The organism is Methylobacterium fujisawaense (assembly GCF_014138435.1).
Classification (GTDB): Bacteria; Pseudomonadota; Alphaproteobacteria; order Rhizobiales; family Beijerinckiaceae; genus Methylobacterium; species Methylobacterium fujisawaense.
The window spans coordinates 449,609-560,959 of record NZ_JACJIM010000005.1 but is presented as its reverse complement, the minus strand read 5'-3'; the positions used below and the strand labels follow the sequence as shown (position 1 = coordinate 560,959).

The following is a 111,351-nucleotide window of genomic DNA, read 5'->3' as shown; positions in this document are numbered from 1 at the left end:
GAGCGCTTCCGCGGGATAGGGCTTGGCCAGGAAGTCGTAGGCGCCGCCCTGCATGGCGGCCACAGCCATGCGGATGTCGCCGTGGCCGGTGATCAGGATGACAGGCAGGTCCGGATCCACCCGGCGCAGGCGCGCCAGCAGGCCGACGCCGTCGAGTCCGGGCAGCCGCACGTCGGTGACCACCACGCCGGGAGGCGCGGCCAGGATCGCCGCCAGAGCCGCCTCTGCCGCGGCGAAGGCCTCGACGGCAAATCCCTCCAGTTCCAGGCTTTGGCAATTGGCCCGGCGAACCTCCGCCTCGTCGTCGATGAAGACGACGCGCTCGGTCGCCGCCTCCGCGTCCGCCGATCCGCTCACGGTGTTGCTCCCAAGGGCTTGTCCACGCCCGGACTCTTCTCCGTCGCCCGGAGCAGCTCCATCCGGAAGACCGTGCCGGCGTCCGCGCCGCCCGCCAGGATCAGGTTGCCGCCGCAATCCTCCACGATCCCGCGGGCGATGGCGAGACCCAGACCGAGGCCATCCGCCTTGGTCGTGAAGAACGCGTCGAAGACCTGGCTGCGTAGGGCGTCGGGAATGCCGGGCCCGGTATCGGCCACTTCGACCGCGATGCGCTCGCCACCGTCGGAGCGAAGGTGCAGGCCGACGCGGGCGTCCGGTCGGCCCGCCACCGCGTCGAGGGCGTTCTGGAGCAGATTGACCAGAACCTGCTCCAGCCGCGGACCGTCTCCGAGCACGCGCAGATCCGGGTCGGGCCGGTCTGCCGCGAGCGGGACGTCGAGGGCCGCCGCGCGCGCAGTCACGAGTTCCAAGGCGTTTGCCACCACGTCGCGCAGCGCCACCGGCTCGCGTCGCGGCGAGGCGCGGCGGGCGAAACCCTTGAGCTGCCGGGTGAGGCCCGCGATGCGGTCGGTGAGCCGGCCGATGGCGGCCGCATTCTCGGCCGCGTCGTCGGATCGCCCACGGCGGATGAGAATCGCGGTGTTGTCGGCGTAGGAGCGGATCGCCGCCAACGGCTGGTTGATCTCGTGCGCCATGCTGGCCGCGAACTGGCCCAGGGCCGCCAGCCGGCCGGCCTGCGCCAATTCGCGGCCGAGGCGCTCGCGTTCGGCCTCGCCGCGCTGTCGCTCCGCGATCTCGGCGCGCAACTGCGCGTTGGTCTCGCGCAGCGCGCGTGTCCGCGCCTCGACCCGGGTTTCAAGCTCCGCCCGGCGCGCAGCGGCCTCCGCCAGCCGGGTCCGCGTCCGGCGGCCGCGGTCGGCCACGGCGAAGAGCCCATACCCGACGAGCGCCGTGGCCAGCGCCGCGATGATCCAGGCCTGAAGCCGCTCGCGCTCGACGGCGGTGCCGACCGGTGTCAGCGTATGCAACCGCCAGTCCGTGCCGGGCACGGGGGCCTGCGACAGGATCGCGGTCCAGGCCGGCAGCGCACCCCGGGCAACGCGGACGGCGTCCGGCTTGCCGGCGATCGGATGCAGCGGCAGCCGCTTGAGGGACGCCGCCCCGAATTCCTGCCCCGCCTCGATCCGGGCACGCTCGGCGGCATCGATGGCGTCGAGGGTATCGAAGCGCCACCCGGGCTCGCTGGTGACGAGGACGATGCCCCGGGCATCGGTGACGAAGGTCACCTCGTGGGCCGCGCGCCACGCCGCCTCGACCGCGTCGAACTCCACCTTCACCACGACGACCCCGGCGCCAGTGCCGACGCGCCGCGCGAGGTACAGGCCGGGCCGGCTGCTGACCGTGCCGAGGGCGAATTGCGATCCGGCGCCGCCGGCCAGGGCCTGCTTGAAATAGGGACGGAAACCGTAATCCTGTCCAACGAAGCTGCGGTCGCTCCCGGCATTGCTGGCTGCGACCGTGAGCCCATCGGCGCCGATCACGTAGATGACCGCCGAGCCGGTGGCGGCTGCGATTTGTGCGAGCCGTTTGTCGACGCGATCCAGAAGGCCGCGGCCCGGATCCGGCCCGAGTGCGGCGACGACTTCGGGGTCGGTGGCGAGTGCAAGCGGCAGCGAGGCCTGCTTCTGCATCTCGGCCAGCAGCACGCCGACCTGAAGCCCGATGGCCGAGCGGGCGGCCCGCCGCAGATCCGACAGGGCCCAGCGTTCTGCGGTGCGGCCTGCGAGCCACGTCGCCGCCAGGACTGCGCAGAGCCCGAGAAGAATCGCGAGACCCCGCCGCGACGGCGTTCCGTCCGGCGTCCGGGCTCCGCTTTCGGGTGCCGCCGAGCGGATCAACGGGCTCCAACCCGTGCGGAAAGCCGGAACGCTTCGGCCCGAGGCGTGCGGAAATCCGCACGGGAACCGATCAGGCGGTCGCGCCACGGCCGTAAAAAACCGTTTCGTTTCAATAAAATGAAGAAATGCAACTCGCCGCCTTTCGGTGGCATGCCGGTTGCCATTCCCGCCACGTAACGCAGCCATGTCGTCAGTGAACGGCTGCCAGCCAAACGGCCAAGAGCAAGCGCGGACAGCGTCGGACCATTTCGACGCCAGCCGCCCAAACCGAAGCTATCGACAGGGAGAACGCCCCATGGCTGCCGTGCCGTCACCACTCACCGCCCCGCATCCGCCCGCCAAACCGAAGCCGCTGTACCGGACGCTGTACTTCCAGGTCCTGGTCGCCGTCGCGATCGGCATCCTGCTCGGCCACTTCTATCCGCAGCTCGGTGCCGAGATGAAGCCGCTCGGCGACGCCTTCATCAAGCTCGTCAAGATGATCATCGCCCCGGTCATCTTTCTCACCGTCGTCTCCGGCATCGCCGGCATGACCAACCTGGAGAAGGTCGGACGCGTCGGCGGCAAGGCGCTGATCTACTTCCTGACGTTCTCGACGCTGGCGTTGATCGTCGGCCTCATCGTCGCCAACGTGCTCCAGCCGGGCAACGGCCTGCACATCGACCCGAAGTCGCTCGATCCGAAGGCGATCGCCACCTACGCCGGCAAGGCGAAGGAGCAGAGCATCGTCGACTTCCTGATGAACATCATCCCCACGACGGCGGTCGGCGCCTTCGCGGGCGGCGAGATCTTGCAGGTGCTGTTCTTCTCGGTGCTGTTCGGCTTCGGCCTCGCCTTCCTGGGCGACCGCGGCAAGCCGGTCCTGGACATCATCAAGGTGCTGTCCGAGGCCATCTTCGGCGTCGTCAACATCATCATGAAGGTCGCCCCCGTGGGCGCCTTCGGCGCGATGGCCTTCACGATCGGCAAGTACGGCATCAGCTCGCTCGCCAACCTCGCCTATCTCGTCGGCGCGTTCTACCTGACCTCGACGATCTTCGTGCTGGTCGTGCTCGGGGCGGTGGCCCGCTACAACGGCTTCTCGATCATCCGGCTCATCCGCTACATCAAGGAGGAGCTGCTCCTCGTGCTCGGCACGTCCTCGTCCGAGTCGGCGCTTCCCTCGCTGCTGGAGAAGATGGAGCGGGCCGGCTGCTCCAAGCCGGTCGTCGGCCTCGTCGTGCCCACGGGCTACTCGTTCAACCTCGACGGCACCAACATCTACATGACGATGGCGGCCCTGTTCATCGCCCAGGCGACCGATACGCCCCTGAGCTTCGGCGAACAGGCCCTTCTGCTCCTTGTGGCCATGCTGTCCTCCAAGGGCGCGGCGGGCGTGACCGGCTCGGGCTTCATCACGCTGGCGGCGACGCTGGCGGTGGTGCCCTCCGTGCCGGTGGTCGGGATGGCGCTGATCCTGGGCGTGGACCGCTTCATGTCCGAGTGCCGGGCGCTCACGAACTTCATCGGCAACGCCGTGGCCTGCATCGTGGTGGCGCGCTGGGAGAACGAGGTCGACGAGGACAAGCTCGCGGCGGCCCTTGCCGGCCAAACCACCCGACCGGCCGGCCACACGCCGGCCCTGCAGGCCGCCGAGTGAGCCGCGGCCGTCGCGGGCCGCGGGTGCGGCTCGCGACGGCCACATCCTAGACAAGCGATATGCGATCAGCCCGCGCAGACCGGCGGGCGGCTGTCCCGGGACTCCAAGGGCCGATCCACGGCCGTCAGCCCTGCGCGAGGGCCTGGGGTGCGAAGGCGGCGACGACCGGCCGGAACGCGCCGACGATCGCAGGATCGAGCCGGCCGGCCATGCCCTCCAGAATCGCGTATGCCGCCTCGCTCGCCATGGGCGCCCTATAGGGCCTCTGCTCGATCAGGGCCGCGTGGATGTCGCAGACGGTGACGAGCCGGACGAGGTCGGGAATGTCGCGCCCCTTGAGCCGGTCCGGATAGCCCGAACCGTCGAGCATTTCGTGATGCGACCGGACCACCAGAAGCATCTGCTGCTCGAAGCCCTGCTCGGCGAGCATGCTGTATCCCTTTTCGGGATGCAGCCGCATCACGGCCATCTCGGTATCGTCGAGCCGGCCCGGCTTGTTGAGGATCGCGGCCGGGATGTGGATCTTGCCGACATCGTGCAGCAGGGCCGCTTTGGTGACCCGGTGACGCTCCTGCACGCCGAGGCCGAGACTTGTCGCGAAGGCGGCCGCCAGCCCGGCCACCAGCAGGCAGTGCTGGTGCGTGGCATCGTCGAATTGGCGCACCGCCCGGATCCAGTCGCGGATCCCCGTATCCCGGATCGCGACGTCGATGGCCTGGGTGCCGTTGTCGATGACAGCGGGTGTGATCGGCTGATCCGCCACGAAGACCGATGCGTAGAACCCGCGCACCTCTGCCGCCATCCGGACCGCGCAGGCGGGCACCGGCTCCTCGACATGCGCCGCGACGGGTGACGGCGGCCGCTGCGCGCCGAGCCGATCCCGCAGGTGATCGATGTCGATGGGGGCGCACAGCGTGTGCGTCGCACCGAGCGCGACGCCGACGAGCCGGGTGCGCGGGCTCTCGGTCGGCAAAAGGACGACCAGGGGGACCCCGTGCCGGATCTGCACCAGGAGGCGCCGCAGTCGCTCGACGGATGCCGTACCGAGATCGAGGACGTCGGTGACGATCGCGGTCGGTGTGCCGGTCGGCGCCGCCGCGGCGCGGAGGTCGTGGATCTCGCAAGACAGACCATCGGACAGGTCCCCCTGCAAGCCCAGGCTGCGTACGGGATCGTCCGTGATCAGAAGGATACGGCCCATCGGCACGCTCTCTGATCGCGGCCTACGGGAACATTGCGTCAACCGTGTCCTGCGAGACCGAGGCATCGCCGGGTAGCACGGGGCCATTCAGCAGGGCCGCTTCGCCGCTGCGTCTGTCGTGCGGCAGGTTGGGCCGTGCCGGGCCATCGCCGGACGCCGACCAGACGCGCAGCATCTCGCCGATCCGCTCCTCCACGAGAACGATCGTGCGCACGACCTTCGAGATCCGCTGCCCGGTCAGATCCTGGAAGTTGCACGCCTCGAAGATGGTTTGCATCTCGGCCTGAATGGCCTCCGCGTCGGCCCGGGTCGCAGGGTGTTCCGAACGCCTCACGATCCCGCGGGCCAGCCCATCGACGGTCTCCGACGCCGTCAGAATCGCGTTCGTGGCGTCTTCCGTGCCTTGTACGACGGCGTGGAGCTCGTCGCAGGCGCGACTGGTCTCCTGCTCCTGTCGAAGGTCTGCGATTTCCTGGCGCGTCCGCGCGATCGCGTCCGAGATCGACACGAGCTGGCTCCGCAGGAGCCCGACACCCTCTTCTATGGAAACGACGTCCGGTACAGCACGGGCCATGATCGACGATCACTATGCGCTTTAATTTAGGCGTCGAAACTATCGGCCATGTCTTAAGCTGGGCTTAATGCCGATTGTTTCCGTGTCTCGTCAGCGTATCGTACGATTGATGACTTCAAGATTTCATGATTTCGTACTTCGAGCCGGTCGATCGGTCAATTCGATGCCCATAGCCCCCTCCAGCCTGATGTTCGGAGGCGTGCAACGGTGGTCTGCTGGTCTGACAAGCGGCGGCCATCCAGGGCGCCGTCGCAAGACTCAAGGAATCTCTGCCAGTTCTTTCAACTTGAGGTGGATATGATGGTTAAATTTGCAATTTCATGTTAAGTGACAGCATTCCGAATGGATCGATTTTGAACAATGCTGCGCGAAAAAAAAGTAAGCTTTTGATGCTCTTTTAGCGGCGTGGTCCGGTCGAAGGCTGGGTATTGAGCACGGAAATCCGAACGGTGGTTCGCTGGCTTGATGGACGAGCGCAGGCGGCGCGCTTCGTGCGGGCGCGCGGGGGTGCGACTGCCGTGGAGTTCGCCCTCGTGGCCCTTCCGTTCTTCGCGCTGATCGGGGCCTGCCTGGAGAACGGGATCGTCTTCTGGGAGCAGGAGATCCTTCAGCAGGCAGTGTCCGATGCCGGCCGGCAGATCTATACGGGCTCCTTTCAGACCGCGAACACCGGCACCACCGATCCTGCGACCCTGATGAGCCGGTTCCGGACGGCGATCTGCACGCAGTCGAACGGCACCCCGCGGGTGACGATCTTCAACTGCGCCAATGTCCGGGTCAGCGTCACGCAGGCCAGCAGCTACGCGGCCGCCAACCCGGTCTCGCCCGTGGCGACCAATGCCAGCGGCGCCAGCGACTGGAACGCGAGCTTCCCCAGCTATTCCTGCGCGGGCGCCTCCGCGATCGTGATCGTGCAGGCGGCCGTGGACGTCCCGATCTTCTTCCCGCTGCTCGGTGCGGCGACGCCGAGCCTGCCCAACAGGCGTCGGGTGATTCAGGCGGCGACGGTCTTCAAGGTCGAACCGTACACAACCCAGTCCGTGTGCTCCTGATGCGCCGGATTCTGGAACGTCTCGCGCGCTACCGATGCGACGAGCGCGGGATCGCCGCGGTCGAGTTCGCGTTCGTGTTGCCCCTCCTCATCATCCTGTATTTTGCCACCGCGGAACTCACGCGCCTGGTCGACGCGAACCGCAAGCTGACGCTGTTCGCGCGCACGCTGAGTGATCTGTCGGGACGCGCGGACAATCCGAGTCCGACGGTCGAAGCCATGGCGACGATCGCGGGCGCCGCGACCGCGATCCTGCGTCCCCTCGATGCCTCGAATCTGCAGATCGTCGTCAACGCCATGGGTGTGGAGTCGGTCTCAGGCACGCTCTATGGCGGGGTCTGCTCCAGCTGGGCCCAGAACGCGACCAAGCGGCCGGCGCAGCAGCGCAACGGGACCAACGGGTTGCCCCAGACGCCGGCCGTCTATCAGTTCGACGGCGCCCGCTACATCCTCGGTGAAGTGACGATGACCTATACGCCGATCATCGGCAGCGCCCTCTACCGCTGGATCTTCGGCAACCGCGGCCTGACCTTCACGCGGCAGATCCCGTGGTCGGAGCGCACCGCGAGCGAGATCATCATGCCGGGCGGCGTGGCTTGCCCGATCTTCAACTAGCGCGACGGGGGCCCAACGTGTCCGCTGTTCCAGCCGGAATGAGCCGCCTCCTCACGCGCTGCGTCCGCACGTGTGCGCGCTCGCGATCCGGCCAGGTCGCGATCACCTTCGCCCTCGTGATGCTGCCGGTGCTGTTCGCCACGGGGGCGGCGGTGGATTACGGTCGACGCAACGCCGCCAAGGCACAGCTCGACGCGGCCCTCGACGGCGCCGTCCTGGCGGTGATCTCGCAGAAGACGAATTCGATCTCATCGACCAGCCTGCTGAACATGGAGACGCAGTTCCGAGCGGAGGCCGCAAAGGTTCCGGGCGTCACCGTGACCTCCTTCAACCCGGGAACACCCGTCAGCAACTCGGCCACACTCAGCTTGGCAGCGAGCTATACGGCCACGGTGAAGACGACGATCTCATCGTTGATGCAGGTGCCGGTCATGAACATCAACGGGAGCTCGTCCAGCACCCGCAACATGTTCCAATATATCAATTTCTACCTGTTGCTCGACAATTCGCCGTCGATGGGGCTGGCGGCGACCGACACCGATGTCGCCAACATGAAGATCGCAACTGGCGGCTGTGCCTTCGCGTGTCATCAGCACACCTACGACAATAAAGGTCGCATCACAGGGGATAGCCAGACCGACTTTTATCACGTGGCGCTGAAGAACAACATCAAGCTACGCATTCAGGTCCTGCGTGACGCCGTGTCGGCACTGGTCGATCAGGCGAACGCAAGCATGTCGCTGTCGCAGCAGTATCAAATGGAAATGTGGACGTTCAACGATTCCACGACGCAGACCCGGCTCCAGGCGATGACGCCGACCCTGAGCCAGATCAAGGCTGCGGCGCCGAACATCGACATCGCGTACGCGTATTACAACCAGTCGGACAACCAGACGGATTTCGAGCGCGCCATCGCGGTCATGAACACCACGATCCCGGCAAGCGGGACCGGCATCACGGCGTCCTCTCCGATCCGCTTTCTGTTCCTGGTCACCGACGGGGTCGAGGATACCGGTGGCAGCGTCACGAACCAGAGCGCCGGCTTTCAAATCCAGAGCGACCGCTTCATCGGCCCTTTCAGCCCATCGACATGCAATGCGCTGAAGAGCAAAAACGTGCGGATCGGCATCATCTATACGCAATACCTGCCGATCTACGACAACGACTTCTACAATCGGTACGTTAGACCCTATGAGGGCCAGATCGGGCCGGCGCTGCGGTCCTGCGCGTCGGACGGGCTGTACTTCCCCGTTGCGTCCGGGGGCGACATCACCGCCGCCATGCTCAAGCTGTTCTCCACCGCGGTGGCATCCGTCCGGATCAGCAACTGAACGGGTTCCGGTCACTCCGGGGGCCGGCATGGCCCTGCCTGTCGGTGGCCCTGCGTTCCGCTAAGGCGATCCGGCCGGCGTCGGTCCGAGGACATTGACCCACAGCACGATGGTTTGGCCATGCGGGTCGGGATTGCTGAACCGGTGTGGTCGCCGGCTCTCGAAGCGGAAGCTGTCGCCTTCCGCGAGTCGAAGGGTCCGCGCCTCGACGACCAGGGTCAGGCGCCCCTCCAGAACGAGGCCGGCCTCCTCGCCCTCGTGGCTGAACGGCTCGTCGCCGGTGCTCGCCCCCGGCCTCAGCACCATGTGGAAGAGGCTCATCCCGTGCGTGCCGCCGGGCGGGGTCAGCAACTGCTTGGTGATGCCGGCCCGCCAGAGCTGAAGTTCCGGCCGGTCCTTCCGGAACACCACGATCGGGTCCGGATCGGGCTCGTGCGGGCTGGGCTCGAAGAGGCCGCCGATACCGATCTGCAGCGTGTCCGCGAGGAGCGCCAGGACCCGGAGCGAGGGCGACGACAGACCCCGTTCGACCTGACTGATGAACCCGATCGAGAGACCGGTGCTGGATGCGATCGCCTCGAGGGAAAGCCCCCTGGCGCGCCGGAGGCCGCGCAGGCGCTGACCCACAGCCCGGTCGACCGGTTCCGGACCCGTTGCGTCGCCTTGGGGAATGCTCACCGTCGCACCAACCTGCCTCTCGCGTGTCTCTTCATGCACGTGAAAGTCCCTTGCGTCGATATTTGAAACGTGCGGTATTCTTCACGAGAATGAAATCGGGCGGCGGCTCTCGTCGCGCAATCCGGTCATGATGGGAGCGGCAGGATGAGAAGACGATTGGCCGGGCTGTGTCTGTCGTCGACGCTGCTCCTGGGAATCCTGGGGAGCGCGGTCGGCGCCCAATCCCTGAAGGTCGGTGCGACGCCGACAGGCCTGCCGTTCACCTTCCTGGATACCAAGACGAACACCATCCAGGGCGTGATGGTCGACCTCGTCAACGCGGTCGGCAAAGAGGCGGGCTTCACCGTGGCGGTCGAGCCGCTGCAATTTTCGACGCTGATCCCGGCGCTCACCGCCTCGAAGATCGACATCATCTCAGCGGCGATGTTCATCACGCCGCAGCGCAAGGAAGTCGTGGCGTTCTCGGCGCCGGTCTACAGCTACGGTGAGGGGCTGATCGTCCCGAAGGCCGACACGAAGGATTACATGTCCTTCGCTGACCTGAAGGGCGAGACCGTGGGCGCCCAGGTCGGCACCGCCTTCGTCGAGCCGCTGAAAAAATCCGGCCTGTTCGGCGAGGTGAAGATCTACGATACAATCCCCGACATCATTCGGGACGTGAACTCCGGACGGCTGAAGGCCGGCTTCGCCGATGCGCCGATCCTGGCCTACTACGTGAAGCAGGGAGCGTTCCCCGGCGTCCGCCTGGTCGAGACCTTCAAGCCGACCGTGGTGGCCTCGGTGGGCCTCAGCGTGCGCAAGACCGACGCGGACTTGCTGGCCAAGATCGACAAGGCGCTCGCCAAGCTGAAGGCCGACGGGACGCTCCAGGCGATTCTCACCAAATGGGGCCTGCCGCCATCGGCCGACCGGTCCTGAGCTCCATGCGCGAGTTCCTCGCCGATGCTCAGGAATACCTGCCGATCCTGCTGCAGGGCGTGCAACTGACCGTCCTGATCACCCTCGCCTCCCTGGTGGTCTCGACGCTCCTCGGCTTGGTCTGGGCGGTGATGCGCGTCTCCGGCATCGCCGTGCTGGCGGGCTTCAGCGCGGTGATGATCAACATCCTGCGCGGCATCCCGATCATCGTGCAGCTGTTCTACATCTACTTCGTCATGCCCGATTTCGGCCTGTCGCTGACCGCGGTGCAGGCGGCGATCATCGGGCTCGGCATCGCCTATTCGGCCTACCAGGCGGAGAATTTCCGCGCCGGCATCGAGGCGGTGGATCGCGGCCAGGTCGAGGCGGCGCTGTCGATCGGCATGGGCTGGGGCATGACGATGCGGCGGGTGATCCTGCCGCAAGCGATCCGGATCGCACTGCCGCCCTACGGCAACATCATGATCATGATGCTCAAGGATTCGTCCCAGGCCTCCACCATCACGGTGGCGGAATTGGCACTCCAGGGGAAGCTGATCGCGTCGTCGACCTTCAAGAATACCAGCGTCTACACGATGGTGGCGCTGATGTACCTCGCGCTCAGCCTGCCGCTCATCCTTCTGGTCCGGCATCTCGAGGCCAAGGGGCGGCATCGATGATCGTGCTGAAGGACGTGCGGAAGCACTACGGCACCCTGGAGGTGATCAAGGGCGTCTCGGCCGAAGTCACCACGGGCGAGGTGGTGTGCATCATCGGACCCTCGGGGTCCGGCAAGTCGACCCTGTTGCGCTGCATCAACGGCCTGGAAGCCTATGACGGCGGCGAGATCCGCGTCGACGGTCAGCGGGTCGACCGGGACAAGCGCAGCATCAAGGCGATCCGGACCCGGGTCTCCATGGTCTTCCAGAGATTCAACCTGTTCGCCAACCGGACCGCCCTCGAGAACGTCGTCGAGGGGCCGATCCACGTCAAGGGCGAACCCCGTGCGGAGGCCGAGGAGCGCGCCCGGGCGCTCCTCGCGCGGGTCGGTCTCTCCGGCAAGGAGCACGCCCGGCCGGACGAACTCTCCGGCGGCCAGCAGCAGCGCGTCGCCATCGCCCGGGCGCTCGCCATGCGCCCGGAGGCGATCCTGTTCGACGAGCCGACTTCGGCCCTCGATCCCGAACTCGTCGGCGACGTGCTGCGGGTGATGCGCGGGCTCGCCGACGAGGGCATGACGATGATCGTCGTGACCCACGAGATCGGCTTCGCCCGGGAGGTCGCCGACCGGGTGCTGTTCCTCGATGGCGGCCGGCTCGTCGAGCAGGGACCCGCCGCCGAGATCCTGAACCGTCCGCAGAACCCGCGCACGCAGGATTTCCTGCAGCGTGTGCTGCACCCGCTTTAGGACAAGGCCGTGGCCGAACCGTTCCCCCTCGCCCCCTCGCTCTGGGCCACTACGGCGGCGCCCGCGCCGGACACACCGCCGCTCGCCGAATCCGGCACGGCCGACGTGGTGATCGTCGGCGGCGGATTCTGCGGCCTGTCCACCGCCCTGCACTTGGCCGAGCGCGGCATCCGCCCGGTGGTTCTGGAGGCGCGGGAGGTCGGCTATGGCGGGTCCGGTCGCAACGGCGGCCAAGTGATCCCGGGCCTGAAATACGATCCCGCGGATCTCGTCGCCCGGTTCGGCCGAGAGCGCGGCGAGCGGCTCGCACGCTTCGCCGGCGGAACCGCCGACGTGGTGTTCGACCTGATTGCCCGGCACGGGATGGACGTGCCGCACCGGCGTGCCGGCTGGATTCAGGGTGCCCATACCGAGACGGGGCTCGCCGAAGTCGAGCGACGGGCGGCGCAATGGGCCGATCTCGGCGCGCCGACCCGCGTCCTCGACAAGGCCGAGGCCGAACAGCTCCTCGGGACCGGTCGCTATCGCGGCGGCTGGCTCGACGGACGCGGTGGCGCGATCCAGCCCTTGAGTTATGCCCGCGGCCTCGCCCGGGCGGCCCTGAAGGCCGGAGCGTCGATCCACGGCGCATCGCCGGTGACCTCTCTCGAACGGACGGGGTCGGGCTGGACGGTCACGACGGCCCAGGGGGCCCGGCTGAATGCCGAACGGGTCGTTCTGTGCACCAACGGCTACACGGGCGGCCTCTGGCCGGACCTCGCGCGGACCGTGATCGCGGCGAACTCCTTCCAGGTCGCCACGGTGCCGCTCTCCGACAACCTGCGGCGCTCGATCTTGCCCGAAGGCCATGTCTCGTCGGACACGCGCAAGCTCCTGCTCTACTTCCGGCTGGACCATACCGGTCGCCTGCTGATGGGCGGCCGCGGTCCGTTCCGGGAGCCGCGGAGTCCTGCCGACTGGGCCCATCTCGAACGGATCGTCGGCAAGCTGTTCCCGCAGCTCGACGGGACCGCCTTCGACCACCGCTGGTGCGGCCGCGTCGCGATCACCCGGGACTACCTGCCCCATCTCCACGAGCCGGCACCCGGCCTCCTCATCGATATCGGCTGCCAGGGCCGGGGCGTCGGCCTCCAGTCGGCGATGGGGCGTGCGATGGCCGCCTACATCGCCACCGGCGATGCCGACAACCTGCCGCTCCCGCTCACTCCGATCGCGCCGCTGCCGCTTCACGCCCTCCACAGACTGTACGTGTCGGCGATCATCGCCTGGTATCGCCTGAGCGATGGCGGCATCCGCTGAGGCGGCAAGGCTCGGCGTCTCGACGATCCAGCGAGACCCCCGCGGGCGGAGGTGCCAGGATCCTGACCGACAGGTCGGGAAGCGGACGCTATCGGCTTCTCGGGGCAATCGCGACCCTGCCATCGAGCCGCATCGGAACAGGCCTGCCGCGCCGGTGGAGCGGCTTACTGAAACCGCCGCATCTCCGGTGAAAGGGAGCGTCCGGCCTCGAGCAGGGCCCGAACCTTGCGGGTTGCATGCAGCAGGATATCCGGTCGGGCATCCTCGTAGGACGTCTCGTCGACGAAACTCTGCAGCGCCTCCGTGATCCGATCCTCGATCTCGTCCATCAGGGCGAGGCCTTCTGGACCTTCCCTCCGGAGATGTGCGTCCGCGAGGGTCAGATAGGCCGCGCTCGCCAGCAGGAAGGCGATCCCGTTCGCCTCCCGGGCCGCGTCTGAACTCGCGTCGCCGCCGTCCGTACCGTCTGCGACGTCGTCGTCCATCGGCCTATGCACTCCTCATCCGTCAGGCCCGCTGTGCCGCCTGCGCGGCGCCGCGCAAAGTAGGGAAAAAGGGGTCGGTCCCGTCACCATTCGGGCAACGTCGGCGGTGGGTGTGGCTTGCGCGCTTGTGCCCGTGGCTCAGCCGCTGGGATCGGTCCGATCCTGCGCGGCCCGCCGTTCGCGCATCCTGCAGAGCGCCCGCCGCCAGGCGGCCACGACGGCCTCGCGTGCGCCGGCCTCGGCGCCCCTGGTCGGATCGGCCGGCCGGCCCCTGCCCTCGCGCTGGCTGTTTCGGTCTCTCGGATCTCGATTCATGATCGCCTCCCTGCGTGACAGAGAGAGACGCCGAATCCAGGGACTCCGCGGTGAGGCCGCGCACGCGAACCGCGGAAACCGCGTGCGGGGGAGCACATGCGGTCACGCTCGAGCCGATCCTCGTCTGCGGCGCTGACACCGCGCAATTTTTCTGATCGTGGACCGAAGAGTTTTTCAGCAGCGCCGGTCTGCATTTTAGGAGTACTGTCACGCGGCCGGCATGGGCCCTCGTGCAATGCCGCAAATATTGATGCGGTGCAATAACGATCGTATTCAAAACTCAGCTGACTCCCGGGGCCGATATGTCCCGGAACCACGGGGGCGGCGTATGGCAGAATCGGAGGGGACGGGCATCACGGCCGGCCGCACCTCCGAAGGCCGGGGAGGATCACGGGCTCCATGAGGAAGAACAAGGTCATCTCGGCGGAAGAGGCGATCGCGCTGATCCGCGAGAACGACGTCGTGACGACAACGGGGTTCGTCCAGAGCTGCATCCCGGAGGCCCTGCACGCCGCCCTCGAGAAGCGGTTCGTCGACACCGGATCGCCCCGTGGGCTCACCCTGATCATGACGGCGGGCGCCGGTGACAGCAAAGGGCTCGGCACGGGCCGCCTGCACCATGACGGCCTCCTCTCGCGGGTCATCGCCGCCAATTTCGGCCGCATGCCGAAGGTCGCGAAGGCCGCGCAGGACAACCTGATCCGCGGCTACAACCTGCCTCAGGGCGTCATCTCACAGCTGTACCGGGCCTGCGCCGCAGGCCAGCCGGGCCTGTTCTCGAAGGTCGGCCTGAAGACCTACGTCGATCCGCGTCATGGCGGCGCCAAGGTCAACGAGCTGACCACCGAGGATATCGTCAAGCTCGTCGAGGTCGATGGTGAGGAGTGGCTGTTCTACACGGCGACCAAGATCGACGTGGCGTTCATCCGCGCGACATCGGCCGACCCGTCCGGCAACCTCTCCTACGAGAAGGAGGCGCTGACCCTGGACTGCCTCGCGCAGGCCATGGCGGCCCGCAACAACGGCGGCATCGTCATCGCCCAGGTCGAGCGCATCGTCGACGACGGATATCTTCTGCCGAAGGATGTGCGCGTCCCCGGTATCCTCGTCGACTGCGTGGTGGTCGCCGAGCCCGAGATGCACCGCATGAATTACGGCGTCATGCACGACGCCGCGCTCGCGGGCGAGATCCGCGTTCCGGTGGCGGGCATCAAGCGGATGCCGCTCAACGAGCGCAAGATCATCGCCCGGCGCGCCGCCTTCGAGCTGCCGCCGAACGGCGTCGTCAATCTCGGCGTCGGTGCGCCGGAGGGCATCTCGTCGGTCGCCAACGAGGAGAAGATCACGCCCTACATCACTCTTACCACCGAGGCGGGCGCGGTCGGCGGGGTGCTGGCCTCCGGTTCGAGCTTCGGTGCGGCGACCAATGCCGACTGCATCATCGACCAGAATCAGATGTTCGACTTCTACGACGGCGGCGGGCTAGACATGACCTGCCTGGGCATGGCCGAGTGCGATGCCGCCGGCAACGTCAACACGTCCAAGTTCGGCGGCAAGCTGAATGGCTGCGGCGGCTTCATCAACATCTCGCAGAACGCCCGCACCGTGGTCTTTGCCGGCACGTTCACGGCCGGCGGCCTCGAGATCGCGGTGAACGACGGTCAGGTGCGCATCGTCAGCGAGGGCAAGGCGCGCAAATTCGTCACGCAGGTGCAGCAGAACACCTTCTCGGGTCCCTACGCGGTGGAGCGGTCGCAACCGGTCCTCTACGTGACCGAGCGCTGCGTGTTCCAGTTGACATCGGACGGTCTTGAACTGATCGAAGTCGCACCCGGCATCGATATCGAGCGGGATATCATCGCCCACATGGATTTCGCCCCCGTGGTGCGCAATCCCGTGCCGATGGATCCGCGCATCTTCCGCGACGAGCCGATGGAGCTGATCTCGGATCTGCTCAACCTCGATCTCAAGTCGCGTGTCAGCTACGATGGCGAGCGCAACATTCTCTTCATCAACTTGGAAGGCTGGTACTGCCGGGTGAAGGGCGACATGGACGAGCTGCGCATGACCATCGTCGAGGCCTGCCGCAAGGCCGGCCAGCGGGTCAACGCCGTAATCAACCACGACGGCTTCCGGCTCAACGAGAACCTTGTCGATGATTACGCCGGCATGGTCCAGTATCTGCAGGCGAACTACTACGCCACCACGACCCGGTACGCGACGAGTGCGTTCCTGCGCCTGAAGATGGAGGAGGCCCTGAACAACCGCGGGGTCGCACCACACGTCTTCGAGCGCAAGGAGGAGGCGCAGGCCTTCGTCAGCAGCACCGAGGACAAGAAGGCCCGGAAGCGGATCTCTCCGGCGGTCGCCTCGGCGGCCTGAGGAGAGTGCCGGCCGCAGGCGGCCGGCAGTTCGGGGCATTTGCCGCGCCGTCCCGGACGGGTCGGCGTGGCGGACCGTCCGGGGCCGGCATTCGGCGCGTCGTCGGTGGCTCTCGTGGGAGGGCCAAGCCCCGGCTCCCCGCGGTTATCGACAGATCACGCCTCCGCCGAGCCCCACCCGCCATCCGCGGCGATAGTGTTTCCGAAGGATCTCCAGGCCGGAGACGCCCAAGCAGACTGGGTCTGTTACCGACGCATGCACGCGCCGTTTCTTCCCGTATAGGTTGGGCCGGCCCAGTTCCGTCCGGCCATGTCGGCGCACGCCTCGGGGAGGTCCGCTCCTGCACGCTCATCAGAACCTCGCTGCCGCGACGTCCGATGCCAAACGCGCCCAGCCCCCCTGGGCCGAGCGCGTCGCCGACCTCGCCCATGCGGCTCTGATCGAGGAACTGGAGACCTGGCCGAAGCCCGGCCTCGTCAGCCCGGTGGATTCCGGCAGCCACGACGACATGGATGCCGACACCCTCCACCGGAGCGCCGTGGCGATCCGGCCGTTCTTCGCCGATCTGGTCTCGGCGGGCAGCCGAGGGGCGGAGATGGCGGAACTCCGCGGGATCGGGCTGCGGGCCGAGGCCGCGATGATGCGGGCCACCGGCGGCGTCAACGCGCATCGCGGCGCCATCTTCTCCCTCGGTCTGATCTGCGCGGCGGCTGGCACGCCGGACACGGGGCGCGGCTCCGCCGAAGCGCGGGCCGAACGCGTCGGGCATCTGTGGGGAGCGGCGATCGCCGGGGCCCCTGTCTCACCGGTGAGCCATGGCGGACGGGCGGTGCGCCGCTTCGGAGTTGGCGGTGCCAGCGCCGAGGCGGCGGCCGGCTTCCCGACGATCCGAACGGTCGGCCTGCCGGCGCTGCGCGCAGGGCGCGCCTGCCGGCCGGGCGAGCCAGAGGCGGCGCGCGTGCACTGCTTCTTCGCGCTGCTGGCGGTGGTCGACGATACCAATCTTCTCCATCGCGGGGGACCCGACGGCCTCGGATGGGCGCAGGCGGCGGCGGCGGACTTTCTCGCGGACGGCGGAATCGCGGCGCCGGGCTGGCGGGACCGGGCGGCCGCGATCCACCGCGCCTTCGTGGCGACGCGCCTCAGCCCGGGTGGCTGCGCGGATCTCCTCGCCGCGACGCTTCTGCTCGACGCGCTCGCCGCCGCTGGTTGAGAGCGACGGTGCGAACCGATCCGCGCGGCCGCGTTCCACTGGCGGCATACGTCGGGGCACGCGCAGCCTTCATCCGGCCGGCCCATCACCCGGAGCTCCCTCGTTCGTGACCTGCTTCAGGATCGTCCTCCTCGCGCTCGCCGTGCTCTTCGTCCTGCCCGTGGCGGCATCGGCCGTGCTCTACGCGACGCGGGCGAATTGCGACTGGCGTCTCGCGGATCGGTCCAGCGTCGGTCTGCTGCCACGCGCGGATGCGCATCCCGGCGCCGTGCTGCGCATCTTCTCGGCGCGGACCGTGAGCTGGCGCGGCATCGTGGCCACGCATAGCTGGATCGTCATCAAGGACCGCGACGCCCCCGCCTTCAGCCGGTTCGACTACACGGCCTGGGGCCAGCCGATCTGGGTCGACCGGTTCGTGCCGGACGGGCGCTGGTTCGGAAATCCGCCGTCGGTCGTGTTCGCGGCGGACGGGCCGGAGGCGGAGGCGATGCTCCCGCGGATCCGCAGGGCTGTGGCCGAGTACCGCTACAGCCGGCCCGGCGACTATGTCGTCTGGCCCGGGCCCAACTCGAACACCTTCGTGGCCGCCGTGATGGCAGCGGTGCCGGAGATCCGCGCCAGCCTGCCGACGACGGCGATCGGCAAGGATTTCCCCTACGACGGGCGCTGGGCCGGCCTGACGCCCTCCCGGACCGGAATCCGCGTCAATCTCGGCGGCTATGCCGGAGTGACCCTCGGCTGGGTCGAGGGATTCGAGCTGAACCTGCTCGGAGGCGTCGCGGGGATCGACCTGCGGCGACCCGGGATCAAGCTGCCGGCGGTGGGCCGGCTCGGCCTCTGAGCGGCGGATCCGGCCACCACCCTGGCAGGCGTGCGCGCAGTCGCGCACGCCGAACCGGTCCTACGGCGCGAGGTCGTGGACCGGCTCCTTCACCGGCGTGGCACTGCTGTTGAGCACGGTGCTGCCGGTCGGGACCGGTTTCAGCACGGCCCGGTCGATCTGCGGCGGCGTCGGCAGCTGGAGCTGTGCGCTGGTCTCGGCCCATTCCTGGGCGACGCGCTCGGGATCGTCGTTGAGCCTCGTGCCGTAGCTGGGGACAATCGCCCGGATCTTGGCCTGCCATTCCGGCGTGGCGACCTTCTGGGCGAACACCTTCTCCAGCACCTGCAGCATGATCGGCGCCGCCGTCGAGGCCCCGGGCGAGGCCCCGAGCAGGGCCGCGATGCTGCCGTCCTTGGCGTTGACGATCTCCGTTCCGAGCTTCAGGACGCCGCCCTTGTTCGCGTCGCGCTTGATGATCTGGACGCGCTGGCCCGCCTGCCAGAGACGCCACTCCGCCTTTTTGGCGTTCGGGAAGTACGCGCGGAGCGCCGCGATCCGGTCGTCGTCCGACAGCATGAGCTGTCCGGCGAGGTACTCGACCAGCGGGAATTCGTCGACGCCGACCTTCATCATCGGCCAGATATTGCTGGTGGTGGTGGAGCTGAGGAGATCGAAATAGGAGCCTTCCTTCAGGAACTTGGTCGAGAAGGTCGCGAAGGGCCCGAACAGGATCACGCGCTTGCCGCCGAGCATGCGGGTGTCGAGATGGGGCACCGACATGGGCGGCGAGCCCACGGACGCCTTGCCGTAAGCCTTGGCGAGGTGGAGCGTGGCGACGTCGGGATTGTCGTTGATCAGGAACGAGCCGCCCACGGGGAAGCCGGCGTAATCGTCACCCTCCGGAATGCCGGATTTCTGCAGGAGGTGCAGGGCGCCGCCGCCTGCGCCGATGAAGACGAACTTGGCGTCGACCGTCCGGCGCGTGCCGTCCTTGAGGTTCTTCGCGGTCACACGCCACGAGCCGTCGGCATTCTTCGCGATGGTCTCGACTTCGGTCGACAGCCGGAGCTTGAAGCTCGGCTGCTTCTGCAGATGGGCGACGTATTGACGGGTCACCTCACCCCACTCGCAGTCGGTGCCCAGCGGCGACCACGTCGCGGCGACCTTCTGCTTCGGATCGCGCCCCTCCATCATCAGGGGCACCCATTTGCGGAGCTGCTCCGGATCCTCCGAATACGCCATGCCGGCGAAGAGCGGGCTCGCCTTGAGAGCCTCCCAGCGCTTTTTCAGATACGCGATGTTGTCGTCGCCCCAGACGAAGCTCATGTGCGGCGTATAGTTGATGAAGGTGTGCGGATCCTTCATCACGCCGGTCCTGACCTGATGCGCCAGGAACTGACGGGTGACCTGGAAAGCTTCGTTGATCTCGACCGCCTTGGCGATCTCGATCTGTCCCGTCTTGTTCTCGGGCGTATAGTTCAACTCCGCCAGGGCCGAGTGTCCGGTGCCGGCATTGTTCCAGCCGTTGGAGCTCTCCAGGGCGACCTGATCGAGCCGCTCGACCATCTGGATCGACCAATCCGGCTCCAATGCATTCAACCAGATGCCGAGGGTCGCGCTCATGATCCCGCCGCCGATCAGCAGCACGTCGACGGTGCCGTCGGCACCGTCGGCCAGGACCGGCGAGCCCGGCAGCGCGGCCACGGCCAGGCCCGTCGCGGCCGTTCCAAGGATCTGACGCCGGCTGAGAGGCAGCGCGGCCGAGGCACGGCGGTTACGCAGGTCGTGAGTCTCGTCGTCGCCACGCATGGGCAGATCCCGCTTTTTGCGTACCGGACAGGCCCGATCGGCCGATCCGCGTACGGAAGACACTCGATACGACGAGCGAGAGCCCCGCTCGTCAGGCCTTCCGGATCGTTTCCCCGTTGCCGTGGCGGCGTGGCGGCGGTCTCGATCGACCCGACACGACGGTCCGGCGCGTGTCCGCAGCGGTGCGAAGTTCCGATGCCCGCGCAGATCGCGAGGCGACGGAACGTACCGATGCGACGCGCGTGTCTCCTGCCACTCGGACGCTCGATCCGGCCGGAGCCGTAATCTTCGGTCCAAGACCTCGAACGCGCACAGGCGCGATCGCCGAGGGGGAGGAAAGACGCTGGCTGGCTTAGCTCAGCAGATTGATGTCGGCCTCTTAGAGGACGAGGCTCGAAAGGACAATCGCTGCAGGGGTTGCATTCACCGTCTGCCTGTCAGGCCCGGATGCAAGCATCGAAGGTTGACGACCACCCTCGGTATGACAGGCGAGCACGATCGGGCGCCGCCGATAGACTGTCCGGGATCGTGCGTCCGGATCCGTGATCGACGTTATCGGATGGACTGGCAACGGCTGATGCTGCGCGACGGCCGGCCGTCGGTTCAGTTCGGCATGACGCGCCCTGGCGTCGTCAAGTCGGTTCAGTCGCCGTCCATCCGGGTGGCGCGTCGCAGCTCGGAGGCGATCCTTTCGGGCGCCTTGGCGGTCTGGACGCCGGTGACCCACCGGTCTCTCCCGATCCGGTGGCAGACGGTACCGGCGACGAGGGTCTCCATGTGCGCGGTCCGAACGGGCCGGAGGATTCCAGCTTGCGGACGCTGCCCATCGCATCGATGAGCGGGCCGGCCTCTCGGTCCGTGACCTCGGACGGCACGACCGGCCGGTTCAAGGCGCGAGGCGCGGCGCGCCGCCGGCTCAGGTCGCGGGGCGGGCTCAACCGCCGTTGCGGGCCATCCGGGTCGTGACCGTACCGGCGGCGAGGCTCGGGAGCGGATCCTGCGTGCCGCTGACCACGACGAGGCGCTGCACCTCGCCGCGCAGGAAGGCCTGAAGGAACCGCTCGTAGTCGCGGAACGACACGCAGCCGTTCGAATCACCGCGCGGCCCCAGCATGTAAGTGTGCGCCAGAAGGCCGACACGGCCATAGACCGCCTCGTTGCCGCCCACCGGCGTGAGCCGGATAGCCCGAACCCCGTGGAACGGCCGCTCGCGCTCGGTGAGATCGTAGGTTCCAGGCGGCGTCGGCCCGCGCATCCGTACATTGACGAGGCGGGGATCGTCCAGCCCCTCCCCGAGACCCGAATGGGCCTCAAGACGCTCGCCGTTCGGCAGCGTCACGGTCTTGGCGGCGATGTTGTAGACGGCCACTCCGCCCGTCGGGCTCGGCGCCGGGGACAGCGCCAGCGGCGGCGAGATGCGCCGTTGTGGCGCCACGTCCGCAGGCTTGCTCTCCAGAGCGGCGTAGGCGAGAGCCGGTCCGCGCTCGATGCCGAAGAGCTTCTCGAGGAAGGACCGCTCGTCGGTCTGGGGAGCGGGCTGCGCCACAGGCGGGACGTCGCGGCGCGCCATGCGCCGGTCGGACCGACGCGCGAAGCCGGTTCCGGCCGGCGCACGGAATTCGGGCGGCCGCGGAATCGGAAGCGGGACGACCATCGCGGCCTGCGGCGGCTCCGCGGCTTTCGGTTCGGTCTCGGCGCCGGGCTCCGGCACGGGTTCTGGTGTCAAAGCGGGCGGCGCGATCTGGGTCCAAGCCCAGCGCGACAGCTTTCCGCCGGCGGCTTCCCGCCACGGATCAGGCGATCCCACCGTTTCCGATTCGACGACGGTGGCCGCCGCCGTCTCAGCGGCATCCGATCTTTCGGTCGACGCCTCCGTTCGGGCGATCTCGATCTCGGCGGCCGGATCCGGGGCGCGGTGCAGGACGCTGCCTCCGAGGGCAGCGAGGGCTACCACGCCGGTGAGCACCGAAAGGGGCGCCAGCCAGGCGCCGCGCGCAGTCTGGGATTTGAGGCCGTCCAGCGGCACGGATTCGACAGCCATGCGGTTGCCCATGCTCCTCGTCGCGAGACGGGGCAGACCGGCGGCGGCTCTCCACCACAGGGGGAGGAGTCGCCGCGGGCGGACCGGCCCCGCTCAAAGCGAGACAGCGGGGTCGGGCCGGCTTTTCTGCGGCGATGCGATGGTCGATCTTGGATTGATCGAGACCATTTTCAGGCGCACCGCCACCAGTGTTCGTGTCTCTAAGACACGGATCTATGTGCGATAGACTGCTAGTCGTTGTCGATTTGACGCCCGAGCAGCGCGATCGCCTTCTCGTAGACAGGGGCCGCGTTCCAGCCCTGGATCGCCGCGAAGTTCGGCTCGCCGGGCTGGTAGCCGGCGCCGGCCCGCCAGCCATGGGCCTTGAGGAAGTTCGCGGTCGACGATAGGGCCGCCCCGACATTGTTGAGGTCGCCGGTGCCGTAGGTAAGCACGTTCTTCGGCAGGAACTGCGTGTGGCCGACCTCGCCATGCGCCGCGCCGCGGGTGCTCGGGGTGAGCAGGCCGCGATCGACGAGGGTCAAGGCGGCGTAGAGCTGATCCGTGAAGTATTCGGAGCGGCGGCAATCATAGGCGAGCGTCGCCACCGCCGAGAGCGTATTGACGTTGCCGCGCACGGCGCCGAAGCCGGTCTCCATGCCCCAGATCGCCAGGAGCGGTCCCGGCGGGACGCCGTAACGCTGCTCGATGGACTCGAAGAGGGCAGCGTTCTGCCGCTTCAGGGCGCGTCCGCGGGACACGATGGTCGGGCCGCCGCGCTTGGCGAGGAATTGGTCAAGCGACAGCTTGAAGCTGTGCTGTCCGCGATCCGCCGAGATCGTGGCGGTGGAATAGGTGGTGTTCTGCAATGCCGCGAGGCTGGCAGCGCTGGCCCGGCCCCGCGCCTCCTCGGCAAACTGCCGCTTCCACGCATCGAACCCGGCCGCTGTGTTGCCGCACTGCGCAGCCTGCACCTGCCCGGCGCTGAGGGCGATCCCGGCAAAGGCCGCGACCGCGATGGTCTGACGCCGCAAATTCTCGATCACGCGAAACACTCCTTCGGCGCGTCCTCGCGCCCTGTCCTGCTGGCGATACCGGGCCACATCTGGTCGATAAGAGGGCGAGAAGATGTCGAAGGGGCGACCTTCACCTTTCTCGCCCTCAAATCATTGCGCATCCGCGGATCTCCGACGAGAGCGCGGTGGCTGCGGTTTGGCGGCATCGTGAATGCCGCGTTTTCAGGCGTAGCCACCGCTTGAGAGGCGCGAGCCACGGTTCAAAGAACAGGCATTGGGCGGATCGCATTCCTGGCGTCGGTCGAAGATGTTCCGTCTGGATCATCGCTATTTTGCCAACGAAATTAGGATTGGCTCGCGCCGTTGACGATACTGTCACAACGCTGTCAAACGACGGACATAGCTTTGCCGGCGGAAAGACTTCTGCGGAGGGGCGGCGTGGGGTCGATGATTGTCGGTGTGGCTCGGCATGAACCAAGAGTCCGCCACCCGCATTTGCGCTCCTCCTGATCGGCCGATGCTGTCTCGCAAAGCTTGCGGTCGATCGGGCCAGGGCGCAGGCGGTCGCGCATCCTCCGCCTGCGGAGCAGCCGGTCCGAACCCGCGCTGACACGACTTCGATCCCGAACGCACGACCGAAATCCGCAACACCGGCGGTCCGACCAAGACCGCCCCTGCGCCGACCTTGCCGACATCGAGACAGGATGCTCATGGCCATCGGAATGCACGATACCGGTTCCTCGCGTCCGGCGACGCTCGGTCCCGATCTCGACCGCGACGGAGTCGCCAAGGCTTATGGCCGTTGGGCGCCGGTCTACGATCTGGTCTTCGGGCCCGTCTTCGCACAGGGCCGGACCCTGGCGGCGGCGGCCGCGGAACGGATCGGCGGCCGGATCCTGGAGGTCGGGGTCGGAACGGGTCTGTCCCTGCCCGCCTACCGGCACGCCCGCAGCATCGTCGGGATCGATATCTCGGCGCCCATGCTCGAGAAGGCGCGCCAACGGGTGGCGCGGCTGCGCCTGCGCAATGTCGAACGTCTCGCCGTGATGGACGCGGAGCATCTCGACTTCGCCGACGCGTCCTTCGACGTAGTGGTGGCACAGTACGTCGTCACCGCGGTGCCCAACCCCGAGGCGGCGCTGGACGAGTTCGCCCGGGTGCTCCGCCCCGGCGGCGAGATCGTGATCACCACCCGGATCGGTGCCGAGTCCGGCTTTCGGCGCGTCGTCGAGCACGCCCTCGCGCCGGTGACCAGCCGCCTCGGCTGGCGGACCGAGTTCGCCTGGGAGCGCTATGCCGCCTGGGCCGTGACTGCACCCGTGGAGATCGTCGAGCGCCGGGCGCTCCCGCCCCTCGGCCACTTCTCCCTCCTCCGCCTGCGCAAGCGCGACGCCTGAGGGCGCCTCACCTCCGACCAGCCCACCCAAATCCGAGCGGGGACGAACACCATGGCGAGTTTTCTGGACGCGCTGCGCGTGCAGCGCTGGGACGATCATCGATACTACCACCACAACCGCATCAACCAGAGCCTGCACGTCGTCAGCGCGATCAGTTTTCTGGTCGCCTATGCCCTGGCGTTCAAGGATCCGGCCACGGCGGCGTTGATCGGTTGGCTCGTGGCGATGACCTCCCGGCAGGCCGGCCATCTCTTCTTCGAGCCGAAGGGCTACGACCACATCAACGACGCGACGCACGAGCACAAGGAAGAGATCAAGGTCGGCTACAACCTGCAACGCAAGGTCGTCCTCCTGGCGATCTGGGCCCTGTCGCCTCTGCCGCTCTATTTCGACCCGAGCCTGTTCGGATTGATCTCACCGCACCAGACCACCGCGGACCTGATCCGCAACGTGGGCTGGATCTGGCTGTGGCTGGCGCTGGCCGGGCTGCTGTTCCGGATGGTGCAACTCTTCGTCCAGCGCGACGTGCAGACCGGTCTCGTCTGGGTCGCCAAGATCCTTACGGACCCGTTTCACGACATCAAGCTCTACCATAAGGCGCCGCTCGCGCTGCTGCACGGCGAACTGGTCGAGGAGCAGGAGCCGCACGAGCGCGGGGCCTAGGGCTGGATCCCGCGCCGAGCGCGCGGCTCGGCGCCCCGGATCAGTCGTGATCCGGGGCGCGCAGGCCCAGCCGGGTGCCGAGCCTGCCCAGGCGCACCGCCGCGACCTCCCGCAGGATTGACCGGCGGATCGCCTTGTCGCTGGGGGCGCCACCCTCCCACCACCCATCCGACCGCATCGCCTGCGCCGCCGCCACGAAGCGCGTCGCCACGGCGTCGAAGGCCGCGTCGTCGTAGGCGAGGCTGAAGATCAACCGGCCGGTCCCGACCCACGACAGGGCCAATCCCTCCGCGCGCAGGTAGAATTGCAGCATCCAGTTGTAGCGCGACGGCTTGGTGTACAGGACCGTCCACACCGTCGACATGTTGGCGACCCGCACCGGCAGGTCGGCGTCCGCCAGCAGGGCGTTGAGGCGCCGCGCCCGCCCGTCCCAGGTCGCGTCGAGGTCGGCATAGAGGACAGCGACCGCTGGGGTGTCCAGCCGTTCGAGGAACGCGCCCATGGCGCCCATCACGTAGGGATGGGCATTGAAGGTCCCGCGGGCGAAGCAGATGTCGACCGGACGATCGTCCCGGTAGCGGCGCATCAGGTCGGCGCGCCCGCACAGGACGCCGACGGGCAGCCCGCCACCGAGCGTCTTGCCGTAGGTGACCATGTCGGCACGCACGCCGAAATACTCCTGCGCGCCGCCGCGGGCGAGGCGGAAGCCGAGGAAGACCTCGTCGAGGATCATCACGATCCCTCGGGCGCTGCACACCGCCCGCAGGTCGTGGAGCCACTTGGTGTAGGCGGCGCGGTCGAAGGACGCCCTGCGACCGCTGTCCACCAGCGCGGAATCGGCCGGCGCGCCGGCATTCGGATGCAGGGCCTGGAGCGGGTTGACGAGGACGCAGGCGACGTCGCGGCGGGTGGCGAGCACCCGCAGCGTCCGCTCCGACATGTCGGCCAGGGTGAGCGTGTCGCGGGTCGGGACCGGGTTGCCGATGCCCGGCTGCACCTCGCCCCACCAGCCGTGATAGGCGCCGCAGAGCCGGACGATCCGGCGCCGGCCGGTGTGGTAGCGGGCAAGTCGGACCGCCTGCATCACCGCCTCGGTGCCCGACATGTGGAACGAGACCTCGTCGAGTCCCGAGATCGCCTTCAGCCGCGCGACGTTGCCGGAGACGACCGAGTGCAGCGGCCCGAGGACGGGGCCGAGCGCCGCGACGCGGGTGGCGCCCTCCTCCAGACAGGCGCGGTAGAAATCGACGCCGAACAGATTCACGCCGTAGGAGCCGGCGAGGTCGTAGAAGACGTTGCCGTCGAGATCCGTGACGGTCACGCCCGCGGCCGACGCCGCGAAGGCGCCTGTCCCCAGATGCGCGCGCACGTGGCGGGCATACTGGAACGGCACCCGGTACAGCCCGGTGAACTGCAGATCCGAGAGGCCGTCGCGCACCGCCTCGGTCTCGGCCCGCGTCCGGGCGAAGCGTGTCCGGAACCGGTCGGAGAGCCCGGCGAAACCCGCCTCGCGGCGCAGGGCCACCGCTTCGTCCGGTTCGTCCGACCGGAAGAAGGCGCGCTCCGAATAGGCGTAGTGCGGGATCAGCCCGGCGACGCGCCGGGCCATGCGGGCATGGCCGGTGAGCGAACGGTGCTTCGCCCGCGACAATTGCAGGCGCTCTGCCGCGCGCGGCAGGGCGAGAACCGCGGCAGCGGCGGTGGCGGACAGGGTGATGAGGAGCGCGGACATCGCCCCGCGCCCTATCGGAGACGGTTCACGGCATGATGACGGTTGCCCGATCCCGGTTGCGGGCGGTCCTGGCGCGGGTCGGCGCGCAGGAGGATCTCAATTTCCTTTTGACGAACCGCCTTCCGCGCCGGTTCGCCACCCGGTTCATGGGCCGGTTCAGCCGGATCGAACAGCCCCTGGTGCGCGACCTCTCGATCGCGACGTGGCGGTTGTTCTGCGACGTCGATCTCCGCGACGCCGAGGAGACGCGCTTTCCCAGCCTTCACGCCGCCTTCGTGCGCGCCCTACGCCCGGGCGCCCGGCCGGTTGCCCCCGATCCCGCAGTGCTCACCAGCCCCAGCGACGCGATCCTGGGCGCCCATGGCCGCATCGAAGCGGGACGCCTGTTTCAGATCAAGGGCCTGTCCTATCCGCTCGCCGATTTGCTCGGCGGCGACGTCACGCTGGCGCGCGCCCATGAAGGCGGCTGTTATGCCACCCTGCGGCTGACGGCCGGGATGTACCATCGGTTTCACGCGCCGCACGATCTGCGCGTCGAGTCGGTCCGGCACATCTGGGGCGATACCTGGAACGTGAATCCGATCGCGTTGAAGCGTGTCGAGGCGCTGTTCTGCCGGAACGAGCGCGCGATCCTGCGCCTGCGCCTCGCGGAAGGCGGCCATGCCGTGACCCTGGTGCCCGTGGCGGCCATCCTCGTGGCGGGCTTACGCCTCGGCTTCTTGCCCGAAGGGCTTGCCCTGCGCGAGACCGGGGGGCGGACCTTGCCCAGCGCCGCGCATCTGGCGAAGGGCGCGGAGATGGGCTGGTTCGAGCACGGCTCCACCATCGTGGTGCTGGCACCGCCGGGCTTCACGCTCTGTCCGGAACTCTCCGTGGGGTCGCGTCTGCGCGTCGGCGAGCCCCTGATGCGCCTTCCGGAGCCGCCCATCCGCTGACGATCTGCGCCGCCCTCGCCCGCACCTTTCGCGCCGGGCTGGAGAAGCCGCGCCTTGCCGACCCGGCACGCTCTGCGATGCGCTTCACTGGGGACTCACACGGCCCCGATCAGCACGCGACGGGCAGGATGCGCCGGCGCTGCCCACCACGTGCGCGCGCCTCCCGGCCCGGCAGAGGCCGGACCGTGCTGTACCGCGCCATCACACAGGCTGTCATTTCTCGGCAAAGCTTGTCCTGATTTGAGGGATCCCCACAGGGAGTGCTCTCAAATGAGCTTGGCCCAAAGCACACGGAACTCTGTCCTTACAGATCCATGCTTACAGAGAAGTTTGACCTTGTTCGCGAACGGCCCCTCACGTCCGCTCAGCCTCGCGTTTCCGCGTTCTCGACCGACTGCGGCTTCCTCAATGGCTCGGAGGATAACAGATTGCCCTCGTCTCACCGTCACGCCGGCACAGTTTTTCGGATTGAGGCGGCTGTACTACAGCCTGGTTCCGGAAACGAGTCTGCGCAGCACAGCCCGCAGTAGATCCGACAACCCGCCTTGGCGCAAGCTAACATGAGAATTTGTCTTGATTTCTGTTACTCCCCGAGGGGCGGCCTCATTTAAGTTTATCTCGATTTGTAGGGAACGTGGTCCGCCTGCTCCCTAGACCCGACATGCCCAGGCGCGGATGCCTGGTCCAACCCTTGGAAACAGAGGCCGGCATCAAACCCGATGCCGGCTCGATCATAGGGCCGATGGGTCCAGACCGCACCCTTAGTGTGATCTGCGGACCGGGCCATGCCCTTCGGGTTTCCGTACTTTCTTTTCGGAATGGCCGCGAGGATACCACCGGCCCCCAACGCCGGGGTGGGCATCCGGTCGAGCGCCCAGATCGGTCAGGCCCGCGAAGGCGTCCTGGCGGTCGGCTCGGCTGGCTTCGCCGATACAGTCGCTGCGGTCCTCACGTGGTCGGATCGGCCGCTCCACGATGATCTGGACGGCGGCCCGGCACGCACGAGGAAGCCGCCTCGGGACGAGGCGAGCCGGACGGCTAGGACAGCCGAGGCAGACTATCAGGAAAGCGTGTCCCGATTTGCGGCCCTGCCAATGGTATGCACTCAAGAGAGCTTGTCCCGATTGTCAGGGAATCCTGTCCTCACGCCCGGGATGTGCTTGAACCCGATGGCCTCCGCAGAGGGGCGCCCGTGACCGCGCGCCCCTCTGCGGACATGATGATCCCCGTGTCGGGCTTGAGCCAGGACCGCTGGCCGGGACGAAACCTTTTCGATTTCGCGGCCTGATCGGGCATCCACTCCCCGGAATTGCCGCGCGCAGGAATGCTCTCCGCTTTCGACGGGCAGGGCGCCACCCACGTCGGACGGGGTCTGCGGAGAGCGGGGAGCGTTTGCGAGGCGGTCGTCGAGCTCCCTGCCCTCTTCCCTCGTCGAGGTCACGAAATCGGGGACCGCGGGTCGAAGCACCGGTCCGGGGCGAGCACAGTCCCGACGCCGTCGGTAATCAAGGCCGTTTCAGCTCGCCGCGCTCAGGTCCCTTGCCCTCCTGAGCACGCCGACCATGGCTGGTGCGATGTCCGTCGAGCGAGTGACCGAGGCACCCCCGCCGGGAACAAGATCCAGGTCGTGGCGGCGACCGAGCGCCGTGGGCTCGCTCATGAGGCGCCGGCACAGCAATTCCGCCAACGACGGATCCTCGACGGCACAGACGATCTGCCGGCCCGACCGCTGCAGGGCCGACAGGACCTCGACCAAGTGCAAGGCCCGGAAATCATCGATGTGCTGGACCGGGTCGTCGAGCATGAGCGTCCGCCAATTGCACCACGGCCGGGACAGGTGAACGGAGAGGAGGAAGGCCAGCCCGGCCGCACGCCTCTGCCCGCTGCTGAACACGAATTGCGGGTTCAAGCCGTTGCCGACCCGCAGGCTCAGGAAACGCCTGACGTCGCCGCGTATGCCGTAATCGATGGTCCGCCACTCGGAATGCGGGCGAAGCCGCTGGTACAGCTCGTTCAGCAGCGGGCTGATAACCGCCAGGCGCTCGTCGATGATCTCGGCATTCGTCCTGCGGACCGTACGGTCCAGCGTCCGGGCGGTCGTCACCGCAGCGTGGGCGCGCGCGAGCCGGTCGCTCGCGTCGTCGGCCTCTGCCCGAAGCGCTTCGAGGCGCGCTTCGAGCTCCGTTACGCGTTCCACCGCCTGCGAAGCTTCCAAGGTGAGGATGCTCCGTTCCAGGTCGATCAACCGACTCCGTTCGGCCTCCACCACCTCCTCCAGGGCCTCTGGGTCGTAGGCCAGCTCTCCATCCAGGGAACGTCGCACGAGCTCGGCCGAAAGCGCCTCTTCCCGGGCTTCCAGCTCGGCTTGGGCGGACGCGAGGCGATGGACGACCGTCTCGGCCTGCTTCAGGATCTCGCCGGCATCCTCGACCCGGGTTCGGGCCGCCGCGACCTCGCCTCGCGCCTCCGGCACTGCCGACCGCCGGGCGGCGAGGCGCTGGCGCGCGGATGCGAGCCCCGTCTCGAACTCGGGGGCGCCCTGCGGCGCGCGGCATAGCGGGCAACGGTCGTCATGCAGGCCGATCCGGCTGCCGTGATCGACCAGGATCGCGAGCGACGCGGCGAGGCCGTCGCTTTCCTGTTCCCGGTCCAGGCGCGCCTCGGCGGCCTGCAGCTGGCGGCGGGCTTCCTGGACCGCGACCTCGGCTTCGGCCACCGCCACCGCGTCCCGGCCTGCGCTGTCGCCGTGTCGCGCGACCGTGTCGCGCAATGCGGCCACCGCGCGAGCCTCGTCGGCGACCCATCCCATCTCGCCGAGGTTCGACCGGCGCCTGGCCAGCGTCTTCCGAGCTGCCGCGACCCGAGCTCCCAGGTCGGGGCCGGCCCCAGGCGTAAGCTCGTCCAGGGTGGCAAGGACGGCCGCGACGTCCCCGGCCTGCAGGGCGACGTCCCGGATCTGCTCCAAGTCGGTCAGCGCCGCGGTCAGACGTGCGCGCGCCTCCTCATAGGCCTGCGCGGCGGCGTTGTGTACGGCCTCGGCGGAGGACAGGGCCTCACGAGCCTTGGCGGCGTAATCCGGACCCTCGATGGCGCCCAGGGCCCCGCGAACGAACTCGAACCGTTGCGTTTCCGTCAGGTCGAGGCTGAGCGCAGCGATCCATTCGTCGCGAATGATGGATGTCCTGCAGACCTGCTGGAGGGCCCGCTCGGGCTTCGCGCCCGGAACGCAGAGCATCGCCTCGATGCGTGCCGCGTCCCGGTCTGCGCCGGTCTCGCGCGAGCGCGTCACCGCGAAGCCGCTCCCGTCATCGGCGCGAAATCCCACGGTGACGAAGTGCGCCTCCGGGTGGCCTTCGCCGCGCCACCAAACGTAGTCGTCGAGGCTTTCCTTCGCCGCCTTGTCGACGAGGTATTTGTCGATTTGGCCGGTGAGGGCGAACTCGACCGCGTCGCACAGCGTGCTCTTCCCGACGCCGTTGCGTCCGCAGATCACGGTGAAGCCAGTGCCGAAATCCACCCGTTGGCGCTCCAGGAAGCCCCGGAAGCCGCACAGTTCGAGGTAGTCGAGCCTCATGGCGCATCCACCAGGATGCGCGCCACCTCGGAAGCGCTCGCAGCGCCCAGGAACGCGGCCACCGCGTCGTCCGGCAGGTCGCTCAACCGCGCCCGCAGACGGGCCCGGTAATCGGCCCCGCCGATCTCGGGTGCGCTGAGAACCGGCAGGAGGGGCAACAACGTTCTTCGCAAATCGGCGACCGTGCGCAAGTCGCCGCGCGCGATCTTTCGGGTCATGGAGAAGTCCTCCTCGATCCGCTCGATCTGCCGCGCGAGGGCCGGTTCGGAGCCGCAAGCCAGGAACAAGGCGTAAACGTTCCAGGCCTTTGTGCCTGCAGAGCGCAACGAGGCCGCATGCCGGCCGAGCGTGGCCTGCTGGATTTGCTGCCAATCGGCGAGCAGGCTCTCGCCGCTCGCGAAGACGTGCAGGAATCCGACGACCGCCGCGTTCTCGAAGCAGACGACCGGCACGCTGCCGCCCGGCCAGGTCCAAGTCTCATAGCCTGCCGACCGGAGGAGCACCTCGGATTGAGTCGCTATGTCCATCAAACTTCGAGCTCCCTGCGGGCGGCGGGAAGGTCGAGCCATGCCGCGGAGGCGCTCGGCCGGATTATGTCGCCCGGTCGCCCTTCCCGAACGACGTTCAACGGCAGGCCGACGTCGGTGGCTCCGGCGCAGACCACGATGTCGGCGACCTCGAACGGCGTCTCCCTGAACCGGTCCTGCACCGTCTGGAGCAGCATGCCCGAACCGTTCACGACCCTGATCCGGCGGCCCGCGAGATCATAGCCGACGGGGGTCTGGCTGGCACCGGCACGCCGCAGCAACAGGTGCGCGTAGCCCAGGACCTCGGACGGCCCCGGGTTCCGCAAGGTCGCCGCGGCGGTGGCCGGCACGCCCTCGGCGTCCCGTCGAAGGTCGTAGAGTTCCTCGCTGCCCAGGTCGGGCGGATCGAGCCAGCCCGCCTCGCACTCCGCCCCGAGCTCGCTCTCCAACGCGGCGCGCCCGGCGTGCAGGACCTTGCGTAGGTACGCCTGGGAAAACGCCCTCCGGAGTTCGTCCAGGACTTCGGCCCCCGAACGCTGAACATGCGTGAACCGGACGTTCTCCGAATTGGCCAGGGTCCAGAGTTCGGGCGCCTTGGCCTGCAGGACGTCCTCGGGCGCCAGGTCGACCAGCGTCACCGACAGCGGCGCGACGCCCGTCAATGCCTCGGCGAGAACGGTGTTGAGATAGGACCAATCCGACCAGAAGCCGACGACGAGCAGGTCGCTCTCGCGGAGGTGGTGGGCCATCCACGTCTTAGTCTTCTCGATGCGCGCGGCGATCACCCGGTCCTCGGTGAGCTGTGAGGCCGTCCAGACCGTGGCGCGCCGCTCGCGGACGGAGCAGCCATGAAATTTGAGCAGGGGCGCGTGCTTGCGGGCCTGGACCTTTGCCTCGTCGCCGTCGAGGGAGGCGAGGAGATCGAACCCGTATTCCTGCGCGCGGCGCTCGATCAGGGTGTCGTAATTCGCCGACACGACACCGGCGGCCAAGCGCGTGATCAGGAAGTCCGCCACCGCGGCGTGCCCGACGTTGGGCGGCCGGACGAAATCCTCCCAGGGCACGAGAGCGTCGATGAAGACCGACCCGAGCATGTCCTCCTTGGCGAAGATCTCCGCCAGGGACTCCAGGTCGCCGCGCAGTTCCTGCGGGCACGCCGGATCGATGCTCATGACATAGCGGTCGTAGCACCTGGCGGCCACGGTCCAGGCCGACGGCAGGGAACTCGGCGGCGCCATCGACAGGCCGGCGCCGCAGAGGAGCACGAGGCGCCCGGCTTCCATGGAGGCGAGCAATCGCGCACGAACCGCCGCGTCCAAACCGCCCCCCTTCGTCCGCCGGATCTTCGCCAAGGCGATAGACCGGAGGCACGCCTAAGGTAAAGCAAGGTGATCCGGCTTCCCGTTGCCCGCACCTAGGGTTCACCGGTGCGTCGCACCCTGGAAGTCTCGCCGGCATAGGTGCGCGTGACCGCCGGGGCGATGGGAAGGTTCGAGGCGTCTCATCCCGGGCCAGCATACGAACACGTGCTGGTGCGTCATGCCTGACCTGGAGGCCCGCCAGACCAACGTCGGGAAGATCCGGCTGCGGTTTCCTTACGGCAGCGTGAGTTGCACCGCGCGCGGAGCTTTGGCGGGTAGGCCGTACAACTCGCCCATCCGAGCGACGAACTCGGTCTGACCTCCGTAGCTGGGGTGCCGGACCCGCTCGGCCGCCATACCCAAGTCCGCCAACGCCGCCTCGGCATCCCTCCCGATGGCGACCAGGACCCGGGGCCGCAATTCCGACACCAGCCATTCGAGGAGGTGGCGGGACGCCTGCCGTTCCCGACGGGTGTGGCAGCGATTGGACAGCGGGTCGCCCGACGCGTGCGGATGGAGCGGGAAGACGTTCCAGAGGAAGATCGGACGTCGCAGGTCCCGGAGAACCTGCCAGATCACCGTCGCCGTGCGCTCGGTCATCGCGGGGCCGCGGGTTGCCCGCGCCAGCGGCAATTGACCGTAGAGGCCGGCATGGGCGGAGAGGTGGGCCTCGTCCGTGAGCGCCAGGCCCGTGCGCCGCCCGCCACGGTACCCGAGGTCGCGCGCGATCCAGATCGAGTCGACGCCTCCGGCGAGGGCCGCCTCCAGCACGAGGCGCAGGTTCTCACGCCGGACCTGGGGCGCACCGACGCCGTCGTGGTCCGGGCAGGCCTCGGCGTAGGGGTTGAAGGTGTCGCTGAAGCGAAGCGCCGCGAGGGCCTCGATGAAGGCGCCAGGTGTCATGTCGGCAGGTCCTCGACCAGCATCTTCCGCCCGACCAGATCGAGCCGAAGGCGCCCGCGGCGCTTCTCCCGCAAGAAACGAAACGCTTCGTTACCGGCGAGAATGGCCTCTTCCCAAAGCCAGAGCGGGCAGGCCTCGACCTCGTAGCCGCGCACGAATTGCCTCACCGATTTCAGGAAGGCGAAGCCCAGGTCGCCCGGGCGCTGTCCTTCGAAGAAGCCGAGCTGCTTCGCCTCACCGAAGACGAACGTCGCCACGCCCTCCTCGATCAGGATCGCGCGCGCTCCGTCCTGCCCCTCGTCGACGCGGGCCTCGCTTTTCCTCTTCAGGCGGAACAGCGCGCGCGTCACCGGCGACCAGCCGAGGACGGCGGCGTAGGCATAGTGGAAGGCGTCGTGGAACCGGTAATCGTCCGGCTTCATGATGTTGTCGGTCAGGCGGTCGCCGATGAAGATGCCGTTGCATCGCTGCACGACGTACCGCCTGTCGTTCCCGCCGGTGCGCTCGAAGATGTCGATGGTCAACGCGCGGGGCAGGCGCTCTTCGTCCGGGAACGCCTCGTCGAACAGCGGCGGGGCGACGCGCGTCGCCGGCCAACGGTCCTCGGCCTTCGCGAGGTTGCGCATGGCGGCCTGCTCCAGGGTGACGCCGGCCTCGTTCGCGGCCGCGACGAGAAGGCCGAACACTGCGGAGAGACGCTCCAGGAGGTCCGGGCTTCCCGCGAGGTCGCCCCGCGCCCCCAGCGCGGCCAGCCGGCCGACGGCCCCGGCCAACTGTAGCAGGGTGTGCTCGAAGGCGACGGTCGGGACGTGCAAAGGCAAGGCACGCTGTGGCTGCACGTCCGCGAAGGTCGGCTCGGGTCCGCCGGCGAGGTCCCGGCCGGCGAGATCCCCCAAGCGCAGCCCGGCGTGATCGGCGATCACCGCCAGGTACCAGAGCGCGTCGCCCATCTCCTCGACGACGCTCGCCTCGTAGCCAAGATAGGACCGCGCGTCGCGCTGCTTCTTCTTGGTCTCGCTCAGCAGGCTGCCCGTCTCGCCGAAAAGGCCGAGCACGGCCAGGTCGAGGCCGGTGCCCTTCCCTCGCGTCCGGTCCGTCCGGACCGCCCCGGCTTGATAACCGTTCAGGCTAAGCGGCGCCGTATCCATGTCCCCTCCCCGCTCCAGGTTGGCCTATCCTCAGGTTGCCATCGTCGGACCTTTCCGGCGCTCAGTCCAGGGTTGCCTGTACCCACACACGCGGCGAACGCACCCTTGCCATACCGACCGCGGCTGACCACCTAAGCTTTACTGAGCCAGGCTCCCGGGCGGAATGCGCGACGGAAGGACCTGGGCACCGGGGAGAAGCCGCACATGCCGAAGGTTTGCGTGCTCGGTCCTGTCGACGACGAGGAACGCACGGCCCTGCTCAAGCTCTTGGCCGAGGCGGGCTGCGAGGTCGTGGACGAGGAGGTCGCCGCCGTCGAGCCCGACGAAGGGGACGACGACGAGGAGGAAGACGGCGAGCACGTCGAGGATCCCGTTGCACCGGAAGACGACGAGCCCGCGCCCGCCGATGACGAGGCCCCGGCCGGTCACGCCGAGACGCCGGACGAGGACTTGGGGGTGATCGTGCTGTCTCCCGATTGCCTCGCGGACGAGGAGCTGGGGCGCGTGATGCAGCGGGCCGCCGCCCAGGGTCGTCGCGTGATCGGGATCTGGCCTCCTGGAACCCAGGACGAAACGCTGCCGCGCGCTTTCGAGGATTACGGCGGGGATACCGTTCCCTGGGATGCGGGCAGCCTGCGGGGCGCCCTACCGCGGAGGAACGCGAAGCCCGAGTGGTTGAAGCCCGACGCCCAGCCGCGGGCGGAGCGCCAGACCAAGCGGAACAAGTGCTGAGGCCGGCGTGCGCGTCCACTCCTACGTGATCGACCACGACCTCGGGTTCGCGCCCAATCCGTTCCACCGGGTGTGCACGCTGAGCGCGTGCAAACCGCTGATCCGGCAGCACGCGAGCGTCGGGGACTTCGTGGTCGGGACCGGCTCGATTCCGAACGGGATCAAGGACCGTGTCGTCTACTGGATGCGGATCGACGAGATCCTCACCTTCGACCGGTACTGGGACGACGCTCGCTTCGGCGCCAAGCGACCCGTGATGTCCGGCAGCCGCATGCAGATCTACGGCGACAACATCTATCGACGCTCGGCCGACGGCACCTTCGTCCAGGCCGATTCCTTCCATAGCGAGCCGGGGGGCGTCACCAGCCTGCCGAACCTGGTGCGCGACACCGGTCGGACGGACCGGGTGCTTCTCGGGCGCGAATACGCCTACTGGGGCGGGTCGGGCCCGCTGGTCCCTCAGGAACTGCGCGATCTCGTGCACAGCACGCAGGGCCATCGAAACCAGTTCGCGCCCGAGCGGGTGAGCGCCTTCGTGACATGGCTCCGCGGCATGCCGGGCCGCGGCTTCCTGGGTCGCCCGGCGAACTGGCCAGCCTGAGAGCCGAGCGCCCCGGCGGCCCCACCGCCGGCGAGGACGGCCGGCGAACCCGGCCACGAGGCCATGGGCGTGGCCCGCGGCAAGGTGGCCTCACCCCGGTCCTTCGGCGACATCGACGCCGCGCGCCGGCTGCCCCCGACGGGCGGCTCGGAAGGCGCGGCGCCTGCCGGAATGAGCCTGGCTCAGAAGCCTCTACCGCCGAGTTGTCCCGTGCGATGCCCAGGGGCTTTCGAGTAGGGGCGACGGGCGGAGACCTTTCATCCGGGCCGGTCGGAAGCCCGGGCGGACAGCCGCTCGTGGCACCCGATCTGGCCTCGATCCGTCGAGCCACGGTGGCGGCACGCGATCAGAGACAGGGCGTTCCCAAAGGCGATGAATGACGGCGGCACGCATCGGGCTACGCCGTCCCGCCGCTTGGGTGCCATCTCATTCGGTCCGGGCAGCCTGGGTGATGCCGATCCATGAGCGCGGCTGCGCAGGACACACTCTCATGAAAGCTTGTCCCGTTTTCGGCTCCGCGACAGCGCCGCTCTCAACACAGCTTGTCCCGATTTGCCCGGGACCTTGTCACGCCGCGATGCGGACGCCCTGATCCGACCGCTCACGAGGTCGTCCGGCTAAGGTGTTGGTGTGTCGGTCCACGCCACGACATGGCCTCGTGGAGCGGACGGGAAGGACGCCTTGGCCTTGCCGAACCGGACGTAAAGCGCCGGAAGGACCAGCAGCGTCAGGACGGTCGCGCTGGCCAAGCCGCCGATGACGACGGTCGCCAGCGGCCGCTGCACCTCCGCACCCGTGCCCGTCGCCAGGGCCATCGGGACGAAGCCCAGGGCGGCGACCAAGGCCGTCATCGCCACCGGCCGCAGCCGGGTCAGGGCGCCCTCGTGGACGGCATCCGGAATCGCCGTTCCCTACGCCACGAGCGCGCGGATGTGGTTCAGCAGCACCAAGCCGTTCAGGACCGCGACGCCCGAGAGCGCGATGAACCCGACCGCCGCCGAGACCGAGAAGGGCCGATGCCCGAGGCGCGAACCGCGCCCGCCGGCGTCGATGGGCAGGTGCAAGCCTAACCGCGAGGGTGGACGTCGGCACCGGGTCGGCCTCGCAGGCCGGTAGTGACCTCATAAGCGCGTTGGAGGCCGAACCCGAGCGGCGGCAGGACGGAGATCCGATCCAGCCGATGCCGGGCGATCCGGCAGGTCGCCGCCTGCAGCGCCGCCAGCACCGCGACGCCGGTCGCACCGAGGACGGATCCGAGCGCGAGGCCGCGCCAGCCGAACCGATGGGCCGCCGCCGCGATCACGGTCGCGGCGATGATCCGATCTGTTCACGTCCACTGGAAGGCGACGGGGTCCCCGAACCAAGACGGCGTCACATCCTTCCTCGGTCGACGCCCCGCGCAGATCCTCATCGCCCCGCTCATGGCTTTGCGCCGACGGCGCTCGCGCGGCACGGCGGTCCCGGCTTGCTCCTAGGGTCGCGGCGCGTGGGTCCTGGCGATGCGGCGCCGAAGGTCCGTCGGGACATCCATCCGGCGCCATACCGTCGTGGTCTTTCGGCCCGTGATCGCGAAGGCTGGCCCGACGCCGGCCCGATCCAAGGCTTCCCGCACCCACCGCGCGCCGGATCCCATCTCCCTGGCGAGCGCACCCGTGGTGGCGTACTCGGCCTCGTAAGCCGCGAGCGCATCGTCCCTGACGAGGATCTCCCCGCACGGCATCGCTGTCCCCGCCATGAGGCCTGCCCGGACGATCAGGCCGACGCTGTCCGTCGGGACCGTGAGCCGCCGGCCGACCTCTTCGAGGGTGAGACCCCCACCTTCGCGCGAACGCCGCGCGACCCTGATGTCCTCCGGGTCGACCAGGAAGCCCGCGAGGCCGGGTACGTCCCGCAGGACCGCCCTGACCCGAAGCTGGCCGGCCAGGATCATGTCGCAGGTGCCGCGCACGCCGTCGACCTTGCCGTGCTGGCTGGCTCGCGCGAGCGGAAGGAGGCCGGCGGGCATGGCCCCGACGGTCGGCGCCGAGCCACGGATCCGGGATAGCACGGCGGCCACGGCATCCCGGTCGAAGACGTCGGCCTTGATGCCGGCGCGCGCGTGGATCTCGGCGGGCGGGACGATCCGCGCCGCGACCAACATACGCGTCTGGCGCTTCGCCAGCCCGAGCGCCGCCGGCAGATTTTCCGCGCGGAGCGCGCGGTCGAGGATCGCCCGGATCTGGGCGGCGGTCTCGCGGGCGATGCCGATGGGCGTACCCCTCCTCGTCCGTTGCGGCCAGGCGCCCAGGGCCTTGACGTAGCCGGCGATGAACTCCGGCCTTCGGCCGCATTCCGCGGCGATGTCGGCGAGGCTGACCAACGGGACGTCGGTATGCCGGATCACCACCGAGGTCTTGTGAACCGGGCCCCGGCCGGCGTGATGCGCATAGAGGGCCGCCCGAACCGCATCCCCGCTCGCTCCCGCCGGCAGCCGCTTCGCCCAGAGATACAGATAGCCGTAGACCTGTTCGGCCCCCCAGGCGCCGAGGCCGACATGGTCGGCTCGGGCCATCCCGTCGAGCAGGGCGTCGAAGGCGTGCGGCCAGTCCCGGGCGGTGGCGAGACCGGCCGAGAACACCTCCGGATGGCGCTCCGCCGGAAATTTCGAGAGGGCCCCGTCGGCGCCCCCGAGCAGGGCGACGCCGAACCGCTCCATGGCGTCGCAGGCCTCGGCGAGCGTCAGGCCGTCGAGGAGGGGCACGCTGGTCCGGGCCATGCCGCCGAGGCGGCCGACCACGTAGGCGTCCGCCAGCGTCGTCGCGGGCGGGACCCTGGCGCCGTCGCAGGCGAGAAGGGAATGGCCGTTCCTGCAACGGGTCAGCGAGCCGGCTTCCCAGGTGACGCCCGTCCGGCAAATCGGGCAGGACCCCTCCAGGCGGACATGATGGAGGGGACAGGTGCCGACGGCGGCCACGTCCCACCAGAAGCGCCGGTGGATGTTCCAGTGCGCGTGTCGTCCCGACGGCGTCCTGCGAAGGTCGTCCTGCCAACAGCAGGGACACCACCGCCGCACGTTCGTCGTCCAATCGTCCCGGTGGACCACCTCGTCCGCGATCACGACCTTTTTCTTGGTGATCTCGGTGGGCGTCCAACCCCGGAACGCGTCCTCGCCACGGCCGAGCCGATCCGCGAGGGGGCCGGCGGCGCGGCCCTGCAGGATGTCGCTCATGGAATGGCCCGCGGTCCTGAGGCGTTCGCGGCTCCACGGCTCGCCGTTGACGTCGAAGGCGCGCAGCAGGTGCGCCGCGGCGGATTCCCCGTCGATGACGGGCGGGATGATGGTCAGCCGCATCGGTTTCCCCCTACGCGTCGTCGGCTTGCGTCTCGACCCCGGCCTCGGCGGTCCCCGTCAGGCGCGTGAGCCTCTCGAACTCGATCTCCTTCATCTTCGGCAGGGTCGAGATGTCGACCACCAGGAACGGGTTCCTGCGCGGACCGAGCTCGAAGATCTCCTCGAAGACGAAGCCGAGGTGGTCGACCTGCCCGATGCTCGGCTTGCCCGATTGGATGGCGCGGAAGGCCGCCTTCTTGACGAGGTGCATCATGCGACCGGTGTAGCCGTTCGAAGCCTTGAGCATGCGCTGAACCATGTCGTGCTCCGACAGGCCGCACGCGGCCGGGAAGCCGAGCCTTGCCTCGACCAGCGACAGGAATTTCGTGGCCTTCTTCACGCAGGCTTCCGAGTGACCCAGGGGCTTGATCGGCTTGAAGACGCAGCGCCGGAGGAGCTGGAAATCCTCCTTCAGCACCTTCTTGAGCCAGGGCATGCCCGAGAGCACGAGGGAGACGGGGCGCAACTCCGCACCGGGCGGCCGAAGCGGGTCGTCCGGATCCGGGATGACGAGGTTCTTCAGCGTCTCGACCAGGGTGCGCCGCTCGTCACCGGTGCGTCCGCGGAAGGCATGGTGGAATTCGTCGATCATGATGATGGAGACGAGTTGGGCGTGCATCTGGTGGCGCACCCGGGTCCAGATATCGTGCTCCTTCAGGTTGGCGCTGAGCTCCTTCTCCGTCATGGCGAGGTACAGCGCGAGACCCAGCGTCTTCAGCGTGCAGGGGCTCGGCGCCTTGATGTAGACCAGCGGCCGCACGGGGCCGAACTCGTCGCGGAACGGCACGAGCGCCGGGCGGAGCTGTAACCGGGCGAGCAGATGCGACTTCCCGGCCCCGGAAGCGGCCGGGATGACGAGGCACTGTCCCTCGACATCGTCGCCGAGGTCCTTGAGCATCTCGTCGAAGCGCGCGACGGTCTTGATCACGACGTCGGTGTTAACGTGGATGGTGTCGACGCGTCGCTTCCAGGCCCGCCGTTCGAGGTCTTGCGGGCTCAAGCGGGTCGCGAACCGCTCACGGCGGACCGGGGCGGCCTGGGGGCCGGGAAGGATGGTGACGTCGGGGCGGAAGATCTCCCCGTCCTGGCTTTGCGGCATGCGATGGCCCTCACTCGGCAGTCCAGTTGTCGGGATCGTCGGGGTCGAACTCGGCGCCGACATCCGCCGTCACGCTCCGCGGATCGGCCTCGGCGGCGACGGGCCTCGGACCGGCCGGCCGGGCCGCCGGCGCGGCGTCCTGCGGGGCTTCCTGCGGGGCGCTGGCCGGGCGCGGGGCGGTCTTGCGGCCACCCTGCCCGACCCGGGGCGCGGGTGCCGCGTCGGCCGCGGCCGGCGGCGCGGCCTTCCGCGGGCGTCGGGTCCGCAGCCGCTCTTCCTCGTGGGCGCCCTCGTCCGCGACGTCCCAGGCGACCTCGAACATCGGGTCGTCGGCGTGGTCGCGGAACCAGTCGACGTCGGCGCTCGCCAGGCGCTTCGGCTTGACGCCGGCCTTGCGGCATTCGGCGCGCAGCAGCTCCATCGCGCGGACGAGCGTCGCGCGAGCGACGCGCTGGCCTTCCTGCGTCATCCGACGCGCCGTGCGGACCACGTCTCGCCACTCCGCCAGGGACGTCCCGTCGGCCAACCCGTCCTCGCAGGGGACCTTGATCCAACCGGCCTCCTCGTCCACCAGGACGAGGAGGTGGCCGAGATCGGACGCTTCGGCCTTGACAAGGAATTCGTCGCCGAAGTGGAAGCCCTTCCTGCGACGGACGCCCTTCAGTTCGTCGGACTGGTAGGTGAGGCCGAGGAAGGTGATCCCGTTCCGCTGGATGGTCCGCGGGACCACCAGGGCGATGAGCGGGTCGAGGTCGTCGGCCGACGGCGGCAGGCGCGTGCCATAGCCCGCCAGGTCCTGCCAGCGCAGCAGGGGCGTTCGTCCGAGCAGCCCGCCATGCTTGCGGTTGTGGTAGATGTCGACGACCCAGATCGTGAAGAACTCGACGAGTTGGGCCAGGGTCAGGGCGGCCTGCCCGACGCTGTCGTAGTCGCCGCGCTCGCGCACGTCGCGGAAGGTCCGTCCGGGAAGGTAGGCGCAGAAGTCGCGCGCGATGGTGCCGAGGGCGCGCTCGACCTTGCCCTTCAGGTGGGGCTTGCGCCGGGGCATGTAGCGGAGCTCGAACCGCAGCTGCCCGGCGGCCGCCTTCATCGACCGGGAGTGGAATTCCTTCCCGTTATCGAGCTTGACCACCTCCGGCACGCCGAACACGGGCCACGCCGTGTCGACCCGGATGCCGGTCAGGTCCTTCGGCAGCACCGCCATGCGCAGGCAATGCATCACCGAAGTCCAGGAGGGACGCTCGTCACTGAGGTGGAATCCCACGATCATGCGGGTCGCGGCGCAGATCGCGACCGTGAGCCAGACCCGCCTCGTGCGCTTGTCCTTGCGGCGCCGGTCGCGCGCCGGCGTGCCGTCGCCCTCCAGGACCAGGACGTCGAGCGGCGTGTGGTCGACCTCGACGATTTCGAGCGGCCGCGTCGCCTGCGGGGCCTTCTTGACGTGCCGGAACGCCTGCTCCGCCGCCGCGGGGCCCTCGCGATGGTAGATCACGTCGAACTGGCTGACGTTCGCCTTCACCCAGCGCCGAATCGTCATTCCGTCAGGCACGTCGAAGGGCACGGTGCGCGTCTTGTTCTCGCGCTCGATCCTGCCCTGGATGAAGACGATGACATGGCTCAGCGGCGGTCCGTTCCGGGTGAGCCAGTCCTCGCGCACGCGCTCCGCGATGATCATCTCGACCTCGGGATCGAGGCGGAAACCCGCCCGTCCCTTCAGGTCGTCCAGCGGGATCAGCGCCACGATGGACTTGCCGCCCTTGCGCCAGCGCCCGTACCAACCCTTCAGCGAGGAGCCGCTCACCCGTTCGAGCGGCACGTCGTCGGGATGGGAGCCCTCGTTCTCGATGGCCCGCTGCCGGCGCTCGGCCGCGACGAGCCTCGCGATATCGGCGTAGCCCTTCGGGACCTTCCTATGGGTCCGCTCGGCGAAGCACCGGTCGCAGGCCTGCACGTAGTCGAGGCGCATCAGCGCCGCGTCCTGCTGGCGAACGTCGAAGGTGTCGATGTTGCGCAGGAGGTTGTCCCTGACGCCTTGGGGGAGCCCGGCGGCGGTGTCCTCCACCAGTTGGAGCCGCCTGGGCTCGCCGAAGTAGAGGTCGGCCAACTCGGCATGGGTCTTCGTGACCGTGACCGGCCTCGCCCCGAGGGTGCGCAGCGTGACGCCGGCCTCGTCGCGCGAGAGCACCTTGTGGTAGACGCCCTCGACGATGACGAGCGCGTCCGCTTGGAGACGGATTTGGCAGGCGCCCATGGTCAGCGCAGCCCCCCGCATGCACCGGGTCCCGCCATGCGCACCCTCCCGCCGCGGTGGAGGTCCACCAGGACGGCGTCGCTCAGCACGACGGTCTCGGAACCGCCCGCGAGCCTGCGCAGGGCGAGGCCCGCCCGCTCGCGGGCGACGGAGGCGTAGGGGACGCCGTCGACGACGACGACCGCGCCGATGGGAAGGCGGAACTGCTGGTCGAGCCTGTTCAAGGTGCACTCCTGAGGTTCGCGGGGCGGCGGATCATGGCGTGGTCGTCGAAGGGTCGGCCGGGGTCGGCCAGCTCGGCCTCGCCGCGCGCGACCAGGGCCACGACGGCCCGGAAGGCGCGGGCCTGGAGCCCCGATGCCGCCCGGAGGTCCCGGACGAGGCCCTGGCCGCCGAAGCGGTCGAGGACGACGCGCATGGTGTGCTGCTCCGCCTCGTCGGCCACGAAGGTGCGCTCGCTCGCGACGAGCGCGGCGTTCGCGACGCGGAGCGCGTCGACCTCGACCTCGGTCCAGAGCTCGAAGCCGTCGTAGCCGGCGGCCCTGGCGCCGGCCTCGATGCGGGGCCGGATCCCGTCCCAGCCCAGCCTGATCACCCGCTTCCGCGGCTTGACCTCGACGGCGATGCGCCGCCCGTCGTCGATCTCCACGGCGAAGTCGGCCGTGTAGCGGCGCCACCGGACGCCGTCGTGCCACCGGAAGGGAGCGGGCTCCTCCTGGTAGCGCAGGACGGCATCGTCCTGCTCCAGGATCAGGATGAAGTCCCGCGCGAGGAGGCCCTCGTAGGCCACCATGCGGTAGCCCATCCCCACCTTGCCGGAGGGGACCTCGCCCGTGATGCAGTCCCGTCGGCCGGTGACGACCGGGCGCGACGGGCTCGGCTTGCCGACATGGCGGCTTCGCAGGGTCGCCGGCATCAGGGCCTCCGCCGGGTGTCGCGGCCGTCGGGTCCCTCGGCCCCGTCGGCGCCACCCGATTCCTCGCCGGTCGGGATCGCGGGAGCGGCCCCCGGCGACAGCCGGATGGGATAGCGAGCGACCCCCTCCTGCCAGCGGTCCAGCGGGGTCCGCCGGTCCGCTCCGGAGCGGCGGAAGTCCAGATCGGCGAGCCAGGCGTGCGCCCCCGCCATCAGGCCTCCTGCGTCCTCGACCGCCTCCCCCCGGGCCGTCAGCCAGCGCTGCAGGCCCGCTGCCCGGCAGGGAGCGCCCGGATGGTCGACCCCGGCGAAGTGCAGCCGGATGCCGAGCGCCGCCGCGGAATGCTGGAACGTGGCGCCGAGGAAGGCGGGATCATGGTCCAGCACGATCACCTCCGGCAGTCCCATGCACAGGCGGGCGGCGCCGAGCGGCTCCGCGGCAGCCGTCGCGGTCCGCGCCCCGAACAGGCCGAGCAGGTCCTCCCCGTCCGGCGGCGCAATGCCGAGCGCCGCCGCCACGATCACGCCGCTGTAGCTGTCGCGTGCGGTGACCAGGTGGACGCGGTCGGCGCCGAGTTCCGGGATGGCGAGCCGCAGGACTTCCCGGGCGACGACGACCTCGGCGAGAGGACGCCCGCACGAGAGCTGCCGGTACCGATACGCCTGCTGCAGGGAACGCAGACGGTCGCCGACCATCCGCACGAGGGTCCGGAAACCGGGAACGTGGGCGGCCGCGCCGCCCCGCGCAGGCGCCGCTTCCAGGCACCTCGCCTGTGCGAGGCGGGCCATGGCCGTCAGCGTGACGCCCAGGCGCGGGTCGGCCTCGGCCACGACCTGGTCGACCAGCTCGCCGATCCACGGGGCCCAGTGGGTCTGCTGCCGGGGCAACCGCGCCATCCGCCGGTCGGCGAGGCCGGCCGGGTTGCCGCCGGCCTCCCTCAGCCGCGCTTCCCATGTCCTGACCTGGCGCGGCGTGGGCGGATCGACGTCGTCGCTCAGCTCGCAGACGGCGCGGATCGCGGCCCGCATGTGGCGGTCACCCCGCCGTCCCTGCGGGAGGTCCTCGACCGCCCGCACGTAGCGGTGGCGGCGCAGCGCGGCGGCGCGCTCGCGCTCCGTCATCTCGTCGAGGGCCTGGATCTCGGCCCGGAGCCGGTCAGCGTCGGCAGTCGTCGACGGAAAAAGTTCGAGCTGCTTCATGGTCGTATGGGTCCTTGAAAGGCGGACGGGGCCAGCCTTGTTGATGGGATGGGATGGGGCGGCGGCCCCGGCCCGGAGGCCGGGGCTTCGTCGGCGGCTCAGAACTCGGTGGGCTCGCTGGCCTCGGTCTCCGGCTCGAACGTCCCCCGCGGGACGCCGAGCAGCGCGGCGACATCCCCGTCCCAGGCATCGAAGGCCCGGTCGATCAGGGGGGCGAGGGGCGGCTGGAAGTCGGCCGTGAGGGGCTCGACGCGGTACGGCTCGTTCATGATGCTCTCCTCGGATGGGGTCGCGCGGGGCCGGTCCGGATCCGTCGCGGGGACGGTCCGGGCGCGGCCGGCTTGGGCCGGCGGATCCCGAGGAGGCGGAGCGCAGCCCGCTTGCTTTCGCAGGCGAGAGCTGGCATACGTCGTCGGTCTCGAATGTCGGACTTGATCCCGGTGGTTGGCCGGTCTGGTTTTCGGCAATCGTGATCACGAGGTCTGGCAATGACGCGGTCGAGAGGGCTCAAGCTCTCGGCCGACGGGCCAGTCCTAACCTGCTACGGCTTCGCAGCTCGGTTGCGGGCAAGCTCAAAGCGTGCGGTCCGGATCGGACCGTGCGCTTTTATTTTGCCGCTCCGATCACTTCCCGACCCGGTGGGTCGCGCGAGCGCGCGCGGAGGGCTGCGCGAGATATGTTGCGCATTGCCATTCTCCTCGATGATTGATGAGTTGTTGGATCTAGACTGGTCTTATGACGCCGAGGCCTTCGTTGGATCTTTCAGATACCAATGTTGTGCCTTGCGATCATGGTAAACCAGGTTTTTATTCTTAAGGCGGGTCTTGTTTTTCTCCGAGGCATCGAGCGTAAAACCGGCGTCCCGAACCGCGTCATTGACTTCGCTTCCCGACAACCCCTTGGCGCCTGCCTTCGCGAGTGCGTCGACGATGACTTGGGCAACCAGGCCCGAGACTTGCGGCACCGGCACCCGCTCGGCCCCGCCCGAGACCGGCTCGTCGGCCGGCAGCGGCTGGGCCGGCGCTTCCATCTCGGCCTGGTCGGCCGCCGGCATCGGCTCCGGCGCGTAGGCAGCCCCCTGCCGCAGGGTCGCGATCACCTGGTCGAGGCGGGCCGCCTTGGCGGTCTCCGCCGCGATGGCGCTCACGTGTTCCAACATGAGCTCCTGAAGCTGCCGCGTCCTGTCCGCGGCGGCTTGCCGGGCCCGGTCGCGCTCCTGGCACATCTGGGTGATCACATCCATTCGGCACCCCCGACCAGGTCCAGGTCCGCATCAGGTCCGGAGTAGCTCCGCGACCTGATGATCGGACCATAGACCGGGTGCCCGCCAGGCCGCAAGTTCTTTCGCCCAGGTCCACCGGACGTGGTAAACGGAACCTGACCCGGTCGGACCGGTCGACCGGGTGAGTGAAACCGGATCGCGCACCCGGCCAACCTTGTCCGTCGCGTCCCCGGGGTTATCCTCTGGCCGAGTGTCGCGTGTATCGAACGGCTGGCGACAATCGAAGTGACCAAGGGCGCCCGCAAACGCCACGTCCGCGTTCGTCGATCTTCAAGTCGATGAAGCATTCATTCGAGCACAGGCCGCCGTACCAAATGTCGGTCTGCGTATTCCAATCAGCATCGGCGCCGAGACGAAGGCGTATGCCGCATTTCATCAAGCTGGCCCTCGGGGGTCAGCTGGTATCGCGACCCTCGCACTGGCCGAGCGGCTTTGCCGTCGACAGGGCCCCCGAGCCGGTCGGCGACCCGGCCGTGGTGGACCTGGTCGTCATGGGCCTGGCCGACCGGTGGGTTGGGCCGGGGCGCGGATCAGGCACCGACCGGCCGGCCCGTCGTGCCACTCGAAGCCGATCTCGACCAGGCCGGACGCCAGCACGAGGTCGCGGACCGGGTCGAACCTGACGGCGCTTCCCTCCTCGTCGGCGGTGCGGACAAGCTCCTCCAGCAACCCGGCATCCTGCGTCCGAACCGGCTCAGGAGCGACCTGGAGCTCGCCGGTCCCGTTGACGTGCATGTGGAGGCTGGGCGCGCGGTCCAGCCGCGAGAGGCGGCGCATCGCGCGATGTGCGGGTGTGTCGAGCTCGTCGGGGATGGACGCATCGAGGATTGCATCGGCGTCTTCGGGCGCGAGCGTCGTCGGCGCGCCGTCCGACGAGACGACCGCGGAGGATTGCTCGAACCGCCCGCCGGCGACGTCGAAGCGGACCGTCAGGAGCAGCCTGACGCCGGCGCGGGACAGGGCGAGGTCCAGCCGGCCTCCGTGCCCCTCGCCCCGGGCATAGCGGGCGTCCCCGATCTCCAGGCCGGCATGCCGTCGCAGCAGTCGACCTGCGGCCGGCGCGAGCGCCTCGTCGATCAGGTCGCGGGAGAGCGCGCCGGCGAGGCTCCGGCGCCATTGCGGACCGCCCCGGTCCGATGTCCGGGCGCCGCGCGCGGGCGGCGCGAGGAGCGCGGCGGCCGTCCAGCGCAGCGCGGGGACGTCGGCCGCGGCCGCGGGGCCGCGGTGAACCAGGTCGGCCAGGTCGCCGATCAAGGATGGAAGGCCCGGCGACAGCGCCGCCTTGAGCCGGCGCTGGACCAGTGCGGCGGCGTCGGCGAGGGCCGCGGAACCGGGTCCGGATGCGGGGCGGCCCGTTCGGGTGGCGCCCGGCGCGAGCCCTTCGAGATCGGCGAGGGCCTGCAGGATGAGCGGCAGCATCCGCAGGTACTCGAAGGCCCGCCCGAGGTGCGCCCGCGTGCCGTCGGCATCCTCGGGGACCCAACGGGCGATCCGTTCCAGGGCGGCCAGCACCTCGGCGTGGGCCCTCAGGGCGAAATCCTTCGGGATCGCGTCGAGCACGGCCCGGTCGGCCGGATGGCGCGACCGGGCGAGGGGGGCGACGATGCCATCTATCCAGGCCTGCCTGATGTGTTTGCGGATGGCGCTCTGCAGCCCGGGGATCTTGGAGACCTGGAGACCGCCCCCGGAGAGCGCCGCATGCAGGGTGCCCATGGCCGTGTCGACGATGGGCCGCGTGTCGGGATGGGCCAGGGCGGAGATGGCCTGCCGCGCCCGCGCGAGTTCGTGCACGTCCGCCCGCACCGGGCGGACGCCGGCGGGGGAAACCGGGAATTCGGGGTCGGGATGCATGGCCGGACGGTGCCCCAGGCGCGCGGGCGTCCGGTCGAGGCGCACGGCACGGCCTCGCACCGGGACTGTGCGCGGAGGCCGGGCCGGGTCGGTCCTGTCCTTGGACGGCGCCCGGGAATCGGGCGCACAGCCCATTGTGCGAGGCGCGCGGCAAGGCACAAACGCCGTCCCCGACCCTGCCGGGACGTGCCGCCGCGCCGCCGCCGGCCGCGACGTTCCCGACGGCGACCCCGGTGAAGTTCCGCTCGCGCGTTCCGCCATGTCCCGCCTCGACATCCAGGGGTTCTCGGGGACCGGGCCGCCTCAGGCGGCACGGCGCGAACGCATGGGGCGCCGGACCGCGGCGCGCCGCTTCGGCATCCGTCGCACGACGGCGCCCGCGGTGGGCGTCACCGGTCCGGGCGCGTGCGCCGGCGGCCGGTCCGGTGTGCCGGCGACGCCGCGCGGCCCGGGCCCGAGACGCGGCGATCTGGACCGGGGCCCCGAGCCCGATCCGGGTGCCGCGCCCGCGACCCGGGGAGACGGGACCGGGACCCGAGGGCGAGGGTCATCCGCCCCGGCGGTCCCTGTCGACGACGAACGCCGGCCGCGTGTCGGACAGGCGTCGCCAGGCGTCGAGGTAGGCGCCGAGATGCGGTCTGCGGGTCCGCTCCAGCTCCAGGTAATCCTGGAGGCCTGCGATCGCCCTGTCGTGGGCCGCGGCGTCGGTCCGGCCGGCGAGATACGCATGGCGGACGTAGATGCCGAAGGTCGTCATCGTGTCGGTCTCGCAATACGCCCGGACGCGCTCGATCTCGCCGGCGGCGACCATGTCGGCCACCAGCGACCCGTGCTCGCCGAGTTTGCCCGGCATGCCGACCAGCGCGGCGGCCTCCTCCAGGGTAAGCCGGCTGGCGCACCCGAACCCGGACATCTCGTCCATGACGTCGACGTGGGCGCCGCCGTACCGGTTGCCGTAGCCCGACCAGCGCGTGCCGCGCCGGAACCAGGCTTCCGCCGAGATGCCGTGGAGCATCGTGCGGTGGAGCAGCGTCGGCATGTCGAAGCCGCGGCCGTTCCAGGTGACGAGCCGGAATCTGCCGGAGGCGAAGTGCCGCCAGAAGCCGCGCAGGATGCGGGCCTCGTCCCAGCCCGCCTCGCCGCCGCTCCTGCAGGCGGTGACCCGATATTCCTCCAGTCCCGTTTCGCCGTCGCGCAGGATCTCCGCCTGCACGAAGCTGACGGCGACCACGGCGTGCCACGCGCATTTCGGAAACTTGTCCCTGGCCCACACCTCGGGCGGCGGCATCAGGGTTTCGTCCGGCACGGTCTCGATATCGACGACGAGGAGCGCGTCCGCATCCGCGCCGGGTTCCGCCGCCGGCCGACGGTCGTGGCGGACGGCGGAGCGCGCGCCGGCCGCGGGTGCGCTCGCGTCGGACATGGAGGGGAGCCGAAGCCGGGGCGACGGGGAGCGGGTCTCGTGCATGGGGCGGTTCTCCGGGGCGGCTGTCAGACCAGGATCGTGCGGCTGGCGTCGAACCCGTTCGTCGGGTCGTCCGGGTCGTAGGGGTTGCTCACGACGCGCGTGCGCCCGAGCCGCAGGTCGCAGGCCTGCGGCACGTTCCCGTGGATCCAGACGGCCGGGGCGCCCCACCCCTCCATCACGGGGTCCAGGGCGGAGGCGTGCCAGCAGACCCGCCACGGGTCGAGCACGGGCCTCGCCAGGGTGGGCGGCAGGCAGGACCGTGATGGGGCGAAGCCGGTGACGACCGCGGCCCGGTCGCCCGGGCCGATGTCGCGCAGGACCGGATTCGGCATATGGCCGTACGAGCCGGCACCGACGGCGACGGCGTTGAGGGCGTCCTCGATGAAGGCCCGCGAGCGGGCGTGCGCACCGGCCGCGTCGTGCGGGAAGAAGGGCACCCCGGGCGCGCTCGCCGCCCTGTCCGTCACCGTCCAGCGGCTCCGGGCGTGGGCGCGGGCGGTCCGGGCGTTCTCGACGCCGTCGAGGGCGAAGTCCGTCCAGAGCGTCGCGCCCAGGATGACCAACCCGGGCCGGAGCGGATCGCCGAGGCGAACGGCGCCGTCGTGGAGCACGGTGATGCCCAGCGCCGCCCCGAGCGGCACGGCCTCGGCGAGCGCCTCGCCCACGGGTTCGCCGTCGAGGTACTCCGCCGGTCCCGGGACGAGGACGACCGGCCGCCGACCCTGGCGGCCGCCGAGCGCGTCCGCAAGCCAGCGCACGGACCGGCACAGGCCGGGCGCGATCCCGCCCGGGACGAGCAAGGCGTCGAAGTCCGGCAGCGGGTCCGGCAGCACGTGGGGCGCCCGGTCGACCCTGAGGTCGGACAGGGTCCACAGACGGAACGGGACGGGCTCCGACGGCGCGGACCGCGCCCCGGGGGCGGCCGGCACGGCGGACGGGCCTTCCGTCGGTACCGGTGCATGCACCTCGGCGCGGGCCACCGGATCGGGAACGTGGAGCGTCACGGCTGTCCTCCGTCCTGCGCGGCGCGGTGTTGGTCCGCCTCGGCGATCAGCGCCCGGAGCGCGTCGCCCGAGACCAGGCGCCGCGCGATCAGCAGCTCGGCGACGGCCGCCACGGCGGTGCGGTTCGCCTCCATGACGGCCAAGGCCTCGCCGCTCAGCCGGTCGAGGTCGCGCTCGACCGCCCCGAGAAGGGCGGGGTCGAGCGACAGCGCGACCGCGACCTCGTGGGGGGCGCCGCGATACGCCAACCGGTCGCCGAGGCCGAGCGAGGCGTGGTTGCCGGCGAGCAGGGTCGTCACGCGCGCGAGGTCCGAGCGGCTATCGCCGCCCGCCCCGGCGCTCGGCTCCCCGAGGAACAGGATCTCGGCAGCCCGTCCGCACAGGAGCGCGACCGCGAGGCCCTCGATCTCCGCGCGGGTCGGCGACTGGCCGAGGCGGGTCGCCACGGAGGTCGCGCCGAGCGAATCCCGGCGCGGGACCAGGTCGACCTGGGCGACGCGGGCGCCGATCCGCTCGAACGCCACGGCGTGCCCCGCCTCGTGGTACGCGCTCCGACGTCGGTCCGCCGGGCTCCCTTGATCCGGCGGCGCGACGCGGCCGAGCAGGTCCTCCGGGCGCATCGGCCGTCCGGCGGCGCGCGCGGCGGCACGGGCCTCGGACACCCACCCGGCGACCTGGGCGCCGCTGGCGCCGAGCGCGAGCGCGCCGAGCGGCGCGAGGTCCATGTCGGGCACCTCGCCGTCGTCGAGGTGTTGCCGGAAGATGACCGCCAGGTCGGCGGCCGAGGGCGGCTTGATCTCGATCACCCGGCCCAGCCGTCCGGGCCTGATCAAGGCGGGATCGAGCCTGTCGCCGTGGTTCGTCGCCGCGATGATGCACACCTCGGGGGCGCCGGGCGCGTTGAGCGCATCGAAACCGAGCAAAATGCTCGTGCACAAGGGGGTCCACCACTCGCGCGCGTGGTTGTCCATCGTGGCCCTGTTAGGAATACTATCAGCCTCGTCTAGGAACAAAATACTAGGAGCTAACGCGCACGCGTGCGTGTACGCGGCATCCCAGGCGCGGAGCACGCCGCCCAGGTGTCCGTCGGATCCGGTGAACCAGGCGCCGACCGAGGTCGCGACCAGCGGCAGGCCCGCGGCCTTCGCGAGCGAGCGGACGAAAGATGATTTTCCTAGTCCCGGGGCGGAGCTGAGGGCGACGTGCCTGTCGAGCCGCTGGAACGCGGGCGCGCCGCCGGAGGCGCGCCAGGTCGCGATCTCGTCGATGAGGCGCGTACCCCAGGCATGGGCATCGCCGAAGCCGACCAGGGTCGCGAAATCGGGCGCCGACCCGACGGCGGGATCCGCGGTGGCCTTCGAGCGCGCCGCCGCGGCGAGGCGCGCGACGCAGGACCGCGCCGTCGTCCCGCGCACCGCGGCGGCGATCTCGAAGAAGTCCAGCCCGCGGGCGATCCCGGGCGGCAGGGTCGGACGCCGCCCCGTGGCGGCCCGGACGACCCGCGCGATCACGGCGTCGGTCGCGCCAGGGAGCCGAACGTGCAGGTCCGCCGCGGCGACGAGGGCCGAAGGCAGGTAGCGCGCGGGCGATTGCGAGACCCCGAGCACCCGGTCGCCGCGGGCGAGCCGGTCTGCCACTCGGTCATTTCCGCGGTCCGCACGGTCCTCGCTTCTCGAACCGCCGTTGCGCGCCACCACGTGACCCCACGCCGCCAGGCGCCCACACGCCTCGCGGACCGGCTCGACCCAGTCGGCGGCCGGAACCTGGACGACGAGGGCGAAGGCGGGATCGGCGGCGATGCGGCGGCGCTGGGCGGGCGAGAGCGCCGCTTCGAGCGCGAAGGCCGCGAGCGTCTCGGTCGCGGGACGGCGCTCGTCGGCGGCGACGTCCCCGGTCTCCGCCTCGTTCAGGTCGTCGCGCAGGAAAGTCAGGTGGGGCATCGTCGCCTTGCTCCGAGGGTGGGTTGGGGTCCGGGGCCGGGGCGCGGCGGGTCCCGTTTCTCGGGACGCATCCGCGGGGGCGGCCTACGACGGCACCTCGACGACGCAGGCCGGGTCGAAGGCGGGGTTCTCGCCGTCGTAGCCGAGGGGGTTGCACAGGATCCGGGTCGGGCCGATCCGGTGGTCTCGACGGGCGTGGACGTGGCCGTGGAGCCAGAGATCCGGGCGGCCGGCGGCGATGAGGCCGCCGAGGTCGCTCGCGAAGGCCGGGTTCAGCACGCTTCCGGCAAAGCTCGGGTCGAGCGAGGCACGGGCCGGGGCGTGGTGCGTGACCACGACGTGCGGTCGCACCCGCGCGTCCGGCGGGTCGACCTCCAGCAGCGCGCGGAGCAGGAAGCCGCGGGTGGTGGCGTGCAGGGCAGCTGCATCCCCCGGCCGGAAGGTGCGCCAACCTGGATTTCGGGTCGTCGCCACGCAGCGGTGGTCGTTGAGACCGGCCTGCGCGGCCGCCATGGCCCGCCGGCGGTCGCCGTCGAGGCCGTAGTCGGTCCAGAGCGTGCCACCGGAGAAGGCGACGCCGCCGATCTCGACGGTATCGTCGTCGAGCAGGGTCACGCCGTGCCGTTCCGCGGCCCGGCGCCCGAGCGCGCGCTCCTCGTCCACGGCCGAGCCGTAGAATTCATGGTTTCCCGCGACGACCAGGACCGGCATGAGCGGACGGATGGTTTGGCCCAGCCATAGGACGGTGTCCGCCAGGCCCTGCCCGACGTCGCCCGCGACGACGGCGACGTCGGCGTCGGGGATGTGCGCGGGTGCCCAGGGCGCCCGCGACAGGTCGCGGTGCAAGTCGCTGAAAGTCCAGATTCGCACGTGTTTGGCTCCTGGGTTCTCAGGATCGTCTCGCTGTTCGGGAGGCGGCGGCGGTCACCGCCGCGGCGGGGGGCGGCGCCTGGGCCGCAACCTTTCGCGTCGGACCGGACGACCGCCGCGCCGGTTCGGCGACAGCCTGGCGAGAACGTGGGCGAGGACGGTGCGCGCCGCCGCATCCCCCCGCCAGGCGGCGACGAGCACCGCTGACAGCGCGAGGTCCACGACGGCGGGATCCGGTTCGGTGCCCCGGGTGAGGTCGAGCGTGACGGCGATGGCGGCCGCGGCCTCGCCTCTCCGGGCCGCGGGCCAGGACTTGTGATGCAGGCAGACGCCACCGGCGAGGGCTCGGCGGACCTCCTGGATCGCGGCGGCCGCGATGTTCGGAAGCCGTTCCGTGCGCCAGAGCGCGAGCGGGTGGCATCCCCGGGCCAGCTCGCAGCGCAGGGAAGTCGGGTCGGAGGGCTGGGGGTCGTCGCTCGGGCGCATGCGTCCTCCGGGCTCGCGATGGGCAAGACGGCCCCGCTCCCGCGTGCCGAGGCGCGCGGGCGGGGTTCGTCGGACGGGATGTCGGAGGGCTAGTGCCGGTCGAGGCGCTCGGCGCCGGCGTCGGGGTGTCCCAGGACGAAATACCTCGACAAGGTGCGCGCCCAGCGCCGGCCATCGGAGGCATACAGGTCGCTGGTTGTGATGCGCCGCCCATCGGGGAAGTTCGGATGGCCGTAGACGTCGCCGGTGAGCACCCTCACGGACCGGGTGGCAGACCGCCACCGCTCCAAGCGTGGGGCGCCCTGCAAGTCATCCGGCGTCGGCTTGACCTGGTCGCGGATGCCCTGGAGTTCGTCGGCGAGGTCGCGCAGCCGGTCGCCGGCCTCCCGGTCGTCCGGGCTTCGTGCCTGCTCGGCGTCGACGCCGAGGGCGGCGGCGTAGGCGGCGGTGTCGACCGCGTCGGCTGCTGGCTCCTCGGCGGCGGCGCGCAGGGCCGCGAGCAGGGCCACGGAGGCCACGAGGCTGCGGCTCGTGCGATCCCCTTCGGCGATGCGCTGTGCCTCCCCGCGGCCGAACGCCGGCACGACCATTGGCAGGGTCCGGATACGACCTCGACCCGGCACGAGCGCCTCGTGCCCGCGCATGACGCGGCCGAACGCGTCGGCGGCGGAGGCGCCGCCGCTTCGGCCGCAGCCGAGAAGCCAGGGCGGCGAAACGACGTCCAGACCGAAATCCTCCGACGCGTTCATGCCCGCGAGCGCGGACGCTGCGGCATGTTCCTCGAAGGGGGTCGGCCCTACCGGCAGAACCGGCGCGTCGATGCGCGCCCTCAGCCCGAGGTTTTCCAGGCACGCCGCGGGCAGGTCGAGGACGAGATCATCGTCCCGCCCCACGGCCTCGGCCGCGATCTCGCCCGCCTCGCGTGCGTCGCGCGCCTCGCGCTCGATCACGGTGAGGCCCTCCTCCGTGACCGTCCGGCCCGGCAACGGCGCCTCCTCGGGGAACCTGACGCGGAGGAGCGTGACGGGCCGGCCGAGAACGCCATAGGCGTCGGCGAGGAGGAGCGCGGCGTAGGCGGCATGGGTCCGGCCGGCGGAGCCGAAGAAGGCAGAGATCAAGGGCAATCTCCATGACGGAATCCGGACGCCGGCACGCCCGGTGGAATGGCCACCTGGCGCGCGACGTCGGACCGGTTGTGATTGATCCGTGAATCGTAAGGCAAAAGAGCGGAAATGAACAGCATATTCTGCTCGTTATCAAGAGCCGGATTTCTGGCATGGTTAACGGCTGCGTAGTGTTACAGTCTTGGGTCCGCAGGATTACTTACGCATGTGCGTGAGGTGGCTCGGTGACGCCGCTCCGGGGATACGCTCGCCACGACCGGCACGAGGCAGGTCCGCGCGCTCCGAACGTGCAAGGCGGCATTGGCTTATCGCGCGCGAAGTGCGCCGGTCCTGGGAGCTCCACGCGCCACGCATTGTCGCACAGATGACCCGGAGCGCCGGCGAGAGGCGGCTCCGACCGGCATGCCGGCGCGGCGGGCGCCCGGAACGGCGCCGATGCCGGGACGTACCCGCGGCGCGACCCTGGGGCAGAGCGGGACGATGACAGTGATCGGCGCGACCTTAGGAGCGCGAGTGACTCGATAGACTGTCAGCGAGCGCGGCCAGGGATCCGATAACCAGTAAATTCGGTACTTCTAGACATATGGAAATAGGGATGGCAAGATTCCTTCGATGCATCGGCCCAAAGGAGGACGCCGTGATCGCGACCATCCATTCCAACGACCGCACCGGGCTGCTGGCCGCAGCGCTGGTGGCCGGCGGCCTGACCGCCGCCGGTACCCGTCCGACCCTCGTCGCGGTCGGCGCCAACGGCGCCCAGGCCTGTGGCCTGGCACGCCTCTCGGGTTCGTTCGACCTGCTCCGCCCCGATCCCCGCGACGCGGCGGCCGTCCTCTCGGGACTGGCGGCACGGTCGGAAGGCGACGTGATCGCCGTCCTGCCGACGGACCTGCTTCGCGAGGGCGGTCCGGGCAAACCCGGACACCTGCGCGTCGTGGCCACGGCGTGCCGGCTGACCGCGGCCCAGGCCCTGCACGCGACCGCGTCGGGGGCTTGGCACCTTCGGTGCGACAGTGAGCTCGGCCAGCCGGCCTGGCGGATCGCCCCGCGCGTTCTGCCGCTCAAACTACCAAGGCTCTCGCCGCTGGAACAGATGCGGCTGCTCGCGGGCGATCTCGGCGAGAGCATGCGGTACGCGGCGGTCGCGCTCGCGGCCACACTCCTCGCCGTCTCGGCGGACCCGGACGCCGAGCGCTTCGAGACGGGTGACCTGACCGCGCTCATGTCGCCGCTCTCCCCGGCTCGGGACCGTGACCTGCACGAGCGGCTCCTCGACTGTGCCGCCGCCCTGGGCGACCCGGTTCTCCAGGGCGCGCCGGTCGGCACCGCCGGGGCCGCAGGCGGACGCCTCCGCAAATCCCGCCCGACGCCGGTGGCGACCGCCCGCCTCCGCGCCACGCAACCCGCCCGCCTCCGCGCCTGACGGAAAGGACCAGAGCCATGATGAACCGCACGAAGCCGAACCGCGTCTCGCTGGCCCCTCGGCCGCGCGTCGCCTCACCCGGGACCGGTCGTCCCGGTCGCTCCGGAAGCGCCCGGCGAGCGCGCGCGGGGACGAGTTCCTCGCGGGCACGGGCCGGTCGGGGCCACGTCGCCCGGAACGTGCCGCCGACGGCGACCCCGCGCTGGGAGGCGAACCCCTACGAGGCGTTCTACGCCTTGTCGGCGGACGGGGTTGGCCTGCTCGACCCCGGTTTCGACGACTGGGACTTGGACCCCTGCGTCCTCGTCGGCCTGGCGCCGAACCGTGGCGACGAGCGGGAGGATTCGTGACCGTCGTCCGCGCGGCCCGCGGGACCGGGCTTCGGACGACGCGAGCCGGCCCCGGCTCCCGCTTCGCCGCGGGAGCCGGGGGCCGGCGAAGGATCGGCGTTCCAGGTTCCGGAAACCGTTTGGAACCCGTAACGTCTATCGCTATGCGTGACCCGTTACGGGTTGCGACCTGCGGGTATGTACCCGAGCCGGAACATGGAGGCGCTTTCGGCGGGAAGCGGCTGGTCGAGCTGCTCAAGCTGTCTCCGGGAGAAATCAGAGGCGACGCCGCATCGGGGATGCCACGCCGCTGCCACAGGCCGAGATCGGCGATGGCTCCGGCGACGGTTCGGCTACGTCTGTCGCGTCAGAGGATAAGCCGGATGGCTGGCCACGCAGCGCCTCGCGACCGATATCGGCGCCGGTGCGGGTGGACCCGATGCCCCCTCGACATCCCGCCGCGCTGATGGTGCCGGACTTTCGAACGTGAAGGAGCGCAACGGCCGGCCGCGAAGGATCGACACCTCGCGGCGCCGGAGCGTGCGGTCGACCACCGAGCCGCTGCGGTAGTTCCGGATTGATAGAAATAGGGGTTGCACGGTCCGTTCCGCGTCTTCATGGTAATTCCATGGAACTCGAATTAGCGGCACGACAATTGGAGGCGCTCGGCAATCTGACCCGCCTGAAGGTGTTCCGTACGCTCGTCCGGGCGGGCCATGACGGCCTGCCGGTCGGTGCGCTCCAGCAGCGCGTCGATGTCCCGGCCTCGACGCTGTCCCATCATCTGCGCCGTCTGATCCACACCGGTCTGGTGGTTCAGGAGCGCCAAGCCACGACCCTGATCTGCCGGGCGGCCTACCCGGCGATGAACGCTCTAATCGACTTCCTCGATGAGGGAGAGCACCGCGGGCGGTCGGCCGGTCCCGCTTCGATGTCGACCTGATGGACCCGTGCCTGCGACCAGGCATGGTAGCGCCGCTCGAACTGCGCCGTTCCGACCGCCGCGACCCGTCGGGGTCCGCGCCGCCTGTCCCGCCGGAGGCGCGCCGGTGAGACTTGCCGACGACAGCGCCGACCGGGGCGGGAATGGTATGTTCCGGGCCGAAGCCGGATTTTGGGAATGCCGCGCCGATGCGCCTGACTGACGAGACCGGGACGGATCACCGCCCCTCGGACGAGGCCTGGATCGGCAACCTGATCCGGCATTGGCGCGAGGACCCCGGCGCCTCCTATCGGACCTGGTTCCTGTGGGAGGAGCGCATCAAGAACTTCCGCTCGATCCGGCGCGGCCTCCAGGCGGTGATAGACGAGATCCGGGCCGACGCGTTCGGCAACGCCTATCGCGGCTCGTCCTTGGAAACGGTGGTCCACTCCATCGCGGAGCAGCGCCAGGTCTTCAAGGGCGCCGACCACGCATTCCTCTGGAAGCCTAAGCTGCGCATCCCCGACATCTACGAAGACCGCGCCAACCAGGTTGCGTTCGGCCGGTTCCTCGACGCCTGCCTGTGCTGCAGTGCAGAGGACGGGGTGCTGGCCGCCATCCACGGCCTCGACCGGCAACGCATCAAGGGGCTGGGTCCGGCCGCGGCGAACCTGCTGTACTTCCTGCACCCCACACTTGTGCCCCCGTTCAACACGGCCATCGTGAAGGGCTACAACGCCATCGCCGGCGCCAATGTGAAGCTCGGCAAGTGGGACGAGTACCTCGCCATGCGCCGGGGCATCGTCGCCCTCAACGCCGCCCATCGCGGCCTGCTCTCCAACGATTACGGCGCCATCGCGGGCTTCCTGTTCGACGTCGGGTCCGGGCGATACCCGCTGCCGGAGCGCGACGGGGCCGCCGCGCTGGCGCGCTGGCGCGAGGATCTCGACCGAGTGCGGGCGGAGGCCGCGGCCACGGCCTCCAAGGCGGCGCTCGCCGCGCGTGAGGCGGACCACACCCACACCGAGGTCCAGGGCTGGCTGCGCGACCTCGGCCTCGCCCTCGGCTTCGACGTCTGGATCGCGTCGAACGACGGCAACCGCCCCTATGCCTCCGGCCGCCTGTCCGACGGCTGCCTCGACCGCCTGCCCGGGCGGCTGACGGCGAATGGGTCGGCCGAGATGGTCCGGCTCATCGACGTGATCTGGCTGGACAAGGCGGACGGCGACGTCGCGGCCGCCTTCGAGGTCGAGCACACGACGAGCATCTACTCGGGCATCGTGCGGATGCTCGACCTGGCGCTCGGGGTCGAGGGCGGGGCCGCGCGCAACTTCTTCCTGGTGGCGCCCGACAACCGCGAGGAGGACGTGCGCGCGCAGTTCGCCCGGCCCGCCTTCTCGCGGGTGGCCGAGCTCGACCTGCGCTACCTGCCCTACAGCGAGCTGCGCGGGCACCGGGAGACGATCGCCCGCTTCGGGAGCGGCCTGAAGGGCGTGCTCGCCATCGCTAAGCCCGTCGGGCGTCCGCGCTGACCCCGGTGACCGGCGCGACGAAGCCGGCCGGAGGGATTCGGTCGTCATTCCAGCGGCTGGCCGAGAGCGTCCGGAGGTCGCGCAACCGCATCGGCCACTATCGCGCCGTCCTCGACGAGGGACCGACCAACCACCACGCCGACGCCCTGGACCCGATCCGCTGGTGCCGTCCGACCATCGCGCGATGGGCGAGCACCGTGTCACGGGTGGCCGCCGTCGTCATCGGGCGTCCAGCCGCGGGCGCGGGTTCCGAGGGCGCCGGACCGCACGCGCGGATCCCGACGGTCACCGAAGACGTTCGCGGCGCGGCCGATGTTCCGCCGTCGGCCGGGATGCCGGTGGCCCCACGACAACGAACTCCGCCGGTGCGGCCGGACCCCGCGGCGTAGCCTTCGAGCGGGCGTCGGATAAGTCGGCTGTCGCGTCGCGGTGGCCCCGCTCGCCGCGGGCCTCGGCCGCGGGCGTCATCCGGCCCTCGCCGCCGGGGCCTCGGCCGGGCTCTCACCGTCCCAGGGAGCCTCGCCCACGAGGGCGGCGAAGCGCTCGTCCGGGAGTTCCTCGAACGGCCTCCGCTCCGCTATGCGCTGGCGCAGCTTCCACCGGAGCAGCCGGGGCGTGATCCTCTGGAAGCGCCCCGTCGCCGCGACCAACTCAGGATCCAGGCCGCCGAGGATGCCTTCCGCCGTCTGTGCCCCGCCTCTGGCGAGAAGGGCGTGGACCTCCCGCATGAACAAGCGCCAGAACGGCCGCTTTCCCATCGCCGCGACCGCCTCGGCGAGTGGCGGCTCGGGCGTCGCCGCGACGTCCGGCTCGGGCTCGGCCAGCCCGAACCGATGGCCGACGAGGGTCAGCCCGTTGCCGTCCTGCACCAGGCGCAGGAGGTGATAGCGCAGCCACGCCTCGGTGAGCGGGAAACCCGCCCGCTCGCCCTCCTGCTTGAGCCGGGTCGGGAGCGCTCTCAGGAGCGGGTGGACCGCCATGGGGCCGCGTTGGCGCACCGCCGCTTCGACCGCGTCCCGCACCTGCCCCCAGAAGTCGTTCGCCTCTCGCGCCAGCTTGAGCCCGTGCGCGGTATCGACAAACCCGGGCCCGGCGCGACCCTGCGCGAGGGAGTCCGCCTCTCCCGCGGCGGAAACGGGCGGCGCGGCCCCGCCGGCCTGAGTGCCGACGGCCCGCACCCGGTCGAGCTCGACCTGCAACGCCGCGACCCGCTCCTCCAAGAGATCGACCCGGTCCAGCGCCTCGTCGAGCAGATCCCTCGCCGCGGCCCTGCAATCCTCGGCTCCGACGAAGTCCGCCAGACCCGCCCGGGCCGCTTCGACCCGGGCCAACTCAAGCAGCTCCCGCCCGATCACCGTAAGCCGCCTCTCGAACGCCTCCGGCAGGTCCGCCCGTTCGATGGCCGGCCGGTAGTCCTCCCTGTCCTTCCACTTCCTGAGCTCGCGAGCGATGTCGCCGAACGACCCGCCGCCGAGCTCCCTCCGGACCGTGCGGACCGAGACCCGCTCCTTGGTGCCACCGGGCGGTGCCGGCCTGGCCCGTATCCGATCCGCGGCTGTCCAGACCCCGTTCTCCGTCACCATGCCCGCCATCCCAAGCCGTTACCGGTATCATCGCCGCGAGCGGTGAAGAAACGGTCGCGGTCCGCGTGGAGGCTCGGTGTGGGCGCGAGCGCGAGCCGGACCCGAAGGCGACCGGACAGATAGGCCGCGGGAGGCCTTCGGATTGAGGAACGCCCGGTCGGCGAACGCCCCCATCGTGTAACGCGTACGCATAACGTTACCCGTTATGCGTACGCCTCGGAGTCGCGTGCCAACCGCCGGCGGCAGCAGCCGCCATCCCGCCTTGAGCCGCCGGAAACCTCGCTACCACCGAAGACGTACTTCGTCGGCCTGCCTCGCCGCACTACGAAGCCATTCAGGACCGTCGCGGCCGACCAGAAGGTGATCCTGTCGGCCCGTACGCAGGGGCCTCACCGAGGTGCGGCGGCCCGCGAGATCTCGGCACGGGACGGCAGGGGCGCCCATGCTCTTATCCAAGTGCGGTTGCTGCGGGCGGACGGTTCGCACCGACGCGACGAGGTGCCCGAGCTGTCGCGCCGCAACCGGGGCGGGCATGCGCCCTTCCCCGAACGAGGCGGCATACCGGATCTGCATGCTCGCGGACGCGTGCGCCGTCCTCTTCTGGCTCCTCGTGATCCGCCGATAGGCGCGGACCGGCCTACATCCGCTCCTTGATGCCGGAGCCGACGAGCCACCAGTTCACCGGGTAGCTGGTCAGGAATCCCGCCACCATCGCGACCTGCATGGCGAACCAGAACTCGACCGAGTTCACCGGGGCGCGCTGGCCGGCCCAGTGCGGGAACAGGAAGAATTGGGCGAACGCCATGAAGCCGTACATGCCGACCTGCCAGGCGATCAGCGAGACGGTGTCCGCCTTCACGGCCGCCACCAGACCCTCGCCGGGGGATAGCCCGCGCATCGGCACGATGGCGTAATACTGGAACGCGATCCCGAGCGCGTACGCGAACACGAAATCCAGGACCCAGACCGCGTACATCTTCTCATCGAAGAGGGAGTGCCAGCCGAACCAGACGGCGACGGCCGGCACCACGAAGGCGAGCCACTCGGCGGCGACATCGCCCAGCAGGCAGCCGCTGCCGCAGTGGAGCGCACCCTTGCCGACCATCACCGGGAAGGGCATCCCCGTCGTGTTCGGCGGCTTCTCGCCCCGCTCCTTCGCGTCGTGGTGCGCCTCCATGGTCGCGAGCCGGCCGTAACTGAAATAGGCCCAGACCACGACCACCGTCCCGAACAGGGCGCTGATCGGCCAGACCACGTTCATCACGGTCATGTGCTGCGGGTGACGGATCACCTGCGCCGACAGCAGCAGCGAGCAGGCCGCCCCGAGCAGCAGCGCGGCGATCGAGATGGCATGGAGCCAGGTCGGGAACATGCGCGCTCCTAGCGGGCCGAGGAAGGGTCGAGGTTGGCCGCCCGCAGGCGCAGGGCATTGCCAATGACGCTCACCGAGGAGAGCGCCATGGCGGCCGCGGCGATGACCGGCGAGAGCAGGATGCCGAGGAACGGGTAGAGGATGCCCGCCGCCACGGGCACGCCCGCGGCGTTGTAGATGAAGGCGAAGAACAGGTTCTGGCGGATGTTGCCCATCACCGCCCGCGACAGCCGCCGTGCCCGCACGATGCCGAGGAGATCGCCCTTCAGCAGGGTCAACCCGGCGCTCTCGATGGCGACGTCCGTCCCGGTGCCCATGGCGATGCCGACATCCGCCGCCGCGAGCGCCGGGGCGTCGTTCACGCCGTCGCCGGCCATCGCGACCACCTGCCCGGCCGCCTTGTGGCGCTCGACCACCGCAGCCTTCTGGTCGGGCAACACCTCCGCCTCGACCTCTTCGATGCCGAGCCGGCGTGCCACCGCCTCGGCGGTGGTGCGGTTGTCACCGGTCAGCATCACCACCCGGATGCCCTCGGCCCGAAGCGCCGCCAGCGCCTCGGCCGTCGTGGCCTTGACCGGGTCGGCGATGGCGATGACGCCGGCCACCCGGCCATCGACGCCGGCGAAGATCGCCGTCGCGCCGTCACGCCGGAGTTCGTCGGCTTCGGTCGCATGGGTCGATACGTCGACCCCTTGCTCCTGCAGGAAGGCGGCGTTGCCCAGCGCCACGCGGCGGCCCTCAACGGTGCCGAGCGCGCCCTTCCCGGTCGGGCTGTCGAAATCCGCGACGGGGCCGGTCGCGATCCCGCGCTTCCCGGCGGCCGCCACGATGGCCAGGGCGAGCGGGTGCTCGCTCGCCCGCTCGACGCTCGCCGCGAGGCGCAGGAGCGTGTCCTCGTCGAACCCGGCCGCCGCCACGACCCGCGTCACGGCCGGCTTGCCTTCGGTCAGGGTGCCGGTCTTGTCGACCACAAGAGTCGTGACCCGCTCCATCCGCTCCAGTGCCTCCGCATTCTTGACGAGCACCCCGGCCCCGGCGCCGCGACCGACGCCGACCATGATCGACATCGGCGTCGCGAGACCGAGCGCGCACGGGCAGGCGATGATCAGCACCGCCACCGCGGCGAGGAGCGCGAAGGTGAAGCGCGGCTCCGGCCCGAACGCCATCCAGGCGGCGAAGGCCAGCGCCGCCACGCCAATGACCGCCGGCACGAACCAGCCCGCGACTTGATCGGCGAGGCGCTGGATCGGGGCCCGCGAACGCTGCGCCTCGGCCACCATCTGGACGATGCGCGCCAGCATGGTGTCGCGCCCGACCCTGGTCGCCTCGACCACGAGCGAGCCGGACTGGTTGAGGCTGCCGCCGATCACCGCGCCGCCGACCTCCTTGGTGACGGGCATCGATTCCCCCGTCACGAGGCTCTCGTCGACGGCGCTGCGGCCCTCCACCACCGCGCCGTCGACCGGGACCTTCTCGCCGGGGCGCACGCGCAGCCGGTCGCCGATGGCGATGGCATCGAGCTGCACCTCCTCGTCCTCGCCGTCGGGCCGGATGCGGCGGGCGGTTTTCGGCGCGAGGTCGAGGAGCGCCCGCAGCGCGCCGCCGGTGCTCTCGCGGGCGCGAAGCTCCAGGACCTGTCCGAGCAGCACGAGCACGGTGATCACCGCCGCCGCCTCGAAGTAGGCCGGCACCGCCCCGCCGTGCCCGCGTAGCGCTTCCGGGAACAGCCCCGGGGCAAGGGTCGCCACCACGCTGTAGAGGTAGGCCGTGCCCGTCCCGAGGGCGACCAGGGTGAACATGTTCAGGTTCCGAGACAGGACGGAGTGCCAGGCCCGAACGAAGAAGGGCCAGCCGGCCCAGAGCACCACCGGGGTGGCGAGCGCGAACTGGATCCAATTCGAGGTCTGCTGCCCGAGCCGTTCGGTCAGGCCGAAGAGGTGCCCGCCCATCTCCAGCACGAACACCGGCAGGGTCAGGACCAGCCCGACCCGGAACCGGCGGGTCATATCGACGAGCTCCTCGCTGGGGCCGTCGTCGGCGCCGACCATCGCCGGCTCAAGCCCCATGCCGCAGATCGGGCATGCCCCGGGGCCGACCTGCCTGATCTCCGGGTGCATCGGACAGGTGTAGATCGAGCCTTCCGGCACCGGGTCGGACTTGGCTGCGGACTGGCCGGGGTCGAGGTAGCGGACCGGCTCGGCCACGAACTTCGTCCGGCAGCCGTTCGAGCAGAAGTAGTAGGGATGCCCGTCGTGCTCGGCCCGGTGCTCGGTCGCGTGCGGGTCGACCATCATCCCGCAGACCGGGTCCTTCACGCGGGACGCACCCGCGTCATCCGCGGCCATGCCGGCATGGTCGTGCGCATGGGAAGCGACGGAGTGGTCATGCCCGTGTCCTTCGGAGCAGGCGCGGGCCGCCGGGGCGAGATGCGTTTTCGACGAATTGCTCATGACCGGTCCCTCCGCGCGACTTCGATCTCCGCGGCCCGCGAGAGCGGACGCGATTTGGGCCGCGGACAAGTGGTTCTCTCAGGCTTACTGCTTGCCTTCCTTACGGGCGTTCTTGTCGAGCCAGGCAGTGAGCTCCTTGATGCTCTTCTCCTGTTCCTGGATGCTCTTCTCGGCGATCTTCTTAGCCTCGGGATTGTCGCCGTTCCTCAGGCCGACCTGGGCCATGGCGATGGCGCCCATGTGATGCGGGATCATCGCGCAGATCCAGGCGACGTCGGGGTCGCCGGCCATCATGCCTTCCATCATCGGGCCGTTCATCTGCATCATGGCGTGCTGCAGGCCCTTCTGGGTGTCGGTCGCCTGACCGGACATGCCCTGCATCGCCATCGACATGTGGCCCTGCATGTCCTTCATCGAGGACTCCTTGCCGGCCGACGCCGCCTTGCAGGTTGCGGGCAGCTCGAACGACGGGGCCTGCATGGAGCCGTGGTCGTTGGAGCCATGGTCGTTATCCGCGGCGAGGGCCGCGCCGATGCCGGTCAGCGCCAGGGTCATCGCGAGTGTCAGGGTACGAACGTTCATGATCATCTCCTCCAATTGATCAATCGGGACGGCCGGCTCGGCCGCCCCGTCAGGGTTCAAGCGGTCATTTTCCGGCAGGTCTCGGCACACCGGCGGCACTGCGCGACGCAGTCCTGCATGTCGCCGACCGCCTCACAGCTCCGCGCGCAGGCCTCGCAGACCTCGGCGCAGGCTCGACAGGTGTGCGTGTGCTCGGGCAGGCCGATCAGCATGAAGTGCGCCGAGGTTCGGCATATTTCCGCGCAGGCCATCATCAGGCGAAAATGCTCCGGCTCGACGTGCTTGCCGCCGGCGGGGAGACAGTGGTTGGAGGCCATGCCAAGGCAGCTTTGATAGCAGCGCAGGCACTCGTCGATGCAAGATTGCATCTCGCCAGACATTTTGTGCATCCTTGTTCTCCTTAAGTTGATGGGTGCTGCCATAAGTTCAGCAAATACATAGACGTAATTTGCGTTTTTGCTGAATTGCGATCAGATCCATAACCATATTCGTCGGATTACGTTCAATTTATTGTCTATAATATTTCTGTATGTCTAGGCGCGGGTCTGCAATGAGGGCACGCGGCGGCGAGGCTCGTCGAGGCGTCGCCGACCTTGTGCTGAGCGTGGGCGAGCATCCCGCTGAGACAGCGGCAGAGGGACCCTACGTCAGCGGCGCCGGATCAACGCGAGATGAGAGATGGGCCTCGCCACGGGATAGTCGGTGCACGCCACGACTGCGGTCGCACCTCGGGCGTCGCGCGCCTCGGGCGCGCCTCATCTCACGCGAGGGTTCGTGGGGGCTTGCGCAGCGCCTCGGGAGCGATACCCGCGCGTCCGGCGACATTATCCGGGATTAACATGGCCGCCCGAAACATGGGCATGGCGGGTGATGCGGGTCCGGCAAAAACACCGAATGTGCCGCCCACCGTCGTCCCACAGCAGCGTCGCTTGCAGGGGCCGGGGCAGCAGCATCGGTCGGCATCGACCGCCCGAACGGATGCCGTCGACTTGCCGGTGGTCACGCGTAGGCGAGGCGCGGTCAACAGCGTCACCGCCAACTCGGCGATGCCCGACGCCTTGTCGAGACCCGGGTTCGCCGCGGGAAGGGACGCCGTGGCGGCATCCGAGACCATGCGACCGCGGTGGCCGCAGTGGACGTGCCCCTCGTGAGCCTGGACGGCGGACGGCGCGACATGGGCGATGATCGCGAGGATCATCGCCGCCATCAGACGCACGATATGCCGGTCGAAACCCATGCCGGTCGCCAACCTCGGCCCAAACGTAGGGACGGCGTCGTCCCTGGGACGTGAATGCGCGCATTCGGGTTTGGTTGCGGCTCGTCCCCCCGACTCACGCCGTCGGGCTCAGCGGCTCGGCGGGGAAGCCTGCGGCGACTATGGTCTCGGCAATGCGGTCCGCAGGGCCGGTCGCGCCGGACACGGTCACGAGCTTGGCCCCGAGGTCCACCTCGACCAGGGCGCCCGGCTCGATGCCGGCGATGGCCCGGGTCACGGACTTGGCGCAGCCTCCGCAACCCATCCTGTCGACCTTGTAGCGGTACATGACGCTCTCCCTGTGGTGGCGTCCCGCACAGATGGGGCTTCCCATGGTGGGAAGGTCAAGGGTCGCGGAATGCCTCCCGCCAGGTGGGAATGGCGTCGATTCGGGCGGGCGCCCAGGTCGGGGCCGACGTGTTAGGACACCGTGCGGATGATCGCGGCGAACTTGCCGACGGTCATTTGCGTGCGGTCGCCCTCGGTCACGTCCCGGAGAGGATGAGGGTATCCGATCAAGCTTCCGGGCTTGCGCCGCGTTCGAGGGCGGCGAACCGTTCGGCCTTCACCTCGGCGACGTGGCAGCCGCGTTGGATCGTCCGCCTGGCGTGACTGAACACCCATGGGCGTCTCCGGCTGCGTATCGCAGGCAGCGCGCAGGGCACCCAGCGGTATGTCGCTGGCGGCGGCCGGTGCCATCGTGTGCGGGCGTTCAAGGGTCAGCATCGGCATGCTCCTCGGGTTGTTTCCCGGGACTGGTCTCAGCGCTTCACAAAGCCAATGTCGGCGGCCACCGCGCTCAGCCGCTCCGGCGCGCGCTCCTTCCGCTCGCTGTAGCGGTCCACCAGGTAGTCGGCCCGCTCTCGGGTCAGGAGCGTGAACTTCACCAGCTCCTCGCACACGTCCACGACCCGCTCGTAGAGCGGCCCCGGCTTCATCCGGCCCGCGTCGTCAAACTCCTTGTAGGCCATCGGCACGGACGATTGATTCGGGATGGTGATCATCCGCATCCAGCGGCCGAGCACGCGCAAGGCGTTCACGGCGTTGAAGCTCTGCGAGCCGCCGGAGACCTGCATCACGGCAAGGGTGCGCCCCTGGGTCGGCCGCACGCTGCCCTCGCTCAAGGGCAGCCAGTCGATCTGACTTTTCATCACGCCGGTCAGGGTACCGTGCCGCTCCGGTGAGACCCACACCTGGCCCTCGGACCAGATCGAGAGATTGCGCAGCTCCTGCACCTTTAAGTGGTCGGCGGTCGCATCGTCCGGCAGGGGCAGGCCGTCCGCGTGGAAGATCCGCACCTCGCCGCCCATGGCTTCGAGGAGCCGGGCGGCCTCGTACGCGAGGCAGCGGCTGAACGAGCGCTCCCGCAGCGAGCCGTAGAGGATCAGGAAGCGGGGCGCATGGGTGAACGGCGCCGCCGCGTCTAGGCTGTCGCGGGTCGGCACCTCGAAATGCGCTTGGCTGAGGTTCGGCAGGCCATCTTTGAAGGGCTGGCTGAGCTTGTCCAAGGGACGTCTTTCTTGTACGTTCAAAATATCGTTTGAAGATTGTAACGAAAATGGATGAACCGCAAGCCCTCGCCGCCTTTGCGGCCCTGGCGCAGGAACACCGCCTGCGTCTGGTGCGGTCGCTCGTGACCGCCGGACCAGGCGGCCTCGCCTCCGGCGTTCTGGCCGAGGCGGTCGGCGTCTCTGCCGCGACCGTATCCCACCATCTCAAGGAGCTGAGCCATGCGGGCTTGGTCGCCTCGCGGCGCGAGGGCCGTTCGATCATCTACAGTGCTGCCTATCCGGCCCTGTCCGACCTGATCCAGTTCCTGATGCGCGACTGCTGTCAGGGCCACCCGGAGGTCTGCACCCCGGCCGTCGCCGCCCTCGCCGCCTGCAACTGCCCACCCGGAGACACCCTCTATGCCTGATCGCGTCTACAACGTCCTGTTTCTCTGCACCGGCAACTCGGCCCGCTCGATCCTGGCGGAAGCGATGCTGAACCAGGATGGGCAAGGCCGCTTCCGGTCCTACTCCGCCGGTAGCCAGCCCAAGGGCGAGCCGCATCCGCTGGCGTTGCAGACGCTACGGGAGAGCGACTACCCCGTGCACGGGCTGCGCTCGAAGTCCTGGGACGAGTTCGCCGCGCCCGGTGCTCCGGTGATGGATTTCGTGTTCACGGTCTGTGACAACGCAGCCGGCGAACCCTGCCCCTTCTGGACTGGTCAGCCCGTGACCGCTCATTGGGGCATCGAGGACCCTGCCGCTGCGGAAGGCTCGGAGATCGAGCGCAAGCGCGCCTTCGTGACAGCGCAGCGCTACCTGAAGAACCGCATCGCGGCCTTTATCGCCCTGCCGCTCGGCAGCCTCGACCAGGCGGCCCTGTCGGCCAAAGTCAGAGAGATCGGCCAACAAGCCGGTGCCACCGCGCTCCGGCCGGAGGTCGCTTGATGGACGTCATCATCTACCACAACCCGGACTGCGGCACGTCCCGCAACACCCTGGCGATGATCCGCAACGCCGGAATCGAGCCTCATGTGATCGAGTATCTGAAGACGCCGCCCGCCCGGGCGCTGCTGGTGCAGCTCCTCGCCCGGGCCGGCCTGCCCGTCCGCGACGCACTGCGGGAGAAGGGCGCGCCGTTCGCCGAGCTGGGCCTTGGCGATCCGGCATTGACCGATGCGCAGCTGCTCGATGCCATCGAGGCGCATCCGATCCTTCTCAACCGCCCGCTGGTGGTCAGCCCCAAGGGCGTGCGGCTGTGCCGGCCGTCCGAAGCCGTGCTGGACCTCCTGCCGGGGCAGCAAGGCGAGTTCGTCAAAGAGGATGGCGAGCGGGTCGTGGACGAGCACGGCCGCCGCGTCGGCACTGCCTGAACCCCAACCCCGACCCATAAGAAGAAAACGCCCGGATGCTCGCGCTCGCCATCTTCCTCGTCACCCTCGTCTTCGTCATCTGGCAGCCAAGGGGCCTCGGGATCGGATGGAGCGCGCTGGCAGGCGCGGCGGTCGCGCTCGCCACGGGGGTGATCCATCCGGGCGATATTCCGGTGGTCTGGCATATCGTCTGGGACGCCACCTTCACCTTCGTGGCGCTCATCATCATCTCGCTGCTGCTCGATGAGGCCGGTTTCTTCCATTGGGCGGCGCTGCACGTCGCCCGCTGGGGCAGTGGGTCCGGCCGGCGGCTCTTTCCGCTTGTCGTGTTGCTCGGCGCGGCCATCGCTGCGGTGTTCGCCAACGACGGCGCGGCGCTGCTGCTGACGCCGATTGTGCTGGCGATCCTGCTCCGGCTCGACTTCAAGCCGGCGGCGGCGCTGGCATTCATCGTCGCCTGCGGGTTCGTGGCCGACAGCACCTCCCTGCCGCTGGTGATCTCCAACCTGGTCAACATCGTCTCCGCCAACTTCTTCGACGTGACCTTCGGCAGGTATGCGGCCGTCATGGTGCCGGTGAACCTGGTGTCCCTGGCGGCGACCCTGGTGGTGCTTTGGGCTTTCTTCCGGCGCGACGTGCCGGCGGCCTACCCGGCGGCCGCCTTGGAGCGCCCGGTCGGGGCCATCCGCGATCCGCTGGTGTTCCGGGCGGCGTTCCCGCTGCTTGGCGTGCTCCTGCTCGCCTACTTCGTCACCGCGCCGTTCGGCGTGCCGGTGGCGGCCGTCACCTGTGCCGGTGCGGCCGTTCTTCTACTGCTTGCCGACCGGGGCAGGGTCATCCCGATCCGCAAGGTGCTGACCGGCGCCCCCTGGCAGATCGTGCTGTTCAGCCTCGGCATGTACCTCGTGGTCTACGGCCTGCGGAACGCCGGCCTGACCGACGAGCTGGCCACGGGCTTGGTCTGGCTCGCCGGCCATGGCCCGTGGGTCGCCACGGTCGGCACCGGCTTCGCGGCGGCGATCCTGTCGTCCGTGATGAACAACATGCCATCTGTGCTGATCGGGGCGCTCTCGATCCAGCAGGCGCCGGACCTGTCCCCGCTGACGCGCGAGCTAATGGTCTATGCCAACGTGATCGGTTGCGACCTCGGCCCGAAGTTCACGCCAATCGGCAGCCTCGCCACGCTGCTCTGGCTGCACGTCCTTGACAGCAAGGGCCAGAAAATCACCTGGGGCCAGTATATGAAGGTCGGGCTTGTCATCACCCCGCCCGTGCTGCTGGTCACGCTCGTGGCGCTGGCGGCTTGGCTGCCGCTTCTCGGCACCCGGTAGGCAGCCCGTGTCCGAGGCCCGCCGCTGGCCGGTGATCTCCGCCCTCGGCGTCGTGCAGATCCTCACCTGGGGCTCGTCGTTCTACCTGCCGGCGGTGCTTGCCGGCCCGGTCGCCGAAAGCACCGGCTGGCCGCTCGCCTGGGTCGTCGGCGGACTGTCACTCGGCCTGCTGGTCGCCGCGTTCGCCTCGCCGCATATCGGGACGGCGATCCACCGCCACGGCGGCCGGCCCATCCTGGCGCTGGCCGCGCTGCTGCTGGCTGCCGGGCTGACCATGCTGGCGCTGGCTCCGATCCTGCCGGTCTACCTCGCCGGCTGGCTGCTGCTCGGCCTCGGCATGGGTTGCGGCCTGTACGATCCGGCATTCGCGACCCTCGGCCGGCTCTACGGCGCGGCGGCGCGGCCGGCGATCACCACCCTGACCCTGTGGGGCGGGTTCGCCAGCACCGTTTGCTGGCCACTTTCCGCCTTCCTGGTCGCGCATTTCGGATGGCGCGGTGCCTGCCTGGCCTATGCCGGCCTGCACCTCGCGGTGACGCTACCGCTTGTCCTCCTTCTGATCCCCAAGGCCCCGGCACCGCCGTCGGCGGGGCATCACCAGGACCGAACCGGCCCGCTGTCCGCGAAGGAACGGCGGGCGTTCCGGCTGTTCGCCGGCGTGCTGATAATCGGCGGCGCGATCATGTCGCTTGTTTCGGTGCACCTGCTGACGCTCCTGCAGGCGCGGGGCGTGGCGCTCGCTTCGGCCGTCTCCTACGGGGCGCTGATCGGCCCGGCTCAGGTCGGCGCCCGCGTCGCGGAAATGTCGTTCAAGGGCCGGCACCATCCCCTGTGGACCCCGACCGCAGCCCTTGGCCTCGTCGCCCTCGGCCTGGTGCTGCTCGCCGGCGGCCTGCCCGGCGTCGGGGTCTGGCTGGTCCTCTACGGCGGCGGCAACGGCATCTATTCGATTGCGCGGGGCACGGTGCCCTTGGCCCTGTTCGGCCCCGTTCGCTATCCGCTGGTCGTCGGCCGCTTGGCACGGCCGGGGCTGATCGCGCAGGCGCTAGCGCCGCCGGCCGGCGCTTTCGTGCTGACCTACGCCAGCCCGGATGCCCTTTGGTGGCTCCTGCTCATCCTCGGCCTCGCCAACCTCGGACTTGTCGGCGGGTTGTGGCGGACACGGTAATCGCTCCACCGCTTCGGCAGCTATGGGAACTCGGTCGCGCTTCAGCATCCTTGGCTTCGACTTCCCAGTCCCCGGGACAATCGCCCCCCACGCCGTCCGTCCGCTTCGGCCAGGGTGGGCGGACCGGCCGGCCGACCAAGCTCCGCGAGAAGCCGGGCATCGGCTCCTGGGGGGATGCCTCAACGTCGGTTCACCGCCCCGAACGAGTACGGTGACGGCGAGCGCCCGCGCGACGGCTGCGCTCAAGCCGGCGCGCCTCCACGATAACGGGCGAAGGCGCCGCGCCCCTCCGGCCCGAACAGGACCACCTCGTAGATGTCGGGCTCCCTGCCCTCGACCTCCATGCCGGGCGAGCCGGCCGGCATGCCCGGAACGGCCAGCCCGGTTCCGTTCGGGCGCTCGGCCAACAAGCGCCTGATGGCGTCCGCCGGCACGTGTCCCTCGACCACGTAGCCGTCAACGAGAGCGGTGTGGCAGGAGGCGAGGTCCCTCGGCACGCCGAGACGCGCCTTCACCGGGTTCACGGGACCCTCGGTCACCGTCACCGTGAAGCCGGCCTGTCGCAGGTGGTCCACCCACTTCGCGCAGCAGCCGCAACTCGGGTCCTTCGTCACGGCGACGGTCGGCAGGCTCTCCCCCATCACGGGTCGTCCGAGGGACACTCCCGCCGCCAAGCCCGCGAGCACGGCACGCCGGGACGGCATCATGTCTGACTTCATCATTCGCTCCTGTCGATTCCTCATTCGGCCGCCAGAGGCATCCGTGCACCCTCCGCGGCGGCCTCCGGCAACCCGCGACCTTTCACCAACGCGTAGACGGCCGGAATCACGACGAGGGTCAGCACGGTCGAGGACACCATCCCGCCGATCATCGGCACGGCGATGCGCTGCATGACCTCGGAGCCCGAACCGGTGCTCCAGAGGATGGGCAGGAGACCCGCCATGATGGCGACCACCGTCATCATCTTGGGCCGCACCCGCTCGACGGCGCCGACCATGATGGCCTGCCGCAAGTCCTCGCGCGTGAGGGGGCGTCCCTCACGCCGGCACCCTGCCCGGACCTCGTCGAGGGCGTGGTCGAGGTAGACCAGCATGATCACGCCGGTCTCGGCCGCGACGCCGGCGAGCGCGATGAAGCCGACCGCCACCGCCACCGACATGTTGAAGCCCATCCACCACATCAGCCAGACGCCGCCGACGAGCGCGAACGGCAGCGAGAGCATGACGATGAGGGTCTCGGTCAGACGGCGGAAGTTCAGGTAGAGGAGCAGGAACACGACGAGCAGCGTCAGCGGCACAACGATCCTGAGGCGGGCTTCGGCGCGCTCCAGGTACTCGTACTGCCCGCTCCACTGCAGCGTCGTGCCCTGGGGCAACCTGACCTCCCTGTCGACCGCGGCCCGGGCGTCGGCCACGTAGCCGCCGAGGTCGCGCCCAGTGAGGTCGACGAAGATGTAGACCGCGAGCTGGCCGTTCTCGGTCCGGATCGAGGTCGGCCCCCGGGTAAGCTCGACCTTCGCGACCTCGCCGAGCGGCACCGTCCCGCCGGCCGGCAGCGGCACCTGCACCTCGTCGGCGATGGCCCGCGGGTCGGAGCGGAAGGCGCGCGGGTAGCGTACGTTGACGGTGTAGCGCTCGCGGCCCTCGACCGTGTTGGTGACGCTCTGCCCGCCGAGAGCCGAGGCGACCACGTCCTGGACGTCGCCCACCATGAGCCCGTAGCGGCCGAGCGCCTCCCGGTCGGGCGTGATGTCGAGGAAGTACCCGCCGATGACCCGCTCCGCGTAGGCACTCGACGTGCCCGGCACGTCGCGCACCACTGCCTCGACCTGACGGGCGACCTTCTCCATGGCGCCGAGGTCGGTGCCGAGCACCTTGATGCCGACCGGCGTCCGGATGCCGGTCGAGAGCATGTCGATGCGGGCCCGGATCGGCTGCGTCCAAGCATTCGAGACGCCCGGGAACTGCAGCGCCCGGTCCATCTCCGCCTTGAGGCTCGCGAGCGTCACGCCCGGGCGCCACTCGGCCTTAGGCTTGAGGCTGATGATGGTCTCGGCCATCTCCATCGGCGCCGGGTCGGTCGCGGTGCTGGCGCGCCCGGCCTTGCCGTAGACCGAGGCGACCTCGGGGAAGGACTTGATGATCCGATCCTGGGTCGCCAGCAACTCGCCCGCCTTCGTCACCGAGATGCCGGGCAGGGTCGTCGGCATGTACATCAGCGTCCCCTCGTCGAGTTCCGGCATGAACTCCGAGCCGAGCTGGCGCGCCGGCCAGACGGTGACCGCCAGGACGCCGAGGGCGAGCAGGATGGTGGGCAACCGCGCCCGCAGTACGCCTGCGATGACCGGGCGATAGAGCCAGATCAGGAGCCGGTTCACCGGGTTGCGATGCTCCGGGACGATCCGTCCGCGCACGAACAACACCATCAGCGCCGGCACCAGGGTCACCGACAGGAGCGCCGCCGCCGCCATGGCGAAGGTCTTGGTGAGCGCGAGCGGCCCGAACAGGCGCCCCTCCTCGCCCTCCAGGGTGAAGATGGGCAGGAAGCTCACGGTGATGATGAGGAGTGAGAAGAACAGCGAGGGGCCGACCTCGCCCGCCGCCTCGACCAAGATCTCGACCCGCGGCTTGTCCGGCGGCGCCCGCTCCAGGTGCTTGTGGGCGTTCTCGATCATCACGATGGCCGCGTCGATCATGGCGCCGACCGCGATGGCGATGCCGCCGAGCGACATGATGTTGGCGCCCAGCCCCAGCGCCTTCATCCCGGCGAACGCCATCAGGATGCCGACGGGCAGCATCAGGATGGCGACCAGCGCGCTTCGGACGTGTAGGAGGAACACGATGCATACGAGGGAGACGACGACGCTCTCCTCGACAAGCGTGTGCCGCAGCGTCTCGATGGCCGCGTCGATGAGTTGCGAGCGGTCGTAGACCGGCAGGATCTCGGTGCCGGCCGGCAGGCTTTTCGCCACCTCCGCGAGCTTCGCCTTCGCGTTCTCGATGACGGTCAGGGCGTTCGCGCCGAACCGCTGCAGGACGATGCCGCCGGCGACCTCGCCGTCACCATTCATCTCGGTGATGCCCCGCCGCTCGTCAGGCCCGAGTTCGACCCGGGCGACGTCCCGCACCCGCAGGGGAGCACCACCGGTGGTCTTCAGGACGATGTTGTCGATGTCGGCCACGCTCCGCAGGTAGCCGCGTCCGCGCACTATGAACTCGAACTCGGAGAGCTCGACCGTGCGGCCGCCGACGTCGGCGTTGCTCGCCCGGATCGCGTCCCGGAGCTTGTTGAGCGAGATCCCCTGCGCCCGTAGGCGGTTCGGGTCGACCACGACGTTGTACTGCTTGACGAAGCCGCCGACGCCCGCGACCTCGGCCACGCCCTCGGCCCGCGACGCCCCGAAACGGACCACCCAGTCCTGGAGGGAGCGCAATTCCGCGAGCGTGCGCTCCTTGGCCACGACCACGTACTGGTAGACCCAGCCGACGCCGGTGGCGTCCGGACCGAGGGTCGGGGTCACGCCCGCCGGCAAGCGGCTGGCGGCCGCGTTGAGGTACTCCAGCACTCGACTACGGCCCCAGTAGGGATCGGTGCCGTCCTCGAAGATCACGTAGACGAAGCTGACCCCGAAGAACGAGAAGCCGCGCACCACCTTCGCCTTCGGGACCGTCAGCATGGCGGTCGTGAGAGGATAGGTGACCTGATCCTCGACCACCTGCGGGGCCTGGCCCGGGTACTCGGTGTAGACGATGGCCTGCACGTCCGAGAGGTCGGGGATGGCGTCGAGCGGCAGCGTTCGCAGCGCCATGACGCCAGCGGCCACGGCGAACACGGTGCCGACCAGCACCAGGACGAGGTTGCGGGCCGACCAGCCGATGAGGCGCGCGATCATGGCTTGCCCTCAAGGTTCGAGGCCTGCCGGTCGCTCGCCTTCGGGGCGGACATGGACTGAAGCGCCGCCTTCAGGTTGCTCTCGGCGTCGATCAGGAAGTTCGCCGCCGTGACGACCCGGTCGCCGGCGTCGACGCCCTCGCGGACCTCGACGTAGCCCGTGCCGCGAACCCCGACCTTGACCTCGCGGGGCTCGAAGCGCCCCCCGCCCCTGTCGAGCAGCACCACCTGCCGTGCACCTGTGTCGATGACCGCGTCGTCGGGCACCGCCACGACGGGCTTGCCCGCCCCCGTGGCGATCTCGACCTCGGCGTACATGTCCGGCAGGAGCGCGCCGTCCGGGTTCGGCAGCTCGATGCGCACCCGCGTGGCCCGGGTGTCCGGGTTTACCTGCGGATAGATCACCCCGACCTTGCCGGAGAAGGTCCGGCCCGGGGCCGAACGCAGGCGCACGGTCACGGCCTGTCCGGCGCGAACCCCGGCCAGGTCGCGCTCGGGCACGTCGGCCAGCACCCACATGACCGAGATGTCGCCGATCCGGAACAGGGTGTCGCCGGCCGCGGCCTTCATGCCCTCGACGGCCGAGCGCTGCAGCACCAAGCCGTCCCGGGCCGACGACCAAGTGATGGCCATCGGCACCTTCCGGGTGCGCTCCATGTCGTCGATGACGGCCTCGGAGACGTTGAGGTTCTGCAGGCGTCGCCGAGCTCCGTCGAAGCCGGGGTTGGCGATGAGCTGCGCGGCGGCGGAATTGATGTCGGGGGAGTAGACGTGGACCAGCGGCTGGCCCTTGCGGACGCGGTCGCCGGTGGTGACGTCCTCGACATGGTCGACGTACGCGTCCGACCGGGTCGCGATGACCGTCACGCGCCGCTCGTCGAGGGCGACGGTACCGGGCACGCGCACCGGCTGCGCCACCACCCGCCGCTCCACGGTTTCGGTTCGGACGCCGGTCCGCTGGACCTTGCCGGGGGAGACCGTCACGACGTTGCCGCCCTCGTCCTCGCCCGCGTAGACGGGGATGTAGTCCATCCCCATCGAATCCTTTTTCGGGGTCGCCGAGGTGTCCGGCAGGCCCATCGGGTTGCGGTAGTAGAGCACCTTGCGCGTGCCCCGGTCGGGCTTTCCGGCCGCCGCCGTTCCAGGCGCCGCCATGCCGTGCCCGGTCACGTCGTGGCCGGCCATGTCGGGGGATGTCGTCTCGCTCCCTTGTGCCTGGTCGAAGCGCACGTCCTCGCTGGCCCGAACCGCCCGGAAGTCGTGCCCCTCCGCAGTCGTTCTCGGCGACGCGGAGTAGACCGGCTTCCCATCCGGATCCTGGTAGTAGACCACCGGACCCGTGACCTTCGGCGGCGCCGGTGCCTGCGGACCCGGCATGCCGGTCGGCAGCCAGTGGGCGAACTCGGTCCGTGCGCGCTCGACGAGGACCGGAACGGGGCTGCCATCGCGCCCCGCCCAGTACCCGGTGCCCCCCGCCGCCAACGCGGCGAGGATCCCGGCGAGCCATGCCGAGCGGCTCACTTGACCGCCTGGAAGACGAGCCTGTCCTCGACGGTGCCGGTTTCGCCCTGGACCTTCGCCCCCAGCGAGAGCCGCCAGCCCCCGGCCATCGTGAGCTTCGCCTTGAAGCGGTAGATGCCAGGCTCCGTCGACGGGACCTGCTCGATCGTCGAGGTCATCTCGTCCATGCTGTCGGGCGCCATGTCGATGCGCTTGGCGAAGATCACCGCGTCCGGAACGGGCTTGCCGGTGCGCTTGTCCATGAGGCGCACCGAGAGGATGGTCTCGCCGACCTTCGCCTCCGTCCGGGTCGGCTCGAAGGCGTAGTCCTTGATGCCGGCGAGCGCCGGCAGGGCCGGGACCGACAGCGCGGCGCCGAGCAGCGCGGCACCGAGGGCGCGCGCGAAGGGGTACGTGGTCACGGATTTCGTCTCCTGAACGCGATGGATGGCCACGCGCGGACGCGCGGCGTCGTGCCGGCGTTCACGCCGGCGGCATCGGGCTCAGGCTCGGGGGGGCTCAGGTAGGGGGCGGCCGGACAGGCTGGCGAAGGACGCCGCATCGGGCCACACCCGGCTCGTCCGCGTCGCCACCGGGGCCGGGACGGACGCCGCGGTCGGCAGGAGGGAGGCGACGCTGGCGAGGCAGAGCGCCAAAAGCGGACAGCCGGCCTTGGCGCAGTCGGGCTTCGCCACCTTCCCGGGCGGGCAGCACGGCATGTCGGCCATGTCCGCGTCGCCCACGTCCATCCCCTCCATCTCGGCATGGGCAATGGCCGAGGTCGCCTCAGGCGCGGCTTGCGCCATGATGAACGCGCGCATCCCCGCGGCGGCCGCGGGCGCGGCCACCGGCGTCAGGGCGAGGCTGAGTACCGCCAGGAGCGGCAACAGTCGCCGAAGGGCGATCAAGAACGTCACGCAGGTACGATGCCAGCTTTTCGATCCGGGCGGAAGGCCAGTGTCACGGGAGACGGCGCGTCTCAAGTCTTGAGGGTCAAGGTTTCGTTCCGTCGGGCGGTCGATCCGCCGACCGACCTCGCCGGGCGGGCGTCTCGGCGACCCGTTTCTCGTGAGCCCGCCGGACCGCGCCATGGCGCGTCCGGCCTGCCGTGCCATGGCCGTCCCCGAACGGCAGGCAGAGGCCGGATCGAGGCCGCTACCCATGGAAGCCGCATCGACACCGTCGGTCCCCTGGCAAGCCCGCGGACATGGTGTGGCCGTCTGCCGGGCGCGCAATCTGGAAGGCGGTCAACAGGGGAATGGTCGCGTGCATCGCAGGCGTGAGCCGGTCGTCGCCCTCGGGCTGTTGCGCTGGCCGCCCATCGCAAGGGCGCAGGTTCCGGGCTCCCGGCATCCGCGCGCGTGCTGTCCGGGCATCTGGGAAACCTACCGCACACTTGGCCCTCCGCGCGGTAGGCGGTGCAGGGCGGCGCGCCAAACCTCACCCCGTACAACCCCAATCGGCCGGTCCGGCGGTTCGGACCCCGCGGGAGGTTCAGAAGTGCTGGGCGGGGGGTGCCGACCGGGCGGCGGCAGGGCGACGGGGCACCGCGCTGATCGATCCGGTCGTCAGGCCGACGTCCGGAGCTTCGACCTGAGGCGTTTCGGTCCGTTGCGATTGATGCGTCTGGGGCAGAAAACGGGGTGGGACGTTGTCCATCCATCCCGCGAGCGCGTAACCCGGCAGTCCGGCGAGCATGGCGATTCCTGCAAAGGCGGGGATGATCTTGCTTTTCATGGCGGAACCCGTTGATCTGACGAGAAGCTTGCCGCTCCTTGTCTTTAAGTCCGGATGTCTTGGACGTACCGTTACAGCGCGCTGCGAACCTTTGTGGGGTTGGGCCGGGGTCGCCCGGCGCGGCGCCTCGCTCACCGGGGGGATGATCCTGCAAGCGATTGTGGGATGCGCGGCGGCCGCATTGCCTCGCGCGGCCGGGCGGGTGGGAGGGTCATGCCCGTCGTCGTGCCGGATCCCATCCGCGGCGATACCGCAGCGAGGCCCGTGACATGAAGCGTCGGCCGGCGACAGGCCCCCAAACCGTCGCGTCGCCCCTTGAACCCCGGCAGGCGATCCGGAGGATGTTCCGAACCGGCTCGCTACCAGCGAAGGAGGCGCGGTCCCAGGAGCGCTCCGACGAGCGTGCACATCGCGATCGTCCCCCCGTACCAGACGGCGACGAACGGTACGGTATCGTCCATGCAGTGCAGTGAATAGCCGAGCGCGCTCACGGCTCCCGCGGAGAGGCCGACCAGGGCACCCGCCCGCACGAGATCCGTCGGCGCTCCGAACCGTCGAACCGCCCAGGTGACGACGGCGAACGGCACGACGGCGATCACGGGGATCGAGATGAGGCATTCGAGCCAGGTGTGACCGGATACCATGCCGTGCCAATGTTCGGTCGGCGCCATCAAAAGGCTCACGCACGCCAGCGCCGCGACCACGAGGAACGGCAAGGCGGCGACCCCGAGATGGACGCGGCTCTCGCCGCCGGGCCTGACCGCCCTGACGAGATACCGGAGCGCGAGACTCCCGACCGCGGCCGCGAACGAGAACTTGAACGCGAGGAACAGGAGCGGCCGGACCTCGGTCAGGCCGGGACGCAGGCCCAGAAACGCCAGCGCCAGGCACAGCGCGGCCGTCGCGCCGACCGCGACCGCCAGCGCGAGCCGGCGGGTCATCCAGGGGGCCCCGACCGGTTCGCGCTCGAAGCTGGCGCCCAGCAGGCCGATGAGTTCGTCGGTCTTCATCTCGCCTTGCCTCCCACGAGATTGGCCAGGGTCTTCAGGCCGCGGTGGACGCTCACCTTGATCGCGGTCTCGGACATCCCGGCACGTTCGGCCGCCTCGGCGGCGCTCAGGCCCTCGACCTTCGTCGAGAGGATCGCGTTCCTCATCTTGGGCGGTAGGTGCGCCAGGAGGCGCTCGACGTCGAGCGAGCTCTCCGCCGCGACATGATCGTCGCGAGCCACCAGCACGCCGGCATCCTCGACCGGGACGTCGGCCGCGGCCGTACGCGTACGCCGAAAATGGTCGATGAGCTTGTAGCGGGCGATGGCGTGGATCCACGGCGTCACCGGTTGCGTGACGTCATAGGTGTGCCGCCGCACATGGATCACCATCAGCGTCTCCTGGACGAGATCCTCCGCCTCGGTGTCGGTACGGCCGGAGCGAGCCAGCTTGCCTTTGTAATACGCGCGTAGGTGCGACCCGAGCCGCCCCAGGAAGCGCCGGTAGTCGGCCGCGCTGCCCGCAAGGCTGGCGATGAGCAGCGCGCGCAGTTCCTCTTCCACCTGCAGCACCGGGACTAGGCGGGCCGGTTCGTAGCCGCTGAGCGGATGTCAGAGATACGTCGCATGTTCCGCCACCCCACCGTGTCCTCACGACCGCAGCACCATCCTGTAGGAGCGTGTCGTACGGCGATCTGCGCCCTGAGGCTCGTCGGCCGAAAGCGACGTATGATCGGCCGCGCCGCTCGGAGAACAATCCGCAAGCGGCCGCCGAAACGTTACAGCGCTCGCGGCATGCCCGGGAGCGTAGGCATGTGCCGCGCATAATTGCCAAGCCTATGCCCCGATCTTAGACCCAGCCGTACCCGACGCCACGGGCCGGGCGGGAAGCCTCCGGAGCCTCGCCGCCGGCGCTCTCCCTTCGCATGGACAGGCTTGCCGAGAGCGCCGCGGAGAGGGCGGTCTCCGATCCGGGGAAGACGGCGGGCTCGGCCCGGGGCCGGCGTTCGGCGCCATCGCTTTTCCCCTCACCGCGGGCGGTCCGGGCAAGAAGCCGGCCCGTCCCGCCATCGACGTTTTCCTAGGAGTACGATCATGATCGAGGTGATCCCGAACTGGCATCCGGTCGCGGTCCATTTCACGGTCGCCCTCCTCATCACGGCCAGCGTCCTCTTCGCCGCGGGGACCCTGTTCAGGAAAGCGGCATCGGGAGGCGCGCTCACGGCCGCCGCCCGATGGAACCTCGCGATCGGCGCGGCAGTCACGGTCGCGACCCTCGCCACGGGTTGGTCGGCGTACAACACGGTCGATCACGACGCGCCCTCGCACGCGAACATGACCGTCCACCTTCGCTGGGCCGTCGCCACCGCGCTCGTGTTCCTCGCCGCCGCCGGCGTCGCCTGGCTGGAGCGCCGGAAGGTCGCAGGCGCGGGCGTCCTGCTGCTGGTGCTCCTCGCCGGAGGTTCCGGGGCCCTCGTGGTCACGGGCTGGCTCGGCGGCGAGAACGTCTACCGTTACGGCCTGGGCGTCATGGCGCTCCCGAGATCGGGCGACCACGTCCACCCCGCAAGCGGCGGCCATCCCCATGAGCACGGCCACGACCACGAGACCGCGGACGCCCCAAAGACGCCCGATGCCGCCGCGGGCAAGGTAGTGACGCGCCCGGCGCCGGACGCCCCCTCCACACCGCACGAACACGCTCATTGACGGACGGGCCGCGGTGATACCCGTCCCGGGTACCCCCAAGCGCCCGTCGCATGAACGCGGCGGGGGTCCTGGCACCGGTGTGGCGGTCAATCCGCCGAGTGCGGCTTCGCCGTCGACACCGGCATGTGGCGAACTTCCAACACGCTGAGTTTGTGGGACATCGGTCGAGCACCACGGATTGCAGCTTCCACCCCGGCGTGAGAATGTCCGCGAAGATTAGGCAGGGGCCCTGATCAGTGAATGTCGTGCGCGCATTGCTGCTTGCCGTACTCGCCTTGGCCTTGGCCATCGCGCCGGCAGCGCCGTGCACCATGGGCCGGCAGTCGATGGCTCACCGCCACATAGCAGCCGCCGCGGCGACGCCTCTCGCGCACGCCGCCGGCGCCTTGGGCGGCCAGAACGAGCCGGACGAGGCTGGGATACGGGGGACTTCCCTCGCCGTGCCGGCGGCGGCCGCCGACGAAGGATGCCCCGGCCATCGGCATCGCCCCAAGCATCCTCCCTGCCCGGCGACCTGCTGCCCGCTCGCGTGCCAAGCCGCGCTTCCCACCCTGCCATGGGCGAGCATCACCCTGGAATTTCATCCGTCCGAGCGGGTCCTGATCGTCCAGGTGGACGGGGCCGTCGACGCGCATCCGCTACGGATCGAGCGGCCGCCGAGGCGCCAAGCGTGACGCGCGGGCGGATCTAGCGCCCGCCCCCGGCCGCTCCGAAGGGACGGCCTCGCACACCCACAACGAGCCGACGCCTTCGCCGGGCGCGACGCCGTCGCCGCTCGACCCGCGGCCCGTGCCACGCCTGGGCCTGCCTTCGGCCGTCCGCCTCACCTCGGGAAATCCAAGATGTTCAAGTTGCCGAGACCGGCCGCGCTCGCGGCGGTCCTGCCGCTCGCCGGCTGCATGCCCGCCGCCGTTCCCGCCGGGCTCGTCCTGCCCTCGGAGCCGGACATCCCGGTCCGGCCGCCCCGCTACGCGAAGGTGACGCAGGGCGTGAAGGATTTCGGCGTCGTCGACCCAAAGGATTGGCGCGAGCTCAATCGCCAGGTCGCGCCGAAGGCCGGGTCCGGCGGTACGGGGGGCATGCCGGGCATGGACGGGATGCCCGGCATGGGCGGCAAGCGCGATTCGGGGGGCCGGTGATGGCCCGTCGCTGTAACCAAACGGGCGGCGGCGCCGGACTACCGGGCATGAGTGGCACGACGACCGCGCCGGGACACGCCGGTACGAGCGCGCGACCGCCGGACGAGGCCGTCCGGGGGCGGTTCGTGCGCGTGGCCGCGAGCATCACCGGCCTCGGCCTCGCCTTGGCAGGCTGCGCGAGCTTCTCGCCGGACGCGGGCCTCTCCGTGGCCGGCGGCTACGCGGCGCTTGAACTGCGCAAGGACATCGTGAAGGCGGACGACCAGGGCGTCGCGCCGAGCGCGGACGCCCGCGTGGACGCGTTGCTGCGCCGTCCCTTGACCGCCGACGGCGCGGTGCAGGTCGCGCTCCTGAGGAACCGGGGCTTGCAGGCCGCCTTCAACGACCTCGGCGTCTCCGAGGCGCAGTACGTGCAGGCCACGCTGCCGCCCTCGCCGCGCCTCTCGATCACGCAATGGGGATTGGGTTTCAACACGGAGATCGAGCGCTCCGTCGCCGCCAGCGTGCTGGAGTTGGCTACGCTCCCGGTGCGCGCCGAGATCGCGCGGCAGCGGTTCACGGCCGACCAGTACAACGCGGCGGAGCAGGTCCTGCGGCTCGGGGGCGAGGCGCGCCGGCAATTCTACCGTACCGTCGCGGCCAACCAGGCGACCGCCTTCCTCGAACAGGCGCTGGCCGGCGCGGAATCCGCCTCGACGCTGGCCAAGCAGCTGGGCGAGACGGGGGCTCTGAACAAGCTGGAACAGGCGCGCGAGCACGCCTTCTACAGCGAGTTGGGCGCGCAGCTCGCTAAGGCGCGGGTGCAGCAACGCGCCGAACGGGAGCGGCTGACCCGACTGCTCGGTCTCTGGGGGCGGGACATCGATTTCCGCCTGCCCAACGGCCTGCCGCCCCTGCCCGGGAGGCTCGTCGACGGGCACGCCATCGAGGCCGAGGCGATGATCAAGCGGGCCGACGTGCAGGCAGCCCGCTTCGAGCTGCAATCGCTCGTGGGGCAGTTCGGGCTGAACCAGGCCAGCGGCTTCGTCAGCGTCTTCGATGCGGGCTTCGCGAACCGGTTCTCGCGGTCGAGGACCGCGGGGGGCGAGGGCGGTGCCCCGAAGGTCGACAAGGCCAGCCTGAACGGGTTCTCGGCGGATCTCGTCATCCCGATCTACGACTTCGGGGCCACCGCTGTCCGGGGGGCGCAGGAAAGCTACCTCGCCAGCGCCAACCGCCTCGCCGAGCGCGCGGTCAACGCCCGCTCCGAGGTGCGCGAGGCTTACCAGCGCTATCGCGGCCAGTACGACATCACTCGGCATTACCAGACGAGCGTCCTGCCCCTGCGGCGGACGATCCAGGACCAGGCGCTGCTCCAGTACAGCGGCATGCTGCTGGACGTCACGACGCTGATCGTCGACGCCCGGGCCAGGATCCTGAGCAACATCCAGGCGATCGAGGCGCAGCGCGACTTCTGGATCGCGGCGACCGACCTCAAGGCGGCGACCGTCGGCGGCGGGTTCTCGGGGGGCAACTTCGGCGGCGAGGCCGCCGGGGGCACCCCGGGCACGAGCCTCGCCGTCGCGACGCCCGGCGGCTGAGGTCGGGGGCCCGCGCCGCCCATGACATTCGGAGGGAAACCATGACCGACATCTCGCGCAGAGGGATCCTGGGAGCGGGCGGCCTCGTGCTCGCCGGCACGTCGATGATCAGCGGGCGCGTCCAGGCCGCGGGCCTGCCCGAGGCCCCGATCATGGACAAGGCGACCATGCAGCCGCCGCTCTATCCGACGAGCGGGCCGGACTACCAGCCGGTGGTGACGCTCAACGGCTGGACGCTGCCGTGGCGCATGCGCGGCGACTGGAAGGAGTTCCACCTCATCGCCGAGCCGGTCGTGCGCGAGATGGCGCCCGGCATGGACGCGCGGCTCTGGGGCTACAACGGCCAGTCGCCGGGACCGACCATCGAGGCGGTCGAGGGCGACAAGGTCCGCATCTTCGTCACCAACCGCCTGCCGGAGGCGACCGCCGTGCACTGGCACGGGCAGACGCTGCCCAACGGCATGGACGGGGTCGCCGGCCTGACCCAACCCGGCATCCCGCCGGGCAAGACGTTCGTCTACGAGTTCATCCTCCGGCGCTCCGGCACCTTCATGTACCACCCGCACTCGGACGAGATGGTCCAGATGGCGATGGGCATGATGGGCTTCTTCGTCGTGCATCCGCGCGACCCCGCCGAGCGGCGGGTCGACCGCGACTTCGTCTGGCTGCTGAACGCCTACGACATCGAGGCCGGGTCCTATGTGCCCAAGGTCAACACGATGCTCAACATGAACATGTGGTGCTTCAACAGCCGGGTGTGGCCGGGCATCGATCCGATGGTCGCGCGCCAGGGCGACAAGGTCCGGATGCGCTTCGGCAACCTGACCATGACCAACCACCCGATCCACGTCCACGGCGTCGACTTCAAGGTCACCGGCACGGACGGCGGCTGGATCAACGAAAACTATCAGTTGCCGGAGGTGTCGGTCGACGTCGCGGTCGGGCAGATGCGGGCCATCGAGTTCAACGCCGACAACCCGGGCGACTGGGCGATCCACTGCCACAAGTCGCACCACACCATGAACGCCATGGGCCACAACGTGCGGACCTACATCGGCGTGAACCTGAAGAGCACGGCCAAGCAGATCCAGAAGATCGCCCCAGGTTACATGCCGATGGGTTCGACGGGCGGTGGCATGATGTCCGAGATGGAGATGCCGCTGCCCGAGAACACGCTGCCCATGATGACCGGCGCGGGCCCGTTCGGGTCGGTCGAGATGGGCGGGATGTTCACGGTCCTGAAGGTCCGTCCGGGACTGGCGGCCGGCGATTACCGCGACCCCGGTTGGTACAGGCATCCGGAAGGCACCCTCGCATACGAGTGGACCGGCGAGCCGATGCCGGAGCCGGCCCGCGCCCCGGACACCCCGAAGGCCCGGCGCGCCCGGCAGACCGACCTGCGGGTCGTCGATCCGCGGACGCGCCGCACGGCCTCGAACGCGGGCGGCCACGAGCACTAGGCGGACGCCCACAACGCGCCAGACGGCCTGCCGGAATCGCCACGAGCGAGGCAGGCGAACCCGTTCGGAACGGGAGCGATCCCGTCCGAAGTCCGCCGCGCCGGTCGCCGATCCCCTCAACGGCGCCGGCGTGGCGGTTCAATCGACCTGAGGAGAAGAAACCATGAGAAGCAAGTTCCCGCTCGCCGTCCTTTCGGCGGCCTTCCTGGCGATCGCGGCGCCTGCATGGGCGCAGTCCGTGAAGGGGACGGTGACGAAGGTAGACCCGGCCGCGGGCAAGGTCACGCTCGACCACGCGGCGATCCCGAAGCTCGACATGGATGCGATGACGATGGCGTACCCCGTCAAGGATCCCGCGATGCTCAAGGATCTGAAGGCCGGCGACAAGGTCGATTTCGACGTCGCGGAGGCCGGCGGCGCGTACACCGTCACGAAGATCCAGAAGACGAAGTAGCGCCCTGGAGGGAAGCCCCGTGCGGCTTCCGCCCGGTCCCGCGCGAGGGCTTCGGAGCCCTGAGATGGAGCAACCATGCGACGCCTGATCCTGTCCACCGCGCTCGCGGCCGCGCTCGTCGGCCCGATCCCGCAGCACGCCGGCGCGCAGCCCGCCAAGGGCGCGCCCGCAGCCCTGGAGCGGGCGCGCGAAACGATGTCGAACCGTTTCCGGGACACGAAGCTGACCGGCGACCCGGACCGGGACTTCGCGGAGCTGCTGATCGCCAGCTACGAGGAGACGTTGTTCCTGGCCAAGACGCAGCTCGACTACGGCGGAGACCGGCAGCTGCGCGAGCTCGCGCAGAAGATCCAGGACGAGCAGCAGGCCAAGATCGACGCCCTGAAGCAGTGGCAGGTCCGCAGCCGCGAGGCCGGCTACCGGCCGCAGCCGAACCAGACGCCGTCGGGCGAGGGACCGTTGGACCGTCGAGCGAAGGGCGACCCGGCCCAGGGTCAGCCGGAAACGCCCCCCGCGGAGAAGGCGGCCCCGCAGCCGGCTCCGCAGGCGACGCCGTCGAACGCCCCGCTCGTCGCCGGAACCGTCAAGAAGGTCGACGACGCCGCGGGCAAGGTGACCCTCGACCACGAGACCATCCCGAACATCGGGATGGACGCGATGACGATGGCCTACAAGGTCCAGGACCCGGCCATGCTCAAGGGCCTGAGGCCCGGCGAGCGGGTGCGGTTCTCGGCCGACCGCGTGAACGGTTCGATCGCCGTCACCCGCATCCAGAAAGCCAAGTAGTGGGATACGGCCGGAACGTCCCACGCCCGGCGGCACCTCGCGCCCTGGGCGTCCTCCTCGGCCTCGCCGCCGTTGCCGGCGCCGGGGCGGCCGCGGCGGAGGGCACCACGGGACCATCCGCGACGGCCACGGCCCCCGGGAACGCCAAGGCCCGCGGTCGCACCGCCTATGGCGAACTCCTCATGCGGGAGGCGACGGCACGCGGGGTCCCGCCCGCGCTCGCCGAGGCGGTCGCGTTCGTCGAGAGCGGCTACGACGCCGGGGCGGTCGGAACGGTCGGCGAACTCGGGTTGATGCAGGTCCGGCCGGCCACGGCGGCGATGCTCGGTCATCGCGGGCCGGCCGCGGAACTTCTCGACCCTGCCACGAACATCCGCTTCGGCGTCGCCTACCTCGCACGGGCCTGGAGCCTCGCGGGCGGCGATGTCTGCCGTGCCCTGGCCAAGTATCGTGCCGGCCACGGCGAGGAGCGCATGACGCCGCACTCCGTCGATTACTGCCGGCGCGCCCACGACCGGCTGGCCGCCATGGGGTCGCCGCTCGCGGCGGTCGCGGCGACGGCCGGTCCCGGCATCCCGCGGACATCCGCATCGAAAACCCGCGCGGCGCCGACGGCCGTCATGTTCCTCGCGAACCGGTTCTGGGCCGCGCACGTCGCGCGCGTCCGGGCCGTCGAGATCCGGACCGCCCGGATCATGGAGGGCGGCTGATGCGGCCCGAATGGGCGGCGCTCCCGCCGCTCCCCTGGGTGCGCCGGAAGGCGCCGGTCACCCGTGCGCGTCGACGCATGGCCGCCCTGGTGCGCCGGCGGCGAATGGAGGGAGGCTCGGCATGACGTTCAAGCCTTACCCGCACGCGCGCGGCGACGGCTCCCTCGGCGATGGCTTGGCGATGCTGCGCGCCAGGGTGGCCCGGCGCATCGCCCTGGGCCCCTACTCCAGGCGGGTCTCGATAGGTTTTGGGCGGAACCTGTCGGTCGCCATCGAACCGCCGGTCGCCAAAATCCCGGTGCGATTGCGCGACTTCCGGCCGGACGACCTCGCGGCCCTCTTCCCCTCCGGCGGCGACGAGGCGGCGAAACGCGAACGCGATGACGTCGAGTGGCGATTGCGTGCCGCCGCGCACGGCGTCCTGCCGAGCCGCTGCTACGTGCTCGAAGAGGTCAGGTCGGGCCGCCCGTGCCACGTCCAGTGGCTCACCGACCCGGGTTACGGCGACGCGGTCCGTCGGTCCGGGGCCCTGCCGGTTCTGGCAGCCGACGAGGCCATGCTGGAGAACGCCTTCACGCCGAAGGGCTTCCGCGGCCTGGGCGTCATGGCCGCCGCCGTGTACCTGATCGCCGAACGCGCCCGGTCACTGGGCAAGGGACACTTGGTGGCCTTCGTCGACGCCGACAACGCCGCCTCCCTCAAGGCGGTCGAACGGGCGGGCTTCAGACCCTGTTCGATCCGCACGAGACGCCAGTTCGCCTTCGGGACGTTCCGAACCGTCCGATTCGAACCGCGGGCGGGGGCCGTGGGTCGCGGCGCGCGCGCCACGCCGCGGGACGAGGGCTACGGCGCTCACCCAGGGGACGGCATCCAGTCGGAGGTGGACGCACGAGAGGCGGAGCCGCCGGATGCCGACTGAGCCCATCAATCACGCCGGGTCGCGAAGCGCGCCCTCCCCTCCCGGACATTCGGACCGATCCGCCCCGTGACGGCAATCGAAGCCATCCACGCCCTCGCCCACAGGCTCACGGGCCTCGACTACCCACACGGCCACTGGTGGATCGTCGCCGATGCCCTCCTCGTCTTCGTCGTGGCGCCTGTGTGGACCGCGTGGCTCGTCGGCCGCGCCGCGCTGCGCCGCCGTCGGCGGACGGCGGATGCTGTCGCCGCGGCGGGAGCCACCGATGCCCTGCGGGACGCCCCGTCCCGTGGCCGTCGGCATCGCGGCTTCGCGCTCCGGCCGGGACGGCGCCTGGAGGCATACGTCCTGGGTGCCACGGCGGGCATCCAGGTCCGCTTGGTCTTCCTGTCTCTCGCCACGCTGCCGGCCGCCTGGCTGACCCTTGAGATACCCAAGCACATCGTCAACCACACGCTCGACGACGCGCGGGGCGACGGGCATCCCGGCATGACGTTCCTGGGACTCCCCCTCGGCCGCACGGAACTCCTGTTCGCGCTGTGCGCCGGCTACCTCGCCGTCCTCACCGTGAACGGCCTCCTGAAGTACGCGGCGAACCGGGTCCGCGGACGCGTCAACGAGCGGGTCGTGCGACGCCTGCGCCTGGCCGTCCTGCGGCGCGTGCGGACGGAGCGCTCGGTCGAACGCCGCACGACGCTCTCCGCCGTGGCGGTCCAGGAAGTCGAGCCCATCGGCTACTTCGGCGGCAGCCTCGTCGCGGTCCCCATCGTGCAGGGGGGCGTGCTGGTCACGAGCGTCGCCTTCCTCCTGCTCCAGGACGTCGCCCTTGCCTTCGCCGCGCTGATCATGCTGCCGGTGCAGCTTACGGTCCTGCCGCGCCTCCAAAGGCGTCTGAACGCGAAGGTCCGGCAGCGCGTCCTCGCCACGCGGACGCTGGGCGCCCTCGTCACCACGCCCGAGGTCGCCGGGCGTCCGGGCCTCGCCCCTTCCGCGGCGGAGCGCGATGCATCCGCCTCGTCGTTGCGGCGCCACATGGCGCACGTCGAGGAGCTTGAGCGGCTCCGCGTCGCCATCAACGACATGAAGGGCGGCATCAAGAGCCTGTACAATTACACGTCCAACCTCACGCCGTTCTTCTTCTTCCTGATCGGCGGCTATCTCGTCGTGCAAGGCCGCCTCACGCTCGGCGCCCTGGTGGCGGCGCTCGCGGCCTACAAGGAGATCGCGCCCGCCCTCAGGGAGCTGTTCGATTTCGCCCAGGATTGGTCGGACGCGGCGGCGCGCTTCGCCGAGGTCACGCGGGCCGTCGACCTTCCGGCTGCCGTTCAGCCAGGCATCACGAGGTCGGTTTCGGCACGGGAGGCGGCCTAGCCGACGGGCGCCCAACCTGTGCCGTTCCCCGACCGCGGCCTCCCCCCGCTCCGCCTCCCGGGGCCCGCACCATACGAGGTCCTGGCGCGGCCGCCCCCGGTAGCGAAGGCGACCGCGGCCCTCGGGGCTCCACCGTCGGTGCTTCCGGCCACGGCGACGTCGCGTGCCCTAAGGCCGTCCGGCGCGGCTCGGCCGGCGGCGATGCGAGCACGCTCCGGATCACACCGGCGTTCGAGCCGAGCGAAGCGGTCGCGGGGCCGGGTCGGTCGCGGCGTCCAGACTCATCCGGGTGCGCCGACGTGCCTCGACGGAACTAGGAGTGGGGCGATGAGGATCGGGGAGGTGGCACGCGCCTGCGGGATCTCGCCCAAGATGATCCGCTACTACGTGCGGACGGGCCTGATCCCGACACCGACCCGGTCGGTGTCGGGCCTTCGGGTTTACGCCGAGGACGAGGTGCGCAGGCTGCGGTTCGTGCACGCGCGGCATCCGTCGATAGTCGCGCCGCCGCTGGCTGCCATGGGGCGCGCGTGCGCCACGTTCACAATCCTACGATTCTGGGCAGGTTTCTGGCTGCTGCGCCGGCAGTGTTTTTGTCCTTAGCGCGCCAGACTGGGACGCTTTGCATCAGGCGACCCGCACGGCGTTCGGATGGGTTTGCGCAAGCCGACCTCGGTTTTGGCGCAGCGCCACTCACCGGGTGGGCGTGATGGAGCTAAACAGTATGGCTGCTCAGCCCTTGCAGCAGCTCGCCGGTTCATTTCGTTCCTGAGCTTCCTGGATCGGCGGGCACGGGACATCGCCGTACGAGCAGAATACACAGCAATCGCCCTTCTTCGGGCGGAGCAGAGTGCCGCAGCCAGGGCATTCGTAGAAGAACTGGCAGGCGTCGGTCGGCATCGTTTCCGAAGCCCGGTGCCCACAATGCGGACAGGTCAGGATCGAGATCAGCTTCATCAGGCTGTCCGCAGCATCTTGATCAGGGCGGGCTCAAAGTAGCTCCCGGCCGCAGCGGCGGCGATGAACAGCGTGGCGAGGCTGAGAAGCACCAGGGGGGCGGATGACCGACGCGGAGCTGGGCATGATCCATCCGGCCCGCAAGCAGCCCGTCGCCGCCGCGCGTAGAAGAACCAGCCGGCGATGACCGCCAGGACGCTGACGAGCATCAGCGGCGTGCGAAGAGAGGCGAGCACGCCGAGGACCGTGAAGACCCCAGCACCGATCCCGAGGCCGCCCAAGACTATGGGCAGCACGCAGCACGACGAGGCCGCCAGGGCACCGAGCCCCGTGATGGCGCCGAGCGCAGCGATGCTGCCAACGCTGACCGCGGCCGGTTCGTGGACGGGTCGTTCGGCAGGCGGTGTCTGATCGAGGGTCATGTCTCGTATCCATCGTGATCCTCGGCTACCCTGCATCCTGTAGCCACTACAGGATCAAGGGCGATCTTCATGGGTACGGCTAAGGGGGCGCGAAGCGGGGCCCTGACCATCGGTCAATTGTCGCTGCGGACCGGCGTCAACATCGAGAACATCCGGTACTTCGAGAAGGTCGGCCTACTCCCTTCGCCCCCGCGCACCGAGGGTGGCCATCGGTCCTACGGCGTCGAGCACGAGCGCACCCTGGCCTTCATCCGTCGCGGACGCGAACTTGGCTTCACGCCGAACGAGGTTCGGGCGCTGCTCGAACTGCGTCGGCCTGGTAAGGCAACCTGCCGCGAGGGACAGGGGATCGCGAGGCACCACCTTGACCGGGTGCGTGCGAAGATCGCGGACCTGTCAAGGCTCGAACGTCTCCTGGCCGAAACCATCGAGCAGTGCCCCGGTGGGGCGGCTCCTGGATGCCCGGTGCTCGATATGATCGACCCCGCCGAGTGAGCTTCGGAGCACCCATCCGACGCCTGCATCCTCGGTAGACCCAGAGGCCCCCACCGTCGGTCCGCTCCGGCCGCGAACCAGAGCGGTTACAGGAAGCGGTCCTGGCATTCGGTTGCTTCAAACCTCGAATGTTCGGAAGTCCCAATCACGGCTGAGCCCGGCCCTCCCGAAATATCATGTCGTCTTCCTGATCGAATGTCGACGACGATGCGCTCCGGGGCCGGGCTCCCTGCTTCGCTTCCGGCCTTGTGGGACGCCGGCTCCGGGTAGCGCGGTGGCCCTCATCCTCGCAGCAGGCATGGTCCGAGAGGACCTCGATGACACGGCACTCGCCGACCCGGCCTTGGCCGCACGCGTCGGTCATGCGGGCGAGCTCGCCCTTCAGGGCCATGAGCCGCTCGATGCGGCGCTCGACCTCGGCCATGTGACGCCGGGCGATCTTGTCGACCTCGGCGCAGGAGCGGTCGGGCTGGGCGGCCAGCGCCAGTAACTCACGGATGGCGTCCACCTCGAAGCCGAGCTCGCGCGCGTGGCGGATGAAGGCCAGGCGCTCGATGTCAGCCCGCCCATAGCGGCGGCGGCCGCCTTCCGTCCGCGGCGGCGGCGGCATCAAGTCGGCCGTCTCGTAGTAGCGGATGGTCGTGGCGAGCACGCCGGTACGCCGCGACAGCTCGCCTATCGACAGCTCCATTTTTCCGCTTGCTCCTCTAGTCGCTGGAGGAAGTAGGCAGTCGTCCACGACTTGGAAAGGAGGCGTCATGGCCAAGGAGTGCTGCGGCTCGACCGTTGGCTGTCAGGCATCGAGGGCGGAACGTGCGCATCCGGCGGCGCCGCCGCAGGTCGTCGCGGGGGGCGATTGCGGCACGGGGGATGCCTGCGGCTGCTCTGGGGGCGTGCCCGTCTTCGACGGGGTCGACCCGCGCTACAAGCGCGTGCTGTGGACGGTCATCGCCGTCAACGGCGCCATGTTCCTGACCGAGATGGCCGCCGGGCACCTTGCCGGCTCGCAGGCGCTCCAGGCCGACGCCCTCGACTTCCTGGGCGACACGGTCACCTACGGCCTGAGCCTCGCGGTCATCGGAGCGTCCCTCAGGGCTCGGGCCACGGCGGCGCTCGCCAAGGGGCTGTCCCTCAGCGTGATGGCAGTCTGGGTCTTTGGCTCGACTGCCTACCACGTCCTGGTGCTCGGGGTGCCCAAGGCCGAGGTCATGGGCGTCATCGGGCTGATGGCCCTGGCAGCCAACCTCGGCTCGGTACTGCTGCTGCGCCCCTACAAGGACGGCGACGCCAACGTGCGCTCGGTCTGGCTGTGCTCGCGCAACGACGCCATCGGCAACGTCGTGGTGATGGTGGCTGCGCTCGGTGTCTGGGGTTCCGCGTCGGCCTGGCCCGACCTCGCCGTCGCGGCGGTGATGGCCGGCATCTTCCTGACCTCGTCGGTGCAGATCCTGCGGCAGGCCTGGGCGGAGTATCGCGAAGGCGCCGTCACGACGCGAACCGCGGCGTCCGGATAAGGCGCGCACCGATCCGCGTACAGACCAAGACGGATACAGGGACGACCATGACATCACACGACGCACGCGCAGGAGATGATCACGGATCGCATGACCACGACGGCGAGGCGGGTCACGACCATGCCGGGCATTCCCATGGGCCAGGGCACAGCCATGCCCCCGCAAGCTTCGGGACGGCATTCGCCATCGGCATCGCGCTCAACGTCGGCTTCGTGGCCGTCGAGGCGACCTACGGGGTCCTGGCGAACTCGGTGGCCCTGCTCGCCGATGCCGGCCACAACCTCTCGGACGTGCTCGGCCTCATCGTGGCCTGGATCGCGACGGTGCTGGCCAGGCGGGCCCCGAGCGCGCGGTTTACCTATGGGATGAAGGCCTCGTCGATCCTGGCGGCCCTTTTCAACGCCGTGTTCCTGCTGGTCGCCGTCGGCGCCATCGCGTGGGAGGCGATCCAGAGGTTCGGTGAGCCCGTCCCGGTCGCAGGCAAGACCGTGATGGTCGTGGCCGCAATCGGCATCCTGGTGAACGGCATCACCGCGTGGCTGTTCGCCTCCGGGGCCAAGGGCGACATCAACATCCGCGGGGCGTTCCTGCACATGGCGGCCGACGCCGCCGTCTCGGCCGGGGTGGTCATCGCCGGCCTCGTCATCCTCTACACCGGATGGACGTGGCTCGATCCGGTGGTGAGCCTCGCCATCGTGGCCGTCATCGTCTGGAGCACGTGGGGGCTCCTGCGAGACAGTCTTACGCTGTCCCTCGCCGCCGTCCCGCCGGGCATCGACCCGGTCGCCGTACGCCGCCACCTCGAAGGGCTGCCCGGCGTCGCGGCCCTGCACGACCTGCACATCTGGGCGATGAGCACCACGGACACCTGCCTCACGGCGCACCTCCTCATGCCCGGCGGCCGTCCCGACGACGCCTTCCTGATGGCGGCGGCCACCGGCATCAGGGAGCGGTTCGGCATCAGCCACACGACCCTCCAGGTGGAGACGAGCGAGGCCACCGCCTGCGCCCTGGCTCCGGACCACGTGGTCTGAGCGCGGCATGCAAGCCTGGTCCTATACCCTGATCCCCGCCGCGGCCGCCGTCGTCGGCGCGGCGGTGGCGGTCAACCTGCGGCCGGGCCCCGTCCTGGTCAGCGCCATCCAGCACTTCGCCGCGGGCGTCGTCTTCGCGGCGGCCGCGGGCGAGATCCTGCCCGACGTCAAGCATGCCGGATCGCCCTGGGCCATGCTGGTCGGGGGCGCGCTCGGCGTCGCCGCGATGCTCCTCGTCCGTATCCTGGAGAAGCGGGTGAAGGGGCCGGCCGGGCTGATGTCGGTCACCGGCATCGACATCCTGGTGGACGGCCTCGTCCTCGGCATCGCCTTCGCGGCCGGGGCGAAGGCCGGCATCCTGCTCACCGTCGCGCTGACCATCGAGGTGCTGTTCCTGGGACTAACCGTGGCGAACGAACTCGGCGAGGGCGGCGCGTCGAAGGGCAAGGTGGTCGGCCTGACGGCCGCCCTCGTGCTGCTGCTCCCGCTCGGAGCCCTGCTCGGCGGGCCCGTCGGCTCGCTGCCCGCCGCCGTCCAGGCCGGCTTCCTCTCCTTCGGCCTGATCGCCTTGCTGTACCTCGTGACCGAGGAACTCCTCATCGAGGCGCACGAGACCGAGGACCGCCCCTGGGTGACGGCGATGTTCTTCGCGGGCTTCCTGCTGCTGCTCCTGCTCGACGGGATGATCGGCTAGGCTGTATCCGGAATGCTTGCCGCGGGCGAAACCAGGTCCCTCCCGGACGAGGCCCACATCCTGCTCGTCGAGGACGACGACGGCATGCGCGTGCTCGTCGGCCGCATCCTGCGGGAGAGCGGCTTCCGGGTCACGGGCTGCCGCGGCGGCGCCGAGATGTGGTCGCTCCTGCCCGACACGCCGGTTGACCTCGTCCTCCTCGACGTCATGCTGCCGGGCGCGTCCGGGTTCGACCTGCTCAGGGCCCTGCGGGCGAAGGGCACCGTCCCGGTCATCATGCTGAGCGCCCGCAACGAGGAGGCGGACCGGGTGCTCGGCCTGGAACTGGGCGCCGACGACTACGTCGCCAAGCCGTTCGGGCGCCCAGAACTCCTCGCCCGGATCCGGGCGGTGCTCCGCCGGTCGGCGCTCGCGCCGGTGCCGAGCGCGGCGTCGCGGCCGGAATCCCTCGCCTTCGCCGGCTGGCGGCTCGACCTGCGCAGCCGCGCCCTGACCGATCCCGAAGGCGCCGCCGTCGACCTGTCGGGCGCCGAGCACGACCTGCTGCTGGTGTTCCTGGAACACCCGGGCCGGGTGCTCGGCCGCGAGCAGATCCTGGAGATGGGCCGCGGGCGCCTCTCCGCGCCGTCGGACCGCAGCGTCGACACCCTGGTCAGCCGGCTGCGGCGCAAGCTCGAACCGCCCGCGGGGACGGCCGCCGTCATCAAGACGGTGCGGGGCACCGGCTACATGCTGGCCGCCAAGGTCGAGCGGGCATGAGGGGCGTCCTCGGCCTCGCCCGCAGCCTGGAGGGGCGCACCGTCGTCGTCCTGCTCCTGGCCGTGCTCCTCGTCCATGGCGGCGCGCTGGCGATCTACCGCCTCTCGGCGGCGGCCGCCGCCGACGAGGCCTTCGCCACCGAGGTCGCCCGCCAACTCGTCATCGCGCGCGAGGCCGTGTCGCGGCGCCCGCCGGAGGAGCGGGCTGACGAGGCCGAGGCCCTCTCGTCGAACCATTTCGAGATCGGCTGGGACGCCCCAGCGCCGGCTCGCCCCCCGGGGGCGACCGATCCCGCGCTCCGGGACCTGCGCGACCGCCTCCTCGCCCTCGAACCGGTCCTCGGGGCGGGGCTCGCCCTGAACCTGGAGGCGCCGGACGAGCCGCTCCACCGGCAGGACCTGCGCGGGATCATCCCGCTTCCGGACGGGAGCGCGCTGACCTTCCGGTCCGCGCACGCCCCGAGCCTCGTCCCCGTCGCGCCCTGGGCCTCGCTCGCCACCGCCATGGCCATCCTCGTCGGGGTGGCCGCGGTCGTCCTGATGCATCGGATCGCCGGCCCCTTGCGGGAGCTGACCCGGGCCACCGGACGGATCGGCCACGGCGCCCCCGTCCGGGTTCCCGAGATTGGTCCCGACGAGACCCGAGGGATCGGCCGTGCCCTCAACGCGATGCAGGAGCGCATCCACCGGCTGGTCGGCGAGCGGACGCAGGCGCTCGCCGCCGTGTCCCACGACCTGCGAACGCCCATCACCCGGCTCCGCCTGCGCCTCGACCACGTCGAGGACCCGGCCGGGCGCCGCGCCATGGCCTCCGACCTCGACGACATGCAGGCGATGGTCGACGCGACGCTGGCCTACCTGGGGGGCGACGCCGACCCGGAGCCGCGGCAGGTCACCAACGTCGCGAGCATTTTGATGGGGGTCGCCGACGCCTCCGCGGATGCCGGCCGGGCGGTCGCATACGGAGGACCCGGCCGGGCCCTGGCGACGGTGCGCCCAGTCGCCTTCCGGCGGGCGCTGGAGAACCTCGTGGACAACGGCGTGCGCTACGGCGCGCGGGTGCGCATCGCCCTGGCGGCCGAAGAGACAGCGCTGGTCTTGCGCATCGACGACGACGGGCCCGGCATCCCGGCATGCGACGTCGCCTGCGCCTTCGAGCCCTTCACCCGCCTGGAGGGGTCGCGCAACCGAAACACCGGCGGGACCGGACTCGGCCTGACCATCGCGCGGCGGGCCGTGGAAGCGGAGGGAGGCACGCTCATCCTGACCACGAGGCCGGAGGGCGGATTGCGGGCCGAGATCCGCGTGCCCCGGGCTGGGCGCGGCGGCTGACACACTTCGTCACGAACGCGGCGTCCCGGAGACAAACGGCTTGGCTATCTCGGACTTCGAAGCGGCCGACGCGGTCGGCGCCGAACAGGAGACCGACAGATGAAGCGCACGCTCGCCGCCGTCCTCGCCGCCGGGATGCTGGCCGCGGCCACGGGGTCCGCCTTCGCCGTGGACAGCCACGGCAATGCCTCGAACCCCGAGCGCGCCGTCCCGAACACCGGTGGCGTGTCGGGCGGCCCGGCCCATCGCGACGACCCGCGCGTCAGCGAGGCCCGTGAGAAGCGGCCCGACGGCAAGCCGGCGCATTCGGACAACGACGGGCATGCCCACGGGCACAGCCACGACAAGCCCGGCAAGAAGTGAGCTCGCCGGGCAGGCCGCGGGGGCGGGAGGCGCGGACATGCGGATGCTGCCCCTGCTCGTCGTCTTCGCGCTCCTGGCCGCGGTGATCGGCTACGCGCTCGCCGAGCCTGCTCGGCACGTCGTTCACGATGCGCCGACCCCTCGCGCGTCGTGATGCGCCCGCACCGGCGCGAGCCGGTGCGGGCGACCTCTTCTCGACGCCAGGCGGCGACCTCAGTCGTCGAAGTCGTGATGGTGATGGTGCCGCTCGAACCGGCCCGGCCCGTAATCCTCGCGGCGCGGGTGATGGTGCCGGACCACGACGTCGTCATGGTTGCCGTGGCGGTAGACATCGACATGGTCGTGCGGCCGCCGCTCGCCGTAGCCGTAGCCGCGCTCGTAATACTGGGCCGAGGCCGCGGCCGGCGCGAGGAGGATGGCCGCCGCCATCAAGCCTGCTAGGTGCCGTCGCATCGCTGTCTCCTCCGGGGATTCCTATTGCGGCGGTTTGCGCGGCGGCCGTTGAACAGGTTCTGAGACCGTCGTTCAGGAAGCCGTCACCCCAGGTTCGCCGACGTCCTCGAAATGCGAGGGGCCGGGCCGGACGTCGCTGCCCCCGGCCCGGCCCCGTCGCGATGTCAGCCGCTCAGTGGCGGTGCTCTTCCACGACGGTCTTCTCGTGATGGTCGTCATGATGTTCGTGCACGACCGGCCGGTCGCGATGGTTCTCCTCGACGGTGGTGTGCGTATGGTCGACATCGCGGCGGTGGCCGTCGCCGTGAACCCCGACTCCGCCGGGGCCGACGTCCACGTGCTGGGCGAGCGCACCGACCGGCGCGAGGGCCAGGGCGGCCGCGGCGGCGGCGGCGAACATGATCTTCATCCAAGGATCTCCATGTTTCGCGGTCGGCCGGGAATGCGGCCCCCCGCGAAACCGTTCCCGGATTTTCCTCGCCCGGTATTCGTCTCGGCCGAGCGAGAAACGGCTTGGCCGCTTTCGCGTCGTGACCGCGGCTGACCTTGCATGGCGGCCACAAAATCTGTTCAGACCGGGTTCAAGAGGCCAGGACGATGCCTTGTCCGATCCGGGATAAATCGCGCATAAGGCCGGAGATGGGTTCAGGACGCGGGCATAGCCGCAGGTGGGCGGCACGGGGATGGTGGGCGTTCGCCGCACGCCTGCTCGCGCTCGCCCTCGCCCTGTCCCTCGTCGCGCCCGCCGCCGGCCTCGCCGCCGACGTCGCGTACCACGATGGCGGCGGCAGGCACGTCACGGAGATCGCGAGCATTGAGGCCGCGCCCGACACCGGCGCGACCGACCCCGGCATGGCCTGCCACCTCCATTGTGGCTGCCACCAGGCGGCACCCGCCGTGGCGGACTTCTCGGAGCCGGTCTTCGGGGTCGCCCGGCTGGCCTATGCGCATTTGAGCCAGACGGTTTCCTCCGTCTCGCCGGACCGCCTGCCGAGGCCCCCCCGCGCCTGAGGTGACGCCGCAGAGGCGCGTCCCGAACCCGGAGCCCGCGCTCCGGGCCACTCCTCACGCCACAGAAGCGGGACTGCCGCGTCCGTCCGAACGGCGCCCGATCCCGGCCGAGCAGGTCTCATGCGCATCCTCATCACCGCGGTCCTCGTGGCCGCCGGCATCGTCGTCGGCGCCGCCGTCCCCGCCATATCCGCGTTCGTCCGCGGCCTCCTGACATCGGCCGGGCTGCCGCCGGCCATCCTCACCTTCGCCGCCGGCCCGCCCCCTGGCGGGAAGGCGCCGAAGGACGAGGCCGACCATGCCGAAGGCGACGGCCACGACCACGGCAAGGCCGCCGCGCCGAAGGCCGAGGGAGCCCACGCTCACGGCGAGCACGAGCATTCCGAGGCGGAGGGCGAGGAAGGCCACGTCAAGATGACGGCCGAGCAGGTCGAGGGGCAGGACATCGGCGTCGCCAAGGCCGAGGGCGGGACGCTCTCGCGACACGTCCTGGTGCCCGGCACCATCACGCCCGATACCGACCGGATCGCCCGCGTCCCCGCCCGCGTCGTCGGCACGGTGTCCGAGATGCGCAAGCGCCTGGGCGACGACGTCAGGAAGGGCGAGGTGGTCGCCCTCCTCGACAGCCGGGAAGTCGCCGACGCCAAGAGCGAGTACCTCACCGCGATGGTCCAGTCCGACCTCCAGAAGATCAACTTCGAGCGCCAGCAGAAACTCTTGGCGTCGGCGGCGGCATCCCAGGCGGCGTTCGACAACGCCAAGGCCGTGTTCCAGGAGAACCAGCTGCGCGTCGACCTCGCCCGCCAGAAGCTCTCGGCGCTGGGCCTGAACGCCGCCGAGGTCGCCGCCGCGCAGAAACGCGACGAGGCGACGCCGAACGCCTCGACGCTGCGCCAGTACGAGCTGCGGGCGCCCATCGCCGGCCGCATCGTGGAGCGCAAGGTCGATGTCGGCACGGCGGTGGGCAAGGAGGGCGACCCTGCCGACGTCTACACCGTCGCCGACCTCTCGACCGTCTGGATCGAGCTCGCGGTCCCCACCTCCGACCTCGCCGAGGTCCGGGAGGGCGCGCGGGTCACCGTGAACCGCGGCGGCCGCAGCGAGCAGGGCAAGGTGGTGTTCGTCAGCCCGCTGCTGAACGCCGACACCCGGTCCGCCCGGGTCGTGGTCTCGCTGCCCAACAAGGACATGGCCTGGAGGCCCGGCACCTACGTCACCGCCGAGGTCGAGACCGCGACGGACCAAGTGCCGGTGCGGGTCGCCAAGTCGGCGCTCCAGACCGTCGAGGGCAAGCGCGTCGTCTTCGTGCGCACGGACGAGGGCTTCGAAAAGCGCGAGGTCGAGCTCGGGCGCTCCGACGACGACGGCTTCGAGGTCGTCTCGGGCCTCAAGCCCGGCGAGACCATCGCGGTGGCCAACACCTTCCTCCTCAAGGCCGAGCTCGGGAAGAGCGAAGCCGACCACGACCATTGAGGAAGCCCGACATGATCAGCCGCATCCTCGACTTCTCCGTGCACCAGCGCTGGCTGGTTCTGCTCCTGTCGCTGCTGGCCGCCGGCTTCGGCGGCTACTCGGTCACCAAGCTGCCGATAGACGCGGTGCCCGACATCACCAACAACCAGGTGCAGATCAACACGACGGCGCCGTCGCTCTCGCCCGTCGACATCGAGAAGCAGGTCACCTACCCGGTCGAGACCGCGCTCGCGGGCATCAAGGGGCTCGAATACACCCGCTCGCTCTCGCGCAACGGCTTCTCGCAGGTCACCGCGGTCTTCGCGGAGAAGCTCGACATCTACTTCGCCCGCCAGCAGGTCGCCGAGCGCCTCGCGCAGGTGAGGCGGGACCTGCCGCCCGGCACCGAGCCCAGCATGGGGCCGATCTCGACCGGGCTGGGCGAGATCTACATGTGGTCGATCCATTACGCGAAGCCCGGCGAGCGCACGGTCTCGAAGGCGGGCAAGCCCGGCTGGCAGCCCGATGGCAGCTACCTGACCCCCGAGGGCCAGCGCCTGAAGACCGAGCTGGAGCAGACCGCCTACCTGCGCACCGTCCAGGACTGGATCATCCGCCCCCTAGTCAAGACCGTGTCCGGCGTGGCCGGGGTCGACGGCATCGGCGGCTTCGAGAAGCAGTACCACGTCCAGCCCGACCCGACGCGGCTCGCGTCCCTCGACCTGTCCTTCTCGGACGTCGCCCGGGCGCTGGAGGCCAACAACGCCAACCAGGGCGCCCGCTACCTGGAGGACAACGGCGAGGGCTACGTCGTGCGCGCCGCCGGCCGCCTGGAGAGCATGGACGAGATCGGCGACGTGGTCGTCGCCACCCGGGGCGGCGTGCCGGTGCGGATCAAGGACATCGCCGAGGTCCGCATCGGGCGCGACCTGCGCACGGGCTCGGGCAGCGAGGACGGCCAGGAGGTCGTCGTCGGCACCGCCCTGATGCTGATCGGCGAGAACAGCCGCACGGTGGCTGCCGCGGTCGACGCGCGCATGGAACAGATCCGCAAGAGCCTGCCGCCCGGCGTCGAGGTCCAGACCGTCCTCGACCGGACCCGGCTCGTCGAGGCGACCGTGAAGACGGTGGTGAAGAACCTGTCCGAGGGCGCGGCTCTCGTCATCGTCATCCTGTTCCTGCTGCTCGGCAACATCCGGGCCGCCATCATCACGGCCCTGGTCATCCCGGTCGCCATGCTGATGACCATGACCGGCATGGTCGAGGCGAAGATCTCGGCCAACTTGATGAGCCTCGGCGCCCTCGATTTCGGGCTGATCGTCGACGGGGCGGTGATCATCACCGAGAACGCCCTGCGCCACCTCGCAGAGAAGCAGCAGGAGCTGGGCAGGGGGCTCGACACCGAGGAGCGCCTCCAGACGGTCCGCGCCTCAGCCGAGGAGATGATCAAGCCGTCGCTCTACGGGCAGGCGATCATCATCTTGGTCTACGTCCCGCTCCTGACCTTCACGGGGGTCGAGGGCAAGATGTTCGAGCCGATGGCGCTGACCGTGATCATCGCGCTCGTGGCGGCCTTCGTGCTGTCGCTGACCTTCGTGCCGGCGCTCATCGCCATCGTCATCACCGGCAAGGTCACGGAGAAGGACAACCTCATCATCCGGGCGCTCAAGGCCGCTTACCGCCCGGTGCTCGGCGCGGCGGTCCGGGCGCCGTTCGTCTTCGTCGGCGCGGCGCTCCTGCTGCTCGTCGGGGCGGGCATCCTGTTCACCCGCCTCGGGACCGAGTTCATCCCGCAGCTCGACGAGAAGAGCATCGCCCTCAACGCCACCCGAATCCCATCGACCTCCCTCACCCAGTCGCAGGCGATGCAGCTCAAGGTCGAGAAGGTGGTCTCGAAATTCCCGCAGGTGGCCTACGTCTTCTCGAAGACCGGCACCGCCGAGGTCGCCTCCGACCCGATGCCGCCGAACTCCTCAGACACCTTCGTCATCCTGAAACCCCAGGAGGAGTGGCCCGAGCCGAGCCTGTCCAAGGCCGAGTTGCAGGAGCAGATCGAGAAGGCGGTCGGGGCGCTCGCCGGCAACGTCTACGAGTTCTCCCAGCCGATCCAGCTGCGCTTCAACGAGCTGCTCGCCGGCACCCGGGGCGACCTCGCCGTGAAGGTGTTCGGCGACGAGTTCGAGCCGATGCTGAAGGCGGCCAACCAGGTCGCGGCGGTCCTGAAGGGCATCGACGGCGCCGAGGACGTCAAGGTCGAGCAGACGGCGGGCCTGCCGTTCCTGGAGATCAAGATCAACAAGGCCGAGGCGGCGCGCTACGGCCTGAGCACCGGGGCGATCCAGGAGGTCATCGGCGCGGCCATCGGGGGACGGGACGCCGGCGTCGTGTTCGAGGGCGACCGTCGCTTCCCCATCGTCGTGCGCCTGACCGACAAGGTCCGCGAGGACCGGGAGGCCCTGGAGAACATCCCGGTGCCGCTGCCGGCGGGCCCGAACGGCCGGGCGAGCTCGGTCCTGCTCAAGCAGGTGGCGAGCTTTTCGGTCACCGAGGGACCGAACCAGATCTCGCGCGAGAACGGCAAGCGGCGGGTCGTGGTCACGGCCAACGTGCGCGGGCGGGACATCGGCTCGCTCGTCGCGGAGGCGCAGGCGAAGGTTGGAAGCCAGGTGCAGCTGCCGCCAGGTTCCTACCTCACCTGGGGCGGGCAGTTCGAGAACCTCGCCTCGGCCAAGCGGCGGCTGATGGTGGTGGTACCGGTCTGCTTCTTCCTGATCTTCCTGTTGCTGTACTCGGCCCTGGGCTCGCCGCGGGACGCGCTGCTGGTGTTCAGCGCGGTGCCGCTTGCCCTCACCGGGGGCATCTTCGCGCTTTGGCTGCGCGGCATGCCGGTCTCGGTACCGGCGGCGGTCGGGTTCATCGCGCTCTCGGGCGTTGCGGTCCTCAACGGCCTCGTCATGCTGACCTTCATCAAGCAGCTCGTGGCGGAGGGCCGGCCGAAGCGCGAGGCCATCCTGGAGGGCGCCATGACCCGGTTGCGGCCGGTGGCGATGACGGCGCTGGTCGCCTCGCTCGGCTTCGTGCCCATGGCCATCGCCACCGAGACCGGCGCCGAGATCCAGCGGCCGCTCGCCACCGTGGTCATCGGTGGCCTGATCAGCGCCACCCTGCTGACCCTGATCGTGCTGCCGGCCCTGTACGCCCGGTTCGGCAAGGTTGTCGTCCCGAAGGTCGCGGAGCGGCCGCGGGAGCCGGGGCCACGACACCTCAAGGCGGCGGAGTAGACGAGATGCGACGCGTCCCAACCTGGTTGGCGGCTCCTTTCGCCTTCCTCGCGCTGACGGGTGCGGCTCCGGGCGCGGACGGAGGCGTCGGCGAGGCTCCGTTCGGCCTCGCGTGGGGGCCCGTCGCCGACGTGCCGCGCCCGCTCAAGGCCGACCGCGAGGCCAACCTGACCGCGCTGTACTACCCGCGTGGCTGGCGGCCGGCCGTCGGGTCGGCAACGGCCGAGGTCGTGCTGGTGGTCTGCCGCGAGGAGGGTCTGCAGGAGGTCGTCTGGGTGGGGCTCCCCCTGGCGGGCGAGGAACTCGCGCGCGTGCGCCGCGCCATCCACGACGAAGGGGTGCGCCGCTACGGCGAGCCGACACCGGGGCCATCGGCCGATTCCGAGCTCTGGCCCGGCGGTCGGGCTCTCCTGGCCAGCCGCGAGGCTCCGGACGGGCGGCACGAGCTCGTCATGGCGGCGTTCGGTCCCGGCTACGCGGCCTGCTCGGCCGCCCACCTCGCCGCGACCGGACACCCCGCCGGCGCGCACGTGGCCGAGCTCATCGGCTCCTCCGGCCCCTGAGGCGGCCGGTCCGGGACGGCAACGAAAGACTGGGAGCGACATGGGACACGGACACGCGCACGGCGGCGGCCACGGGCATTCGCACGGCGGCGGCATACCCGCGGGCTCGGCGGCGGGCAGGAACAAGGGGCGCCTAGCCTGGGCGCTCGCCCTGACGCTGACCTACATGGCCGCGGAGGTCGTCGGCGGCCTGCTCACCGGCAGCCTCGCGCTGCTGGCCGATGCCGCCCACATGGTCACGGATGCCGGCGGCATCGCGATGTCGCTGCTCGCCATCCACTACGCGGCCAAGGCGCCGTCGCCGGGCAAGAGCTTCGGCTACATGCGCTTCGAGATCCTGGCGGCCCTCGCCAACGCCGTCGTGCTGCTCGGGGTGACGGCCTACATCCTGTACGAGGCCTACCGGCGCTTCTTCGAGCCGACCGAGATCCTCGGCTGGCCGATGATGCTGGTCGCGTTCGTCGGCCTCGGGGTGAACCTCGCCAGCATGAGACTCCTCGCGGGCGGATCGTCGGAAAGCCTCAACGTCAAGGGCGCCTACTTCGAGGTCTTCTCCGACATGCTGGGTTCGGTCGGCGTCATCGCCGCGGCCCTCGTGGTGATGGCGACGGGCTGGCGATGGGTCGATCCGCTGGTCGGCGCCGGCATCGGCCTGTTCATCGTGCCGCGCACCTGGCGCCTGTTGAGCGAGGCGCTTCACATCCTGCTGGAGGGAACGCCTCTGGGTGTCGATCTTGCCGCGCTACGAACGGAGATCGAGGCGATGCCTGGCGTGCGGCGCGCCTACGACCTTCATGCCTGGACGCTGACCTCCGGCTTCGACGCGATGAGCGGCCACGTGGTCATGGACGACGTCGCCGCCGGACCCGACCTCATCCGCGCGGTCCGGCGTCTGGTGAAGGAGCGACACGGCATCGAGCACGTCACCGTCCAGGTCGAGGACGAGGCGCTTTCGGCCGAGGCCGCGCGCCTGCCCGTGTGACGGCGAGCATCCGGCATGAGCAAGAAATCGGCGCGGCTGCAGAGCGAGTGGGCGCCAAATCCTCGGCGCAAGCGACGGGTCAGGCCATACGTCCGCAAAGCCGCGGATCGAATGATGATAGCGATCTGTATCGGATTGCCTCTGGCCGTATTGTTTCTCCAATACTTCAAGCACCTCATGAAGTGATGCCTGAGTAATGATGCTTGACTATGCAAGGTGTTTTCAATGAATGATCTACAAACGCACCATTTTGCCGTGACGACAACGGCGATGCTTGCGGTTCTGAGAACATCGACCATCGCCATGATGACCCTTCTCATGCAAAAACTTTCAGCACCTGAACGGGAAGAGGTTTTCGCAGAGATCGCGGCGACAATCGGTGAGTTGCCCCCGGATTATTCCCAGGCAGGCCCCGTGGGGACCAAGTTCTACGAAGAGGTGGTGGCCGAGGCGCCGGCGCTCGCGAAGGCATTCGTCCAAGATTTGCGTAGATCTCTTGGTTGAAATCCGATGAGACCATTTATCAGTTATCGAGTGTTGGTGACGGAGAGCAGAGGTCCCGCGGACCTGACGCGCCTGTCGCCTTTTCTGTGCTCGGTGCCCGGCCCGTCACTGAGGCTTAGGCGTCTCCGTATCGAGTGCCAACTGGGCATGGCGGATCTTCCTGGCGACACCGCGCCTGCGCGGGTTGCTCGCCCTGAATTTCGCCGTCGCGGCGGCCGGCGCCATGGTCATCGTCAATACCGTGGTAATCGTCCAGGCCCTGCTCGGACGCCCCCAGCACGACGTCGCCCTTGCCCTTGGACCCTTCGGCGCGGGCTCGATGGCCGCCGCCCTGGTCCTACCGCGGGTCCTGGACCGCCTGTCCGACAGGGGTGTGATGCTGCCGTCCGCCGCCTTCCTCGGAGTCGTCCTCGTCGGGGTCGCTGCCCTGACCTGGTGCGGGGCCATCGGCTGGCCCGTACTGCTCGGGACCTGGCTCGTCCTTGGGATCGGCTACTCCGCCGCCCAGTTCGCGCTCTCGCACGCGTCGTGGCTCCTCACTTACCCGCTGGCGGGCTGCCTCGGCGCTGCCGTCGGGATGCCCGCGACCCTGGCGGCACTCGGCGCCCTGACCGTCGCGGGCGTCGCGGCGGCGGCCATGCTTTGGCCTGCATCCGACCCGGACGTCGTCGCACATGCCCACGCGGACCTCGACCCGTCCCACCCCCACGTGCGGGGGATCGGTCAGGGCCGGCACGAGCATGCTTTCGTCATCGACGACCTGCATCGGCAATGGCCGTCCAGGGCGAATTAGGAACCACACGGCGAGCGTTGGAACGGCGACGCTCAGGGGGGGGCGTCGGGTGCCGGACATCCCTCATCCGATGGTCTGTCGGGGGCCGTGAGGATTGCGTCGCGGCAGGTCCGCATCGAGGGGAACACGGCATGAGGACGTTGCTCGGATCCTGGCAGCTGTGGGCGCTGCTTTCTGCCGCCTTCGCGGCGTTGACCGCGATCTTCGCCAAGGTCGGCATCGAGAACGTCAATTCCGACTTCGCCACCTTCATCCGCACGGTCGTCATACTCTGCGCCCTCGGCGCCATCCTGGTCGGCACGGTCCAGTGGGTACCGGTCGGGTCGGTCTCGGCCAGGACCTACGTGTTCCTGGTGCTCTCGGGCCTCGCCACGGGCGGCTCATGGATCTGCTACTTCCGCGCCCTCAAGCTCGGCGAGGCCAGCCGCGTGGCCCCGGTCGACAAGCTCAGCGTCGTGCTGGTGGCCGTCTTCGGGGTCGTCTTCCTCGGCGAACGTCTATCTCCACCGAATTGGCTCGGCGTCGCCCTCATCGCCGCCGGGGCCGTGCTCGTCGCCTATCGAGGATGAAGCCGGCGGGAAGGGATGCGTCGCGGCGCAGTCCAGGGCGAGGGCTCGAAACCGGACGGACCGACCGATGCGCGTGCTGTTGATCGAGGACGACCGGATGATCGGCGAAGGGCTGTCGAACGGCCTCTCGGCCGAGGGCTATTCCGTCGATTGGGTCCGCGACGGCGGCGAGGCCGAGACGGCCCTGCTCAACGGCGGCCACGCGCTCGCGCTGCTCGACCTCGGCCTGCCGGGCGGGGACGGACTTCGGGTGCTTCGATCCGCCCGGGCGGCCGGGATCGACACGTCGGTGCTCATCATCACGGCGCGGGACGGCCTCGAAAGCCGCGTCGCAGGCCTCGACCTCGGGGCGGACGATTACCTGGTCAAGCCGTTCGAGATGCGCGAGCTGCTCGCCAGGATGCGGGCCATCCTGCGCCGTCGGGCCGGGCGGGCGAGCGCGCGGCTCGTGGCCGCCGAGACCGAACTCGACACGGAAAGCCACGTCCTGTCCCACGCCGGGACCGTCGCGGTCCTGTCGGCGCGCGAATACGCCCTCATGCACGCCCTGATGGAGCGACCGGGGCGCATCCTCTCTCGTGCGCAGATCGAGGAACGCATCTACGGGTGGGGCGAGGAGGTCGAGAGCAACGCGGTGGACGCCCTGATCCTCACGGTCCGTCGAAAGGTCGGCAAGGGCGTGATCCTGAATGTCCGCGGCGCAGGTTGGATGGTACCCAAGCCATGAGGGCCGCCTCCCTGCGCCGCACGACGCTCGTCTGGATGACCGCCCTGCTCGCCGGAATCGGCTTGGCCGCGATGGTCGCGGCCTATGCCCTCGCGCGGATCGAGGCGGCCGATTTCCTCGACGGGCAGTTGCGGCAAGTCGCCCTCAACGCCGGTCCCGGGCTAACGGACGCGGACGCGCCGCCCGCCGCCGACCAGGACCCGGAGGACCAACTCGCCGTCACCATCTGGAAGGACGGGCAGGTCCTGCGCGACGACCGCGGCGTCGACGTCCGCCACCCCGGCCGCACGGGATATGCGAACGTCGTCATGGGCGGCGAGCTCTGGCGCACATACACGACCGCCAACGGCACAACGACGGTCCGGGTCGCCCAGCGCGACGTCGTGAGGGCGGAGTTCGCACGCAATGCGGCGCTCGGTGCCGTGGCCCCCCTGCTGCTCCTCGTCCCGCTGTCGTGGATCGTCGTCGGCTGGGCGATGAACCGGGCGCTCGGGCGGCTCGACGGCTTGGTGCATGACCTCGCCGGGCGCGGCGCCGCCGCCCAAGGCCCCTTGCCGACGCGCGGCGTGCCGACGGAGGTGGCGCCCCTCGTCGAGGCCATGAACGGGCTCATCCTTCGCCTGCAGGCCGCTCTGGCCGCCCAGAAGCGGTTCGTCGCCGACGCGGCGCACGAACTGCGTACGCCGCTCGCCGCGATGCAGATCCAACTCGACTCCCTCGGCGGGCCTGCCGGTGGCGGGAGCGACGCGCGGCGTACGGCGCTGGCGGACGGCCTCCGGAGGGCGAACCGGCTGGTGGATCAACTGCTCCGTCTCGCCCGGCTCGACGACGGTGCCGAGGCGCGTCCTGCATCCGTCGACCTCGGCCAGCTCCTGCTCGACTGCGTCGCCGACCACGTCGTGCTCGCCGAGCGCAAGGACATCGACCTGGGCGTGCATATCGAGACACCCGCGACGCTTCACGCGTCGGAGGACGAGGTCCGCGTCCTGTTCGCCAACCTCGTCGACAACGCCCTGCGCTACACGCCGTCCGGAGGCCAGGTCGACGTCCGTCTGCTGAACCGGGACGGTGCGTGCGTCGTCACGGTTCGGGACACCGGCTGCGGGCTGCCGCCGGGAAGCGAGGGCCGCCTGTTCGACCGCTTCTTCCGGGCCGCGCCACCGGAAGTCGAAGGCACAGGGCTCGGGCTCGCCATCGCCCGCCGCATCGCGGAGCGCAACGACCTCGGCCTGACGGTCGAAAACCGACGTGACGGGCAGGGGACCCTCGCAACCGTCAGACTGCCGGCCTGAGGCCGAGCCTGCGGCTCCTTTGGACGAAGCTCATTCTGCCCTCATTATGGCTCGCTATCACGGTGCCCGACCATGACGGACGGGAGACGGGGATGAGCGAGATCCAGCGCCAGATCTTGAACAAGGTACCGGAGGTCACCGCGGTCTTCTGGGTCATCAAGATACTGTCCACGACCGTCGGCGAGACCGGCGCGGACTACCTCGCGGTGAACGTCGGCCTGGGTGCCGCCGTCACCGCCACCCTCACGGCCGGCCTCCTCGCGGCCGTCCTCGCCCTGCAGGTGCGCGAGTGGCGCTACTTGCCCTGGACCTATTGGTCGACCGTCGTCCTCGTCAGCGTGGTCGGCACGCAGGTTACCGACATCCTGACCGACAAGCTCGGCGTGAGCCTCTTCGTCAGCACCGGCGTGTTCGCGGCCGCCCTCGCCACCGTGTTCGCCCTTTGGTACGCGACCGAGCGGACGCTCTCGATCCACGCCATCGTGACCCGGCGCCGCGAGGCGTTCTACTGGCTCGCCATCCTCCTGACCTTCGCGCTCGGCACGGCCGCGGGCGACCTGGCTACCGAGGCGCTGGGGCTCGGCTTCAATCTCGGCGTCGTCATCTTCGGCACGATGCTGGCCGCCCTCGCCCTCGCCTGGCGCCTCGGCACGAACCCGGTGACGATCTTCTGGCTCGCCTACATCGTCACGCGCCCCCTCGGCGCATCGCTGGGCGATCTGCTGTCGCAGGCACGGGAATACGGCGGCCTCGGCTTCGGCACGGCCTCCACCAGCCTCGCCTTCTTCGCCGTCATCGTCGCCCTGGTGACGTCCCTGAGCCTCGTCTCCGGACGCCCTGGCGAGCCGGCCGGACAGCGGCGGGCCTGACCGTCCGCCGCCTCCCGCATCCCCATCCTCCAGTCCTTCCAACGCCGCACGACACGGAGCGAATGACCATGCGAAACATCCTCCTCGCCGCCATCGCCGCGACGGTCATCGGCGCCACGGCCGCCCCCCTGGGCCTGCAGGCGATGCAGGACGCCGCCGTCGGAGCGACGCCCAAGGCGATGGCGGCCTCGAAGCTCGGCGACCTCTCCAAGTTCCGGACCATCGTCGTCGACGTAAAGGCGATGACCGACCGGGGCGACCTCGCCGCCGCCAAGACGCGCATCAAGGACCTGGAATTGTCCTGGGACGCGTCCGAGGCCGGCCTGAAGCCGCGAGCCGCCGCCGACTGGCACGTCGTGGACAAGGCCATCGACCGCGCCCTCGACGCGCTGCGGGCGTCGAACCCCGATCCGGCCGCCTGCCGTCGCGCGGTCGACGACCTGCTCGCCATCATCGACCAGACCCACACCGCCTGAGCCGGCACTCGCTTTCCCACGGCAGCCCGATGCAACCGACCGAGCGACCCGGACACGTCGAACCCGCCAAGGTGCCTGAAGCCACCGCCGGGTTCTGGGCCATCAAGATCGTGGCCACGACCCTGGGCGAGGTCGGCGGCAACGCCGTCACGTTGACGCTCGGCCTCGGCTATCTCGCCGGCACGGCGATCTTCGGGGCCGCCCTGGCGGTGCTGCTCGCCGCACAGGTCCGGGCGGACCGCTTCCAGCCGCTCCTGTACTGGGCCGTGGTCACCGCGACGACGCTCGCAGGCACGACCCTCGCCGACTTCTGCGACCGGTCCCTCGGCATC

The 111,351-nt window shown here is 70.0% G+C and carries 110 protein-coding genes and 1 pseudogene (2 of these 111 only partly in view); 56 read left to right on the top strand and 55 right to left on the bottom strand.

Features of this window, described 5'->3' with window-relative positions; all coding sequences use genetic code 11:
* The 3 genes in view from GGQ91_RS18415 to GGQ91_RS18405 are tightly spaced (each overlapping or abutting the next) and all read right to left on the bottom strand, a layout consistent with a single transcriptional unit that may run on beyond the window.
* Nucleotides 1–357: the 5' portion of a sigma 54-interacting transcriptional regulator gene (locus GGQ91_RS18415; protein ID WP_182592564.1), read on the bottom strand. 999 nt of this gene lie to the left of the window's left edge; 357 of the gene's 1,356 nt are visible here — the first part of the coding sequence; its start codon is at nucleotides 355–357; its stop codon lies beyond the left edge, outside the window.
* Nucleotides 354–2,237 (bottom strand): ATP-binding protein, encoded by a 1,884-nt coding sequence (locus GGQ91_RS18410; RefSeq protein ID WP_210281327.1) that lies wholly within the window; start codon nucleotides 2,235–2,237, stop codon nucleotides 354–356. Before GGQ91_RS18410 ends, GGQ91_RS18415 begins: the two co-directional genes overlap by 4 nt.
* On the bottom strand, nucleotides 2,234–2,503 hold the full coding sequence (locus GGQ91_RS18405) for a hypothetical protein (RefSeq protein ID WP_182592563.1): 270 nt from the start codon (nucleotides 2,501–2,503) through the stop codon (nucleotides 2,234–2,236). The genes GGQ91_RS18410 and GGQ91_RS18405 overlap by 4 nt, the downstream gene beginning before the upstream one ends.
* 29 nt (nucleotides 2,504–2,532) lie before the next feature.
* Here GGQ91_RS18405 and GGQ91_RS18400 point away from each other — a divergent pair, with 29 nt between their 5' ends.
* A complete protein-coding gene (locus GGQ91_RS18400) occupies nucleotides 2,533–3,876 on the top strand; it encodes a dicarboxylate/amino acid:cation symporter (RefSeq protein WP_043346633.1) in 1,344 nt (447 codons plus the stop codon).
* 124 nt (nucleotides 3,877–4,000) lie between these two features.
* Here the strand turns inward: GGQ91_RS18400 and GGQ91_RS18395 are convergent, their stop codons facing one another.
* Nucleotides 4,001–5,077, bottom strand: coding sequence for an HD-GYP domain-containing protein (locus GGQ91_RS18395; protein ID WP_182592562.1), 1,077 nt, complete (start codon nucleotides 5,075–5,077; stop codon nucleotides 4,001–4,003).
* A gap of 22 nt (nucleotides 5,078–5,099) precedes the next feature.
* A complete protein-coding gene (locus GGQ91_RS18390; protein WP_043346637.1) occupies nucleotides 5,100–5,651 on the bottom strand; it encodes a protein phosphatase CheZ in 552 nt (183 codons plus the stop codon).
* A gap of 449 nt (nucleotides 5,652–6,100) precedes the next feature.
* Here GGQ91_RS18390 and GGQ91_RS18385 point away from each other — a divergent pair, with 449 nt between their 5' ends.
* Genes GGQ91_RS18385 through GGQ91_RS18375 form a run of 3 tightly spaced genes read left to right on the top strand, consistent with a single transcriptional unit; the run spans nucleotide 6,101 to nucleotide 8,648 of the window.
* A complete protein-coding gene (locus GGQ91_RS18385) occupies nucleotides 6,101–6,703 on the top strand; it encodes a TadE/TadG family type IV pilus assembly protein (RefSeq protein ID WP_091955289.1) in 603 nt (200 codons plus the stop codon).
* The gene (locus tag GGQ91_RS18380) at nucleotides 6,703–7,317 is read left to right on the top strand and encodes a TadE/TadG family type IV pilus assembly protein (RefSeq protein ID WP_043386279.1); all 615 of its coding nucleotides are present in this window, start codon (nucleotides 6,703–6,705) and stop codon (nucleotides 7,315–7,317) included. The genes GGQ91_RS18385 and GGQ91_RS18380 overlap by 1 nt, the downstream gene beginning before the upstream one ends.
* Before the next feature lie 38 nt (nucleotides 7,318–7,355).
* Entirely contained in the window at nucleotides 7,356–8,648 is a 1,293-nt protein-coding gene (locus GGQ91_RS18375) for a TadE/TadG family type IV pilus assembly protein (protein WP_051976201.1), read from the top strand.
* Between the two features lie 60 nt (nucleotides 8,649–8,708).
* On the opposite strand, the gene GGQ91_RS18370 is transcribed toward GGQ91_RS18375, so the two are convergent.
* On the bottom strand, nucleotides 8,709–9,326 hold the full coding sequence (locus GGQ91_RS18370) for a helix-turn-helix domain-containing protein (RefSeq protein WP_244447726.1): 618 nt from the start codon (nucleotides 9,324–9,326) through the stop codon (nucleotides 8,709–8,711).
* A 144-nt stretch (nucleotides 9,327–9,470) separates the two neighbouring features.
* Between GGQ91_RS18370 and GGQ91_RS18365 the strand changes: the two genes are divergently transcribed.
* Genes GGQ91_RS18365 through GGQ91_RS18350 form a run of 4 tightly spaced genes read left to right on the top strand, consistent with a single transcriptional unit; the run spans nucleotide 9,471 to nucleotide 12,930 of the window.
* Nucleotides 9,471–10,244 (top strand): ABC transporter substrate-binding protein, encoded by a 774-nt coding sequence (locus GGQ91_RS18365; RefSeq protein WP_043386249.1) that lies wholly within the window; start codon nucleotides 9,471–9,473, stop codon nucleotides 10,242–10,244.
* 5 nt (nucleotides 10,245–10,249) lie between these two features.
* Nucleotides 10,250–10,903, top strand: a complete 654-nt coding sequence (locus tag GGQ91_RS18360; protein WP_043346657.1) for an amino acid ABC transporter permease — start codon at nucleotides 10,250–10,252, stop codon at nucleotides 10,901–10,903.
* Nucleotides 10,900–11,631, top strand: a complete 732-nt coding sequence (locus GGQ91_RS18355) for an amino acid ABC transporter ATP-binding protein (protein WP_043755273.1) — start codon at nucleotides 10,900–10,902, stop codon at nucleotides 11,629–11,631. Before GGQ91_RS18360 ends, GGQ91_RS18355 begins: the two co-directional genes overlap by 4 nt.
* A gap of 9 nt (nucleotides 11,632–11,640) precedes the next feature.
* Nucleotides 11,641–12,930 carry an FAD-dependent oxidoreductase gene (locus tag GGQ91_RS18350; protein WP_182592561.1) on the top strand — a complete coding sequence of 430 codons (1,290 nt, stop codon included), beginning with the start codon at nucleotides 11,641–11,643 and terminating at the stop codon, nucleotides 12,928–12,930.
* 164 nt (nucleotides 12,931–13,094) lie between these two features.
* On the opposite strand, the gene GGQ91_RS18345 is transcribed toward GGQ91_RS18350, so the two are convergent.
* The gene (locus tag GGQ91_RS18345; RefSeq protein WP_043386257.1) at nucleotides 13,095–13,415 is read right to left on the bottom strand and encodes a hypothetical protein; all 321 of its coding nucleotides are present in this window, start codon (nucleotides 13,413–13,415) and stop codon (nucleotides 13,095–13,097) included.
* 714 nt (nucleotides 13,416–14,129) lie between these two features.
* On the opposite strand from GGQ91_RS18345, the gene GGQ91_RS18340 reads away from it, so the two are divergent.
* The 3 genes from GGQ91_RS18340 (at nucleotide 14,130) to GGQ91_RS18330 (ending at nucleotide 18,166) form a co-directional block, all read left to right on the top strand.
* Nucleotides 14,130–16,112, top strand: coding sequence for an acyl CoA:acetate/3-ketoacid CoA transferase (locus GGQ91_RS18340; protein ID WP_043346651.1), 1,983 nt, complete (start codon nucleotides 14,130–14,132; stop codon nucleotides 16,110–16,112).
* 340 nt (nucleotides 16,113–16,452) lie between these two features.
* A complete protein-coding gene (mdcB, locus tag GGQ91_RS18335; protein WP_182592622.1) occupies nucleotides 16,453–17,325 on the top strand; it encodes a triphosphoribosyl-dephospho-CoA synthase MdcB in 873 nt (290 codons plus the stop codon).
* Nucleotides 17,326–17,431: 106 nt separating this feature from the next.
* Nucleotides 17,432–18,166, top strand: a complete 735-nt coding sequence (locus tag GGQ91_RS18330; protein ID WP_182592560.1) for a DUF3750 domain-containing protein — start codon at nucleotides 17,432–17,434, stop codon at nucleotides 18,164–18,166.
* A gap of 60 nt (nucleotides 18,167–18,226) precedes the next feature.
* On the opposite strand, the gene mqo is transcribed toward GGQ91_RS18330, so the two are convergent.
* The 4 genes from mqo to GGQ91_RS18315 all read right to left on the bottom strand — a co-directional run bounded on the left by mqo (nucleotide 18,227) and on the right by GGQ91_RS18315 (nucleotide 23,023).
* A complete protein-coding gene (gene mqo, locus GGQ91_RS18325) occupies nucleotides 18,227–19,957 on the bottom strand; it encodes a malate dehydrogenase (quinone) (RefSeq protein WP_075381637.1) in 1,731 nt (576 codons plus the stop codon).
* Nucleotides 19,958–20,599: 642 nt separating this feature from the next.
* Nucleotides 20,600–20,734 carry a hypothetical protein gene (locus GGQ91_RS28430; protein WP_257787395.1) on the bottom strand — a complete coding sequence of 45 codons (135 nt, stop codon included), beginning with the start codon at nucleotides 20,732–20,734 and terminating at the stop codon, nucleotides 20,600–20,602.
* A gap of 157 nt (nucleotides 20,735–20,891) precedes the next feature.
* A complete protein-coding gene (locus tag GGQ91_RS18320) occupies nucleotides 20,892–21,998 on the bottom strand; it encodes a tlde1 domain-containing protein (RefSeq protein ID WP_043346664.1) in 1,107 nt (368 codons plus the stop codon).
* Between the two features lie 230 nt (nucleotides 21,999–22,228).
* Nucleotides 22,229–23,023 carry a lytic murein transglycosylase gene (locus tag GGQ91_RS18315; RefSeq protein ID WP_182592559.1) on the bottom strand — a complete coding sequence of 265 codons (795 nt, stop codon included), beginning with the start codon at nucleotides 23,021–23,023 and terminating at the stop codon, nucleotides 22,229–22,231.
* A gap of 680 nt (nucleotides 23,024–23,703) precedes the next feature.
* Between GGQ91_RS18315 and GGQ91_RS18310 the strand changes: the two genes are divergently transcribed.
* Together GGQ91_RS18310 and GGQ91_RS18305 are read left to right on the top strand one after the other, a co-directional pair.
* Nucleotides 23,704–24,390, top strand: a complete 687-nt coding sequence (locus tag GGQ91_RS18310) for a class I SAM-dependent methyltransferase (RefSeq protein WP_182592558.1) — start codon at nucleotides 23,704–23,706, stop codon at nucleotides 24,388–24,390.
* Between the two features lie 51 nt (nucleotides 24,391–24,441).
* Nucleotides 24,442–25,053, top strand: a complete 612-nt coding sequence (locus tag GGQ91_RS18305; RefSeq protein WP_053610385.1) for a hypothetical protein — start codon at nucleotides 24,442–24,444, stop codon at nucleotides 25,051–25,053.
* A gap of 40 nt (nucleotides 25,054–25,093) precedes the next feature.
* Here GGQ91_RS18305 and GGQ91_RS18300 read toward each other — a convergent pair whose 3' ends face one another.
* Complete coding sequence (locus GGQ91_RS18300) at nucleotides 25,094–26,785, bottom strand: aminotransferase class III-fold pyridoxal phosphate-dependent enzyme (RefSeq protein ID WP_182592557.1); 1,692 nt, start codon at nucleotides 26,783–26,785, stop codon at nucleotides 25,094–25,096.
* Nucleotides 26,786–26,817: 32 nt separating this feature from the next.
* Here GGQ91_RS18300 and asd point away from each other — a divergent pair, with 32 nt between their 5' ends.
* Nucleotides 26,818–27,720, top strand: coding sequence for an archaetidylserine decarboxylase (asd, locus tag GGQ91_RS18295; RefSeq protein ID WP_043380867.1), 903 nt, complete (start codon nucleotides 26,818–26,820; stop codon nucleotides 27,718–27,720).
* 1,516 nt (nucleotides 27,721–29,236) lie between these two features.
* Here the strand turns inward: asd and GGQ91_RS18290 are convergent.
* From GGQ91_RS18290 to GGQ91_RS18270, 5 genes are all read right to left on the bottom strand, one after another.
* Nucleotides 29,237–31,294, bottom strand: coding sequence for an ATP-binding protein (locus GGQ91_RS18290; RefSeq protein WP_132252681.1), 2,058 nt, complete (start codon nucleotides 31,292–31,294; stop codon nucleotides 29,237–29,239).
* Nucleotides 31,291–31,746 carry a hypothetical protein gene (locus tag GGQ91_RS18285; protein WP_278306513.1) on the bottom strand — a complete coding sequence of 152 codons (456 nt, stop codon included), beginning with the start codon at nucleotides 31,744–31,746 and terminating at the stop codon, nucleotides 31,291–31,293. The genes GGQ91_RS18290 and GGQ91_RS18285 overlap by 4 nt, the downstream gene beginning before the upstream one ends.
* Nucleotides 31,747–31,820: 74 nt before the next feature.
* Entirely contained in the window at nucleotides 31,821–33,104 is a 1,284-nt protein-coding gene (locus GGQ91_RS18280; RefSeq protein WP_007565626.1) for an SIR2 family protein, read from the bottom strand.
* Nucleotides 33,105–33,416: 312 nt separating this feature from the next.
* Nucleotides 33,417–34,085, bottom strand: coding sequence for a uracil-DNA glycosylase (locus GGQ91_RS18275; protein WP_132252683.1), 669 nt, complete (start codon nucleotides 34,083–34,085; stop codon nucleotides 33,417–33,419).
* Nucleotides 34,082–35,035, bottom strand: a complete 954-nt coding sequence (locus tag GGQ91_RS18270) for a pyrophosphatase (protein WP_238277068.1) — start codon at nucleotides 35,033–35,035, stop codon at nucleotides 34,082–34,084. Before GGQ91_RS18270 ends, GGQ91_RS18275 begins: the two co-directional genes overlap by 4 nt.
* A 402-nt stretch (nucleotides 35,036–35,437) precedes the next feature.
* Here GGQ91_RS18270 and GGQ91_RS18265 point away from each other — a divergent pair, with 402 nt between their 5' ends.
* Both GGQ91_RS18265 and GGQ91_RS18260 read left to right on the top strand, forming a co-directional pair.
* Entirely contained in the window at nucleotides 35,438–35,965 is a 528-nt protein-coding gene (locus tag GGQ91_RS18265) for a hypothetical protein (protein WP_007565621.1), read from the top strand.
* A 7-nt stretch (nucleotides 35,966–35,972) separates the two neighbouring features.
* A complete protein-coding gene (locus GGQ91_RS18260) occupies nucleotides 35,973–36,566 on the top strand; it encodes an Nmad2 family putative nucleotide modification protein (RefSeq protein WP_132252685.1) in 594 nt (197 codons plus the stop codon).
* A 617-nt stretch (nucleotides 36,567–37,183) separates the two neighbouring features.
* Here GGQ91_RS18260 and GGQ91_RS18255 read toward each other — a convergent pair.
* The 16 genes and pseudogenes from GGQ91_RS18255 to GGQ91_RS18180 all read right to left on the bottom strand — a co-directional run.
* A pseudogene (locus GGQ91_RS18255) lies at nucleotides 37,184–37,579 on the bottom strand (efflux RND transporter permease subunit); the annotation flags it as partial.
* Nucleotides 37,580–38,037: 458 nt separating this feature from the next.
* Nucleotides 38,038–39,897: a TniQ family protein gene (locus GGQ91_RS18250; protein ID WP_132252689.1), complete on the bottom strand. Its 1,860-nt coding sequence runs from the start codon at nucleotides 39,895–39,897 to the stop codon at nucleotides 38,038–38,040.
* Nucleotides 39,898–39,907: 10 nt separating this feature from the next.
* Complete coding sequence (locus GGQ91_RS18245; RefSeq protein ID WP_132252691.1) at nucleotides 39,908–41,035, bottom strand: ATP-binding protein; 1,128 nt, start codon at nucleotides 41,033–41,035, stop codon at nucleotides 39,908–39,910.
* A 10-nt stretch (nucleotides 41,036–41,045) separates the two neighbouring features.
* On the bottom strand, nucleotides 41,046–43,307 hold the full coding sequence (locus GGQ91_RS18240) for a DDE-type integrase/transposase/recombinase (RefSeq protein ID WP_007565595.1): 2,262 nt from the start codon (nucleotides 43,305–43,307) through the stop codon (nucleotides 41,046–41,048).
* Complete coding sequence (locus GGQ91_RS18235; RefSeq protein ID WP_007565593.1) at nucleotides 43,289–43,510, bottom strand: hypothetical protein; 222 nt, start codon at nucleotides 43,508–43,510, stop codon at nucleotides 43,289–43,291. The genes GGQ91_RS18240 and GGQ91_RS18235 overlap by 19 nt, the downstream gene beginning before the upstream one ends.
* Complete coding sequence (locus GGQ91_RS18230; protein ID WP_132252695.1) at nucleotides 43,507–44,202, bottom strand: TnsA endonuclease N-terminal domain-containing protein; 696 nt, start codon at nucleotides 44,200–44,202, stop codon at nucleotides 43,507–43,509. The genes GGQ91_RS18235 and GGQ91_RS18230 overlap by 4 nt, the downstream gene beginning before the upstream one ends.
* Complete coding sequence (locus GGQ91_RS18225; protein ID WP_132252698.1) at nucleotides 44,202–45,401, bottom strand: hypothetical protein; 1,200 nt, start codon at nucleotides 45,399–45,401, stop codon at nucleotides 44,202–44,204. Before GGQ91_RS18225 ends, GGQ91_RS18230 begins: the two co-directional genes overlap by 1 nt.
* A gap of 98 nt (nucleotides 45,402–45,499) precedes the next feature.
* On the bottom strand, nucleotides 45,500–45,670 hold the full coding sequence (locus GGQ91_RS18220; RefSeq protein ID WP_165937823.1) for a hypothetical protein: 171 nt from the start codon (nucleotides 45,668–45,670) through the stop codon (nucleotides 45,500–45,502).
* Nucleotides 45,671–46,134: 464 nt separating this feature from the next.
* Nucleotides 46,135–46,644, bottom strand: a complete 510-nt coding sequence (locus GGQ91_RS18215; RefSeq protein WP_132252700.1) for a hypothetical protein — start codon at nucleotides 46,642–46,644, stop codon at nucleotides 46,135–46,137.
* A gap of 528 nt (nucleotides 46,645–47,172) precedes the next feature.
* A complete protein-coding gene (locus GGQ91_RS18210) occupies nucleotides 47,173–48,579 on the bottom strand; it encodes a serine/threonine-protein kinase (RefSeq protein ID WP_132252703.1) in 1,407 nt (468 codons plus the stop codon).
* A gap of 502 nt (nucleotides 48,580–49,081) precedes the next feature.
* Entirely contained in the window at nucleotides 49,082–50,002 is a 921-nt protein-coding gene (locus GGQ91_RS18205; protein WP_182592556.1) for a 3'-5' exonuclease, read from the bottom strand.
* Nucleotides 50,003–50,025: 23 nt separating this feature from the next.
* Complete coding sequence (locus GGQ91_RS18200) at nucleotides 50,026–51,006, bottom strand: metallophosphoesterase family protein (protein ID WP_132252708.1); 981 nt, start codon at nucleotides 51,004–51,006, stop codon at nucleotides 50,026–50,028.
* The gene (locus tag GGQ91_RS18195) at nucleotides 51,003–52,946 is read right to left on the bottom strand and encodes an AAA family ATPase (protein ID WP_132252711.1); all 1,944 of its coding nucleotides are present in this window, start codon (nucleotides 52,944–52,946) and stop codon (nucleotides 51,003–51,005) included. Before GGQ91_RS18195 ends, GGQ91_RS18200 begins: the two co-directional genes overlap by 4 nt.
* Nucleotides 52,947–53,030: 84 nt before the next feature.
* Nucleotides 53,031–53,816 (bottom strand): metallophosphoesterase, encoded by a 786-nt coding sequence (locus GGQ91_RS18190; protein WP_132252713.1) that lies wholly within the window; start codon nucleotides 53,814–53,816, stop codon nucleotides 53,031–53,033.
* Nucleotides 53,817–53,870: 54 nt separating this feature from the next.
* Nucleotides 53,871–54,302, bottom strand: a complete 432-nt coding sequence (locus GGQ91_RS18185; RefSeq protein WP_132252716.1) for a hypothetical protein — start codon at nucleotides 54,300–54,302, stop codon at nucleotides 53,871–53,873.
* Nucleotides 54,303–54,391: 89 nt separating this feature from the next.
* Nucleotides 54,392–55,420 (bottom strand): hypothetical protein, encoded by a 1,029-nt coding sequence (locus GGQ91_RS18180; RefSeq protein ID WP_132252718.1) that lies wholly within the window; start codon nucleotides 55,418–55,420, stop codon nucleotides 54,392–54,394.
* Between the two features lie 643 nt (nucleotides 55,421–56,063).
* On the opposite strand from GGQ91_RS18180, the gene GGQ91_RS18175 reads away from it, so the two are divergent.
* The 4 genes from GGQ91_RS18175 (at nucleotide 56,064) to GGQ91_RS18160 (ending at nucleotide 59,632) form a co-directional block, all read left to right on the top strand.
* A complete protein-coding gene (locus GGQ91_RS18175; RefSeq protein WP_132252720.1) occupies nucleotides 56,064–56,849 on the top strand; it encodes a hypothetical protein in 786 nt (261 codons plus the stop codon).
* A 17-nt stretch (nucleotides 56,850–56,866) separates the two neighbouring features.
* Nucleotides 56,867–57,199 (top strand): hypothetical protein, encoded by a 333-nt coding sequence (locus GGQ91_RS27950; protein ID WP_132252722.1) that lies wholly within the window; start codon nucleotides 56,867–56,869, stop codon nucleotides 57,197–57,199.
* Between the two features lie 607 nt (nucleotides 57,200–57,806).
* The gene (locus GGQ91_RS18165) at nucleotides 57,807–58,121 is read left to right on the top strand and encodes an ArsR/SmtB family transcription factor (protein ID WP_053620341.1); all 315 of its coding nucleotides are present in this window, start codon (nucleotides 57,807–57,809) and stop codon (nucleotides 58,119–58,121) included.
* 188 nt (nucleotides 58,122–58,309) lie between these two features.
* Nucleotides 58,310–59,632 carry a type II restriction endonuclease gene (locus GGQ91_RS18160; protein ID WP_132252724.1) on the top strand — a complete coding sequence of 441 codons (1,323 nt, stop codon included), beginning with the start codon at nucleotides 58,310–58,312 and terminating at the stop codon, nucleotides 59,630–59,632.
* Nucleotides 59,633–60,096: 464 nt separating this feature from the next.
* On the opposite strand, the gene GGQ91_RS18155 is transcribed toward GGQ91_RS18160, so the two are convergent.
* From GGQ91_RS18155 to arsH, 9 genes are all read right to left on the bottom strand, one after another.
* Nucleotides 60,097–61,215 (bottom strand): DNA-binding protein, encoded by a 1,119-nt coding sequence (locus tag GGQ91_RS18155; RefSeq protein ID WP_050735158.1) that lies wholly within the window; start codon nucleotides 61,213–61,215, stop codon nucleotides 60,097–60,099.
* A gap of 637 nt (nucleotides 61,216–61,852) precedes the next feature.
* Complete coding sequence (locus GGQ91_RS18150; protein ID WP_050735121.1) at nucleotides 61,853–62,587, bottom strand: DUF4396 domain-containing protein; 735 nt, start codon at nucleotides 62,585–62,587, stop codon at nucleotides 61,853–61,855.
* Between the two features lie 8 nt (nucleotides 62,588–62,595).
* Nucleotides 62,596–65,037: a heavy metal translocating P-type ATPase gene (locus GGQ91_RS18145; protein WP_050735120.1), complete on the bottom strand. Its 2,442-nt coding sequence runs from the start codon at nucleotides 65,035–65,037 to the stop codon at nucleotides 62,596–62,598.
* 84 nt (nucleotides 65,038–65,121) lie between these two features.
* The gene (locus tag GGQ91_RS18140) at nucleotides 65,122–65,625 is read right to left on the bottom strand and encodes a DUF305 domain-containing protein (RefSeq protein WP_246410790.1); all 504 of its coding nucleotides are present in this window, start codon (nucleotides 65,623–65,625) and stop codon (nucleotides 65,122–65,124) included.
* 50 nt (nucleotides 65,626–65,675) lie between these two features.
* Entirely contained in the window at nucleotides 65,676–66,008 is a 333-nt protein-coding gene (locus tag GGQ91_RS18135) for a four-helix bundle copper-binding protein (RefSeq protein ID WP_050735119.1), read from the bottom strand.
* Between the two features lie 371 nt (nucleotides 66,009–66,379).
* On the bottom strand, nucleotides 66,380–66,856 hold the full coding sequence (locus GGQ91_RS18130; RefSeq protein ID WP_050735118.1) for a hypothetical protein: 477 nt from the start codon (nucleotides 66,854–66,856) through the stop codon (nucleotides 66,380–66,382).
* A 94-nt stretch (nucleotides 66,857–66,950) separates the two neighbouring features.
* A complete protein-coding gene (locus tag GGQ91_RS18125) occupies nucleotides 66,951–67,163 on the bottom strand; it encodes a heavy-metal-associated domain-containing protein (RefSeq protein ID WP_050735117.1) in 213 nt (70 codons plus the stop codon).
* A 131-nt stretch (nucleotides 67,164–67,294) separates the two neighbouring features.
* The gene (locus GGQ91_RS18120; RefSeq protein WP_124262909.1) at nucleotides 67,295–67,600 is read right to left on the bottom strand and encodes a hypothetical protein; all 306 of its coding nucleotides are present in this window, start codon (nucleotides 67,598–67,600) and stop codon (nucleotides 67,295–67,297) included.
* Between the two features lie 35 nt (nucleotides 67,601–67,635).
* A complete protein-coding gene (gene arsH / locus GGQ91_RS18115) occupies nucleotides 67,636–68,382 on the bottom strand; it encodes an arsenical resistance protein ArsH (protein WP_050735116.1) in 747 nt (248 codons plus the stop codon).
* A 50-nt stretch (nucleotides 68,383–68,432) separates the two neighbouring features.
* Between arsH and GGQ91_RS18110 the strand changes: the two genes are divergently transcribed.
* The 5 genes from GGQ91_RS18110 to GGQ91_RS18090 are packed head-to-tail and all read left to right on the top strand — an operon-like array spanning nucleotide 68,433 to nucleotide 72,236.
* Nucleotides 68,433–68,792, top strand: a complete 360-nt coding sequence (locus GGQ91_RS18110; RefSeq protein ID WP_050735115.1) for an ArsR/SmtB family transcription factor — start codon at nucleotides 68,433–68,435, stop codon at nucleotides 68,790–68,792.
* Nucleotides 68,785–69,312: an arsenate reductase ArsC gene (locus tag GGQ91_RS18105; protein ID WP_050735114.1), complete on the top strand. Its 528-nt coding sequence runs from the start codon at nucleotides 68,785–68,787 to the stop codon at nucleotides 69,310–69,312. Before GGQ91_RS18110 ends, GGQ91_RS18105 begins: the two co-directional genes overlap by 8 nt.
* Complete coding sequence (arsC, locus tag GGQ91_RS18100; protein WP_050735113.1) at nucleotides 69,312–69,737, top strand: arsenate reductase (glutaredoxin); 426 nt, start codon at nucleotides 69,312–69,314, stop codon at nucleotides 69,735–69,737. Before GGQ91_RS18105 ends, arsC begins: the two co-directional genes overlap by 1 nt.
* A gap of 35 nt (nucleotides 69,738–69,772) precedes the next feature.
* Complete coding sequence (locus GGQ91_RS18095; RefSeq protein WP_050735112.1) at nucleotides 69,773–71,068, top strand: arsenic transporter; 1,296 nt, start codon at nucleotides 69,773–69,775, stop codon at nucleotides 71,066–71,068.
* 7 nt (nucleotides 71,069–71,075) lie between these two features.
* Nucleotides 71,076–72,236 (top strand): MFS transporter, encoded by a 1,161-nt coding sequence (locus GGQ91_RS18090; protein ID WP_050735111.1) that lies wholly within the window; start codon nucleotides 71,076–71,078, stop codon nucleotides 72,234–72,236.
* A gap of 242 nt (nucleotides 72,237–72,478) precedes the next feature.
* On the opposite strand, the gene GGQ91_RS18085 is transcribed toward GGQ91_RS18090, so the two are convergent.
* From GGQ91_RS18085 to GGQ91_RS18050, 8 genes are all read right to left on the bottom strand, one after another.
* On the bottom strand, nucleotides 72,479–72,955 hold the full coding sequence (locus tag GGQ91_RS18085; protein WP_132253035.1) for a DUF411 domain-containing protein: 477 nt from the start codon (nucleotides 72,953–72,955) through the stop codon (nucleotides 72,479–72,481).
* Between the two features lie 20 nt (nucleotides 72,956–72,975).
* On the bottom strand, nucleotides 72,976–76,128 hold the full coding sequence (locus tag GGQ91_RS18080; protein ID WP_132253030.1) for an efflux RND transporter permease subunit: 3,153 nt from the start codon (nucleotides 76,126–76,128) through the stop codon (nucleotides 72,976–72,978).
* Complete coding sequence (locus GGQ91_RS18075) at nucleotides 76,125–77,648, bottom strand: efflux RND transporter periplasmic adaptor subunit (RefSeq protein ID WP_050735109.1); 1,524 nt, start codon at nucleotides 77,646–77,648, stop codon at nucleotides 76,125–76,127. The genes GGQ91_RS18080 and GGQ91_RS18075 overlap by 4 nt, the downstream gene beginning before the upstream one ends.
* Nucleotides 77,645–78,049, bottom strand: coding sequence for a FixH family protein (locus GGQ91_RS18070; RefSeq protein WP_050735155.1), 405 nt, complete (start codon nucleotides 78,047–78,049; stop codon nucleotides 77,645–77,647). Before GGQ91_RS18070 ends, GGQ91_RS18075 begins: the two co-directional genes overlap by 4 nt.
* A gap of 81 nt (nucleotides 78,050–78,130) precedes the next feature.
* On the bottom strand, nucleotides 78,131–78,544 hold the full coding sequence (locus tag GGQ91_RS18065; protein WP_050735108.1) for a hypothetical protein: 414 nt from the start codon (nucleotides 78,542–78,544) through the stop codon (nucleotides 78,131–78,133).
* Nucleotides 78,545–79,121: 577 nt separating this feature from the next.
* On the bottom strand, nucleotides 79,122–79,364 hold the full coding sequence (locus GGQ91_RS18060; protein ID WP_039903393.1) for a hypothetical protein: 243 nt from the start codon (nucleotides 79,362–79,364) through the stop codon (nucleotides 79,122–79,124).
* Nucleotides 79,365–79,723: 359 nt separating this feature from the next.
* Nucleotides 79,724–80,374, bottom strand: a complete 651-nt coding sequence (locus GGQ91_RS18055; protein ID WP_050735107.1) for an NrsF family protein — start codon at nucleotides 80,372–80,374, stop codon at nucleotides 79,724–79,726.
* Nucleotides 80,371–80,925 (bottom strand): sigma-70 family RNA polymerase sigma factor, encoded by a 555-nt coding sequence (locus GGQ91_RS18050; protein WP_039903061.1) that lies wholly within the window; start codon nucleotides 80,923–80,925, stop codon nucleotides 80,371–80,373. Before GGQ91_RS18050 ends, GGQ91_RS18055 begins: the two co-directional genes overlap by 4 nt.
* Nucleotides 80,926–81,447: 522 nt before the next feature.
* On the opposite strand from GGQ91_RS18050, the gene GGQ91_RS18045 reads away from it, so the two are divergent.
* From GGQ91_RS18045 to GGQ91_RS17995, 11 genes are all read left to right on the top strand, one after another.
* Nucleotides 81,448–82,059 (top strand): DUF2231 domain-containing protein, encoded by a 612-nt coding sequence (locus GGQ91_RS18045; RefSeq protein ID WP_050735106.1) that lies wholly within the window; start codon nucleotides 81,448–81,450, stop codon nucleotides 82,057–82,059.
* Nucleotides 82,060–82,304: 245 nt separating this feature from the next.
* On the top strand, nucleotides 82,305–82,733 hold the full coding sequence (locus GGQ91_RS18040; RefSeq protein WP_238195257.1) for a hypothetical protein: 429 nt from the start codon (nucleotides 82,305–82,307) through the stop codon (nucleotides 82,731–82,733).
* 168 nt (nucleotides 82,734–82,901) lie between these two features.
* On the top strand, nucleotides 82,902–83,198 hold the full coding sequence (locus GGQ91_RS18035; protein WP_007564146.1) for a hypothetical protein: 297 nt from the start codon (nucleotides 82,902–82,904) through the stop codon (nucleotides 83,196–83,198).
* A gap of 47 nt (nucleotides 83,199–83,245) precedes the next feature.
* Nucleotides 83,246–84,778, top strand: coding sequence for a TolC family protein (locus GGQ91_RS18030; RefSeq protein WP_007564144.1), 1,533 nt, complete (start codon nucleotides 83,246–83,248; stop codon nucleotides 84,776–84,778).
* A gap of 41 nt (nucleotides 84,779–84,819) precedes the next feature.
* Nucleotides 84,820–86,238: a multicopper oxidase family protein gene (locus GGQ91_RS18025; protein WP_043380886.1), complete on the top strand. Its 1,419-nt coding sequence runs from the start codon at nucleotides 84,820–84,822 to the stop codon at nucleotides 86,236–86,238.
* A 163-nt stretch (nucleotides 86,239–86,401) separates the two neighbouring features.
* A complete protein-coding gene (locus tag GGQ91_RS18020; RefSeq protein WP_007563975.1) occupies nucleotides 86,402–86,692 on the top strand; it encodes a copper-binding protein in 291 nt (96 codons plus the stop codon).
* Nucleotides 86,693–86,767: 75 nt separating this feature from the next.
* A complete protein-coding gene (locus tag GGQ91_RS18015; RefSeq protein ID WP_007563973.1) occupies nucleotides 86,768–87,478 on the top strand; it encodes a copper-binding protein in 711 nt (236 codons plus the stop codon).
* A complete protein-coding gene (locus GGQ91_RS18010) occupies nucleotides 87,478–88,188 on the top strand; it encodes a transglycosylase SLT domain-containing protein (RefSeq protein WP_007563971.1) in 711 nt (236 codons plus the stop codon). Before GGQ91_RS18015 ends, GGQ91_RS18010 begins: the two co-directional genes overlap by 1 nt.
* A 121-nt stretch (nucleotides 88,189–88,309) precedes the next feature.
* Nucleotides 88,310–89,107: a GNAT family N-acetyltransferase gene (locus GGQ91_RS18005; RefSeq protein ID WP_007563967.1), complete on the top strand. Its 798-nt coding sequence runs from the start codon at nucleotides 88,310–88,312 to the stop codon at nucleotides 89,105–89,107.
* Nucleotides 89,108–89,173: 66 nt separating this feature from the next.
* The gene (locus tag GGQ91_RS18000; protein WP_007563965.1) at nucleotides 89,174–90,478 is read left to right on the top strand and encodes an ABC transporter ATP-binding protein; all 1,305 of its coding nucleotides are present in this window, start codon (nucleotides 89,174–89,176) and stop codon (nucleotides 90,476–90,478) included.
* A gap of 201 nt (nucleotides 90,479–90,679) precedes the next feature.
* Nucleotides 90,680–91,081, top strand: a complete 402-nt coding sequence (locus tag GGQ91_RS17995) for a MerR family DNA-binding transcriptional regulator (RefSeq protein ID WP_308445189.1) — start codon at nucleotides 90,680–90,682, stop codon at nucleotides 91,079–91,081.
* Between the two features lie 129 nt (nucleotides 91,082–91,210).
* Here the strand turns inward: GGQ91_RS17995 and GGQ91_RS17990 are convergent, their stop codons facing one another.
* Nucleotides 91,211–91,435: a GDCCVxC domain-containing (seleno)protein gene (locus GGQ91_RS17990; protein ID WP_007563961.1), complete on the bottom strand. Its 225-nt coding sequence runs from the start codon at nucleotides 91,433–91,435 to the stop codon at nucleotides 91,211–91,213.
* On the bottom strand, nucleotides 91,435–91,857 hold the full coding sequence (locus GGQ91_RS17985) for a hypothetical protein (protein WP_007563959.1): 423 nt from the start codon (nucleotides 91,855–91,857) through the stop codon (nucleotides 91,435–91,437). Before GGQ91_RS17985 ends, GGQ91_RS17990 begins: the two co-directional genes overlap by 1 nt.
* A gap of 69 nt (nucleotides 91,858–91,926) precedes the next feature.
* Between GGQ91_RS17985 and GGQ91_RS17980 the strand changes: the two genes are divergently transcribed.
* Complete coding sequence (locus GGQ91_RS17980; protein ID WP_007563956.1) at nucleotides 91,927–92,352, top strand: MerR family transcriptional regulator; 426 nt, start codon at nucleotides 91,927–91,929, stop codon at nucleotides 92,350–92,352.
* 145 nt (nucleotides 92,353–92,497) lie between these two features.
* On the opposite strand, the gene GGQ91_RS17975 is transcribed toward GGQ91_RS17980, so the two are convergent.
* Entirely contained in the window at nucleotides 92,498–93,043 is a 546-nt protein-coding gene (locus tag GGQ91_RS17975) for a MerR family transcriptional regulator (protein ID WP_007563954.1), read from the bottom strand.
* 67 nt (nucleotides 93,044–93,110) lie between these two features.
* Between GGQ91_RS17975 and GGQ91_RS17970 the strand changes: the two genes are divergently transcribed.
* The 6 genes from GGQ91_RS17970 to GGQ91_RS17945 all read left to right on the top strand — a co-directional run bounded on the left by GGQ91_RS17970 (nucleotide 93,111) and on the right by GGQ91_RS17945 (nucleotide 98,047).
* Entirely contained in the window at nucleotides 93,111–93,866 is a 756-nt protein-coding gene (locus tag GGQ91_RS17970; RefSeq protein WP_050735098.1) for a cation efflux transmembrane domain-containing protein, read from the top strand.
* Nucleotides 93,867–93,913: 47 nt separating this feature from the next.
* Nucleotides 93,914–94,900 (top strand): cation diffusion facilitator family transporter, encoded by a 987-nt coding sequence (locus GGQ91_RS17965; RefSeq protein ID WP_132253020.1) that lies wholly within the window; start codon nucleotides 93,914–93,916, stop codon nucleotides 94,898–94,900.
* 7 nt (nucleotides 94,901–94,907) lie between these two features.
* Complete coding sequence (locus GGQ91_RS17960) at nucleotides 94,908–95,594, top strand: ZIP family metal transporter (protein ID WP_007563950.1); 687 nt, start codon at nucleotides 94,908–94,910, stop codon at nucleotides 95,592–95,594.
* A 12-nt stretch (nucleotides 95,595–95,606) separates the two neighbouring features.
* Nucleotides 95,607–96,353 carry a response regulator transcription factor gene (locus GGQ91_RS17955; RefSeq protein ID WP_007563949.1) on the top strand — a complete coding sequence of 249 codons (747 nt, stop codon included), beginning with the start codon at nucleotides 95,607–95,609 and terminating at the stop codon, nucleotides 96,351–96,353.
* Nucleotides 96,350–97,684 carry an ATP-binding protein gene (locus GGQ91_RS17950; protein ID WP_007563947.1) on the top strand — a complete coding sequence of 445 codons (1,335 nt, stop codon included), beginning with the start codon at nucleotides 96,350–96,352 and terminating at the stop codon, nucleotides 97,682–97,684. Before GGQ91_RS17955 ends, GGQ91_RS17950 begins: the two co-directional genes overlap by 4 nt.
* Nucleotides 97,685–97,783: 99 nt before the next feature.
* Nucleotides 97,784–98,047 carry a hypothetical protein gene (locus tag GGQ91_RS17945; RefSeq protein ID WP_007563945.1) on the top strand — a complete coding sequence of 88 codons (264 nt, stop codon included), beginning with the start codon at nucleotides 97,784–97,786 and terminating at the stop codon, nucleotides 98,045–98,047.
* A gap of 213 nt (nucleotides 98,048–98,260) precedes the next feature.
* On the opposite strand, the gene GGQ91_RS17940 is transcribed toward GGQ91_RS17945, so the two are convergent.
* A complete protein-coding gene (locus GGQ91_RS17940) occupies nucleotides 98,261–98,500 on the bottom strand; it encodes a hypothetical protein (protein ID WP_007563942.1) in 240 nt (79 codons plus the stop codon).
* Between the two features lie 172 nt (nucleotides 98,501–98,672).
* Complete coding sequence (locus tag GGQ91_RS17935; protein ID WP_007563940.1) at nucleotides 98,673–98,909, bottom strand: hypothetical protein; 237 nt, start codon at nucleotides 98,907–98,909, stop codon at nucleotides 98,673–98,675.
* A gap of 230 nt (nucleotides 98,910–99,139) precedes the next feature.
* Here GGQ91_RS17935 and GGQ91_RS17930 point away from each other — a divergent pair, with 230 nt between their 5' ends.
* The 13 genes from GGQ91_RS17930 to GGQ91_RS17870 all read left to right on the top strand — a co-directional run.
* Nucleotides 99,140–99,511: a hypothetical protein gene (locus GGQ91_RS17930; protein ID WP_039902985.1), complete on the top strand. Its 372-nt coding sequence runs from the start codon at nucleotides 99,140–99,142 to the stop codon at nucleotides 99,509–99,511.
* Nucleotides 99,512–99,631: 120 nt separating this feature from the next.
* The gene (locus tag GGQ91_RS17925) at nucleotides 99,632–100,984 is read left to right on the top strand and encodes an efflux RND transporter periplasmic adaptor subunit (RefSeq protein ID WP_007563937.1); all 1,353 of its coding nucleotides are present in this window, start codon (nucleotides 99,632–99,634) and stop codon (nucleotides 100,982–100,984) included.
* 11 nt (nucleotides 100,985–100,995) lie between these two features.
* Nucleotides 100,996–104,244: an efflux RND transporter permease subunit gene (locus tag GGQ91_RS17920; RefSeq protein ID WP_007563935.1), complete on the top strand. Its 3,249-nt coding sequence runs from the start codon at nucleotides 100,996–100,998 to the stop codon at nucleotides 104,242–104,244.
* A 5-nt stretch (nucleotides 104,245–104,249) separates the two neighbouring features.
* Nucleotides 104,250–104,807, top strand: coding sequence for a hypothetical protein (locus GGQ91_RS17915; protein ID WP_007563933.1), 558 nt, complete (start codon nucleotides 104,250–104,252; stop codon nucleotides 104,805–104,807).
* 40 nt (nucleotides 104,808–104,847) lie between these two features.
* Nucleotides 104,848–105,789, top strand: a complete 942-nt coding sequence (locus tag GGQ91_RS17910) for a cation diffusion facilitator family transporter (protein ID WP_182592554.1) — start codon at nucleotides 104,848–104,850, stop codon at nucleotides 105,787–105,789.
* A 225-nt stretch (nucleotides 105,790–106,014) separates the two neighbouring features.
* On the top strand, nucleotides 106,015–106,293 hold the full coding sequence (locus GGQ91_RS17905) for a hypothetical protein (protein WP_124262910.1): 279 nt from the start codon (nucleotides 106,015–106,017) through the stop codon (nucleotides 106,291–106,293).
* Between the two features lie 184 nt (nucleotides 106,294–106,477).
* Complete coding sequence (locus tag GGQ91_RS17900) at nucleotides 106,478–107,086, top strand: MFS transporter (RefSeq protein WP_007563927.1); 609 nt, start codon at nucleotides 106,478–106,480, stop codon at nucleotides 107,084–107,086.
* A 131-nt stretch (nucleotides 107,087–107,217) separates the two neighbouring features.
* Nucleotides 107,218–107,655: an EamA family transporter gene (locus GGQ91_RS17895; RefSeq protein ID WP_050733501.1), complete on the top strand. Its 438-nt coding sequence runs from the start codon at nucleotides 107,218–107,220 to the stop codon at nucleotides 107,653–107,655.
* A gap of 67 nt (nucleotides 107,656–107,722) precedes the next feature.
* Nucleotides 107,723–108,382, top strand: a complete 660-nt coding sequence (locus tag GGQ91_RS17890; protein WP_050733500.1) for a response regulator transcription factor — start codon at nucleotides 107,723–107,725, stop codon at nucleotides 108,380–108,382.
* Entirely contained in the window at nucleotides 108,379–109,674 is a 1,296-nt protein-coding gene (locus GGQ91_RS17885) for a sensor histidine kinase (protein WP_007563921.1), read from the top strand. Before GGQ91_RS17890 ends, GGQ91_RS17885 begins: the two co-directional genes overlap by 4 nt.
* A 92-nt stretch (nucleotides 109,675–109,766) precedes the next feature.
* Nucleotides 109,767–110,543, top strand: a complete 777-nt coding sequence (locus tag GGQ91_RS17880) for a COG4705 family protein (protein WP_050733499.1) — start codon at nucleotides 109,767–109,769, stop codon at nucleotides 110,541–110,543.
* Nucleotides 110,544–110,611: 68 nt separating this feature from the next.
* On the top strand, nucleotides 110,612–111,019 hold the full coding sequence (locus tag GGQ91_RS17875) for a histidine kinase (protein ID WP_132253018.1): 408 nt from the start codon (nucleotides 110,612–110,614) through the stop codon (nucleotides 111,017–111,019).
* 29 nt (nucleotides 111,020–111,048) lie between these two features.
* Nucleotides 111,049–111,351: the start of a COG4705 family protein gene (locus GGQ91_RS17870; protein ID WP_007563915.1), read on the top strand. The gene runs 537 nt beyond the window's last position; the window shows 303 of its 840 coding nt (coding positions 1–303); its start codon is at nucleotides 111,049–111,051; its stop codon lies off the right edge, out of view.

What these genes read in the sequence shown, in the direction of transcription:
- GGQ91_RS18400 (WP_043346633.1), top strand. Translation starts at nt 2,533, where the DNA reads ATGGCTGCCGTGCCGTCACCACTCACCGCCCCGCATCCGCCCGCCAAA.
- GGQ91_RS18395 (WP_182592562.1), bottom strand. Translation starts at nt 5,077, where the DNA reads ATGGGCCGTATCCTTCTGATCACGGACGATCCCGTACGCAGCCTGGGC.
- GGQ91_RS18390 (WP_043346637.1), bottom strand. Translation starts at nt 5,651, where the DNA reads ATGGCCCGTGCTGTACCGGACGTCGTTTCCATAGAAGAGGGTGTCGGG.
- GGQ91_RS18380 (WP_043386279.1), top strand. Translation starts at nt 6,703, where the DNA reads ATGCGCCGGATTCTGGAACGTCTCGCGCGCTACCGATGCGACGAGCGC.
- GGQ91_RS18375 (WP_051976201.1), top strand. Translation starts at nt 7,356, where the DNA reads ATGAGCCGCCTCCTCACGCGCTGCGTCCGCACGTGTGCGCGCTCGCGA.
- GGQ91_RS18365 (WP_043386249.1), top strand. Translation starts at nt 9,471, where the DNA reads ATGAGAAGACGATTGGCCGGGCTGTGTCTGTCGTCGACGCTGCTCCTG.
- GGQ91_RS18360 (WP_043346657.1), top strand. Translation starts at nt 10,250, where the DNA reads ATGCGCGAGTTCCTCGCCGATGCTCAGGAATACCTGCCGATCCTGCTG.
- GGQ91_RS18355 (WP_043755273.1), top strand. Translation starts at nt 10,900, where the DNA reads ATGATCGTGCTGAAGGACGTGCGGAAGCACTACGGCACCCTGGAGGTG.
- GGQ91_RS18345 (WP_043386257.1), bottom strand. Translation starts at nt 13,415, where the DNA reads ATGGACGACGACGTCGCAGACGGTACGGACGGCGGCGACGCGAGTTCA.
- GGQ91_RS18340 (WP_043346651.1), top strand. Translation starts at nt 14,130, where the DNA reads ATGAGGAAGAACAAGGTCATCTCGGCGGAAGAGGCGATCGCGCTGATC.
- mqo (WP_075381637.1), bottom strand. Translation starts at nt 19,957, where the DNA reads ATGCGTGGCGACGACGAGACTCACGACCTGCGTAACCGCCGTGCCTCG.
- GGQ91_RS28430 (WP_257787395.1), bottom strand. Translation starts at nt 20,734, where the DNA reads ATGGAGACCCTCGTCGCCGGTACCGTCTGCCACCGGATCGGGAGAGAC.
- GGQ91_RS18320 (WP_043346664.1), bottom strand. Translation starts at nt 21,998, where the DNA reads ATGGCTGTCGAATCCGTGCCGCTGGACGGCCTCAAATCCCAGACTGCG.
- GGQ91_RS18310 (WP_182592558.1), top strand. Translation starts at nt 23,704, where the DNA reads ATGGCCATCGGAATGCACGATACCGGTTCCTCGCGTCCGGCGACGCTC.
- GGQ91_RS18305 (WP_053610385.1), top strand. Translation starts at nt 24,442, where the DNA reads ATGGCGAGTTTTCTGGACGCGCTGCGCGTGCAGCGCTGGGACGATCAT.
- GGQ91_RS18300 (WP_182592557.1), bottom strand. Translation starts at nt 26,785, where the DNA reads ATGTCCGCGCTCCTCATCACCCTGTCCGCCACCGCCGCTGCCGCGGTT.
- asd (WP_043380867.1), top strand. Translation starts at nt 26,818, where the DNA reads ATGATGACGGTTGCCCGATCCCGGTTGCGGGCGGTCCTGGCGCGGGTC.
- GGQ91_RS18290 (WP_132252681.1), bottom strand. Translation starts at nt 31,294, where the DNA reads ATGAGGCTCGACTACCTCGAACTGTGCGGCTTCCGGGGCTTCCTGGAG.
- GGQ91_RS18280 (WP_007565626.1), bottom strand. Translation starts at nt 33,104, where the DNA reads ATGGAAGCCGGGCGCCTCGTGCTCCTCTGCGGCGCCGGCCTGTCGATG.
- GGQ91_RS18275 (WP_132252683.1), bottom strand. Translation starts at nt 34,085, where the DNA reads ATGACACCTGGCGCCTTCATCGAGGCCCTCGCGGCGCTTCGCTTCAGC.
- GGQ91_RS18270 (WP_238277068.1), bottom strand. Translation starts at nt 35,035, where the DNA reads ATGGGCGACGCGCTCTGGTACCTGGCGGTGATCGCCGATCACGCCGGG.
- GGQ91_RS18265 (WP_007565621.1), top strand. Translation starts at nt 35,438, where the DNA reads ATGCCGAAGGTTTGCGTGCTCGGTCCTGTCGACGACGAGGAACGCACG.
- GGQ91_RS18250 (WP_132252689.1), bottom strand. Translation starts at nt 39,897, where the DNA reads ATGCGGCTGACCATCATCCCGCCCGTCATCGACGGGGAATCCGCCGCG.
- GGQ91_RS18245 (WP_132252691.1), bottom strand. Translation starts at nt 41,035, where the DNA reads ATGCCGCAAAGCCAGGACGGGGAGATCTTCCGCCCCGACGTCACCATC.
- GGQ91_RS18240 (WP_007565595.1), bottom strand. Translation starts at nt 43,307, where the DNA reads ATGCGGGGGGCTGCGCTGACCATGGGCGCCTGCCAAATCCGTCTCCAA.
- GGQ91_RS18230 (WP_132252695.1), bottom strand. Translation starts at nt 44,202, where the DNA reads ATGCCGGCGACCCTGCGAAGCCGCCATGTCGGCAAGCCGAGCCCGTCG.
- GGQ91_RS18225 (WP_132252698.1), bottom strand. Translation starts at nt 45,401, where the DNA reads ATGAAGCAGCTCGAACTTTTTCCGTCGACGACTGCCGACGCTGACCGG.
- GGQ91_RS18220 (WP_165937823.1), bottom strand. Translation starts at nt 45,670, where the DNA reads ATGAACGAGCCGTACCGCGTCGAGCCCCTCACGGCCGACTTCCAGCCG.
- GGQ91_RS18215 (WP_132252700.1), bottom strand. Translation starts at nt 46,644, where the DNA reads ATGGATGTGATCACCCAGATGTGCCAGGAGCGCGACCGGGCCCGGCAA.
- GGQ91_RS18205 (WP_182592556.1), bottom strand. Translation starts at nt 50,002, where the DNA reads ATGCACGAGACCCGCTCCCCGTCGCCCCGGCTTCGGCTCCCCTCCATG.
- GGQ91_RS18195 (WP_132252711.1), bottom strand. Translation starts at nt 52,946, where the DNA reads ATGCCCCACCTGACTTTCCTGCGCGACGACCTGAACGAGGCGGAGACC.
- GGQ91_RS18185 (WP_132252716.1), bottom strand. Translation starts at nt 54,302, where the DNA reads ATGCGCCCGAGCGACGACCCCCAGCCCTCCGACCCGACTTCCCTGCGC.
- GGQ91_RS27950 (WP_132252722.1), top strand. Translation starts at nt 56,867, where the DNA reads ATGATGAACCGCACGAAGCCGAACCGCGTCTCGCTGGCCCCTCGGCCG.
- GGQ91_RS18165 (WP_053620341.1), top strand. Translation starts at nt 57,807, where the DNA reads ATGGAACTCGAATTAGCGGCACGACAATTGGAGGCGCTCGGCAATCTG.
- GGQ91_RS18160 (WP_132252724.1), top strand. Translation starts at nt 58,310, where the DNA reads ATGCGCCTGACTGACGAGACCGGGACGGATCACCGCCCCTCGGACGAG.
- GGQ91_RS18155 (WP_050735158.1), bottom strand. Translation starts at nt 61,215, where the DNA reads ATGGTGACGGAGAACGGGGTCTGGACAGCCGCGGATCGGATACGGGCC.
- GGQ91_RS18150 (WP_050735121.1), bottom strand. Translation starts at nt 62,587, where the DNA reads ATGTTCCCGACCTGGCTCCATGCCATCTCGATCGCCGCGCTGCTGCTC.
- GGQ91_RS18145 (WP_050735120.1), bottom strand. Translation starts at nt 65,037, where the DNA reads ATGAGCAATTCGTCGAAAACGCATCTCGCCCCGGCGGCCCGCGCCTGC.
- GGQ91_RS18140 (WP_246410790.1), bottom strand. Translation starts at nt 65,625, where the DNA reads ATGATCATGAACGTTCGTACCCTGACACTCGCGATGACCCTGGCGCTG.
- GGQ91_RS18135 (WP_050735119.1), bottom strand. Translation starts at nt 66,008, where the DNA reads ATGCACAAAATGTCTGGCGAGATGCAATCTTGCATCGACGAGTGCCTG.
- GGQ91_RS18130 (WP_050735118.1), bottom strand. Translation starts at nt 66,856, where the DNA reads ATGGGTTTCGACCGGCATATCGTGCGTCTGATGGCGGCGATGATCCTC.
- GGQ91_RS18125 (WP_050735117.1), bottom strand. Translation starts at nt 67,163, where the DNA reads ATGTACCGCTACAAGGTCGACAGGATGGGTTGCGGAGGCTGCGCCAAG.
- GGQ91_RS18120 (WP_124262909.1), bottom strand. Translation starts at nt 67,600, where the DNA reads ATGCTGACCCTTGAACGCCCGCACACGATGGCACCGGCCGCCGCCAGC.
- GGQ91_RS18110 (WP_050735115.1), top strand. Translation starts at nt 68,433, where the DNA reads ATGGATGAACCGCAAGCCCTCGCCGCCTTTGCGGCCCTGGCGCAGGAA.
- GGQ91_RS18105 (WP_050735114.1), top strand. Translation starts at nt 68,785, where the DNA reads ATGCCTGATCGCGTCTACAACGTCCTGTTTCTCTGCACCGGCAACTCG.
- arsC (WP_050735113.1), top strand. Translation starts at nt 69,312, where the DNA reads ATGGACGTCATCATCTACCACAACCCGGACTGCGGCACGTCCCGCAAC.
- GGQ91_RS18095 (WP_050735112.1), top strand. Translation starts at nt 69,773, where the DNA reads ATGCTCGCGCTCGCCATCTTCCTCGTCACCCTCGTCTTCGTCATCTGG.
- GGQ91_RS18085 (WP_132253035.1), bottom strand. Translation starts at nt 72,955, where the DNA reads ATGAAGTCAGACATGATGCCGTCCCGGCGTGCCGTGCTCGCGGGCTTG.
- GGQ91_RS18080 (WP_132253030.1), bottom strand. Translation starts at nt 76,128, where the DNA reads ATGATCGCGCGCCTCATCGGCTGGTCGGCCCGCAACCTCGTCCTGGTG.
- GGQ91_RS18060 (WP_039903393.1), bottom strand. Translation starts at nt 79,364, where the DNA reads ATGAAAAGCAAGATCATCCCCGCCTTTGCAGGAATCGCCATGCTCGCC.
- GGQ91_RS18055 (WP_050735107.1), bottom strand. Translation starts at nt 80,374, where the DNA reads ATGAAGACCGACGAACTCATCGGCCTGCTGGGCGCCAGCTTCGAGCGC.
- GGQ91_RS18045 (WP_050735106.1), top strand. Translation starts at nt 81,448, where the DNA reads ATGATCGAGGTGATCCCGAACTGGCATCCGGTCGCGGTCCATTTCACG.
- GGQ91_RS18035 (WP_007564146.1), top strand. Translation starts at nt 82,902, where the DNA reads ATGTTCAAGTTGCCGAGACCGGCCGCGCTCGCGGCGGTCCTGCCGCTC.
- GGQ91_RS18030 (WP_007564144.1), top strand. Translation starts at nt 83,246, where the DNA reads ATGAGTGGCACGACGACCGCGCCGGGACACGCCGGTACGAGCGCGCGA.
- GGQ91_RS18025 (WP_043380886.1), top strand. Translation starts at nt 84,820, where the DNA reads ATGACCGACATCTCGCGCAGAGGGATCCTGGGAGCGGGCGGCCTCGTG.
- GGQ91_RS18020 (WP_007563975.1), top strand. Translation starts at nt 86,402, where the DNA reads ATGAGAAGCAAGTTCCCGCTCGCCGTCCTTTCGGCGGCCTTCCTGGCG.
- GGQ91_RS18015 (WP_007563973.1), top strand. Translation starts at nt 86,768, where the DNA reads ATGCGACGCCTGATCCTGTCCACCGCGCTCGCGGCCGCGCTCGTCGGC.
- GGQ91_RS18005 (WP_007563967.1), top strand. Translation starts at nt 88,310, where the DNA reads ATGACGTTCAAGCCTTACCCGCACGCGCGCGGCGACGGCTCCCTCGGC.
- GGQ91_RS17995 (WP_308445189.1), top strand. Translation starts at nt 90,680, where the DNA reads ATGCGAGCACGCTCCGGATCACACCGGCGTTCGAGCCGAGCGAAGCGG.
- GGQ91_RS17990 (WP_007563961.1), bottom strand. Translation starts at nt 91,435, where the DNA reads ATGAAGCTGATCTCGATCCTGACCTGTCCGCATTGTGGGCACCGGGCT.
- GGQ91_RS17985 (WP_007563959.1), bottom strand. Translation starts at nt 91,857, where the DNA reads ATGACCCTCGATCAGACACCGCCTGCCGAACGACCCGTCCACGAACCG.
- GGQ91_RS17980 (WP_007563956.1), top strand. Translation starts at nt 91,927, where the DNA reads ATGGGTACGGCTAAGGGGGCGCGAAGCGGGGCCCTGACCATCGGTCAA.
- GGQ91_RS17975 (WP_007563954.1), bottom strand. Translation starts at nt 93,043, where the DNA reads ATGGAGCTGTCGATAGGCGAGCTGTCGCGGCGTACCGGCGTGCTCGCC.
- GGQ91_RS17970 (WP_050735098.1), top strand. Translation starts at nt 93,111, where the DNA reads ATGGCCAAGGAGTGCTGCGGCTCGACCGTTGGCTGTCAGGCATCGAGG.
- GGQ91_RS17965 (WP_132253020.1), top strand. Translation starts at nt 93,914, where the DNA reads ATGACATCACACGACGCACGCGCAGGAGATGATCACGGATCGCATGAC.
- GGQ91_RS17960 (WP_007563950.1), top strand. Translation starts at nt 94,908, where the DNA reads ATGCAAGCCTGGTCCTATACCCTGATCCCCGCCGCGGCCGCCGTCGTC.
- GGQ91_RS17955 (WP_007563949.1), top strand. Translation starts at nt 95,607, where the DNA reads ATGCTTGCCGCGGGCGAAACCAGGTCCCTCCCGGACGAGGCCCACATC.
- GGQ91_RS17950 (WP_007563947.1), top strand. Translation starts at nt 96,350, where the DNA reads ATGAGGGGCGTCCTCGGCCTCGCCCGCAGCCTGGAGGGGCGCACCGTC.
- GGQ91_RS17945 (WP_007563945.1), top strand. Translation starts at nt 97,784, where the DNA reads ATGAAGCGCACGCTCGCCGCCGTCCTCGCCGCCGGGATGCTGGCCGCG.
- GGQ91_RS17940 (WP_007563942.1), bottom strand. Translation starts at nt 98,500, where the DNA reads ATGCGACGGCACCTAGCAGGCTTGATGGCGGCGGCCATCCTCCTCGCG.
- GGQ91_RS17935 (WP_007563940.1), bottom strand. Translation starts at nt 98,909, where the DNA reads ATGAAGATCATGTTCGCCGCCGCCGCCGCGGCCGCCCTGGCCCTCGCG.
- GGQ91_RS17930 (WP_039902985.1), top strand. Translation starts at nt 99,140, where the DNA reads ATGGGTTCAGGACGCGGGCATAGCCGCAGGTGGGCGGCACGGGGATGG.
- GGQ91_RS17925 (WP_007563937.1), top strand. Translation starts at nt 99,632, where the DNA reads ATGCGCATCCTCATCACCGCGGTCCTCGTGGCCGCCGGCATCGTCGTC.
- GGQ91_RS17920 (WP_007563935.1), top strand. Translation starts at nt 100,996, where the DNA reads ATGATCAGCCGCATCCTCGACTTCTCCGTGCACCAGCGCTGGCTGGTT.
- GGQ91_RS17915 (WP_007563933.1), top strand. Translation starts at nt 104,250, where the DNA reads ATGCGACGCGTCCCAACCTGGTTGGCGGCTCCTTTCGCCTTCCTCGCG.
- GGQ91_RS17910 (WP_182592554.1), top strand. Translation starts at nt 104,848, where the DNA reads ATGGGACACGGACACGCGCACGGCGGCGGCCACGGGCATTCGCACGGC.
- GGQ91_RS17905 (WP_124262910.1), top strand. Translation starts at nt 106,015, where the DNA reads ATGAATGATCTACAAACGCACCATTTTGCCGTGACGACAACGGCGATG.
- GGQ91_RS17895 (WP_050733501.1), top strand. Translation starts at nt 107,218, where the DNA reads ATGAGGACGTTGCTCGGATCCTGGCAGCTGTGGGCGCTGCTTTCTGCC.
- GGQ91_RS17890 (WP_050733500.1), top strand. Translation starts at nt 107,723, where the DNA reads ATGCGCGTGCTGTTGATCGAGGACGACCGGATGATCGGCGAAGGGCTG.
- GGQ91_RS17885 (WP_007563921.1), top strand. Translation starts at nt 108,379, where the DNA reads ATGAGGGCCGCCTCCCTGCGCCGCACGACGCTCGTCTGGATGACCGCC.
- GGQ91_RS17880 (WP_050733499.1), top strand. Translation starts at nt 109,767, where the DNA reads ATGAGCGAGATCCAGCGCCAGATCTTGAACAAGGTACCGGAGGTCACC.
- GGQ91_RS17875 (WP_132253018.1), top strand. Translation starts at nt 110,612, where the DNA reads ATGCGAAACATCCTCCTCGCCGCCATCGCCGCGACGGTCATCGGCGCC.